Here is a 113,669-nt window from a genome sequence, read left to right on the forward strand (position 1 = left end):
TCTGGCCGGTCTTGATGGTCAGGCTGACGCCCTTCAGGATCTCCTTGGTGCCCTGCTCCGTGTCAATGCTGACGTGCAGGTCCTTGATCTCAAGAGTAGACATTCGTCTTGTTCTCCTCTGCACCGGCCCGTGGGCGGCGGTGCGGTCTTTGTCTGGAAGTTTGGTTCTGGTGCTGTAGCCGGCCGGCTGGTTTCGCCGGTGGCTGGTTTGGACGGCTGGCGCCGGGGGTGATGCTGCTAGCTGAAGTTCGGGGCTTCGGCTCCGTTGAGGACGTTGGTGAAGTCCACGTAGACCTCATCCCCGTGGATCTCGACGGCGAACACCGGCACGGGATCGTAGGCGGGCAGCTGGAGCGGCTCGCCGCTGCGCAGGTCGAACTGGGAACCGTGGCCCCAGCACTCGATCATGCACCCCTCCACTTCACCTTCGGACAGGGAGATGTCCGCGTGCGAGCAGGTGTCCCCGATGGCGTGGATCTCGCCCATGGAATCTTTCACGATGGCTACCGGGTAGTCATCGATCAGGATCCGGAGTGCCTGCTTGAGCTGGATTTCATCCGTCTTGCAGACAAGCTCGCCCTTTGGCTGGTCAGTCATCTGTGTATTACCGCGCAGTCTTAGTTGTCCGTCAGCGCGAGTTCGCGCTCAACAGCCTCGGTCAGCCGCTCTTCGAGCGCCGGAACCTTGATCTGCTGGATGATCTCGTTCAGGAAGCCACGAACAACCAGGCGGCGGGCAACATCCTCCGGGATGCCGCGGGCCATCAGGTAGAACAGGTGCTCATCGTCGAGGCGGCCAGTGGCGCTGGCGTGGCCGGCACCCTTGATCAGGCCGGTCTCGATCTCCAGGTTGGGGACGGAGTCGGCGCGGGCGCCGTCGGTGAGGAGCAGGTTGCGGTTGGCCTCGTAGCTGTCGGTGCCTTCGGCTTCCTTGCGGATCAGGACATCGCCAACCCACACGGCGTGCGCGTTCCGCCCCTGCAGCGCGCCCTTGTACAGCACGTTGGAGGTGCAGTTGGCCACCGCGTGGTCAACGAACAGACGCTGCTCAAGGTGCTGGCCGGCGTCGGCAAAGTACAGGCCGAACATTTCCGCTTCGCCGCCGGGGGCGGTGAAACGGGCCGACGGCGTGACGCGGACCAGGTCGCCGCCGAGGCTGACAACCACGTGCTTGAGCTTGGCGTCGCGGCCGATCTTTGCCTGCTGCGAGGAGGCGTGCACGGCGTCGTCGTTCCATTCCTGGAGTGAGACAACTGTGAGGTCAGCGCCGTCTTCAACAACGATTTCGATGTTCTCGGACACCACGGCGGAACCCTGGTGGTCAAGGACAATGACGGACTTGGAGAACTTCTCCGCCACGATCACCAGGTGCTGGGCCGCTGCGTCCGTCGAGGTGCCTTCAATCACAACGGTGATTTCGGCGTCGGCTTCATACTCCGCCGGGACGGTGAGGACGGTGGCTTCGCTGAAGTTTTCCCAGGCATTGGCAGACACACGGTCTTCCGGGATGCCGGCGGATCCGATGCGCTTGTCGTCGCGGGCCACGGTTTCCACAGTGACCTGCCCGGGCGCGCTGACGGTGACGGAGGGGGCCGCACCCGCAAGGACCTCGCTGTGCAGGCCGCGGAGGCGCTTCAGCGGCGTGAACCGCCAGTCCTCTTCGAGCCCGGTCAGCGGCTTGAAGTCCGCCAGGTTGTAAGAAGTTAGGCGGCCCGCGCGTGAGCTGTCCGGGATGCCGACACCGCCGCCGTGCGAGTGGCTTTTGACCGCTTCGCCGGCGAGCGGGGCCTTGGAATTGGCCGCGTTGATCGGAGACAGGCTCTCGCCCTCTTCGGTGAAACCGTCGATAAACGGCTGGGCTGAGGGCGCGCCGATGCGGGCCTTTTCAGTAGTGATTTCAGTCATCGTTATCCGACGGACCCTTCCATCTGGAGTTCAATCAGGCGGTTCAGCTCAAGTGCGTACTCCATCGGGAGTTCGCGGGCGATGGGCTCGATAAAGCCGCGGACGATCATCGCCATGGCCTCGTCTTCGCGCATGCCGCGGGACATCAGGTAGAAGAGCTGCTCTTCGCTGACCCGGGAAACAGTGGCTTCGTGACCCATCACCACGTCATCCTCGCGGATGTCGATGTACGGGTAGGTGTCCGAACGGCTGATGGTGTCAACCAGGAGCGCGTCACAGCGGACGGTGTTGGCCGAGTGCTTGGCGCCTTCCCTGACCTGGACCAGGCCGCGGTAGGCTGCGCGTCCGCCGCCACGGGCTACGGACTTGGAGATGATGGAGCTCTTGGTGTTCGGAGCAATGTGCACCATCTTTGAGCCCGTGTCCTGGTGCTGGCCGGCGCCGGCGAAAGCGATGGACAGGGTCTCGCCCTTGGCGTGCTCGCCCACCAGGTAGACGGCAGGGTACTTCATAGTGACCTTCGAGCCGATGTTGCCGTCGACCCATTCCATGGTGGCGCCTTCTTCACAGATAGCGCGCTTGGTCACCAGGTTGTACACGTTGGTGGACCAGTTCTGGATGGTGGTGTAACGGACGCGGGCGCCCTTCTTCACGATGATTTCCACCACGGCGGAGTGCAGCGAATCCGAGGTGTAGATCGGCGCGGTGCAGCCTTCGATGTAGTGGACGTAGGAGTCCTCGTCGGCGATGATCAGGGTCCGCTCGAACTGGCCCATGTTCTCGGTGTTGATGCGGAAGTATGCCTGCAGCGGGATATCCACGTGGACGCCCTTGGGGACGTACACAAAGGAGCCGCCGGACCAGACGGCCGTGTTCAGCGAGGCGAACTTGTTGTCGCCCACCGGAATGACGGTGCCGAAGTATTCCTGGAAGATCTCCGGGTGCTCACGCAACGCGGTATCGGTGTCCAGGAAGATGACGCCCTGCTGTTCCAGGTCCTCGCGGATCTGGTGGTAGACCACCTCGGACTCGTACTGTGCTGCGACGCCGGAGACCAGGCGGCTGCGCTCAGCTTCCGGGATACCCAGCTTCTCGTAGGTGTTCCGGATGTCCTCGGGCAGGTCTTCCCACGTGGCGGCCTGCTTCTCCGTGGACCGGACAAAGTACTTGATGTTATCGAAGTCGATGCCGGAGAGGTCTGCACCCCAGGTAGGCATGGGCTTGCGGTCGAAGTACTTCAGGCCTTTGAGGCGAAGGTCGAGCATCCACTCGGGTTCGCTCTTTTTGTCCGAGATGTCACGGACTACTTCGTCATTGATGCCGCGGCGTGCGTTGGCTCCGACATCGTTCTTGTCGGACCAGCCGTACTCGTACGTGCCGATGCCGTGGAGCTCGGGATTCTTTTCCAGAATCTCCGAGATCACAGTGTCTTCGGCTACCGCTTTCTCTGATAGTTGGTCCGTCATCACGGCCTTTCTTGCTGATGGTTGGTTACTTCATTCAGGCTGGCGGGGGCTGTTTGCGGGACGTGGTGTCCCCCTGCAGCCAGCCGGCCTGTGGGTATGTGGGTGGTGCAGACGTGCCCGCCTCGCGCCAGTGTGGACAGCCGGCGCACGTCGACGCCGACCAGCCGGGAGAACACTTCGGTCTCCACGTCGCAGAAAACAGGAAAGTGGGCGGCGAGCTGCTGGATGGGGCAGTGCCCCTGGCACAGCTGGACACTGGACAGTGCCGCCGGCAACGGGGCCTTCGCCTCGATCGAGGCGGCTGACGCCACAAACCCGTCCCGGCTCAGGGCCTCAGAAAGAGCACGTGCCCGCGCGGTGATGTCCGCTCCGGCCTTTTCGATCTCGGGCGCATACCTGCGTTCCATATCGGCGAAGCGCTCGACGGCGAACGCGCGGACGGCGTCGTCCCCCGCCATCTGCTGGAGCTGCTTGAGCGCCAGGGTGGCGATGTCGAGATAGTCGTTACCGAGCGTGGACTGGCCCTGGGAACTCAGAACATACCGGCGTGCGGGACGGCCGGCGCCGGCTCCTGCCTTGGCTACGCGCTTGACTTCGATGACACCGCTGCGGTCCAGATGGTCCAGGTGCCGCCGGACTGCTGCGGGCGTGAAGCCCAGCATGTCGCCGAGCTCGGCGGCGCTGATGGGGCCGTGCTCCAGAACGGCACCCAGCACGCGGTCCCGGGTACGCTCGTCCGGGTCCGCCACCGGCGAAACGGCGACGTGGCGGCGCTCCGGGCTGGTGCGGGGCGCTCTGTGCCCGGCAAGAGGCACAGCGGTAGCGTTGGTCATGGAATACACAACACAATCATGTCGTAATTTACTCCCCCGTACCAGTAAGGTGAGGCTGACCTGCGTCGGTCCGGATCGCCGGTGGCGGCAAATTCACTCAGTACTACATCGCGTAGAATGCTGGGGTGCGATCCCCCGAATCCCCGGTTCTGTCCATCAGCGGGTTAATTAAGGATGTTGGTCCGCTGGCCAGTCTGGATGGAAAGATGCTCCGGGTGGTGAGCGGGGTCTCCCTCATCGCCGAACGCGGCCAGGTGACCGCCCTCCTCGGAGCTAACGGCGCCGGGAAAACCACCACCATCGAATGCGCCCAGGGCCTGCAGACCCGAAGCGGAGGCAGCATTTCGCTGCTGGGACAGGATCCCAACCGTGCGGGGGCTGACCTTCGCTCCCGCGTCGGCGTGATGCTTCAGGACGGCGGGCTGCCGCCGTCGGGCAGGCCGATTCCGCTGCTCCGCCATATCGCAGGCATGTACGCGCGGCCTCAATCCGTTGACAGACTGGTGGAGCGGCTCGGCATTGATACTTTTGCCAGGACGTCCGTGCGCAGGCTCTCCGGCGGCCAGAAGCAGCGGCTGGCTCTTGCCGCAGCCCTCATCGGCAACCCGGAGGTCCTCTTCCTGGACGAGCCCAGCGCAGGACTGGACCCGCAATCCCGCCAGCTTGTTTTCGAGCTGATCGGAGAGCTGCGGGACGCCGGCATGGGGATTATCCTCACCACGCACCTCATGGATGACGCGCAGCGGCTGGCCGACTACGTCTACATCATCGACGCCGGGCGAAACGTTGCCGAGGGTACCGTGGCGCAGCTCCTCCAGCGCGATCCCGCCATGGAATCCGGCGAGCACATCCGGACCCTCCTCTTCGAGGCCCCCGCAGGACTTAACCTTGACGGCGTTCTGGACGAGTCCGTCTCCATCCGTGAAACACGCGCCGGCAGCTACATTGCCACCGGACCACTCACGCCCCGTGACCTTGCTTCGCTCGCCGTGTGGTGGGCCGATCAGGGCGTTATGCCCACCTCCCTGAGCCTCCAAGCACGCAGCCTCGAAGACGTCTTCCTGGATATTTCGGGAAAGGACATCCGATGACAGCCACTCCCGCCGCCGCTGAACGCCAGGCGCCCGCCGCCCTTCTCCGGCGCATCCTGCTCCAGGGCAAATACGAAGCCGTCACAATGCTCAGGAACGGCGAGCAGCTTATCCTCGCGGTGGTCCTGCCATTGCTTGCCCTGGTGGGGCTGACCGTCACACCCCTTCTTGACGGTTTCGGCGCCAGCCGGATCAATGTAGCCGTCCCGGGCATCCTGGCGCTTTGTGCACTGTCCACTGCGTTTACCGGTCAAGGGATCGCCACCGGCTTTGACCGCCGCTACGGCGTCCTTCGCTTCCTCTCCACCACGCCGCTGGGCCGCCCGGGGCTCATCGCCGGCAAGGTACTGGCCGTCCTCACCGTGCTGACCCTGCAGGTCCTGGTGGTCACTGCCGTTGCACTGCCGCTCGGCTGGACGCCGCCGGCGGCAGGTTGGCTGCCGGGCATCGCACTGCTGGGCCTGGGCGCCGCGGCGTTCACCGCGCTGGGGCTGCTGGTTGCCGGCACCGTCCGGCCGGAGGCTACCCTGGCCATCACAAACCTGCTGTGGATTCTGCTCGGTGCGCTGGGCGGCATCGTTATTCCTCCCGGCCGGCTGCCCGCCGCTGCCCAGGACATAGTGCATTACCTGCCCTCCGGCGCACTGGGTGAGGCCTTGCGCGAGGCCTTTCTCTTCGGCACCGTTAATTTTGGTGCCGCCCTAATCCTGCTGATCTGGACACTCCTTGCCGGCGCAGCAGCCATCCGTTGGTTCAAGTGGAATTGAGATATTCGTGAGCACGGCTTCACGCCTCCCCCAGTTTGCAGGCCGCCTGACGTCGCGGCTGCCCCGTACCGTCGATGCCCGCGTGCGGCGCCTCGCTGTGGCCTCCCTCATTGGCCAGACCATGCTGATCGTCACCGGCGGCGCCGTCCGTCTCACCGCGTCCGGCCTGGGCTGCCCCACCTGGCCGCGGTGTACCGACACGTCCCTGGTGAATACGCCGGAGATGGGCATCCACGGATTCATCGAATTCGGCAACCGGCTCCTGACCTTCGCCCTGGCAGCGGTGGCAGTTCTTATGCTGGTGTACTTGTGGAACCTTCGCCGGGAGCGCCGGGACCTGTTCCTCCTGGCTCTCGGACTGCTGGCCAGCATCCCGGCGCAGGCAGTGATCGGCGGCATCACCGTGCTGACCCAGCTCAATCCGTGGGTAGTGGGCATGCACTTCCTAGTGTCGATGGCACTGGTGGTCATAGCCACCCTGCTGGTCAACCGCGCCTATGGCCGGACCGGACGTTTTGCCTCCACGGCGCTGCCCGCACTGCCGGGCGTACTGCGTCCGGTATCCTCCGCCGTCGCGCTCTTCTCGGCACTGGCCGTCATCCTCGGCGTGGTGGTCACCGGCGCCGGCCCGCATGCCGGTGACGCCAACGCACCGCGCAACGGCCTCGACTGGGATCTGTTCTCCCACATCCACGCCGTCCCTGCGTACCTCATCACGGCAGGCACCCTGTTCGCACTGGCGCTGGTGTTCAGCCGCCGGATCACCGGCCCGTACCGGACCGCCGTGATCCTGCTCCTGGGTGTCACACTGCTGCAGGCAGTCATCGGCTTCACGCAGTATTACAACGGGATTCCGGCCCTGCTCGTGGGCGCCCACATGCTTGCTGCGGCACTGCTGATGAGCGCAGCAACCAACGCGGCCGACGTCGCGCGGTCCAGCCCGACGAAGTAGCCCCGCGCCAGGTAGCCCGAACGAGTGCCACGGTTCCAGCGGAACCGTGGCACTCGCCTTTAAGGACGCTCTCTCACTTAATGTGGCAATTTCCCAAACGCTCTCGCACTTAATGCGGAAGTTGCCCGCACCCTCTATCACTCCCTGCGGCACATGGGCCATCTGTTTCTCACGTGCCGCCGGCACATGCAGAAGACCCTCCCCCGCCGTTAGGCGTGGGAGGGTCAGCGACTTTCCTAAAGAAAGTGAGAGAGCGTCCGCCGAAAACCCGCATTAAGCGAGAGAGCGTCCGCCGAAAACCCGCATTAAGTGAGAGAGCGTCCCGGGGGGTGGGTGGGGGGTTGGTTAGCCGATGATGGCGGAGCCGATGAACGGATCCACTGCCAGGGCGATAAACAGCAGGGTCAGGTAGCTGATGGAGCCGTGAAAGACCTTCATGGCGCGTTTGTCGGAGATGTCTTCGCGCTGTGCCCGGCTGTACAGGGCATGTGATTCGTAGAGGAACCATGCTCCGGCCAGGACCGCCGTGACCGTGTACACCCAGCCCGCACCGCCGGCCGGAACCATCAGCAGCGAGCAGGCCACCATGGCCCAGGCATAGAGGACAACCTGGACGGAGACTACCTTGGCACCGGCAATGGCGCCCAGCATGGGCACATTGGCGTTGCGGTAATCTTCGCCGTAGCGCATCGACAGCGGCCAGTAGTGCGGCGGCGTCCACAGGAAAATCACCATAAACAGGATGATGGCCGGCCATTCTACGGTGTTGGTCACGGCGGCCCAGGCAATAACGACGGGGAAACAGCCGGCGGCCCCGCCCCACACAATGTTCTGTGCAGTGCGGCGTTTCAGGATCAACGTGTAAATCACCACATAGAAGAAGATGGCGGCTAACCCAAGCCAGGCAGCCAGCGGGTTGGCCCAGAACCAAAGAATGGCAATGGCAGCGGCTCCGAGCAGCCAGGCAAAGACCAGCGCCTCCCGGGGCGTCACCTCGCCGGTGACGAGGGGCCGGTTTTCCGTGCGGTGCATCAGTTTGTCGATGTCGCGGTCAAAGTAGCAGTTGAATGCCCCGGCGCTGCCGGCCGCGAAGGCGCCGCCAACCAACGTGGCGAGGATCAGTCCGATCGGCGGGAAACCCCGCTCGGCGTAAATCATGGTGGGCAGCGTACTGACGAGCAACAGCTCAATCACACGCGGTTTGGTGAGGGCGAAATACGCCTTGGCCTTGCGGGCCAGCCGGGCTCCCCCTGTGGAGGGGGAAGCATTCAGCGGCGTATCGGTTGTGCTCACGGTGGCAGTCACCCGTTCTGGTTGGCAGTTCTGTCTGTGCAGCTTGATCAGGCCGTCTGTCCGGGTAACCCGCAATGATCGAATGAAAGTCCCGGCATCGCCTGGAGTCCGCCGCTACCCCGGAGGGGCGCGGCTACCCGGCGTCGGCCTCCGAATATCATACCGTGCCTATTTGTAACAGATGCCCCGTCAATAGGCCCTGATGATTGCTCGCAGGCCGATTCGAGCAGATTAACTCAACCTCACGGAACACTCATTCACATATGGCGAAATTGCGTCCAAAACGTGAGATTTGCGCCAAACGGAGAGTGGAATAGAGCTAAGCTGTCACCAGATCAGCATGCAGCAAGAACGCGGTGGAAACCGTGTTCCAAGCGGCAGTGTCTGAGGGATAGATCCACGTTTCGATGGTGAACGGCTGGTACACACCGCAGCGGGCACCCCAGCGTGCTCCAGACCGGATCAGGGTGTACTGCCCACCGTCAGCATAGAGAGGGGCCCGGTTTTCGTGCCACATTTGGAAGAGCAAGAACTGTCATGGAGCGATTTGGACCAGCGCGCGGTGGACACCGCCCGTGTCCTGGCTGCGGATGCTGTGGAGAAGGTCGGCAACGGCCACCCCGGCACGGCCATGAGCCTTGCCCCGGCCGCGTACCTTCTCTTTCAGAAGCTGATGCGCCACGATCCCCGCAACCCGGACTGGCTGGGACGTGACCGGTTCATCCTGTCACCCGGCCACACCTCGCTGACCCTGTACATCCAGCTGTTCCTTTCCGGCTACGGCCTGGAACTGAAGGACCTGCAGGCGCTGCGCACCTGGGATTCGCTGACCCCGGGCCACCCTGAGTACAAGCACACCGCCGGTGTGGAGATCACCACCGGTCCGCTGGGCCAGGGCCTGGCCTCCTCGGTGGGCTTCGCCTACTCCCAGCGCCGGATGCGCGGCCTGTTCGACGCCGACGCTGCCGAGGGCACGTCCCCGTTTGACCACACCATCTGGGTCATCGCCTCCGACGGCGACATCCAGGAAGGCGTGACCTCCGAGGCCTCCTCGCTGGCCGGCCACCAGGAACTGGGCAACCTCGTTGTGGTCTACGACGAGAACCACATCTCCATCGAAGACGACACCGACATCTCCTTCACCGAGGATGTCCTCAAGCGCTACGAGGCCTACGGCTGGCACACCCAGCGCGTGGACTGGACCAAGACGGGCGAATACGTCGAAGACGTGCAGGAACTCTACTCGGCCCTGCTCGCGGCGAAGGCAGAGACCTCCAAGCCGTCCATCATCTCGCTGCGGACCATCATCGGCTACCCGGCACCGAAGAAGCAGAACACCGGCAAGATCCACGGTTCCGCCCTCGGCGCCGAGGAAGTGGCCGGCCTGAAGTCCGTCCTGGGCTTCGACCCGGCCAAGTCCTTCGACGTGGACCAGGACGTCCTGGCCCACGCCCGCTCCGTGGTTGACCGCGGTGCAGCCGCCCGCAAGGAATGGGAAGAGTCCTTCAACGCCTGGCAGGCCGCCAACACCGAAGGCGCAGCGCTCCTGCAGCGCATCGAGGCCCGCGAACTTCCGGCCGGAATCGACGCCGCCCTGCCGGTGTTCGAAGCAGGCAAGGACGTTTCCACCCGTGCAGCGTCCGGCAAGGTCCTGAACGCACTCGGCCCGGTCATGCCCGAACTCTGGGGCGGCTCGGCTGACCTCGCCGAATCCAACAACACCACCATCGAAGGCTCGCCGTCGTTCGTGCCCGCGTCCAAGCAGACCGATGCCTGGAAGGGTAACCCCTACGGCCGTGTCCTGCACTTCGGCATCCGCGAGCACGCCGCGGCCTCGATCGTGAACGGCATCTCGCTGCACGGCCGGACCCGCGCGTTCTCCGGCACGTTCCTGATCTTCAGCGACTACCAGCGCCCGGCCATCCGCCTCGGCGCGCTCATGGGTGTCCCGTCGCTGTACGTCTGGACGCACGACTCCATCGGCCTGGGCGAAGACGGACCCACCCACCAGCCGGTGGAACAGCTCGCCACCCTGCGTGCCATCGTGGGCCTGGACGTTGTCCGCCCCGGCGACGCCAACGAGGTTGCTGTTGCATGGAAGACCATGCTGGAGAACCACGAGAACCCGGCCGGCATCGTCCTGACCCGTCAGAACATTCCCACCTACGCCCGCGGTGAAGGTGCGGCCGACGGCGACACGTTCGGTTCCGTTGCCGGCGTCACCAAGGGCGGCTACGTCCTCGCCGAAGCGGCCAAGGACGGCGCCACCGTCCCGGCCGACGTGCTGCTGATCGCTACCGGTTCCGAGGTCCAGCTGGCCGTCCAGGCCCGCGAAGCCCTCCAGGCCGAAGGCATCGCCGCCCGCGTCATCTCCATGCCGTGCGTCGAGTGGTTCAACAAGCAGGACGCCGCCTACCGCGAGTCCGTGCTGCCCGCCGCCGTCAAGGCCCGCGTCTCGGTCGAAGCCGGCCTTGCCCTGGGCTGGCGGGAGTTCGTCGGCGACGCCGGCCGCTCCGTCAGCCTCGAACACTACGGCGCTTCCGCTGACTACAAGCGCCTCTTCAAGGAGTTCGGCATCACCGCGGAGGCAGTCGCCGCCGCAGCCAAGGACTCCCTCGCCGGCCTGCAGGCCTAACCCCGAATTCAGGAGATATCACCATGACTACCCCTACACAGCAGCTCTCCGACGCCGGAGTATCCATCTGGCTCGATGACCTTTCCCGCAGCCGCCTCGAAACCGGGACCCTGCGCAAGCTCATCGAAGAGAAGAACGTGGTTGGTGTGACCACCAACCCCTCGATCTTCCACGCCGCCATCACGTCCGGCACGGACTACGACGCCACCATTGCCGCCCAGGCAGCAGCCGGGGCCAGCATCGAAGAGACCATCTTCGAAATCACCACCACCGACGTCGCTGACGCCTGCGACCTGTTCGCCCCCGTGGCAGCAGCAACCAAGGGTGTGGACGGCCGTGTGTCCATCGAAGTTGACCCGCGCCTGGCCTGGGACACGGCCGGCACCATCGCCGAGGCCAAGCACCTGTACAAAAAGGTCAACAAGGACAACGTCCACATCAAGATCCCGGCAACCCTTGAAGGCCTGGAAGCGATTACCGCTACCCTCGCCGAGGGCATCAGCGTCAACGTGACCCTGATCTTCTCGCTCGAGCGCTACCGCGCCGTCATCAACGCCTTCCAGTCCGGCCTCGAACAGGCCAAGGAAAACGGGCACGACCTGTCCACGATCCACTCGGTGGCCTCCTTCTTCGTCTCCCGCGTGGACTCCGAGATCGACAAGCGACTCGACGCCCTCGGCACCGATGAAGCCAAGGCACTCAAGGGCAAAGCCGGCGTGGCCAACGCCCGCCTGGCCTACCAGGTCTACGAGGAGCTGTTCGCCACCGAACGCTGGGCCTTGCTGGCCGAAGCCGGCGCCCTTCCCCAGCGTCCCCTGTGGGCTTCCACCGGCGTCAAGGACCCCGCCTACCCGGACACCCTGTACGTCACGGAGCTCGTAGCCCCCGGCGTGGTCAACACCATGCCGGAGAAGACCCTCGACGCCACGTTCGATCACGGCGTCGTGACCGGAGACACCATCTCCGGCACCTACGCGGAGGCCAACGCCACGCTGGATGCCCTCGACGCACTGGGCATCTCCTACAACGAGGTTGTCGCGCTCCTTGAATCCGAAGGCCTCGACAAGTTCGTGGCCAGCTGGAAGGAACTGCTGGCCGACGTCGAAGGCGCCCTCGCCTCTGCACGGAAGGCTTCCTAACCCACTATGAGCACTCTCAGCTACGACGCCACCGGTGCCGCGCAGCAGGCACTTGAGCAGCATCTGCCCACTCTTGTGGCGGACCGGATTGCGACCCGGATCTTCGCGAAGGACCATACCCTGTGGGGTCCGGAGGCCGAGGCCGAGTCTGCTGTCCGCCTGGGCTGGGTCGAGGCGGCTACCGTCTCGCAGGCCCTGGTTCCGGGGATCCTTGAGCTCCGTGATGCCCTGAAGGCCGACGGCGTGTCCCGCATCGTGCTTTGTGGCATGGGCGGATCCTCGCTGGCTCCCGAGGTTATCGCCGGTACCGCTGGCGTCGAGCTGACCGTGCTGGACAGCACGGACCCCGATCAGGTCCGTGCCGCCCTCGCGGACCGGCTGGCCGAGACCGCGATTGTGGTCTCGTCCAAGTCCGGATCCACGCTGGAAACTGATTCCCAGCGCAGGATTTTCGAGCACGCCTTCACCGCGGCCGGGATCGATGCGAAGAGCCGGATCATCATCGTCACCGACCCCGGCTCCCCGCTGGATAAGGCCTCCCGGGAGGCCGGCTACCGGGCCGTGTTCAATGCGGATCCCAACGTCGGCGGCCGGTACTCGGCCCTGACCGCGTTCGGGCTGGTCCCCTCGGGCCTGGCCGGCGTGGATATCCAGGCGTTCCTGGACGAGGCCGAGGAAGCCGCCGAGATCCTCAACGAGGATGCTCCGGAGAACATCGGTCTGGCCCTGGGCGCGGCCCTGGGCGGAACCAGCCCGCTGCGGGACAAGATCGTCATTGCCGAGGACGGGTCCGGGATTGTGGGTTTCGCGGACTGGGCCGAACAGCTCATCGCCGAATCCACCGGAAAGTCCGGCACCGGGGTCCTGCCGGTCGTGGCCGGCCCGGCGGCGCCCGAGGTCAGCTCCGGTGCCGCTGATGTGCTGGTGGTGCGGCTGGTTGCTGCTGATGCCGACGTCGAACTCGGTGAGAACGAGGCGGCCATCGCCGGCGGGCTCGCCACCCAGATGATGGTGTGGGAATTCGCCACGGCCGTCGCCGGCCGGCTGCTGGGGATCAACCCGTTCGATCAGCCGGATGTGGAGGCGGCGAAGGTCGCCGCCCGCGGCCTGCTGGACGCCCAGCCCGAACCCACACCGGCCGCCTTTGTGGACGGCGCCATCGAGGTCCGCGGCGGTGACTGGCTCCGCGGTGCCCACACGGCCGAGGAAGCCGTCGGTGCCCTCCTGGGAACACTGGACGACGAGAGCTACCTCAGTGTCCAGGCCTACTTCGACCGCCTGGCTTTCGCCGAGCTGGAAGGCATCCGGGACCAACTCGCCGGCACCAGCGGCCGTCCGGTCACCTTTGGCTGGGGACCGCGGTTCCTGCACTCCACCGGACAGTTCCACAAGGGCGGCCCCGCGATCGGCGTGTTCCTCCAGGTCACCGCGGCACCCGCCGAGGATCTGGCCATCCCGGACCGTCCCTTCACCTTCGGGGAACTGATCTCCGCGCAGGCCGCCGGGGACGCCCAGGTCCTGGCCGGTCACGGCCGCCCGGTCCTGCGCCTGCACCTCACCGACCGCACCGCCGGCGTTGCACAGCTGCAGGAGATCATCGCCGCTGTCGCCGCCCAGTCCGCATCCGTCTCCGACAGCTAAGGCTCAACCGCACCATGCCAGAAACTGACAACGGCAGGAACTCCGCCATGCCTGCCGGAAAAGCGGGACGCAACCCGCTCCGCGATCCGCGGGACCGCCGTCTCAACCGGATTGCGGGTCCGTCCTCCTTGGTGCTCTTTGGAGTCACGGGAGACCTCGCCCGTAAGAAGCTGATGCCGGCTGTGTATGATCTGGCGAACCGGGGGTTGTTGCCGCCGAGTTTCGCGTTGGTGGGGTTTGGCCGGCGTGAGTGGTCGGATGAGGATTTCGCGGCGGAGGTGAAGGCTGCGGTGCTGGCGTCTGCGCGGACCCCGTTTGATGAGGCGGTGTGGAACCAGCTCGCGGAGGGGATCCGTTTTGTCCGGGGCGCGTTTGATGATGATGACGCGTTTGAGCGGCTTGGTGAGGTCATTGATGAGCTCGATGAGGTCCGCGGGACGCGGGGGAACCACGCGTTTTATCTCTCGATCCCGCCGAAGGCGTTTGAGCAGGTCTGCCGGCAGTTGTCCAAGCACGGCCTCGCGCAGGGTGATGGGGAGAAGTGGCGGCGGGTGGTGATCGAGAAGCCGTTCGGTCATGACCTGGACTCGGCCCGGGCACTCAATGACATTGTGGAGTCGGTGTTCCCGGCGGATGCGGTGTTCCGGATTGATCATTATCTGGGCAAGGAGACGGTTCAGAACATTCTGGCGTTGCGGTTCGCGAACCAGTTGTTCGAGCCGTTGTGGAACGCGAATTACGTGGACCATGTCCAGATCACGATGGCCGAGGATATTGGCACCGGCGGCCGGGCGGGGTATTACGACGGTGTCGGTGCGGCGCGGGATGTGATCCAGAACCACCTGTTGCAGTTGCTCGCGTTGACGGCGATGGAGGAACCGATCTCCTTTAACGCCGATGATTTGCGGGCGGAGAAGGAAAAGGTCCTCGCCGCGGTGAAGCTCCCGGAGGATTTGTCCACGCATTCGGCGCGGGGTCAGTTCGCCGGCGGCTGGCAGGGCGGGGAACAGGTCCAGGGCTACCTGGAGGAAGAGGGGATCCCCGCGGATTCGAAGACCGAAACGTTCGCGGCGATCCGGGTCGATATCCACACGAGGCGCTGGGCCGGGGTCCCGTTTTATTTGCGGGCCGGGAAGCGGCTGGGGCGTCGGGTGACCGAGATCGCGGTGGTGTTCAAACGCGCCCCGAACCTGCTCTTCCGTGACCATGGGGAGGATGATTTCGGGCAGAACGCTGTGGTCATCCGGGTCCAGCCCGATGAGGGCGCGACGATCCGGTTCGGGTCCAAGGTCCCGGGCACGCAGATGGAAGTCCGGGACGTGACGATGGACTTCGGCTACGGGCATTCGTTTACCGAGTCCTCCCCGGAGGCGTATGAGCGGCTGATCCTGGACGTGCTCCTGGGCGAGCCGCCGTTGTTCCCGCGGCATGAGGAAGTGGAACTGTCCTGGAAGATCCTGGACCCGTTCGAGGACTACTGGGCCTCCCTGGCGGAGCAGCCCGAACCCTACGCCCCCGGGTCCTGGGGCCCTGCCAGCGCCGATGAGCTGCTGGCCCGTGACGGACGAACCTGGAGAAGGCCATGATCGTAGACCTGCCGGACACCACCACCTCGAAGATCTCCAAGAAGATCATGTCCCTGCGCGAGCAGGGCGGCGTGATCGCCCTGGGCCGGGTCCTGACCCTGGTGGTCGTGACCCGCTCCGGGCTCGAGGAAGAAGCGATCGAGGCCGCGAACGAAGCCAGCCGGGAACACCCCTGCCGGATCATCGTGCTCGCCGACGCCGGCGCCGAGGCCCCGAACCGGCTCGACGCCCAGATCCGGGTCGGCGGGGACGCCGGCGCCTCGGAAGTGATCGTGCTGCGCGGCTACGGGGAACTCGCGCACGAGTCCGAGTCCCTGGTCGCGGCCCTGCTCCTCCCGGACGCCCCGATCGTGGCCTGGTGGCCGCACGGGGCACCGGAGAACGCCTGCGAAACCTCCGTGGGGAAGATCGCGCACCGCCGGATCACCGACTCCGCGAACGAACCCGATCCCCAAAAGGCGCTCGAGAACATCCGGGCCACCTACAAAGCCGGCGACACCGACCTCGCCTGGACCAGGCTCACGAACTGGCGGATCCAGCTCGCCGCCGTCCTGGACCAGACCGACGGGTCCCCCGTCACCGCGGTCGCCGTCGAAGGCGCCTCCGACTCCCCGTCCACGATCCTGCTCGCGGCCTGGCTGACCCTGGCCCTGGACGCACCCGTAACCATCGTCGCGGACCCCGCCGGGACCGGAATCCGCCGCGTCCGGCTCACCCGCCCCCACGGCGACGTCCAACTCTTCCGCCCCGGCACCTCCATCGCCGAACTCACCCAGCCCGGCCAACCCGCCCAACGCATCTCCCTGCCCCGCCGCAGCCTCAAAGACTGCCTCGCCGAAGAACTCCGCCGCCTCGACCCCGACGAAGTCTTCGGAGAAGTGATTACTATTGGACTTCCACGTACCAATCTAAGGAGCGTCCGGCCCAGTGAGCGTTGAGCCCAGAGTAAGCATCCACCCCGATTCGTCCGTCCTGATGGCTGCCATCGCAGCCCGCCTGATCACCAAGCTGGTGGACGTGCAGGACAAATACGGTGAGGCCACTGTGGTGCTGACCGGCGGAACGGTGGGTATCGGCACGCTGAAAGCCGTCGCTGACTCACCGGCAGCCCCCGCGGTCGACTGGTCGAAAGTGAACTTTTGGTGGGGAGACGAGCGGTTCGTAGGGTCGGAGGACCCGGACCGCAATACCAGGCAGGCATTCGATGCCCTCCTCGCCCACATCCCGGTTGATCCGGCAAGGATCAACCAGCCTGCTTCCACGGACGACTTCGATACTCCCGAAGAGGCCGCGGACGACTACGCCCGGCGCTTGCGGGAAGCGGCCGCAGCCGAGCACGCCGCGGATATGTCAGACGACCGGGCCGACGAGCCAGGGCAGGTCCCACGGCTGGACGTCGTGTTGCTGGGCGTTGGACCCGATGCCCACGTGGCTTCGCTGTTCCCGGAACAGGGCGGCATCCGTGAAAAGGAACTGACCGTGGTGGGGGTGCGGAACTCCCCCAAGCCCCCACCGCAGCGTATTTCCCTCACGCTGCCCACCATCAACACCGCTGCCGAGGTCTGGATGGTGGTGGCTGGCGAGGACAAGGCCGGTGCGGTGGGACTCGCCCTGGCAGGTGCGAACCCCGTGCAGGTGCCCGCCGCCGGGCCGCGCGGGACATCGCGCACACTATGGCTTATCGATGAGAATGCAGCGTCACGTGTCCCGCAGCAGCTCGTCCGGAAGGACGCGGCCGGCGCGTAGCTTTTCCAGCGCTCCGGCCAGGACAGCCTCGGCGTCCTGGTCGGAGCGCCGTTCTTTAACGTACTCCAGATGGCTTTTATAGCCCTCTTCGAGTGGTTCATCCCGGGCGGCCTGCTCCCCGTCGCGGGACGCCGGTGACCCGCATCGCCGGCAATCCCAGCTGACCGGAATCTGTTCGTCGGGCAGCCGCAGGAAAACAAGCTGGGTCTCATGGCCCTTGACGCACCAGTAGGACACCCTGATCCTGGGTACGCGCTCCCCTGTTGCCTCGGACTGGTTCTTGGGACCGGCACCTTCGGTCACACCCACCCGGGTGCCACGGAATGCAGACGCGCTATGTACCATCGGGACTCCTGGCTGATTAAACGACGCTGTTTAAACGACACTGTGGCTGTTGGAGAAGCCAACAGCCACAGTTTAGTTCGGAGATTCCCGTGGCGGCAGTGACGCGCCACTATCAGTTGGAAGTTCCTAGGAGTCGCCCGCCCCGCTGAACCGCATCAGCAGGCCCAGTGCGATGATCACTACGCCCCAGGTGACGCCCAGAACCACGGTGAACCTGTTCAGGTTGCGCTCTGCCACACCCGAGGAGCTCAGGCCTGAGCTCATACCGCCGCCGAACATGTCCGACAGCCCGCCGCCCCGGCCCTTGTGAAGCAGGATAAGCAGCGTCAGCAGAAGGCTGGTAATGCCCAGGAGAATCTGCAGAATGACATGAAGAACGTCCACGACGGCCTTTCAGAAGATTGGAATGGCGGGAGCCTGGTGTTGCTGACGTACTAATCTGTCAGCAGGTGACTCTCGAACCTGACAATATTAGCAAACTCAGCGGGATCAAGGCTGGCCCCGCCTACCAACACGCCGTCAACGTCCCGTTCATTCAGGATCGACGCTACGTTGTTTGCCTTCACGGAACCGCCGTACAACAGGCGGATCTTCGCTGCGACGTCGTCGCCGAAGATAGTGGCGAGCTCGGCACGGATGGCCGCGCACATTTCCTGGGCGTCCTCGGGGCCCGCCACTTCGCCGGTGCCGATGGCCCAGACGGGCTCGTAAGCCACTACAAGCTCGGAAGCCTGCTCCGCAGTCAGGCCCTCGACGTCGGCGCGGAGCTGGGTGAGAGTGTGCTCCACATGGGTCCCGGCCTGGCGGATCTCCAGGCCTTCGCCAACGCACAGCACCGGGGTAACCCCATGCTTGAACGCTGCCTTGACCTTGGCGTTCAGGACCTCGTCCGATTCGTTGTGGATGGTGCGGCGTTCGCTGTGGCCGACCAGGACGTACCGGCAGCCCAGCTTGTTCAGGAACTGGCCGGAGATGTCACCGGTGTAGGCGCCGGAGTCGAACTGGGACAGGTCCTGGCCACCGTAAGCGACGTCTAGTTCGTCTCCCTGGACGAGGGTCTGCACACCACGAAGGTCGGTGAAGGGGGGAAAGACTGCCACCTCAACACGGCTGTAGTCGTGCTTGGCATCGGACAGGGTCCAAGCCAGTTTCTGCAGGAGGGTGATGCCCTGTACATGGTCCATGTTCATCTTCCAGTTGCCCGCTATGAGAGGCGTGCGGTCAAATGCACCGTTCGTTGACGTTGTCACGTGTTCTCCAAAAGTCGTGAATAAGTATGCGGCCGGCAGGGTGCCCGCGGGCACCCTGCCGGCCGGAGGACTTGTCAGCCCTTGTTGCTAGCGGTCCAGGACGCTCAGTCCCGGGAGTTCCTTGCCTTCAAGGTATTCCAGGCTGGCGCCGCCGCCGGTGGAAATGTGTCCGAACTGGTCGTCCGCGAAGCCCAGGGTCCGTACTGCTGCCGCTGAGTCGCCGCCGCCCACAACAGTGAACGCGTCAGCTTCGGTCAGCGCCTTGGCCACTGCACGGGTTCCGCCGGAGAAGGCTTCGAATTCGAAGACACCCATCGGCCCGTTCCAGAAGACCGTCTTGGCGCCCTTGATCCGGTCGGCGAACGCGGCTGCCGAGTCCGGCCCGATGTCCAGGCCGATGCCCTGCGCACCGAAGCTGCTGCTTTCGATAGCGTCTGCGGGGACCGTTTCGTGCTCGGCGTCCGCGGCGAACTTGCTGGCCACCACAACGTCGGTGGGCACGATGAACTCCGTGCCGGCATCTGCCGCCCTCTTGAGGTAGTCCTTGACGACGGGGATCTGGTCTTCCTCGAGGAGGCTGCCGGCAACGCTGTGGCCTTCTGCTGCGAGGAAAGTGAAGAGCATGCCGCCGCCCACCAGGATGGTGTCCGCTTTACCGATCAGGTTGTCGATGACCGCGAGCTTGTCGGACACCTTGGAGCCGCCGAGCACCACAACGTAGGGACGCTGCGTGTCTGCAGTCAGCTTCCGCAGGACCTCCACCTCCGTGTGGACCAGGTCGCCCTGGTATGACGGCAGCCGGGTGGCGACGTCGTACACGCTGGCGTGCTTGCGGTGAACAGCACCGAAAGCGTCGTCAACGAAGGCGCCGTTCCCTGCGGTCAGGGCAACGAGCTCGTCCGCAAAGGCGCCGCGCTCGGCGTCGTCCTTGCTGGTTTCGCGGGCGTCGAAGCGCACGTTCTCCAGCACGAGTACTTGACCGTCCTGCAGCGAGGCAGCCAGTTCCTTGGCGGAAGTGCCCACCGTGTCACCGGCGAGGGTGACATTGAACGGAGCAAGCTCCGTGAGGCGCGCTACGGCTGGCTTAAGGGAGTATTTGTCTTCGGGAGCGCCCTTGGGGCGTCCGAGGTGGGCTGTTACCAGCACGCGGGCACCGGCGTCCGTGAGCTTCGTCAGCACTGGCAGTGAGGCCTTGATACGGCCGTCGTCAGTCACTGTAGAGCCGTCGAGCGGCACATTCAGGTCACTTCGAACCAGAATGTACCGCCCGCGGACACCTTCAGCGATCAGTTCGTTGAGGGTGTGGAATGTCATGTGTCTAACCCTAGCCCAGCTTGGCTGCGACAAGCTCCGTCAGGTCCACGAGGCGGTTGGAGTAGCCCCATTCGTTGTCATACCAGGAAACAACCTTGACCTGGTTGCCGATGACCTTGGTCAAACCCGAGTCGAAGATCGAGGACGCCGGGTCACCCACGATGTCCGAGGACACGATCGGGGCGTCGGTGTAGGTAAGGATGCCCTGGAATTCGTCGGACTCCGCAGCCTTCTTCAGCGCCGCGTTGACTTCTTCGACGGTGGTCTCACGGGAGACGGTGACGGTCAGGTCCGTGGCGGAACCGGTGGGGACCGGGACGCGGATGGCGTAGCCGTCCAGCTTGCCCTTCAGCTCCGGCAGGACCAGGCCGATAGCCTTGGCTGCGCCGGTGGAGGTGGGGACCATGTTGATGGCTGCGGCGCGGGCACGGCGAAGATCGTTGTGCGGGCCGTCCTGCAGGTTCTGGTCAGCGGTGTAGGCGTGGATGGTGGTCATCAGGCCACGCTCGATGCCGAAGGTGTCATTGATGACCTTGGCCAGCGGGCCGAGGCAGTTGGTGGTGCAGGATGCGTTGGAGATGATGTTGTGCGCTGCGTTATCGTACAGGCCGTCGTTAACGCCCATCACGATGGTGATGTCCTCGTCCGAGGCCGGAGCGGAGATCAGGACCTTCTTGGCGCCGGCATCAATGTGCTTCTGGGCGGCTGCAGCCTTGGTGAAGAAGCCGGTGGACTCGATAACGATGTCAACACCCAGTTCGCCCCAGGGCAGGTTGGCGGGATCGCGTTCGGCGAGAACCTTGATGATGTTGCCGTCGACGACAATGTTGCCGTCCTTGACCTCAACGGTTTCCTTCAGGCGGCCGCCGACAGAGTCGTACTTGAGCAGGTGGGCCAGGGCTTCAGGGCTGGTGAGGTCGTTGACGGCAACGATCTCGAGGTCCGCGCCCTGTGCGAGTGCTGCGCGGAAGTAGTTGCGGCCGATGCGGCCGAAGCCGTTGATACCAATACGGGTCGTCACTTTTTCAGTCTCCTTGGTGCTTGATAAAGCACAGCTAGTTAAGCGGGCGATGAAGCCAACTAACAGATCCCGCACGCCATTGGGCAGAGATGATTAACAGAACGGAGGGCGACCAGCCTCGTTGCTGAAGGCTAACCGCCTTCCGTGATCCATCTTACGTTTAAGTTGGTCCGCCCCCGCAAGTGCGGGGGCGGACCTGCCGCATTTCGGCCAAAATCACGCCGAAATGTGAACTTTGTTACAGGCGGATGTACCGCGTGTCACTACGGGAGGGTAATAAGCCCCGTGGCGTTGCTGCGGGCCGCGTCAAAGCGCTTGGCGACGTCGGCCCAGTTCACGATGTTCCAGAATGCCTTGACGTAGTCAGCCTTGACGTTGACGTAGTCCAGGTAGAACGCGTGCTCCCACATGTCGAGCATGAGCAGCGGGGTGGTGCCCAGTGCTACGTTGCCCTGCTGATCGTAGAGCTGCTCGATGACCAGGTTGCCGCCGATCGGCTCGTAGGCCAGGAAGCCCCAGCCCGATCCCTGCAGGCCGAGGGCGGCCGCGGAGAACTGGGCACGGAAGGCGTCAAAGGAGCCAAAAGCGTCATCGATGGCCGCGGCCAGCTCACCCTCGGGCTTGTCGCCGCCGTCCGGGGACAGGTTCTTCCAGAACACCGAGTGGTTGACGTGGCCGCCGGTGTGGAACGCGAGGTCCTTGGACAGCCGGTTGATGTTGGCGAAGTCACCCTTGTCGCGTGCTTCGGCCAGCTGCTTCAGCGCGTTGTTGGCGCCCGCAACGTAGGTTGCATGGTGCTTGCTGTGGTGCAGCTCCATGATGCGCGCCGAAATGTGCGGCTCAAGCGCGGCGTAGTCGTAGTCAAGTTCGGGCAGTACGTACTCGGTCACAAAATCCTCCAATATCGTGGACGGGTTCGTCCGGTTTTCTAACTCTCGGATTGTGCATCCGGATGACGGGCATCCGGAAGATCAGGGTGAACGCTCTGATTCTAGGGTGCTGTTACTCGTCCAGCATTTCAGGCGTCACATTGGCATCCGTGCCGGGGATGCCGAGGTCAATGGCCCTTTTGTCTGCCATGGCCAGCAGCCGGCGGATGCGGCCGGCAATGGCATCCTTGGTCATCACGGGATCGGCCAGGCGGCCCAACTCGTCCAAGCTGGCCTGTTTGTGGGCCACCCGGAGTTCGCCGGCGTATTTAAGGTGGTCGGGGACGTCGTCGCCCAGGATTTCCAGGGCGCGGTCCACCCTGGCGCCGGCAGCCACTGCGGCCTGCGCAGAGCGCCGCAGGTTGGCGTCATCGAAGTTGGCCAGCCGGTTGGCGGTGGCACGGACCTCCTTGCGCATCCGGCGCTCCTCCCAGACCATCAGGGCGTCATGGGCGCCCATCCGGGTCAGGAGCGCAGCGATGGTGTCGCCGTCGCGGATGACCACCCGGTCCACTCCCCTGACTTCGCGGGCCTTGGCCTGGATACCCAGCCGCCGTGCCGCGCCCACCAGGGCCAGCGCGGACTCCGGGCCGGGGCAGGTGACCTCCATGGAGGATGAGCGTCCCGGCTCGGTGAGGGAACCGTGGGCGAGGAAAGCACCGCGCCACACGGCCTCGGCATCGGCGGCGGACCCGTTGACAACCGCCGAGGGCAGGCCGCGCACGGGACGTCCGCGGCCGTCCAGGAGGCCTGTCTGCCGGGCCAGCGATTCGCCGTCGCGGACCACCCGCACAACATAGCGGCTGCCCCGGCGCAGTCCCCCGCCGGACACCACGATGATTTCGCTTTGGTGGCCGTACACTTCGGCGATGGCGGCACGCAGCCGGCGGGCCGTGGACGCGAGGTCCACTTCCGCTTCGATGACGATCCGGCCGGAGATGATATGAAGGCCGCCGGCGAACCGGAGCATCGTGGAAACTTCTGCTTTGCGGACGGATGATTTTTTGATGTCCAGACGGGACAGTTCTTCCTTGACCGATGATGTCAGTGCCATGGCACCTTCCTAACTGTTCCCAAAAATGTCGTGGTACGCCGCTGCCAGACGCAAAGGGTCATGGACGGGTCGGCGGCCCGACGCCCCCACTTTACCCAAGACAACCTCGGCGCCGATCATCTCCGCAGCTTTCTCGAATTCCTGCCGGTCCGGTACCGATGCAGGATCGGCCAGGACGACGTCGACACTGAAGTCGGGCGCGTAGCGGCGCAGGGCGTGCAGGTGGTCGGCGGCCGACATGCCCGTGGTTTCCTTTGTGTCAGTGACCAGGTTCATGGTGAGGCAGCGTTTGGCGGCCGTTGCGCTGAGGGCGGCACGCATTTCCGGGAGCAACAGGTGCGGGAGCACGGACGTGTACCACGATCCCGGCCCCAGGATAATCCAGTCGGCCAGTTCGATGGCCGTCAGCGCTTCGGTGCACGCGGGTGCCTGTTCGGGCAAGAGCCTGACCTGTTCGAGGTGGCCTGCCACCGCGCAGCGCGCCTGTCCGCGCACCGTCTGGAGAACGGATTCCCCGCCGGGTGCGGTGACGCGGATATCACCTTCGATGGTGAGCGGGATGGTGGACATGGGCAGCACCTGTCCCCGCGCCCCCAGCAGGGCACCGGCCCACTTGAGCCCGGCGACGGCGTCGCCGAGCAGTTCCCAGAGGGTGACGATGAGCAGGTTGCCCGTGGCGTGGTCATCCAGGGAACCGCCCCGGCCGTTGACCGGCCGGAAACGGTGCTGCATAACGTCACGCCAGGTCCGGCCCCAGTCCGTATCGTCGCACAGGGCGGAGAGCGCCATGCGGAGGTCTCCGGGCGGGAGGACGCCGTACTCTTCCCGCAGCCGCCCGGATGACCCGCCGTCGTCCGCCACTGTGACGATGGCGGTCAGCTCTGTGGTGAGCAGCCGCAGGGCCGACAGTGATGCCGACAGGCCGTGGCCGCCACCGAGTGCTACGACGTTGGGGCCCTTGTCCTGCTGGCCGCCTGCCGTTCCGCTGGTCAGCGGTACCAACGGCAGCGGCCCGGTAAGCATCCCCATTACTCGCGGCCCAGATCCCGGTGTGTTGTGGTGACAGTCACGCGGGGATACTGCGCCAGTTTCTTGGAGAGCTCGACGGCGACCGCTACCGAGCGGTGTTTGCCGCCGGTGCATCCCACGGCGATGGTGGCGTAGTGCTTGTTTTCCCGACGGTATCCGTCCAGGACAGGCTCCAGCGCCAGCACGTAGCGGTCCACGAAATTCTTCACGCCTTCAGCTTCGAGGACGTAATCGCTGACGTCCTTGTCCAGCCCCGTGTGCGGACGCAGCTGTGGGACCCAGTGCGGGTTGGGGATGAACCGGACGTCGGCGACGTAGTTGGAGTCAACGGGAAGTCCGTATTTAAAGCCGAAGCTCATGACGTTGAGCCGAAGCGCCACGGGTCCGGTCTCGGTGAAGAGTTCCGTGATTGCCGTCGCCAGGCCGTGGACGTTGTAGTCAGAGGTGTCCAGTACGACGTCGGAGCTCTCCCGGAGCTCCTTCAGCACCTCCCGCTCGGCTGCTATGCCATCGAGGATCCGCCCGCCTTCCTGAAGGGGGTGCGGCCTGCGGCCCTGCTCGAAGCGGCGGACCAGGACGTCGTCGTTGGCGTCCAGGAACAGCACACGGAAGGTGACGCCGCTGGCTGCCAGGGCGCCAAGGGTGGCCCGCATGTCCGCGAAGAGGCCTTTGCTGCGGACGTCCATCACGACGGCGAGCCTGGGAATGGACTGCGGGGCATGCGACACCAGCTCGGCGAGGGTTCCAAGCATCTGCGGCGGAAGGTTCTCCACGACGTACCAGCCATGGTCCTCCAGCGCGTCCGCGGCTGTGCTGCGCCCGGCGCCCGACATACCCGTGACCACCAGCAGCTCCGCTTCAAGGGGCTTGATCGGCGTCATGCCGTCCTGCCCCGTCCCGGACTCCGCCGTTGATTCTGCCATTCGTTCCGCCCCGTTCTGTCCTGTTCACAGCAGGCAACCGCGTCGGCGGAAACCTGCGCTCCTTACCCTACCTAGGTTTCAATGATTTCGCCGGTGGTCATATTGACAGCCGGCACCGTCTCCCCTGCCGATCCCTCGGCGCTGAAGTGCGTCACGATGGCGCTGGCCAGCGAAGGACCAATGCCCTTGGCGGCTGTGAGCTCCTCAACCGTGGCAGCTTTCACGCCCTTGATGGATCCGAAGTGGTCCACCAGGGCCTTGCGCTTGGACTCCCCCAGCCCCGGCACACCATCCAAGGCCGAGAGCGTCATCGCTTTGCCGCGCTTCTGCCGGTGGAAGGTGATCGCGAAGCGGTGCGCCTCGTCGCGGATCCGCTGCAGCAGGTAGAGGCCCTGGGATGTCCGCGGCAGGATCACCGGGAAATCGCTGTCCGGAAGCCAGACTTCCTCCAGCCGCTTGGCCAGGCCCACAACGTAGACATCGTCGATCCCGAGCTCAGCCAGCGCCCGGGCAGCGGCATTCACCTGGGGCTGGCCGCCGTCCACCACCACCAGGTTCGGCGGGTAGGCAAATTTCGCCCGCGGCGTAGCCGTGGTGGTGTCGAGGACCGCAGCGTCGCCCGCCGCGTTGAGTGCGGCCTGGTGCCCCGTCAGTGCGGCGGCTTCCACCTGTGCGGTCTTGTCCTGCAGGTAGTAGCGGAACCGACGGGTCAGGACATCGTGCATGGCGGCGGTGTCGTCCGCGGCCGCCGCTCCGGTGACGGAGAACTTGCGGTAATCGGATTTCTTGGGCAGGCCGTCCTCAACCACCACCATGGACGCCACGACGTTGGTGCCCTGGACATGCGAGACGTCGAAGCATTCAATCCGCAGGAGCGGCACCGGCAGGTCGAGGGCCTCCTGCAACTCCTGGAGTGCCTGTGAACGGACCGTCAGATCCCCGGCCCGGCGGGTCTTGTGCAGTTTCAAAGCGTGCTCGGCATTTTCCCGGACAGTTGACATCAGCGCGGCCTTATCGCCGCGCTGCGGCACCCTGATGTCCACCTTCGCTCCGCGGAGGCCGCCCAGCCATTCCGTCAGTTCGGCCGCGTTGCTGGGCTCGACCGGCACCAGGACTTCCCGGGGCAGCCTGCCGTGGCTTTCGCCGTCGTCGCCATAGACCTGCTGGAGCAGGTGCTCCACAAGGTCGGGCGTGGTGGAGTCTTCCACCTTTTCAACCACCCAGCCGCGCTGGCCGCGGACCCGCCCGCCCCGGACGTGGAACACCTGGACAGCCGCCTCAAGTTCGTCCTCGTGCAGGGCAAACACATCGGCGTCGGTATCTTCGGCGAGTACCACGGCGTTTCGTTCAAAGACTTTCCGCAGCGCCGAGATGTCGTCGCGGAGCCGGGCCGCACGCTCGTAGTCCAGGGTGGCGACAGCTTCGGCCATCTGCTTTTCGAGTTTGGCGATGAAGCGTTTGGCCTCGCCGCCCATAAAGGCACAGAAATCCTCTGCCAGGGCGCGGTGCTCTTCAGGAGTCACGCGGCCCACGCAGGGCGCGGAGCATTTGTCGATGTAACCCAGGAGGCAGGGGCGGCCGCTTGCCTGGGCGCGCTTCAGGACGCCGGCACTGCAGCTGCGCACAGGGAAAACCCGCAGGAGGGTGTCCATGGTTTCCCGGATGGCGCCGGCGGTATAGGGCCCGAAGTAGCGTGTGCCTTTGCGCCGGTCCCCCCGCATGACCTGGACCCTGGGGAGCTTCTCGCTCATGGTCAGCGCCAGGTACGGATAGGTTTTGTCGTCGCGGAACACCACATTGAAGCGGGGCTTGAATTCCTTGATCCACGTATATTCAAGCTGCAGTGATTCGAGTTCACTGCCCACCACAGTCCACTCCACACTGCTGGCCGCATAGACCATTGCATGGGTTTTCGGCAGCAGTCCCGCAGGGTTGGCAAAGTAGGAATTCAGCCGGGACCGGAGGCTCTTGGCTTTGCCGACGTAGATGACCCGGCCGTGGGGATCGCGGAACCGATACACCCCCGGGTTGGTGGGAATTTCACCCGTCTGGGGCCTGTAAGTTGTTGGATCTGCCACTACTTCAGTCTACTAACGCTTAGTCGGTGGCCTTGCTCTGGTTGTAACTGGTGGAACGTTCCTGGCCGCTGAGTTCGGCGATGGCGTCCATGATCCGGTCCGTGACCTCGCGGCGGGCGGGCAGCGAATGATCCGGGCCGGTCTTGTCGAAGTACAGCGGCTGGCCCACCTTCATGGTGAAGCGGTGCGGCCTGAAGCCCTTCTCGCCGGCGGGCTGCAGGTTCTCCGTCCCGATCAGTCCAACGGGGATCACGGGAGCTCCGGTTGCCAGGGCAAGCCAGCCAACTCCGGTGCGGCCGCGGTAGAGGATGCCGTCCCGGGATCGTGTGCCTTCGGGATAGATGCCAATGCCTTTGCCGTCCTCCAGGATGTCCAACAGAGTCTTCAGCGCCTGGACGCTTGCTGCCTGCTCTCCGCGTTCCACGGGGATGGATCCCACGGACTCGAAGAATGACTTCATGACCTTGCCCTTCACGCCGCCGGTGGTGAAGTACTCGGCCTTGGCGAAGAAGGCCACCGGCCGCGGCATCAGGGCTTGGACAATGACGCTGTCAAAGAAGGAGAGATGGTTCGGGGCAACGATGAAGGGACCCTCTTTGGGCACATTTTCGAGGCCGATGACGGTGGGCCGGCAGGTGCCCGCGACGAGCCCGCGAAAGGTCCAGCGGACAGCCTCAAAGAGCTCCATCGTTGCGCACCTCGCTCATGGCAGCGGTGTGGATGGCTTCGATCCGTTCGATGGCAGCGACCAGCCCCGCCGTGGTTTCCACGACGGTCACGGCGCCGGCCACCTCAAGTTCGCCGTCCGGGGCAAAGCCCCAGCGCACGCCGATGCAGTCCAGTCCGTTCGCAATGGCGCCGGCCACATCCTGGGCGCGGTCGCCCACCATCACCGCGTGGTGGGTGGACAGATCGGCCAGGGCATTCGCGATGATGTCCGCTTTGCCCACCGGCCCGTCGGTGGAGGATTCGTTGTCCGCGGATCCCCTGATGGACTGGAAGAGGCCGGCAATGCCGTGGTGCTGCAGCACGATGTGCGCCAGGCCTTCCGGCTTCTGGGTGGCGACGGCGATCGGCCTGCCCGCCCCCGCGAAGGCTTCGAGCGTCTCCTTGATCCCGGGATACAGCAGGCTCTGGGCGATTCCGCTGGCCAGGTAGTGCTGGCGGTACCGCCGGATGACGTCGTCCAGCTTGTCTGCGGGGACCATGGCGACGCTGAGGAGGGAATCGCTGAGTTTGGGACCGATCATCGCTTCCAGCAGTTCCGGCTCGGGGACGGGGAGGCCTGAGGCCTCGAGGGCCGCTGCGATTCCACCGGTTATTCCGCCTGCCGGATCGACAAGAGTGCCGTCCAGGTCAAAGATCACGGGCACTGTTGTTTGAGTCACCGGCTTAGTTTCTCACGACAGCAGGCATGGCTGAAACTCGCATGCCCGACACGGCATACTTTCGGCTGGTGCTGCACGTTTAAGCCAGAATCTCCGCGAGGAAGGCAGCCGTGTGGCTGGTGGTGGATTTCGCCACTTGTTCAGGCGTGCCCGATGCCACCACCTGGCCGCCGCCGGAGCCGCCGTCCGGACCAAGATCGACGATCCAGTCCGCGCTCTTGATGACGTCCAGGTTGTGCTCGATGGTGATCACCGTGTTGCCCTTGTCAACCAGGCCCTGCAGCACCATCAGGAGCTTGCGGATGTCCTCGAAGTGCAGGCCGGTGGTGGGCTCGTCGAGAACGTACACGCTGCGCCCGTTGGAGCGCTTCTGCAGTTCCGCAGCCAGCTTCACGCGCTGGGCCTCGCCACCGGACAGGGTGGTGGCAGGCTGACCCAGCCGGACATAGCCCAGGCCAACGTCCACGAGCGTGTTCAGGTGCCGCGCGATGGGCGAGAAGGCAGCGAAGAACTCTGCCCCCTCTTCGATGGGCATGTTCAGGACATCCGCGATGGTCTTGCCCTTGTAGTGCACTTCGAGGGTTTCGCGGTTGTACCGGGCACCGTGGCAGACCTCGCACGGCACGTACACGTCGGGAAGGAAGTTCATTTCGATCTTGAGCGTGCCATCACCCGAGCAGGCTTCGCAGCGGCCGCCCTTGACGTTGAACGAGAAGCGGCCGGGCAGGTAGCCGCGGACCTTTGCCTCTGTGGTTTCGGCGAAGAGTTTGCGGATGTTGTCAAAGACACCGGTGTAGGTGGCCGGGTTGGACCGCGGCGTCCGTCCGATAGGGCTCTGGTCTACGTGGACCACCTTGTCCAGGTGCTCCAGGCCCTGGATGCTCTTGTGGCGGCCGGCAACCTGCTTGGCGCCGTTGAGCTTGTTGGCCAGGACCTTGTACAAAATTTCGTTGACCAGAGTGGACTTACCGGAGCCACTGACTCCGGTTACCGCTGTGAACAGCCCCAACGGGAAGGCGGCGTCGACGTTCACCAGGTTGTTTTCCCGCGCGCCAACAACCTTCAGTTCGCGCTTCTTGTCGTATTTGCGCCGCTTCTTGGGGATTTCAATCTTCTTACGACCTGACAGGTAATCGCCGGTCAGTGAATTGGTGTTCTCGAGGAGCTCCTTGTAGGAACCGGAATGCACCACATGGCCGCCGTGCTCGCCCGCTCCGGGGCCGATATCCACGATCCAGTCCGCCACGTGGATGGTGTCTTCGTCGTGTTCGACCACAATCAGCGTGTTCCCCATGTCCCGAAGCCGGGTGAGTGTCTCAATGAGCCGGCGGTTGTCCCGCTGGTGCAGTCCGATGGACGGCTCGTCGAGGACGTAAAGGACGCCCACCAGGCCCGATCCGATTTGGGTGGCGAGCCGGATCCGCTGCGCTTCGCCGCCGGACAGGGTTGCGGAAGGTCGTTCCAGATTGAGGTATTCCAGCCCGACGTCGAGCAGGAACGTGAGCCTGGCCTGGATCTCCTTGAGCACCTGGTGCGCGATTTGGGCTTCCCGGCCCGTGAGGACCAGGTTGTTGAGGAAGTCCGCGCACGCCCTCATGGGCATGGCGGCGACGTCGGCAATCGACTTCCCGTTGATCAGGACAGACAGGGACGCCGGGTTCAACCGGGCGCCGTTGCACGCCGGGCAGGGGACCTGCCGCATGTACTCTTCGTAGCGGTCACGGGCCCATTCCGAGTCCGTTTCACCGTGCTTCCGGTGCACATACTGGATGGCACCTTCGAAGCCGGTGCTGTACTTACGTTCCCGGCCGAAGCGGTTCTTGTACTGCACCACTACTTTGTGGTCCTTGCCATGCAGGACGGTGTGGCGGATATCCTTGCCCAGCTTTTCCCACGGAGTTGCCATGGAGAAGCCGAGTTCCTGTGCCAGGCCTTCAAGGAGGCGGTTCCAGTACTCGGTTGTCGCTGTGCCCAGGGACCACGGCGCGATGGCACCCTCAGCCAGGGAGAGCTCCGGGTTGGGGATGATCAGTTCTTCATCGACCTCCAGCCGCGTGCCGATGCCGCTGCAGGCAGCGCAGGCGCCGAAGGGATTGTTGAACGAGAAGGACCGCGGCTCGATCTCGTCGATGGCCAATGGATGCTCGTTGGGGCAGGCAAGGTTCTCCGAAAATGCCCGGAGCCTGCCCGGGGCGTCTGCGTCCACATCGACAAATTCGGCCAGGACACGGCCTTCAGCCAGCCCAAGCGCCGTTTCGACTGAATCGGTGAGGCGCTGGCTGATGCCGTCTTTGACCACAAGCCGGTCCACCACCACTTCAATGGTGTGCTTGAACTGCTTCCCCAGCTTGGGGGGATCGCTGAGCTGGACGAGTTCGCCGTCCACCCGGGCACGGGAATAGCCTTTCGCGGTCAGTTCCTTGAAAAGATCAACGAACTCGCCCTTGCGTCCGCGGACAACCGGTGCCAGCACCTGGAAGCGCGTGCCGTCCTCCAGCTCCAGCAGCTGGTCGACAATCTGCTGGGGCGTCTGCCTTGCGACGACCTCACCGCAGACGGGGCAGTGGGGCCGCCCCACGCGTGCCCACAGCAGGCGCATGTAGTCGTAGATTTCGGTGATGGTGCCGACCGTCGAACGGGGGTTCTTGCTGGTTGACTTCTGGTCGATCGAAACTGCGGGCGAGAGTCCCTCGATGAAATCAACGTCCGGTTTGTCCACTTGGCCCAGGAACTGGCGGGCGTACGCTGACAGGGACTCAACGTAGCGCCGCTGGCCCTCGGCGAAGATGGTGTCAAATGCCAGTGACGACTTCCCTGATCCGGACAGCCCGGTGAAAACGATCATGGCGTCGCGGGGAAGGTCCAGGTCCACATTGCGCAGGTTATGCTCCCGCGCCCCCTTAACCACCAGGCGGGAAAGATCGGGACGGGCAGGCGTGGCGGCGGCCTGGGGAACGATGACAGGGACGACGGACTCGACTGCTGATTCTTCAGCTACGGCTTTAGGCACCCACTAATGCTAATCGAAAACTTCTTCGAATATCCATGCGGGCCCCGCTAGTGGGCGTCGTAGGCTGCCGCCAGCAGCTGGACGGCCTCCGCAAACGTGGCGCCCTGGGCCTTTGCCGCTGCCGCATATGTGGTGGCGGCAACAGTGAGCGCATCCGCCCGCTCATTACGGGCACAGACAACCGTGCCGTTCCGTCCCTTGGTGGCCACCACGCCGGCTGCCTCCAGCTCCTTATAGGCCCGCGCCACTGTATGCGGAGCGACCTCCAGGGTCTGCGCCAAAGCACGCACTGCGGGTAGCCTGGTGCCGGGCGGAAGGCCGCCGTTATCGGCGAGCCGGATCACCTGGAGCCGCAACTGTTCAAAGAGAGCCACTGTGCTGGCCTGGTTCGGCTTCCAGGTGCCGGGAAACGGTGCGGTTGCGGTCATCGTCCGGCCTCAAGCGTCGCGGCGCCGCCTGCGCGGCCGGCGAACTGCGCCTTGTAAAGCCTGGCGTAGCGGCCGTTTGCAGCCAGGAGGCTTTGGTGTGTTCCCTGCTCGGCAATGCGTCCGTCATCCATGAGCAAGATTAGATCAGCGTCCCGGACCGTAGACAAACGGTGGGCTATGACAAAGCTGGTTTTCCCCTGCCGCAACCTCTCCATGGCGTTGCGGATCAGGACCTCGGTCCGCGAATCGACCGAGCTGGTGGCCTCATCGAGGATCAGCACGCTGCGGTCGGCGAGCTGGGCCCGTGCGATGGCGATCAGCTGGCGCTGGCCCTGGCTGAGCGGGTCCCCGGCGTTGTCCAGGACGGTGTCATAGCCCGCCGGCAGCGACCGGACAAAGTGACCCAAATGGCTTGCTTCGGCGGCTGCGGTGATCTCTGCCTCCGTGGCGCCGGGACGGCCGTACTCGATGTTCTCCCGGATGGTCCCCGCGAAGAGCCAGGGGTCCTGGAGCACCACGCCGAAACGCCCGCGCAGGGAATCGCGGGGAATGCCGGCGATGTCGGTTCCGCCGATGGTGATCCGTCCCGTGTCCGGGGCGTAGAACCGCATCAGGAGATTCACGATCGTGGTCTTGCCCGCACCGGTGTGGCCGACAATCGCGACGGTGCGTCCCGGCTCCACCTCAAATGACAGTCCGCGGAGAACCGGGGCTTCCCGCGTGTAGCCGAACGACACATCGTGGAAGACAATCGGCCCGCCCGAGTCTTCCGGGCCATGGCCAAGCTCCGGCTCAGGCGGGATGTCCGCGGCATCCAGGAGTTCGAAGACACGGTGTGCTGAGGCGGCGCAGGACTGGATGACATTGAGCATGCCGCCGATCTGGCTCACGGGCTGGCTGAACAATCTGCTGAACTGGATGAACGCCTGGATGCCGCCGATTGTCATGGCTCCCAGGGTGACCTGGAAAGCGCCCACCACTGCCACCACGATGTAATTGAGGTTGGCAATCAGGATCATCAGGGGCTGGACGAGGCCGGAAGAATACTGGGCACGCGCGGAAGCCCTTGCCAGGCGGTCGTTGCTGGCACGGAAAACCTCCGCAGCCTGATCCTGGTGGCCGAAGGCCTTGATGACCTCATGCCCGGTGATGAATTCCTCCACGTGGGCGTTCAGTTCGCCGGTCTCAGTCCATTGGCGGGCGAAATGGGCCTGGGATTTCCTCGCCACGAGGACTGTCACCAAGGTGGACACCGGCACGGAGACCAGGGCCACGAGTGCCAGGAGCGGGGAGATCCAGAGCATCATGGCCAAGGCTCCAGACAACATCAGGACGGACAGGATCAGCTGGGTCAGGACCTGGCTTAGCGCCTGGGAGATGTTGTCAATGTCATTGGTGACCCGGCTCAGGACATCCCCCCTGGATTTCGCCTGGAAGTAGGTGGCCGGAAGCCGGTGCACCTTGTCCTCCACCGAAGCCCGGAGGCTGTACATCAGGCCGTGGACAGAGTCCGCGGTCAGCTTTCCCTGTACCCAGTTGAAAACGGAAGCACAGACATACATCAAGGCGACGGCGGCCAGGAGGCGTCCCAGCCTCTGCCCCTCGAAGACACCGCTGTGAAACCCGTTGACCACAACATCCGTGGCTTTTCCGAGGTAGAACGGCGCCGTGACGTTCAGTCCGGCAAAAGCGCACGTGGCTGCCACGGCCCCCAGCATCCGCCATCGGAAGGGACGAAGGAGGCCCAGCAGCCGGCGCACGGCAGGCCAGAATGATTCCGCCGCCCCTGACGGCGCCGCTGTCATGGCAGGTGTTCCAAGGCCAATTGCGATTCGGCGATTTCCCGGTACGTGGCAGAATGCTCCAGCAGTTCCTGGTGTGTCCCCTCCGCTACGAGCCGTCCCTCGTCAAGCACTAGTATCCGGTCCGCTCCGGCGACGGCGGAGATCCGTTCCGCCACCACGATCACCACTGCGGTGCCAAGTGCAGTGCCCAGGGAGTCCCTGAGCCGGCTCTCCGTGCCGAAGTCCAGCGCCGAGAAGCTATCGTCAAAGAGATAGATGGGAGCCTGCTTCACGAGGGCGCGTGCGATACAGATACGCTGGCGCTGCCCGCCGGAAAGGTTCGTGCCGCCTTGTCCGACTTCAGTGGCCATGCCGAGGGGCAGTTCCCGGACGAACGCTGCTGCCTGGGCGGTTTCCAGCGCTTTCCACAGGTGGCTCTCTGTCGCTTCCGGTGCGCCGACCCGCAGGTTTGCTGCAATGGTCCCGGTAAAAAGATGCGACCGCTGCGGGACCACCGCCATGGCGTTGCGGAGGACGTCCAAAGGGAGCGAACGGATGTTCCTGCCGGCGATAGTGATCTCGCCCGCTGTGGCATCCAGGAAGCGGGGCAACAGGCTGAGCAGAGTCGATTTGCCGCTCCCTGTCGATCCGACGACAGCAATGGTAGTGCCGGGAGCGGCCGTGAAGCTGATGTTTTCGAGGACGCGGGTTTCGGCGCCCGGATAGGCGAAGCTGACGTCACTGAAGGTGACACTGCCGTCGAGGGCCGGCGGTTCATCGGTCATGGGGGAAACGGGACTGTCGTGGACAGCAGGCCGGGTATTGAGCACCGCGTTAAGCCGCTCGGCGCACGCAGCAGCGCGGGGGGCTGTCATCAGAACGTACATGGCCATCATGATGGCCAGGAGAATTTGCATGATGTAGGCGATAAATGCGGTGAGGGCGCCAATCTTCATGTCCCCGGAATGCACCCGGTGGCCGCCGAACCACACTACGGCCACGGATGACAGGTTCACCACGATCATGATCAGCGGAAGCATCGCAGCCACGAGCAGTGATGACTGCAGGTTGTTTCCCGACAGACTCTTGTTTGCCCCGGCAAAGCGCCGCGTTTCGTGCCCTTGGCGGACGAAGACCCGGATGACGTTGGCCCCGATCATCTGTTCGCGCAGGATCTGCCCCGTGCGGTCCAGGAGGTTCTGGCCCTGCCGGTAGAGGGGAACGAGCCTGCGCACGATCTGGTACATGATGAGCAGAAGCAGGGGGATGATGACGATGACGATGCCCGAAAGCACGATGTCCTGCTGCCAGGCGAGAAAAATCCCGCCGGCCGCCATGACGGGTGCTGCCGCGAGCATGGTGAACACGAGGACTGCGAAGGACTGGATCTGCTGGGTGTCGTTGGTAGCTCTGGTGACCAGGCTTTGGGTGCCGAAGACGGCCACCTCCTGGGAGGAAAGCAGCTGGATTTTTGTAAACATCTCCGCCCGCAACTGATGACCGAGCGCCATAGCCACAACGGCACCGAGATAGCCTGCAGCAATGGCGGCCACCGCCTGGACTGCAGCCACCACGGCCATGTCGCTGCCCAGCCGGAAAATTGCCGGTGTGTTCCCGGCGACGATGCCGTCGTCGATGATGGCAGCGTTGATGGTGGGCAGCAGCAGGATGCCTGCCGTCTGCACAAGCTGGAGAACCACGATGGCCGCAACGGGAAGTTTGTGGCGGGCCAGCAGCCGGGTGAGCAAGGCGAAAAGCACCGCACCTCCAGGATCAGTTGGGAGGCCGATGAGGTTGCGGTTGGCCGCCACCCCCAGAAGCCGCTTTGTTGTTGTAGCCAAGCGAAATGTTCTTATCCAGTCATACAACTATACGGATCCTGTAGAGAACATCAATCGAATGGAGTTTAAGTGGTCAATGGCTTTTGCGCCACGGCAAAGATCCGCCTGAATGGAAAGACTGTGCCATGGGGCGTATCCGGGTACGCAGCGCGCAGGGAAGCGGCGTACTCCGATTCGAAGGCCTTCCCCTCCTCGTCGGAAAGAACCGCCAGCACTGGCCGCAATGCCGTGCCGCGCACCCACTCCAGCACGGGATCGGGTCCGCGCAGGACCTGTTGATAGGTGGTTTCCCAGGCGTCGGCAGTGCAGCCGGCGTCAAGCATGATGCGCAGGTAGTCGGCGGGTTCCCCCACGGATTCACCGCCGCGGAGTACACCGTCCAACCGGGGCGCCCATCGCGCCGAGCCGGCCAGTTCCCGCATCAGGGCGTGTGACGGCGCATTGAAGTTACCCGGCACCTGCATTCCGAACCAGGCCCCTGGCCTGAGAGCCGCCAGCCAGCGGGGCAGCATGTCCCGGTGCCCGCGAACCCACTGGAGCGCGGCATTGGTGACCACCACGTCGGTTTCCGGCGCGGGCGCCCAGCCGGCAATGTCGGCCAGGCTGAAACTCAGTCCCGGATGCGCTGATGCCTGCCCTGCGGCCTTCGCCAGCATCTCAGCGGAGGAATCGAGCCCGACAACTTTCGCCGTCGGCCACCGCTGGGCGAGAGTGGCTGTCAGATTCCCGGGACCACACCCCAGGTCCACCACCTCACCGGGCTGATCGGCATGGATCCGTCCCGTCAGGTCAAAAAACGGGCGGTCGCGGTAATCACCGAACTGGACGTATTTGAGGGGATCCCACTTCACAGTTTCACTCCGTGCTCTGGTCTGGCTGGCAGTACCGCGAGCCTAGCCCCTCACTGCCCGGATGTCCGCCACCTGAAGGGCACTAAGCTGGAAAACAATGAAACTCGTTGACCAGCTGTCTGTCCTGTCCGCCTCGACCCACTCCGGCGCCGGCATGGATCCGGACGCGCTCTACACCCTGTTCCTTGAATGGACCGAAAGCAGGGGCCTGGAGCTGTACGCCGCCCAGGACGAGGCCATCATGGAGCTGGCAACCGGCGCCAACGTGATCCTCGCCACCCCCACAGGGTCCGGGAAATCGCTGGTTGCCATTGCGGCGCATTTCCAGGCCATGGCGCGGGGCCGGCGCAGCTACTACACGGCCCCCATCAAGGCCCTCGTCTCCGAAAAGTTCTTCGCCCTGTGCGACATCTTTGGCGCGGAAAATGTCGGCATGATCACCGGCGATTCGGGCGTCAACCAGGACGCACCCATCATCTGCTGCACGGCGGAAATCCTTGCGAACATCGCCCTGCGCGAAGGCGACGGTGCGGACCTTGGCTCCGTGGTCATGGACGAGTTCCATTTCTACTCCGATCCGCAGCGGGGGTGGGCATGGCAGGTTCCCCTGCTGGAGCTGCCGCAGGCCCAGTTCCTCCTGATGTCCGCCACGCTGGGCGACGTCAGCCGCTTTGAGGACGGAATCACAGAACTCACCGGCCGCCCCACCACCACTGTCAGTTCTGCCGAACGCCCCATTCCGCTGCATTACTACTACCACGAGACCCCGGTCCACGAGACGCTGGAGGAACTGCTCTCCACGCGCCAGGTACCGGTCTATGTGGTCCATTTCAGCCAGATCGAGGCCATTGACCGCGCGCAGACCCTGATGAGCATCAACGTCTGCACGCGGGAAGAAAAAGACAAAATAGCAGAGCTGATCGCGAATTTCCGGTTTGCCGCCGGGTTCGGCAAAACCCTTAACAGGCTGGTCCGGCACGGCATTGGGGTCCACCACGCCGGGATGCTGCCCAAGTACCGGCGGCTGGTGGAACAGCTTGCCCAGGCCGGCCTGCTCAAGGTGATCTGCGGGACGGACACACTGGGCGTGGGCATCAATGTGCCCATCCGTACCGTCCTGCTCACCGCTCTGAGCAAGTACGACGGCGTACGCACCCGGCTGCTTAACTCCCGTGAGTTCCACCAGATCGCGGGGCGCGCCGGCCGGGCAGGGTACGACACCGCGGGCACGGTTGTGGTCCAGGCACCGGAGCACGTGATCGAGAACGTGAAAGCCATGGCCAAGGCAACAGCCAAGTTCGGCGATGACCAGAAGAAGCTCCGCCAGGTGGTGAGGAAGAAACCGCCCGAGGGCTTTGTGTCCTGGGGTGAACCCACCTACAAGCGGCTCGTCGAATCCGTGCCCGATCCTTTGAACTCGAGTTTCAGCGTGACGCACTCGATGCTCATGAACCTGATGGAGCGCCCCGGCGACCCGTTTGCGGCAGCACGCCGGCTGCTGACCGAGAACCATGAGCCGCGGGCATCGCAGCTGCGGCTCATGAAGCGGGCCTTGGGAATTTACCGCGAGCTCCTCGCAGCCGAGGTGGTGGAGCGTATTCCCGCGGCGGAACAGGGCGCCGACGGCAGGACCGTCCGGCTCACCGTCCACCTGCAGGCCAACTTTGCGCTGAACCAGCCGCTCTCGCCGTTTGCGCTGGCGGCGCTGGAACTGCTCGACCCGGATTCGCCGTCGTATGCACTGGACGTGGTGTCCGTGATCGAGGCGACCCTCGAAAAGCCGCGGCAGATCCTCTCCGCCCAGCAAAAGAAGGCCCGGGGAGAAGCTGTCGCCGCCATGAAGGCGGACGGCATCGAGTACGACCAGCGGATGGCGATGCTGGACGAAGTCACGTACCCGCAGCCGCTGGCGGAGCTCCTCGGCGAGGCGTTCGAGGTATACCGTAAGGCCGCACCCTGGGTGGGTGACTTTGAACTGGCGCCCAAGTCTGTGGTCCGGGACATGTACGAGCGTGCCATGAACTTCGGCGAGTTCGTGCAGTTCTACGGCCTTGCCCGGTCCGAGGGAATTGTGCTGCGGTACCTGGCGGACTGCTTCAAGGCATTGCGGCAGACGGTCCCGCAGGACATGCTGCGCGAGGACCTCGAGGACCTCATCGCCTGGCTCGGTGAACTGGTGCGGCAGGTCGACTCCAGCCTCCTGGACGAATGGGAAGAACTGACCTCCGGCGCGGCGCCCACGCCGCACGACGCTCCCCCTCCCCCGCCGCCGTCGCTGACGTCCAACATCCGCGCCTTCCGCGTGATGGTCCGCAACGAGATGTTCCGGCGTGTGGAGCTGTTCGCGGACGAGGATGCGGGGGCCCTGGCGGAGCTCGACGCCGGCGCGGGCTGGGATGCGGAGCGCTGGGAAGACGTCCTGGACGACTATTTCGACGAACATAACGACATCGGCACCGGACCGGATGCCCGCGGCCCGGGCCTGCTCATCATCAGCGAAGAGCCCGGGCTCTGGAAGGTCCGGCAGATCTTCGACGATCCGGCGCGCAACCATGACTGGGGCATCTCGGCGGAAGTGGATCTGGCAGCCTCGGACGAAACCGGCACGGCCGTGGTCCGGGTGACCGGCGTCAACCGGCTGTGAGGCCCCCTAGTAAACTCGAACCATGAGTGTAATCCGCCCCGCCGCCCCGCACGACGTCCCCGCCATCCTGCAGATGATCCACGAACTGGCCATCTACGAGAAGGAACCCGAGGCCGTGCGCAACACTCCGGAGATGCTCTCCGAGGTCCTCTTTGGCGAGAATCCCCGGGTGTTCGCCACCATGGCCGAGAACGCCGGGGGCGAGGTCCAGGGGTTTGCATTATGGTTCCTGAACTACTCCACGTGGGAGGGCGTTCACGGCATCTACCTGGAGGACCTCTATGTGAGCCCGGATGCCCGCGGTGAGGGCCACGGGAAGGCGCTGCTGAAGCACCTGGCCGCCCTCGCCGTGGACAAAGGCTACGCCCGGGTGGAATGGAGCGTGCTGGACTGGAACGAACCGTCCATCAACTTCTACCGGAGCCTTGGAGCCCGTCCCATGGACGGCTGGTCCACGTTCCGGCTGACCGGGGACGCACTGGAGAGCTTTGGCACCAGTGTCCCTGCTGACGCCCGTGCCTGAGCAGGCTCGTTCGTCCGTGGCAACCCGAACGCTGAAATCTGTCCCTCATACGGTGAAGGGCCGCCACGAGTTCCGGGGGATGCGCACCACCGAACATTATTTCACCGTTCCCCTGGACCACTTTGGCCCGGCCCCGGCCGGCAGCAGGCCCGAGACCGTCACCGTGTTCGCGCGTGAATATGTTTCCGCGGAGCACAGCGAGGCTGAAGCGGCGGGCCTTCCCTGGCTGTTGTTCCTTCAGGGCGGCCCGGGCGGGCGCGGCAACAGGCTCGCCTCGCTCGGCGGCTGGAGCAAGGCTGCCGCCCGCGATTTCCGGATCCTGATGCTGGACCAGCGCGGCACCGGCCTCTCCACCCCCGTCGACCGGAACACCCTCCCGGCACGCGGGACGGCTGAGGCGCAGGCTGCCTATCTGGAGCACTTCCGGGCGGATTCGATCGTGGCGGACGCCGAACTGATCCGGGCGGCCCTCGGCTCCGGCCCGTGGACCATCTACGGGCAAAGCTATGGCGGATTCTGCGCGCTGACCTATCTGTCCTTTGCGCCGGGAGGCGTGAAGGAAGCACTCATCACCGGCGGCTTGGCGCCGTTGTCCGGACCTGCCGACGACGTCTACCGGGCCACGTTCCCCCGGGTCGCAGCGCGCAATTCCGAGTACTTTGCATGGTATCCGGAAGACCGGCTGACCGTGGAGCGGATCGCAGCGCACCTTCGCCGGACCGGGGAATACCTGCCGGACGGCGGCCTGCTTACCGTGGAACGGTTCCAGATGGTGGGCGCGTTTTTGGGCGGAAACACCCGGGTGGACGGCCTTCACTACCTGCTGGAAGACGCCTTCACACAGACACCGGACGGGGACAGGCTCTCGGACGCCTTCCTGGACCAGGTGCAGGGAATTGTGTCCCGCAGCGCCAACCCGCTCTACGCATTGATGCACGAGTCGATCTACGGGCAGGGCCAGGCGAGCGGCTGGGCTGCCTGGCGTGTGCTGGCGGAACACCCGGAATTCCATCCGGAGGCCGAGCCGCTGCTGCTGACCGGAGAGATGGTGTATCCGTGGTATTTCGACCAGGACGCTGCCTTGAAGCCGCTCCGGCCGGTGGCCCACCTGCTCGCCGCCAAGACCGACTGGAAACCTCTGTACGACCGCGTGCAATTGGCCGCTAACAGCGTGCCGGTTGCCGCGGCCGTCTACCGGGACGACATCTATGTGGACCGCGACCTGTCCCTGGAAACGGCCGCTGCAGTCCGTGGACTGCAGGTTTGGGAGACGGCAGACTTCCACCACGACGGAATCGCCGATGACGGTGAGGCCATCTTCGGCCGGCTGCTGGGGATGGTGCGCTCCGGAAGTTCAGCTGCCGGCTGAGGTGCCCACGGAGCCGGCGGCCGGGTTGCGCCGCCGGGCCAGCAGCGACACACATGCGGCTGTCAGGACAGCGGCTCCCACGACGCCGCCTGCCAGGTTAAGCCCCAGGTAACCGGCCCAGCTGAGGATCAGGCCGGAGGTGGCCCCGCCCACCGCGCCGGCGGCACCCATCAGTGTGTCCGATACGCCCTGGACCACCACCCGGGACTCCTGGCCGACGCTTTCCGCCAGCAGGGTGGAGCCTGCAATGGTGGCCGCAGACCAGCCCAGGCCGAGCAGGACCAAGCCTGCGGCCACTGCCGCCGTTGACTGCTGGCCAAACCCGGCGACAACAACGGCGGCGAGCAGGGTGGCGAAGCCAATCATGATGGTCTCCGTCCTGCCCGCCTTGTCAGTCAGCCATCCCATGACCGGGGACAGGGCGAACATCCCCGCGATGTGCAGGGAGATGGTGAAACCGATGATGACAAGCACATCGCCGGAGGCGGCATGGCCGGCATGCGATGCGGCTGGACCGGCCACGAGGTCCTGCAGGTGCAGCGGGGTCATGGACATCACGCCCACCATCACCGCGTGGGCGCCGACGACGGCGGCCAGAGCCAGCAATGCCGGCCTCGACGCGCGGACGGCCCGCAGTCCGCGCGTCAGCGATCCGCCGGCGGCCTGCGGCGGCGGGCCTTGAGCGGTTGCTGCGGCAGCCGCGCTGGGGCGGGCAGCCGGCTTCGCGCCGCCGTCGTCCGGGTGCTCCGCACCCCGTTCCCGGGCAGCGAGTTCGCGGGCGAACAGCAGGGGGTCCGGCCTGAGGCCGGCGAAGAGCAGCGCAATGGCCAGCAAGAGCCCCGCTGCAGCGATCACGAACGGCCCGGCAACGGGCGGCAGTCCGAGGGCCTGCCCCACTGCCGTGCCGGGCTGGATCAGGTTGGGGCCGGCGACGGCGCCCACCGTCATAGCCCAGACAACGGCGGACAGTGCCCTGCCGCGGTGGTCATCGTCGGCAAGGTCGACGGCGGCAAAGCGTGCCTGCAGGCTGGCGGCGGTGCCCACGCCGATGCCCGCCGCCCCCAGCACCAGCAGGACAAAAACTCCTGAGACCACGGACAGCACGATGAGCACAGTGCCTGCCAGCGCTGCGGAAAGGCCCGTGACCTGGCCGATGCGGCGGCCGCGGCGGTCGGCCAGTGATGCGAGCGGCAACGCGGCCAGGGCGGCGCCAAGCGTCATCACGGTGGCCACAGCTCCTGCCCAGACGGTGGAACCGGAGAGTTCCACCGCAAGGATGGAACCGATGGACACGGTGGCGCCCGTCCCGATGCCGCCAAAGATTTGGGCTGCACCCAGCAGCACCACGGTGCGGCGCTGCACCTGGTGCACTCCGCTTTCCGTCATGAGGATGCGGGCCATGGTTCGAGCATAGTCCTCGGCGAACCGCTGCTACAGGGGTTTTTAAAGCAGGCAGTCCCGGCCAATGTGCGGCCGGGACTGCTTGGAGGGGCTTGGTAAAGAGCGCGCTTACTCGGAGTCGCTGAGGCTCTTCCTGGCATCTTCCTCGAGGCGCGGGTCCAGGTGCGCCGTCTTTGCCTTGGAGCTCAGGAGGCTGGCAATAACGGCCACGATGATGGTGCCCACGATGACGGCCAGGGACACGAACGTGGGGATCTCAGGAGCCCACTCGATGTGGTTGCCACCGTTGATGAACGGCAGTTCGTTCACGTGCATCGCGTGCAGCACCAGCTTTACGCCGATGAACGCCAGGATGAAGGACAGGGCGTGCTTCAGGTAGATAAGGCGGTTCATCAGGCCACCCAGCAGGAAGTACAGCTGGCGCAGGCCCATGAGGGCGAACAGGTTGGCGGTGAAGACAATGAACGGGCTCTGGGTCAGGCCGAAGATCGCGGGGATAGAGTCAACGGCGAAGAGGAGGTCGGTCATGCCGATGGTGATAAACACAACCAGCATGGGGGTGAAGACCTTTTTGCCGTCCACCGTGGTGCGGAGCTTGCCGCCGTCGAACTTCTCCGACATGGGGATGATCTTGCGGATCCCGGCGATGAGCGGGTTTTCCTTGTCCTCTTCGTCCTCACCTTCGTCCTGGGCCTGCTTCCAGGCAGTCCAGAGCAGGAAGGCGCCGAAGATGTAGAACACCCAGCTGAACTGCTCGATGACGATGGCGCCGAGGAGGATGAAGATGCCACGCAGGATGAGCGCGATGATGATGCCCACCATCAGCACTTCCTGCTGGTACTTCCGGGGAACGGAGAACCTGGCCATGATGATGATGAAGACAAACAGGTTGTCGATGCTCAGGCTGTATTCCGTCACCCAGCCGGCGACGAACTGCCCGCCGTATTCCGGGCCCGTGAAGGCAAACATGGCGCCCGCAAACACCAGGGCGAGCGTTACGTAGAACGCCACCCACAGGCCGGCTTCCTTCATGGAAGGTTCGTGGGGACGGCGGATGACCAGCAACAGGTCAATCAGGAGAATCAGGCCGAGGATGACAAAGGAGCCAACCTCGAACCACACGGGCAAATCGAGCACAGGGTAGCCTTTCGCAGGGTACAAAGAAATTGTGTAAGTCTCTCCGGCCGGCCTGTGCACTTGGTGCTGAATCGGCGACCCGCTACGCCCGGCCAGGCAACTATGCCTGGCGTGTTGACGATCGTAGCGCTTGGGATACTCCCCTACGTGACCTTAACTGTACAGCAGGCACCCCTACGCTCAGGAACACGTCCGCCGTTCGGCACGCCGCGCCGTCTCCTAAGCGTGGCCGGCTGCCTGCATCTGGCGCAGTTCCTTCTTGAGTTCGCTGACTTCGTCACGGATCCTGGCGGCCACTTCGAACTGCAGCTCCGCGGCCGCGCCGTGCATCTGTTCCGTGAGCTGCTCAATGAGGCCCACGAGGTCTTCGGCCGGCGCAGCGGCGAGGCCGTCCTTGCGGACCTGCGCAGCACCCTTGGCCGCAGACTTCCCGCGTTTGGCGCCTTTGGCCAGGCGGTTGTTGTTCAGCAGCTCCTGGGTGTCGGCGTCCTCCTTGGCCAGCTGATCGGTAATGTCGGCAATCTTCTTCCGCAGCGGCTGCGGATCGATGCCCTTTTCGGTGTTGTAGGCAACCTGGATGGCACGGCGCCGGTTGGTCTCATCGATGGCGTGGGCCATGGAGTCGGTAATCCGGTCCGCGTACATGTGCACCTGGCCCGAGACGTTACGGGCGGCACGGCCGATGGTCTGGATCAGCGATGTGGAGGACCGCAGGAAGCCTTCCTTGTCCGCGTCGAGGATGCTCACCAGCGAGACTTCGGGCAAGTCAAGGCCTTCGCGGAGCAGGTTGATGCCCACCAGAACATCAAAGACGCCCATCCGGAGTTCGCGGAGCAGTTCCACGCGGCGCAGGGTGTCGACGTCGGAGTGGAGGTACTCCACCTTGATGCCGTGGCCCACCAGGTAATCGGTAAGGTCCTCGGCCATGCGCTTGGTGAGAGTGGTGACCAGGACACGCTCGTTTTTCGCCGTCCGGGTCTTGATCTCACCGAGCAGGTCGTCGATCTGGCCCTTCGTGGGCTTGACCACCACCTCGGGATCGATGAGGCCGGTGGGCCGGATGATCTGCTGGACAAAGCCGTCCGCCTTGCCCAGTTCGTACTTGCCGGGAGTGGCCGAGAGATAGACGGTCTGGCCAACGCGTTCCAGGAACTCATCCCACTTGAGGGGGCGGTTGTCCATGGCCGACGGGAGCCTGAAGCCGAAGTCCACCAGGTTCCGCTTTCGGGACATGTCGCCCTCGTACATGGCCCCGATCTGCGGCACAGTGACGTGTGACTCATCAATCACCAGCAGGAAATCGTCCGGGAAGTAGTCCAGGAGGCAGTGCGGTGCGGTGCCACGGGCCCGCCCGTCGATGTGTGACGAGTAGTTCTCGATGCCGTTGCAGAACCCCATCTGCTGCATCATTTCCAGGTCATAGGTGGTGCGCATCCGGAGCCGCTGGGCTTCGACGAGTTTGTTCTGGCTTTCCAGGACCTGCAGCCGTTCCGCCAGTTCGTCCTCGATCCGCTTGATGGCGCGGGCCATCCGCTCGGGACCGGCAACGTAGTGCGAGGCCGGGAACACGTACATCTCCTCTTCGTCCCGGATCACTTCCCCGGTCAGCGGATGGAGGGTGTGGATGTTCTCAATTTCATCACCGAAGAATTCGATCCGGATGGCCAGTTCCTCGTACATGGGGATGATTTCCACGGTGTCGCCACGGACCCGGAACGTGCCCCGGTGGAAATCCATGTCGTTGCGCGCGTATTGCATGGCGACAAACTTCCGGAGCAGGTCATCGCGGTTCATCTCCGCCCCCTTGCGGAGCGTGACCATGCCGGCGATGTACTCTTCCGGCGTACCGAGGCCGTAGATGCAGGACACGGTGGCAACCACGATGACGTCACGGCGGGTCAGCAGGGCGTTGGTGGCGGAGTGGCGGAGCCGTTCAACCTCCTCGTTGATGGAGGAGTCCTTCTCGATGAAGGTGTCCGTCTGCGCGACGTATGCCTCAGGCTGGTAATAGTCGTAGTAGGAGACGAAGTACTCCACAGCGTTGTTTGGCAGGAGCTCGCGGAATTCATTGGCCAGCTGGGCGGCGAGTGTCTTGTTCTGGACCATCACCAGGGTGGGGCGCTGGACCTGTTCGATCAACCAGGCCGTGGTGGCGCTTTTACCCGTACCCGTGGCACCAAGCAGGACAACGTCCTTTTCGCCGTTTTTGATCCGCTCCGTCAGTTCTGCGATGGCCGCGGGCTGGTCTCCCGCGGGCTGGAATTCGCTGATGACCTCGAAGGGCGCTACAACACGGTTGATCTCCTGCGCAAGGCTCATGCATCTAATCTACAACCGGGGACCGACAGCCAGGCCGTGATCCGTTACCGGCGAACAATTCCGCTCAGGTGCGGGGAGTTCGGGAAACGTACGACGGCGGCTGCCAGCCTGTGCGCGCGGCCCACCCGTCCATGCGCGGCCAGGCGATCTCCGTGAACCACGGCTCCTTCGCCTCCGCATAGGCGTGGGTGCCCCTGGTGCCGGCAAACTGTTCAGTCAGGGCCCGCTTGTGATCGCCATACAGGGCGGCGGCTTGGGGGTCGCTCCGGAGCCAATCGCGGAAGAGCAGTGCATAACGCCAGCCGGGTGATCCCGCAGGGCGGACGTGAACGTTGACGGCCCGGCAAGGATCCGCGTTGGCGTGAAAGCGCTTCTGCCACCGTGACGGGTCCGGGTCCGCCGGCTTGGGAGTATCGAAGCCGGCCCCCGGCACTGCCGGAAAGCCGGCCGCCGCCAGCTGCGGGGCGATCGTGTCCGCAGCTGCAAGGTCTGCCACTGTGACCTGGAGGTCAATCACATCTTTCGCAGCCAGCCCCGGCACTGCCGTGGAGCCGATATGGTCAACAGCCAGGATGTGGTCCGGCGCGGCGGCCATGATCCGGGACGCCAGCCGCCCGGCCTGCGCTGCCCACTCCGCCTGCGGCGCGGAAAGGACTGCCGCGCCGGCCCTGGCCGCCCTGACACCGCGGCGAAGATTATCCGCAAACGGAACCAGCCGTTCGCTCCAGAGCCGGTCAACCTGCGCCAGCAGCATGTCGACGGAACCGGAGTTGTCCAGGACCGCGTCGGCCGCAGCGAGCCGGTCAGCACGCGTGGCCTGAGCTGCCATGCGTGCGGCTGCTTCCTCGCGGGTCATGCCCCGGTGTTCGAGCATGCGGGCGATCCGGACTTCGTCAGGCGCGTCCACAACCAGCACCAGATGGAAATGGGCGGCCTGCCCTGACTCGACCAGCAGGGGGATGTCCTGGACCACGACGGCGCCGACCGGAGCCTGCGAGATGAGGCGTGCCGCGGCCTCGCGGACCAGCGGGTGAACTATGCCGTTGAGCACGGCCAGCTGGGCGGGATTGCCAAACACCAGGGCGCCCAGCCTGGCGCGGTCAAGCCGGCCGCCGGCGTCGAGCATGCCGGGCCCGAACGCCTCGATTACACGGTCGAGTCCCGGAGTACCAGGTTCCACCACCTCCCGGGCCAACGCGTCAGCGTCCACCAGGACAGCACCGAGCCCGGCCAGCCGCGAGGCGACCACTGACTTCCCTGAGGCGATACCGCCCGTCAACCCGATTTTGAGCACTCCCCCAGCCTATCCCCCAACACCTCGACGACCTCGTTAGACTTGGGCGGTGCAAGAGCAAGAGAGCCGGGCAACGTCCTACACCACGCTCGCCCCCGGCCCTGGCTTCCGGCATGAGATCGAGATCAAGCGGTCACGGTTCATCACTGTGCTGCGTCGCGCTGAGAATGAGGAAACTGCGCGTGACCTGGTGGCCGGGCTGCGCCGCGAGTTCCACGACGCGCGGCACCACTGCTCGGCCTTCGTCGTAGGACCGGACCGGGACATCCAGCGGTCCAATGACGACGGCGAACCCTCCGGCACCGCCGGGCTCCCCATGGTGGAGGCGATCCTCAAGCGGGAGACCGCCCCCGGGGTGACGGACCTTAGCGACGTAAGCGCCGTCGTCGTGCGCTATTTCGGTGGCATCCTGCTGGGCGCGGGTGGCCTGGTACGCGCCTATTCGGAATCTGTGTCCGCTGCCCTTGAACAGGCACCGCTGGTCCGGCGCCGCCGGCTGCGGATCTGCGCCGCACACGTGCCCCACGCTGCTGCCGGCCGGCTGGAGAATGACCTGCGGGCGGCGGGATTCGTGATGGCAGAAACCAGTTATGGTGCCCGGGAGACGGTCCTGCGCGTGGCGATCCCTGACGACCCGGCGGAGCTCGAGGCTGCCGTGGAGCGCATGCTGCAGTTCACGGCCGGAACAGTGGACCTTATGCCCGGCGGGACAGAGTGGCTCGATGTCCCGCTCCCTTGAGGTCCGCCTGGCTGACGTTGATGAAGCCATGCTGGAAACGCTCCTGCACCTGGCCCAGGATGATGCCTTGCCGGACGAGGTGACACCGCCCTTGGGCAGCGGGTCCGGCTGGAATCTCGAACGGAGTCAGTGGTTCCGCGCATACCACCGGGCAGCCGCGGGCGGGCTCAACGGACCGTCGCAGGAGAAGAGCTGGGCGGTCCTGTGCGACGGGACACCGGCCGGTTCGATCCGGTTGAAGAGGACCGCGGACCTGAACACAGCGGAGACGGGTATCTGGCTGGGCCGGAGTTTCCGTGGCCGCGGCGTCGGTACAGCCGCCCTGAAGCTGGTTCTGGCGGAGGCCCGCAGTGCCGGGCTGCTGCAGGTCGTCGCCCGGACCACCGCCGGCAACATCGGCGCCCAGCGGATCCTGGGCGGCGCGGGAGCCCTTTTAACGCACGACGACGACGGCGCCGTGAGTGCCGCCGTCGTACTCCCACACTGACTCGCACTAAACGCACCCAAACGCGCGTTTGAGTGCGTTTGCTGCCAGTCAGATGGCGGGTTAAGCACAGCAGGCCCCCGCCTAAGGCGGGGGCCTGCTGTGCCAGTCCGGGAAACCCCGGACAAGTGGCAATTAGTTGCCGGTCAGCTTCTCACGCAGAGCAGCAAGAGCCTCGTCGGATGCAAGGGTGCCTGCACCGGCGTTGGACTCGGCAGCAGGCTCCGAAGAGTAGCTGGTGGTGCCGGAATCGCTGTCACCGGACGTTGCAGCAGCAGCGTCGTCGGCAGCGTGCTGGGCAACCTGCTTCTTGTGTGCTTCCCACTTGGTCTGGGCGTCAGCGTACTGCTGCTCCCAGGCGGCGCGCTGGTTCTCGTAGCCTTCAAGCCACTCGTTGGACTCCGGATCGAAGCCCTCCGGGTACTTGTAGTTGCCTTCTTCGTCGTACTCGGCGGCCATGCCGTAGAGAGCCGGATCGAATTCGGTGGACTCGGCGTCAACGCCCTCGTTAGCCTGCTTGAGGGAGAGGGAGATGCGGCGGCGCTCGAGGTCGATGTCGATGACCTTGACGAACAGCTCGTCACCAACGGAGACAACCTGCTCAGCCAGCTCCACGTGGCGGACTGCCAGCTCGGAGATGTGAACCAGGCCTTCGATGCCGTCTTCGACGCGAACGAACGCACCGAACGGAACCAGCTTGGTGACCTTACCCGGAACAACCTGGCCGAGGGCGTGGGTGCGGGCGAAGGTCTGCCACGGATCTTCCTGCGTAGCCTTGAGCGACAGCGAAACGCGCTCGCGGTCCAGGTCGACCTCGAGGACCTCGACGGTGACTTCCTGGCCAACTTCGACAACCTCGGACGGGTGGTCGATGTGCTTCCAGGACAGCTCGGAAACGTGAACGAGGCCGTCTACGCCGCCCAGGTCCACGAATGCACCGAAGTTGACGATGGAGGAAACGACGCCGGGACGGACCTGGCCCTTTTCCAGCTTGTTGAGGAACGTGGAGCGGACCTCGGACTGGGTCTGCTCGAGCCATGCACGGCGGGACAGCACAACGTTGTTGCGGTTCTTGTCCAGCTCGATGATCTTGGCTTCGATCTGCTGACCGATGTACGGAGCAAGGTCGCGCACACGGCGCATCTCGACGAGGGATGCGGGCAGGAAGCCGCGCAGACCGATGTCGAGGATAAGACCACCCTTGACAACCTCGATGACGGTACCGGTGACAACACCGTCTTCTTCCTTAACCTTCTCGATGTCGCCCCAGGCACGCTCGTACTGAGCGCGCTTCTTGGAGAGGATCAGGCGGCCTTCTTTGTCTTCCTTGGTGAGCACCAGGGCTTCGACCTGATCGCCAACGGAGACGACGTCTCCGGGATCAACATCGTGCTTGATGGACAGCTCGCGGGAGGGGATGACACCTTCGGTCTTGTAACCGATGTCGAGCAGAACTTCATCGCGGTCGACCTTGACGACGGTACCTTCGACGAGGTCTCCGTCGTTGAAGTACTTGATGGTGGCGTCGACTGCTGCGAGGAAGTCCTCAGCGGTACCGATGTCGTTAATCGCGACTACGGGGGTACCGGGCTTCTCGGTGGAGGTGATGGTCATGTAGTAGGGGCTCCGTTGTGGATAGTTAGTCGGTCAGGCAAACCGCCGCACCCGCGTTATGGAACGCAGGCACAGGTTGCGGCAGACCGCATGGATCTGCCGGGTCATCCTGATTCTGTGGATTTTAGAGAACATGCACGTAGTACACGCGCGTTTCAGTCTAGTCGCAGCGGCCAACACGGGTCAAAGCGTGGCGCCCGCGGCGCGTGCCGTTCCAGGTCCGGCTACGCGGCCCGGCCGCGGAACGTCGTCAGAAGTGGGTCAGGCAGTGCGTGGCACGTTCCACCGCGAACATTTGCCGCGCCCTTTGGGCGGCGCCCTGATTGTGCTCGCAGAGCCTTCCCGCCGCCGCCAGCGTCACGGGGCAAACAGCGCCCAGATAGATCGAAGACAGCGCCGAGACATCCAGAGTCAGGTCCGGCTCCTCCGTTTCAACGCGTTCGACGGCGGCCTCACCGCCGAGCCTAACCAATGAATCCGGCGCCTGGCCAGCAACAACACGCCAAACGCTCCCCCGCCGCCGGGGCCCCGCCGGCTAGTGGCCGGCGTCGTACCAGCTGGGACCGACGCCGATCTGGACATCCAGCGGAACGCTGAGGTCCGCCGCGGACCCCATCTGTTCGGTGACGAGCTTCTCCACCGCTTTCCGCTCGCCCTTGGCCACTTCCAGCACCAGTTCGTCGTGGACCTGCAGGAGCATCCGCGATTTCAGCCCCTGGGCCGCCAGTTCAGCGTGCACGCCCAGCATGGCGCGCTTGATGATGTCCGCGGCTGATCCCTGGATGGGCGAGTTGAGCGCGATGCGTTCGGCGTTCTCTCGCAGCTGCCGGTCCGTGCTGGTGAGGTCCGGGAGGTACCGGCGGCGGCCTTCGATGGTGGCCGTATAGCCATCGATCCGGGCCTGGTCCACCACGCCGCGGAGGTAGTCGCGGACGGCTCCGAAGCGGTCGAAGTAGTCCTTCATGAGGGTCCGGGCCTCGTCCACGGAGATTTCCAGCTGCTTGGACAGGCCAAACGAGGTCAGGCCGTAGGCGAGGCCGTAGGACATGGCCTTGACCTTGGAGCGCATGGCGCTGGTGACTTCCTCGGTGGGGACGTGGAAGATGTTCGAGCCTACAAAACGGTGGAGGTCTTCGCCGTCCTTGTAGGCCTGGATGAGGCCGGCGTCCCCGGACAGGTGGGCCATGATGCGCATTTCGATCTGCGAGTAGTCCGCAGACAGCAGGCAGTCATAGCCTTCGCTGACTACGAAGATGCCGCGGACGCGCCGGCCTTCCTCACTGCGGATGGGGATGTTCTGCAGGTTGGGGTTGTTCGAGGAGATCCGGCCCGTGGCCGCCACGTTCTGGGCGTACGTGGTGTGGATCCGGCCGTCTTCGGTGACGGATTTCTTGAGTGATTCCAGCATCTGGCGCAGCTTGGAGGATTCGCGGTGCGCCATGAGCTGGACCAGGAATTCGTGCCCGGTCTTTTCCAGCAGGTTCTTCAGCGACGCGGCATCGGTGGTGTAGCCGGACTTGATCTTCTTGGTCTTCGGCAGCTGGAGTTCCTCGAAGAGAACAGTCTGCAGCTGTTTGGGCGAGCCAAGGTTGACCTCGTGGCCGATGGCGGCGAAGGCCAGCTCCTGGGCGTTGTCGATGACCTTGGACAGATCCGCGAGCTGTTCGTCCATCCGCGCCATGTCGATGGCGATTCCGGCGGTTTCCATGTCGGCCAGCACGCGGCTGACGGGCAGCTCCAACGTGGTGAGCAGGTCGCTTGCCTTGCGTTCGGTCAGTTCGGATTCGAAGTGCCGGCTAAGGGCCTGGACCACTGCCGCCACCTGCACCAGGGCGCCCGCGGCTGCAGCGTCGTCGCCGTCGAACGCGAGCTCCAGCTGGCCGGCCTTGGACGTTTCGGCCGAAATGCTGATGTTGAGGTGGTGCTGTGCCAGTTCGGCCAGCTCATAGGTGCGGCGGTCGGGCTGGATCAGGTATCCGGAAATCGACGTGTCATCCACCACGCCTTCCAGACCCAGGCCACGGCTGGAGAGGGCTTTCAGGGCTGCCTTGTAGCCGTGCATGACCTTCGGAGCTGCCTCGTTCCGCAACCACTCCGAGAGGACGTTCTCAGCGGCTGCGTCCTGCGCGGCGAGGTCGATGTATACGGCAGCGCCATCACGGACGATGGCCAGCGCGGCGGCGTCCTCACCGATGCGCCCGGGCACAAGGTCGACGGCGACCGCTGAGCGTTCCCCGCTGCCGGCAGCAAGGAAAGTACTTAGTTCCGCTGCATTGGCGGGAGTCACGAACCCGGGTGTGTCGATGCTTTCGCGCTCAGCCGGTTCCAGCTCCTCGCTGCCGTAGAGGGCGAAGAGCCGGGCGCGGATGGTCTTGAATTCAAGCTCGTCGAACAGCTGCTCCAGGGCGGCCTCATCCGGCCGCGGTTCGGCCAGGTCATCCAGGGTGACCGGCAGTTCCAGGTCAGTGTGGAGCCGGTTCAGGCGGCGGTTGCGCTTCACGTCCTCGACATTCTCGCGGAGCGCATCGCCCACCTTCCCGCCGATGGCATCGATGTGCTCAAGGACGCCCTCCAGCCCGCCGTAAAGGTTGATCCACTTCGCCGCGGTCTTAGGGCCGACCCCGGGAATGCCTGGAAGGTTGTCAGCGGACTCGCCCACCAGGGCGGCAAGATCCGAGTATTGCGGGGGCGTGACAAAGTACTTCTCCTTGATGGCCTCCGCATCCAGCCGGGGAATGTCGCTGACGCCCTTCCGCGGGTACAGCACAAACACGTTGTCCGTGATGAGCTGGAACGCATCACGGTCGCCGGTGACCAGGAGGACCTCGTAGCCCGCCTTCTCCCCCAGCACGGAGAGCGTTGCCAGGATGTCGTCAGCTTCATAGCCCGGCAGTTTGATGGTCTTGATGCCCCAGGCCTGCATGACCTTGTCGATGAGATCGATCTGGCCGCTCATCTCACGGGGAGTTTCGTTGCGGCCCCCCTTGTAGTCGCTGTACTCGGCCTTGCGGTGGGTGGTCTCATCCGAAACATCGAAGGCCACCGCGATATGGGTGGGCTTCTGTTCCTTGATCAGGTTGATCAGCATCGACGTAAAGCCATGGATGGCGTTGGTGTGCTGGCCGTTGGCCGTTGAGAACTTGTCCGCAGGGAGGGCGAAGAAGGCCCGGAACGCCATCGAATGCCCGTCCAGCACCAGCAGGCGCGGCTGGTCGGTAATGGGGATGACGGGTGCTTCAGTAGCGGAAACCCGGCCCCCGGCCGACGGCGGGACGGTGATGTCCTGCAGGGCGGCATCTGCGTCGGTTGCAGCAGTAACAGAGGGGAAGGGGGCCGGTTTGGTAGTTTCACTCACAGGTGCCAGCCTAGTTCCCATGATGGACAATTTCACGCCCGGACCGTTCACTGAGGAATTACTCACAGCGGGTGTCCCGGAGCACCTCCATGACTGGCTCGGCGCGCTGGGCATTGGCGCCCTGGTGGTGAAGATGGGGATCCACTTCCTGGAGATGAGCCCCGAACGGACGGTGGCCACCATGCCGGTGGAAGGCAATACGCAGGTGGCAGGCATCCTGCACGGCGGCGCCCATGTGGTTCTTGCCGAAACGCTGGGCTCTTTCGCCGCCGGAATGCACGCCGGGCCCGGCAGGCATGCGCTGGGCATCGAAGTCAGTGCCACGCATCACCGCGCCATCGCAGCAGGAACCGTGACGGGGACCTGCACGGCAATCCACCTGGGCAGGACGCTGACCACGCATGAAATCGTGATGACCGACGACGCGGGCCGCCGCCTCTCCACGGCCCGCATCACCAACATGCTGCGGGATAACGCGGCGTCAGCGGACTGAGGTGTCCGCCGCGCCGAAGTTGTAGCGGAGCTCCACGATGCCCCGGCCCATGGTGCGGGACGCCGTCAACTCAAGCGGCGGCGTCGGGCCTTCGAGCGGCAGCAGCCGTTTGCCGTCACCCAGGACCACCGGGATCACCGAAAGAATGAGTTCGTCCAGGTGGCCGGCCGCGGCAAACTGCGCGGCCAGGTTGCCGCCTCCCACCACCCATACGTTCCTGGTGCCGGCGTCGGCCTCGAAGTCAGGGATGAATTCGTGCACCGGTCCGCGGACAAATGTCACGTCCGAACCGGGCGGCGCCGCATACTCGTGGTGCGTGAAGATGTAGCAGGGCGTGGTGGGGTACGGCCAGTTGCCTGGTTCGTGCTCCATCAGCCAGGCGAACGTTTCGCCGCCCATCACAATGCAGCCCACGCCGTCCATAAAGGACTCGTAGCTTTCCTTGCCGCCCTCGAAACCGTCAAACTCAAGAAGCCAGGCGAGATCATCCTTGGCTGTGGCGATGAAGCCGTCGAGGGAGGCCGCGACAAAATACTGGATCCTGGACATGGACCCAGCGTAGCCGTGCCGATGGTGACTTGCTAAGGGTACTTAGGCGCTGAAGTACGGGATGATCAGGTACAGGCCGAACAGCACTGCAACGCCGCAGAGGCCAAAGCAGATGTAGGCAAAGGTACGCTTCGCGCGCGGTGAGGTCTGCCGGGCGTCACCGGCGATGGCAGTGAGCCGGACGCCGAGCGAGTACAGGACAACCACTGTCACGGCCGCCACCAGCGTGGCGCCTCCTACGGTCAGGAGTTCCAACCACTTCATCGCTGCGTATCCTTCTGTTCATCGGCCATTGCAGGGGCTGCGGCCTCGGCCTCGGCCTTTGCCCTGGCGCGTGCGCGGGCGAGGGCTTTTTTCTTGGCGAAGCGGACTGTCTGTCCGGCTTCCTCGACCTCGACGGCGTTGTGGTGGCCCACGTGGGACTTGCGGGAATAGAAGAACATAAACAGGACCGCAGCCGTGCCGGCAACGGCGGCAATCGCCACGCCCACTACGCCCGTCTTCACAAGGAGCGCCGTCAGGGCGCCCACAATCCCGGCGGCGGGAAGGGTGAACAGCCAGCCCAAAGCGATTTTCCCCACCATGTTCCAGCGCACCGTGGTGCCCCTGCGGCCCATGCCTGACCCGATGACGGAGCCGGAGGCCACCTGTGTGGTGGAGAGGGCGAAGCCCAGGTGCGAGGAGGCGAGGATGGCCGACGCCGTGCTCGTCTCAGCGGCGAAGCCCTGAGCAGGCTTGACCTCGGTAAGGCCCGATCCCATGGTCCTGATGATGCGCCAGCCGCCGGCGTACGTGCCCACGGCGATGGCCACGGCACACGCTGCAATGACCCAGAACTGCGGGCCGGAGCCGGGGGTCTGGGTGCCCGCGGAGATCAGTACCAGGGTGATGATGCCCATGGTCTTCTGGGCGTCATTCGTGCCGTGCGCCAATGCCACCAGGCTGGAGGTGAAGATCTGGCCGGTGCGGAAACCGCCGCGCTTCTGGGTGAGTTTACTGCCGGTCTCGGGGTCGTGCCGGGCTGTCAGCGCATAGGCGAGCCTGGTGCAGATGTAGGCCACGATCCCGGCGATGAGCGGGGCAAAGATGGCCGGCAGGATGACCTTCTGAAGCAGGGTCTCCAGGTTCACGGAGTGGAAGCCGATGCCGGCAATGGCCGCACCGATCAACCCGCCGAACAATGCATGGGACGAACTTGACGGCAGGCCTTTCAGCCACGTGATCATGTTCCACAGGATGGCGCCCATCAGGCCGGCGAAGATGATGTCCGGAGTGATCAGGACGCCGTCGGACCCTTCCTTGATAATGCCGCCGGAAACCGTTTTGGCCACTTCCGTTGACAGGAAGGCACCTACCAGGTTCAGGATTGCGGCGAGCGTCACAGCCGTCTTCGGTTTAATGGCACCGGTTGCGATGGGCGTGGCCATCGCGTTGGCGGTGTCATGGAAGCCGTTTGTGAAGTCGAAAAAAAGTGCCAGTGCGATGACCAGCGCCACCATAAAGGTGATATCCACCTGTTGCCCAATCTGCAGAGTCGACGTTCAGCAGTTCCGTTACCCCCGCCTGCCCTGCACAGCATAATTCACCCGAAGTTCATGGGAAATGACCTGCGCCGTTAACTCAGACCGGCTTGAAACCTTATCGATCGTACGCGGCCCGGGCATGAGGTCAAAACGTTGGGTTCGCGGCAAAAGCGCTGACGGCGTCCAGCTCGGCCGCCGAGATTCCGCGACGCGGATCGGGCGAGATCACCAGGATACGTGCCCCCAAGAAGGCTGCCCATGCCTGTGCCTCCGGTTCATAGCGCAGTTGGTCATCTATCCAGATGATCCCGTCCGGAGTGCTGGTGGCCACGTCCTCCTGGAGGGCAGTGAGCTTCCACCAGGCCTCTCCCGTGCCGTTTCCCTCAGCCATCAGGCAAGGCCAGCCGCGGCCGTCCAGGCCGATGGCGGGGCAAAGGTAGCGGGGGGCCATGTCTTCCCAGCTGGTCAGCCACACGCAGCGTAGCCCGGGCAGCCGGGTAAGGCTGTTCAGCCCGTCAACGAGTTCCGTCGCGTAGGCCACTTCGAGCATGCCGGCATTCGCGAGGCTCCAGCCGGAACCCCACGGCGTCCGGCCGGTCGCCCCGAAAGGGCAGACGACGCCGTCGACGTCCAGGTAGAGGGTGATGTTCCGCGCCGGCCTGACCGGAGCCGGCGCGCTGTCGCCTGTCATACCCGCGGACCGGGACGGATTCTTAAACCACGAAGGGGCTGCACGCATCAATGGTTTCATTGCGTGCAGCCCCTTCTCAAGGGACATCCTGTGGCTGGCCGGGCTGCCCGGCCGGGGCGGCCGGGCCTTCCGTCAGCTCAGGACGACTCAGACGGAGAGCGACTCTGCCCGGACAGCTTCCCGGCGTTCCGGAGTGCCCGGCTGATCCTGGCCGTAGATCCAGTCGTTGTACTGGAAGTCGCCGTCCTTGCGGCTCTTGAACAGCAGGTTCCGCAGCGTGCGGGCAAGTCCCGAGACGTGCCAGGATTCGCCCCAGACCCGGGCCGTGCGCTGGACGCGGGCGGTGCGGCCTGCGCGGATGGAGTTGAACTCCCTGATGGCGCCATCCCAGGCGTCGGGCTTGATGCCCTCGGCTGTGAAGACGGTGCCGTTGCTGACATCCTGCAGCACGGCGGCATCTTCAAGAGCCTGGCAGGCGCCCTGGGCCAGGTACTGCAGCATGGGGTGTGCGGCGTCACCCATGAGCACCATGCGGCCGGCAACCCAGTTTTCGATCGGGTCGCGGTCATACATGGGCCAGCGGATGCCCGTGGCCAGGTTCTTTAGTGCTTCCTGGACAGCCGGGACGCAGTCCTTGTAGGCGGCCTCGAGCTCGTCGACGCCGCCGTACTGCTCTTCGCCGCGTTCGAAGGAGGGCGACTTGAATACGGCAACGGTGTTCAGCAGCTCACCCTTACGCAGCGGGTACTGCACGAGGTGGCAGTCCGGTCCGAGGTAGACAATGACGTCTTCGAGGTCGGCCTTGGGCGTGTTCTCCGTGATGGGCACGGTTCCGCGGTAGGCGACGTAGGCCGAGGAAACCGGCTCATCACTGGCCACGAGGGGCCGCAGGGTGGACTTGAGTCCGTCGGCGCCGATGACGACGTCGGCCTCATAGTCAACGCCGGCGGCGGTGTGGGCCACGCCCCGGCCGTTGACGGTCTCGACGCTTTCGACCATGACATCGTTGACGAGCCTGACGCCTGCCGCTTCACAGCCTTCGAGCAGGACGCGGTGGAGGTCGCTGCGGTGGATCACAACGTAGGGTGCGCCGTAGCGCTCCGCGAATTCCCCGCCGAGCGTCTGGCGGGTGAGCTCCTCGCCGGTGACGGCGTCGCGGAAGACCAGGTGCTTGGGCTGGACACCGATTTCCAGGGCTTTTTCCAGCAGGCCCCAGCGTGCCAGGACGCGGGAGGCGTTGGGCGCCATCTGTAGGCCCGCACCTACTTCGCCGAATTCCGGAGCGCGTTCCACCAGCGTGACGTTCGCGCCGTTCTCGCGCAGTGCGAGGGCGCCGGCCAGCCCGGCCATCCCCCCTCCGATGACGAGGACATCGGTGGATGTGGCGTGCTCAGACATTGTTTGCTCCTTCAGAGATAGCGGGTTTGGACTTGAGTTTGAGGCCGACGGCTGCCAGCAGGACCGCAGCGATGGCGGCTGCACCGGCGAAGGCGAGGAAGTTGGAGTTGACGCCGAGCCCGGCGGCCAGCAGCAGGCCGCCAATCTGCGGTGCGGCGACGGCACCGATACGGCCCGTCCCGAGTGCCCAGCCGAGCGCCGTTCCCCGGAGGTGTCCCGGATAGTGGCTCGCGACGGCGGCAATGATGAGGCACTGCGTGCCGTGGGTACCCACCCCGGCGAGGACCAGCATGAAGTAGACGACGCCGACCGGCGGCCCGGTGACCAGCACGACCAGTGCACCGGCGGCGACTGCGGCGGCGGCGATGGCTGTGGGCACCGGCCCGAAGCGGGTCCCGGCCCAGGCCGTGATGACCGATCCGGCCACCGCACCCAGGTTCAGGGCCAGGGCGAAGGTCAGGGCAGAGCCCAGGTTGTAACCGGCGAGCTGCATGAGGTTCGGCAGCCAGGTGCCCAGGCCGTACCAGGCGAACAGCGTGGCAATGGTGGCCACGGCGAACAGCAGGCTCACACCCAGGTAGGGGGCCCGGAGCAGCGAGGAGAAGCCGGCCGGCTCGTCGCCAACGTTGCCCTTCCCGGCCGCCTTGCGGGCCGCTTTCCCTGTTGCCCTGCCTGCGGCGTTCACCGGGGCGAGCGTCTCAGGCAGGTACTTGAGCCCGAGGGGCACCACGATGAGCAGTGCCAGCACGGCAACAAGGAACATGGATTCCCAGCCGAAGGCCGGGATGAGCTGGATTCCCACAAGGGCGGCGATGGATCCGCCGATCGGCACACCGGACATCATCAGGGTAGCGATGATCGACCGCCACTTGGCCGGGACCAGTTCGGCCACCAGGGCGTTCGCGGAGGGCACTAGACCGCCAAGCCCGATGCCCGCAAGGAGCCGCAGGGCCCCGAACATGGCCGCATTGGGGGCGAAGGCACAGAGCACGGTGAAGACCGAGAAGACAATTGCGCAGCCCAGGATGGTGCGGCGGCGACCCCAGGAGTCGGCCATCCGGCCGGCGAAGATCGCACCGATCATCATACCAACGAAAGCCATCGACCCGATGGTTCCGGCGGTTGCCTTGGTGAGGCCCCAGCCGGTTTCGGAGATCAGCGAGGACTGGACGGTGCCGTACACGATGAGGTCGTAGCCATCAAAGACAACCAGGAGCCAGCAGACGAGGACGGCAGCAGCCGAACCTTTGGAGAACTTCGTGACGGGACCGTCCAGGGTGCTCGGACCGGCAGTCCCCGGCGAGAACCGTTGCGGCACTGCAGCGGGAGGTGTGTGATTCATCCCACTACTGTCATGGCAGCCGAAGATGAACCACAATACAATTCTGATGTGCAGAACAATCCCAGGCCACGGACCGCCGCCGGCGCCCCTTCGAAGTCAGCCCGGAAGCCGGTACAGAAACGGCCCACCTACTCCATCGAAGCGGTAGACAATGCGTTGGTGCTCCTCCAGCTCCTCCGCGATGGCGGCACCCTCCGGCTCAAGGACGCAGCCCAGGAACTGGGCGTGGCGCCGTCCACCGCCCACCGCCTGCTGGCCATGCTGGTGTACAGGGGTTTTGCCATCCAGGATGAGACCCGCCGTTACGTTCCCGGCCCTGCCATGGGCGTTGGTCCCGCCGGGCTGACCTGGACCAGGTTGCTCCGCTCCCTCGCCCAGCCGCACATGGAACTGCTTTCCGCCCGCCTCAACGAGACCGTGAACCTGATGGTGCGGGTGGGGACGAAAGTACGCTTTTTGGCCACCGTGGAGGGCAATAACGTGCTGCGGATCGGCGACCGGCAGGGGACGGTGATGCCCGCCGACAAGACATCCGGCGGAAAGGTCATGCTCGCCGAACTCGAACCCTCCATGATCGAACAGCTCTTCCGCAGCCATAACGCCGAAATCGGAGGGGACACGATCCCTGCGGCTGACTATCCGGCATTTCTGCGCGAGCTGGAATCGATCCGCACCAACGGGTTCGCGGCAAATTTCGAAGGCACCGAGGAGGGCGTGAGTGCGCTGGGGATGGCGCTGCACAACCGGCACGGGCACGTTGTTGGCGCGCTGAGTGTTGCCACCCCCGCAACACGTTTCCGCAAGGTGTTTGATGCCGGGCTGGTCCCCGCGCTGCGCGAAACCTGCCGGCAGCTGGAGATCGACATCGCGGCCAACCCGGCTGACGCGGACTAGGCACAACCAGCCTCCAGTGACTTATTCTGGCTGGCAGAATATGTTGGGGGTCACAACGCGGCATCCGTAGAGTCTGACTACGCCGAAATACCGTTTTGAACTTGAAGGAGGCCGACGTGTCCATCAGCGCCGAGAACACGACCCACGAATCAGTGGCCGCCAGCCACGCACTCCCGGAGCCAACGCCTGAAGAGGCGGCGCAGCTGGAGCAGCTGTATGCGGACTTCGAGACCGAAAACCTGATTCCGTTGTGGACGGAGATCGGCGACCTGATGCCGATGGTTCCCACGCCGAAGGCTGTTCCGCATGTGTGGCGCTGGAGCGACCTGTACCCCCTCGCCGCCCGAGCCGGTGACCTGGTTCCAGTGGGACGTGGCGGGGAACGCCGCGCCATCGCGTTGGCCAACCCGGGCCTTGCCGGGACCCCCTACGCCACCCCGACGCTGTGGGCCGCGATCCAGTACCTGGGCGGCCGCGAGACAGCTCCGGAGCACCGCCACTCCCAGAACGCGTTCCGCTTTGTGGTCGAAGGCGAAGGCGTCTGGACCGTGGTGAACGGGGACCCGGTGCGGATGTCCCGCGGGGATTTCCTGCTGACCCCGGGCTGGAACTTCCACGGCCACCACAATGACACCGACGAGCCGATGGCCTGGATCGATGGCTTGGACATCCCGTTTGTGCACTACGCCGACGCCGGCTTCTTCGAGTTCGGCACCGAACGCGTCACCGACGAAGCCACCCCGGACATCTCCCGCTCCGAGCGGCTCTGGGCCCACCCCGGCCTGCGACCCCTCTCCGGCCTGGATGACACCACCAACTCCCCCATCGCCGCCTACCGGTGGAAGTACACAGACGCTGCCCTGCGCGAACAGCTCCTGCTCGAGGACGAGGGCCACCCGGCCACCGTCTCCCAGGGCCACGCCGCGGTGCGCTACACGAACCCGACCACGGGCGGGGACGTGATGCCCACCATCCGGGCTGAGTTCCACCGCCTCCGCGCCGGCGCGTCCACCGAACCGCTGCGTGAGGTTGGCTCCAGCGTCTGGCAGGTCTTCGAAGGCACCGGTACCGTGGTCCTGAACGGCGAGGCCAGGACCCTGGCCAAGGGCGACCTGTTCGTGGTCCCGTCCTGGCAGGAATGGTCCCTGCAGGCCGGCACCGAATTCGATTTGTTCCGCTTCAGCGACGCCCCCATCTTTGAACGGCTGAACTTTAACCGCACCTACACCGAAGGACGCAAGAACGCATGAAACTCCTGACACTCCGCACTGAAAACGGCAGCAAGGCTGTCCGCCAGGACGGCGACACCCTGACCGAGATCGACGGGTTCACCGACGTCGGAGCGCTCCTGAAGGACGCCGCGTGGGAGTCCATCGCGGCCGCAGCCAACGGCGCGACCCACCCGCTCGAGGGCGCCGACCTGGACGCCGTCGTCCCCGCGCCGGGCAAGATCATCTGCGTGGGCCACAACTACCGCAACCACATCAAGGAAATGGGCCGGGAAGTCCCCGAGTACCCCACCCTGTTCGCCAAGTACGCTGAGTCCCTCATCGGCCCCAACGATGACCTGGCCCTCCCCCAGGAATCCGACACCGTGGACTGGGAGTCCGAACTCGCCGTCGTCATCGGCAAGAAGGGCCGCCGGATTTCCGAAGCCGACGCCAAGGACCACATCGCCGGCTACGCCGTGCTCAATGACGTGTCGATGCGCGACTACCAGTTCCGCACCATTCAGTGGCTGCAGGGCAAGACCTGGGAAAAGTCCACCCCGTTCGGACCGGCCCTGGTCACGAAGGACGAGTTCAGCGGCGGCCTCATGACCACCGCCGTGGACGGTGAAGTCCAGCAGTCCACCCCCACCAACGATGTGGTCTTCACGCCGGAATTCCTGGTCTCCTACATCTCCACCATCATCACCCTGAACCCGGGTGACGTCATTGCCACCGGCACTCCCGGCGGTGTGGGCCACGCCCAGGACCCCAAGCGCTACCTGCAGGAAGGCCAGCTCCTGGTCACCACCATCGAGGGCCTGGGCCAGCTGAACAACCGCGTGGTCAAGGAAGCCTGATGGTAGCCCGCCAGGACCGGACGACGGACCCGGAGCTGCTCGAAGCGCTGCTCCAGGCCCGCCGCGGGACCGCGTTCTTCGCCCGCAAGCTCAACGAGCTCACCGATGACGAACTCGACGGCCCCTCGCTGCTGGCCGGCTGGAACCGCCGGCATGTAACGGCGCACATCGGTTACAACGCCCGCGCCATCGCGCGGCTCATCGAATGGGCAGGTACAGGGGTGGAAACACCCATGTATGCGTCCACCGATGTGCGGGACAAAGAGATCAGCTTCGGAGCAACCCTGTCCCCGATCGCGCTGCGGAACCTCTTCGACCACTCCGCCGTGCACCTGAACGTCGAATGGCGGGACCTGCCCGAACAGGCCTGGTACAACAAGGTCCGCACCATCCAGGGCCGCGAAGTCCCCGCTACCGAAACAGTGTGGATGCGCAGCCGCGAGGTCTGGACCCACGCCGTGGATCTGGACAACGGAGCCACGTTCGCCGACATCCCGGAGCCGGTCCTCAACGGTCTCCTGCGGGACATCACCGGCGCCTGGAAAACCCGCGGCACCGACACCGGACTGGCCATTAGGGTCCAGGGCTCGGACCAGACACTCGGGGACTCCGGCGCACAGAACCCGACGGTCATCACCGGGTCCCTGCCCGGCGTCGTCCGGTGGGCCACCGGCCGCGGCACCCACGGCGTCACAGCCACCCACAACGGAGCACCGCTGGCCGAAGCCCCGGCAGCCCCCAAGTGGATCTGAGCAGATAACGCCGGGTCACCGCACCAGCAGCGGGGCCACCCATAGAAACCGAAAAACGGAACAGCGGCGGGTCATCCCGCCGCTGTTCCGTTTTTGCTGCCCCTAGGACGCGGGAGCAGTTTCGCCGGCACCATTAACGTTGACCAGCCAGGATGTCCCGAACCGGTCCGTGCACATACCGAAGACATCGCCCCACGGCGCCGGCTCAAGCGGGACCGTCACAGTGCCGCCGTCGCCGGAGAGCTTGTCCCAATAACCGCGCAATTCGGCTTCGTCATCGCCGCTGAGCGAGATCGAAATGGTGCTCCCGGGCGAATAGTCCATGGAGTTCGGGGTGTCGGCGCCCATCAGGACCAGGCCGCCAGGCGCGGTGACCATGCCGTGCATGATCTTGTCCGCTTCGGCAGGATCCTCGCTGGCATGGAATTCCCCGAAAGTGCTCAGTGTCAGGTCACCGCCGAAGACGGAGTGGTAAAAAGTCATGGCCTCCCGGGCGTTGTCACGGAAGCCAAGGTACGGATTGAGGGTCGTTGGCATGGCCGGATACTCCTAGTTTGCTGACGGACTCGGACAGGAACAGTCACCATCCTGCCGCACTTCAGGCCCGGTTCATAGGGTGGGTATGCCCCGGTTTCCCCGCAGCGTCAGGGCATAAACCGGTACCCCACGCCAGGTTCTGTGAGCAGGTGGCGGGGGTTGCCGGGATGGTCCTCCAGTTTCCGCCGGAGCTGGGCCATGTACACCCGAAGGTAGTTGGCTTCGGTCTGGTAGGCGGGCCCCCAAACGTCCAGAAGCAGCTGCTGCTGAGTCACCAGCCGGGCAGGGTTCCGCACCAGCAGTTCCAGGATGTTCCACTCCGTCGGCGTCAGGCGGACAACTTCCCCTCCCCTGGTGACACGCCGCCGGGCGAGGTCCACGGTGAAGGACGACGCGGCCACGGTGGGGGCGGACTCGGGCTCCGGCACACGGCGGAGGAGGGCCCGCAGCCGGGCCAGGAGTTCGTCCAGTCCGAACGGCTTGGTGATGTAGTCATCCGCGCCGGCGTCAAGGGCGTCCACCTTGTCCGACGAGCCATGGCGTGCGGACAGCACCAGCACCGGGAGGCTGCTCCATCGGCGGAGTTCACGCAGGACGTCCGCCCCGTCGCGGTCCGGCAGTCCGAGGTCCAGGATCATCACGTCCGGCGGACGGCGGGATGCGGCACTCAGGCACGTGCCGCCGTCGGACGCTGTGTCCACGTCGTAGCCGTGGGCCTGGAGCGTGATCCGGAGGGCCTTCAGGAGGTGGGAGTCATCATCCACCACCAGGACCCGTGTCCGGCCGCTGCCCGGAGTGTCAGCCGCACTCACATGACCTCCTGCCGCGGGCCTGCGGCGTGGCGCGCGCCCCGGGAACCGGTGGACAGTGCCAGCCTCACCACCATGGTCAGCCCGCCGCCGGGAGTTTCCTCGGCGGTCAGGGTGCCGCCCATGGCTTTGACGAAACCGTCGGCCACTGCCAGGCCCAGCCCCACGCCGGTGGCCTGGGGCCTGTCGTGCAGCCGCTGGAACGGCTGGAACATCGCCAGCACTTTCCGGGCGGGCACACCGGAGCCGTGGTCGATGATCCGCAGCTCACCGGAAGGGTAGCCGTCCAGGGTGGCCGCGCCCACGCCGTCGGACGCTCCGGTGATGGTGATCCCGGTGCCGGGGGCATACTTGACGGCGTTTTCGACAATGTTGGCGATGACCCGCTCCAGCAGGACGGGATCTGCTTCCACGGCGGGCATGTTGGCCGGCAGATCCAGCCTGACGGAACCGACCGGGAGCCCGCGGAGGGCCGGGTCCACAACATCGCCCCACCGCACGGGCCCAAGCAGGGGACGCACCGAATCGGCGGTGATCCGGGACATGTCCAGCAGGTTCCCCACCAGCTGGTCCAGGCGGTCCGTGCACTCGTCGATGGTTTCCAGCAGCTCCCGCTCCTCCTCAGCGGTATAGGTCACTGTCCGCTGGAGCAGGCCGCCGGCCGCGAGCTTGATCCCGGCCAGGGGCGTCCTCAGGTCGTGGGAGACGGCCCGCAGGATGGCCGTGCGCATGGTGTTCCCTTCGGCCAGCCGCAGGATCTCCCGGCGGCTCACGGCCAGCTGGCGGCGCTCCAGCTGGGCCTTGACGTGGACCGCGAACGCACCGAGCAGCCTGCTTTCCGTGGCCGGAGCCTCCCGCCCGAACAGCACGAGGCGGGTGTCATGGTCCACCACCTCTGCCGTGCCGGCCGCGCCGGGCGACCACGCGGTGGTTTGCCCGGCGCCCGCCATCATCCGCCAGAACCGGCCGTCACCGTCCGCAGCGGGGGCAGCTGAAGGGCCCGACGCCGGGGCGTCACCGTCCGCCTGGCCGTCCCGGGTGCTGAAAACACCGGCACCCGTGGCACCAAAGACGTCCAGCGCCGCCGCGAGGATGCCTTCCAGCGTGTCCTCGGAACGGGAGGCACCCAGGGCAAGCTCCCCCAGGGTGGTGGCCTCGGCCTGGGCTCGGGCGGCTTCCTTGGACCGGCGGGCCGATCTGTCCACCACTCCGGCAACCGCCACGGATACGCCAACAAAAATGAGCAGCGACAGGAGGTCCTGCGGGTCGTGGATGGCTAAGTCACCCAGCGGCGGCGTGGAGAAATAGTTCACCAGCACGCTGCTCCACAATGCGCCCACCACGGCAGGCCAGAGTCCGCCCAGCAGGGCCACCCCTACGGCGCCCGCAAGCTGGATCAGGACAGCGGTGGCAACGCTGTGGTCGAAGGCGGCAAGAAGCACTTGAAGCAGGACAGGAAGGGCGGCGGCGAGCCCGAAGCCAACGCCCACCCTGGCCCGGCCAAGGTCCGGCCGCCTGCGTTGCGGATGCCGCCCGGATTCGGGCCGCGGAACCACGTGAACGTCAATGTCCCCGGCGCCGCGGACCACGCGCGCCTCCACGGTTCCGCCGGTGAACAGCCCGGAGACGAGTCCGGCCAGGGGCCGGCGGCGGGGCTGCCCCACCACGATGTGCGTGGCACCGGACTTGCGGGCGTAGTCGAGGAGGGCCAGGGCGGGGTCCTGCGCTGACACCGTGTGGTAGGTCCCGCCCAGTTCGAGGATCAGCCGCCGCCGGGCTTCGAGGTCCTGCGGTGACTCGTCCGAAGTGCCTTCAGGGGTGCGGATGTGGACGGCCGCCAGCTCACCGCCGTCGAACCCTTCCAGGATGCGGGCGGCGCGGCGGATGAGCAGCTCTGCATCGTCGCTGCCATTGAGGCCAATGACTATCCGTTCCCGTGCCATGCGGCCATTCTCCCACCAGGATCAGGCACTCCCGGCCGGCGCGAAGTGTTCCCGGTCATACCGGCGTTAAGGATGCGTCAAGATTCGCCGGACTCCGGCTGATTGACACGTGGCCGGTACTAGATTCGGCTGTGCCCGCGGTGCTGTGCGGCGGGCTGAAAGGCTTCCATGACCACCATGAGCAGACCCCCGGCCGATCCCTCGGCCCTCCGCCCGACGCGGAAGGCCGCCCTCACCGGCTGGCTGTTGTTCGGACTGGAGGACGCGAAAGGCACCCATCAGGGTCCCGGCGGCGCCGCTCCCGCCGGAGAGAGGAAGCACCGCTGGTGGCAGGTGATGTGCCTGACGGGCGTGGATTACTTCTCCACGCTTGGTTACCAGCCCGCCATCGCGGCACTCGCCGCAGGCGCCATCTCACCCCTGGCCACGCTGGTCCTGGTGGCGGTGACCCTGCTGGGCGCCCTTCCCGTCTATCGCCGGGTGGCCGGCGAGAGCCCCCGCGGGGAAGGATCCATCGCCATGCTGGAACGGCTGCTCCCCCGGTGGCGGGGCAAAATCCTGGTCCTGGTGCTGCTGGGTTTCGCCGCCACGGACTTCATGATCACCATGACGCTGTCCGCCGCCGATGCCACAGCCCACCTGATCGAGAACCCGTTCGCGCCGGACTCCCTGCACGGCCAGGAGGTAGCCGTGACACTTGTGCTGCTGGCGTTGCTGGCCGCGGTTTTCCTGCGCGGGTTCAAGGAGGCAATCGGCGTGGCCGTGGTGCTGGTCATCGTGTTCCTGGGACTGAACGTGGTGGTCATCGGCGTCTCGCTCGCGGAAGCGGCCTCCCATCCCGTCGCGGTCGGTGACTGGTGGCAGACCCTGAACACCTCCCACGGGAATCCGGTAATGGCGGTGGCCATTGCGCTTCTTGTCTTTCCCAAGCTGGCACTGGGACTTTCCGGTTTTGAAACCGGCGTGGCCGTGATGCCGCAGGTCCGCGGCGGCGAGGTCGATACGGAGGACAATCCGGGGGGCCGGATCCAGGGCACCCGGCGGATGCTGACCACCGCTGCGGTGATCATGAGTTCGTTCCTTGTCACGAGCAGTTTTGCCACGGTGGTCCTGATTCCCGCGGATGAGTTCCTGCCGGGCGGCGAGGCGAACGGCCGTGCCCTGGCGTTCCTCGCCCATGACTATCTGGGAGCCGGCTTCGGCACACTGTATGACCTGAGCACCATCGCCATCCTGTGGTTCGCGGGGGCCTCCGCGATGGCGGGACTGCTGAACCTCGTCCCGCGGTACCTGCCGCGCTACGGCATGGCACCGGAGTGGGCCAAGGCAGTCCGGCCCCTTGTGCTGGTGTTCACGCTCATCGGATTCCTGGTCACCTGGCTGTTTGAGGCCGACGTCGATGCGCAGGGCGGCGCGTACGCCACCGGCGTCCTGGTGCTGATGACCTCGGCGGCAGTGGCCGTGACGCTCTCGGCCCGCCGTCTGCAACAGAAAAAGCGGACCTTCGGCTTCGGCGTGATCGCCGTGCTGTTTGTCTACACCACGGTCACCAACATCATCGAGCGTCCCGAGGGGATCCGGATCGCGGGCTACTTCATCCTGGGCATCATCTGCATCTCCCTGCTCTCGAGGGTGCTCCGGTCCTTCGAGCTGCATGCGACCCACGTGCGGCTTGATACGCAGGCCCTGGAGTTCCTGGCGGACAACCTGACCGGGCCTATTGGCATCATCGCCCATGAACCGCTGCGCCAGTCCGCGGAGGCGTACCGGCAGAAGCTGGCATCCGCCACCGAGGCGAGCCACTTCCCGGCAGACTGCCGGACGATGTTCCTGGAGGTCGTTGTGGATGATTCCTCGGACTTCGAGACCGCGCTGGAAGTCCGGGGCGTGATGCGGCACGGGTTTGCCGTGCTGGAAGTGCACGGCCCGGTGGTGCCCAACACCATCGCCTCGGTCCTCCTGCATATCCGGGACGTCACCGGGCTGATGCCGCATGTGTACTTCCGGTGGACCGAAGGCAACCCGGCGGTCAACCTCTTGAAGTTCCTGGTCCTCGGTGAGGGCGAGATCGCTCCCGTGACGCGCGAGATCCTGCGCGAAGCTGAACCGGACGTCACGAAGCGGCCGTGGGTGCATGTGGGCTGAATACAGCGGCCCCGGGCGCGTGGGGCCGGCATAGGGCTCTTAAGGCACGCGATTCCAGGGCTCGCCCTGGCCGGCCCGATGCCAGGCCTGCCGCGGGCCCTCCCGCTCGCGGACACCATCGGTGAGCCAGATAGTGCAGTCAGGGTCCCAGCCTGCGATGACCGTTGCCGTGCCGGTATCCACCTGCAGGGCACGCCCCGCTCCCCTGAGGTAGCCGAGGACCGTCAGGTGCACGGCGTCCCACTCGGCAGCTGCCTGTTCCCAGTCCGGGACGACCCACCGTCCGTCGCGGCCGGTGGTGTTGAACCAGTCATGCCGCCTGGACGCCGTGACCTCCAACGGGAAGCGGCGGCACAGCTCCGTCCAGTCCTCCGGGGTACGGATCTCCAGCGTCCGGCCCGTGCCGCGGACGGAAATCGCCGTGGCCTCCAGCCAGCCGAGCGAATCCTCCACCAGGCCCAACCCGGCCGGGAGCTGTCCCACGGTGCGAAGGAGGCCCCGCGGGAACGACCACCACCACCCCGACACTGGGGCGTGCGGATCACTCGGCCGGTCCCGTGCGGCCCGGGCCTCTTCAGCGCGTTCGTTGCGGCCCCAGCTGAACAGTGCCTGACGCAGGTTCCCGGGCAGCGGCGCCGGATCATCCGCCGGGCGCCAGTCGATGGCCCACTGCCCCACGGCGCGGCCCTCGTCCCACCACTGCACGCCAGGTGCGCTGAGCACCCGATCAGCAAGGGGCAGGAGGGCTGCCCGGACAGCAGGCAGTGCTGCCAGGACATCTTCGCCGTCGGGCGGCTGCCAGTACCTCGCCGTATCCACAGACCGCTCCAGTGCCAGCTGGATCGTTGTGCCGCTCAGGCTCGTGGAGTCCAGCGCAGTGAGCGCTGCGGCCAGCTGGTCTTCTGACGTCCCGGAGTTGGAGGCTGCGGCTTGATCAGCGACGGAATCCTCCCCGGAAACCATGGTCAGCAGCACCCGCGACGTCCCCCGCCCGCTATCGAGCTCATAGCCCAGCCGGAACACCGCCGTCCTGATCTCCTGGTCCAGCTCCATGGCCAGCTCAAGGCACAGCCGTCGGCCCCGCGGTCCTTCCAGAAGCACTTCCCCCTGCAGCGTCATGGGCCCATCCTCGCACTTCCAGGTGCACCATTCGGTGCCACAACGACGTAGGCTCGGGAGCATGGCCCGATATTTTGATGTTCATCCCCAGGATCCCCAGCCCCGTGCGATCACGCAGGCCGTGAAGATGGTGCTCGACGGCGGGCTGATCGCCTACCCTACCGATTCCTGTTACGCGCTGGGTGCCCAGCTGGGCAACAAGGACGCACTGGACCGGATCCGTTCCATCCGGAAGCTCGATGACAAACACCACTTCACGCTGGTCTGCAAGGACTTCGCCCAGTTGGGCCAGTTCGTGCTCATCGGCAACGATGTGTTCCGCAGCATCAAGGCTGTCACGCCCGGGGCGTATACGTTCATCCTGCCGGCCACCAAGGAAGTTCCGCGCCGGCTGTTGCATCCCAAAAAGAAGACCGTGGGCGTTCGCATCCCGGACAACCGGGTGGTGCAGGCCTTGCTGGCAGAGCTCGGCGAGCCGATCCTCTCCAGCACGCTGCTGCTCCCCGACGAGGAGGATCCCCTGACTCAGGGCTGGGAGATCAAGGAGCGGCTGGACCATGAAGTGGACGCTGTGATTGACGCCGGCGACTGCGGCTCCGAGCCCACCACGGTGGTGGATTTCTCCAGCGGTGTGGCCGAAGTGGTTCGGCGCGGCGCCGGGGACCCGTCCCGCTTCGAATAGGCCCTGGTCCGGCTTGGCCCTGGCCGGCTGATCCTTAGTCCGGCTTGCGGGCCCGGCTGGGCTGCACGCGGGGAGGCTCGCCCGGCATTTTCGGGTAGTCGGGTGGGAAGGGCATCTCACCCAGCCCGGATTTCGCGTCCCGGTCCCACCATTCCAGCAGGGTGTTGATGGTGCCGGGATTGGCGTTCATGCCGGCCCAGGGATCCCCCACGGTTTTCAGCCGGTCCGGGACGGTGAGGATGGTGAAGTCCTTCGGGTTGATACTTTTCAGCTCCTCCCACGTGACGGGGCAGGAGACGGGTGCGTGGGCGAGGGCGCGCGGGCTGTAGGCGCCGGCGATGGTCCGGTCGCGGTTGGCCTGGTTGAAATCGAGGAACACCTTTTCGCCGCGTTCCTCTTTCCACCATGAGGTAGTGACCTTGTCCGGCATCCGCCGTTCCAGCTCCCGGCACGCGGCGATCACCGCATGCCGGACGTCCAGGAATTCGTGCGTCGGCCGGATCGGAGCGTACACGTGGAGCCCGCGGTTTCCCGAGGTCTTGATGAAGCTTTCCAGCCCCGCCTCCGCCAGCACCTCCTTCAGCGCCAGCGCCGCCGGCACCGCGTCATCGAAGTCCGTCCCCGGCTGCGGATCCAGGTCAATGCGCAACTGGTCCGGATTGTCGGTGTTCCCGGTACGCGAGGGCCACGGATGGAACACCACAGTGTTCATCTGCACGGCCCACACGGCGGCGGCCGGCTCGTCCAGGACCAGCATGGGGTGCGAGCGTGCACTCGGGAACACCACCTTCACGGACCGGACGAACTCCGGGGCTCCCCGGGGCGGGTTTTTCGAAAAGAACTGTTCGCCGTCGATGTTGTCCGAGTACCGCTGCAGGGCCACGGGCCTGTCCCCGTTGGCGGCAAGGAAGGCCTCTCCCACGTCCACCGTGTAGCGGACCAAGTCCAGCTTGGTCAGCCCCAGCTCCGGCCACAGCACCCTGCCGGGGCTCGATATGCGCATCTCGCGATCGCCCTTTGGTCCCGGGACAGTGATGGTGGTCTGTTCGCTCGCCATGGGGACAACGTACACCGTCAACGGATCCGCCGCAGGGCGTCCCGGCCGCGCGGAAGGGGTCAGGCGTCCACTTTGCTCCGGCGCTCCCGGACCTTACGCACCACAAACGCCACCACCAGGATTACCACGGCGGCGATGACGACCTTCTGGAAAATCCCGGCGTACTGCTCAACAACGTGCCAGTTCTCGCCGAGGAAGAAGCCAGCCATGATCAGCACCGAGTTCCAGATGAAGCTCCCCGCGAACGTCAGTCCGAGGAACCGCCACACGGGCATTTTCTCAATCCCTGCGGGAATCGAGACGAGGCTTCGGAACAGCGGGACCAGGCGGCCGAAAAAGACTGCCTTGCTGCCGTGGCGGGCGAACCACGCTTCCACCTTGTCGACGTCGTCAACGTTCACCAGCGGGATCCTGCGGACCAGGGCCCGGGTCCGTTCCCGCCCCAGCCAGCCGCCCAGGGCATAGAGGATGTAGGCGCCCAGGACCGAGCCGGCCGTGGTCCACATGATGGCGTCCAGCAGGCTGAAGCTGCCGCGGCTGGCCGTGAAGCCGGCCAGCGGAAGGATCACTTCGCTGGGAAGCGGCGGGAACAGGTTCTCCAGGGCGACAATCAGGCCCGCACCGGGGGCGCCCACTACTTCCATAACGCCCACCACCCACTCCGAGATGCCGTTCAGCTCGTCGGCTGTTGACGGGGCGGGGGCTGTGGACAAGGGGGCGGCCAGGGCTGTGACTGCAGTCATGGGGGTTCCTCCAGGAGTGGGCGAACCCCCATTCTTGGCGACGCACCTGACTGTCTGCTGGGAACCTGCTGTGCCGCAGACATCGGTGTCCGGCATGATGGACCGATGACTGCTTCAGAGTCCGCCCTGACCATCAACGTCGGCGATTCCCGTGTGTCGGCCCTGTACACCCGCCCGGAGCGCCCCTTCGCCACGGTGGTGCTGGCGCACGGGGCGGGTGCGGGCATGGAGCACCCGTTTATGGGCGGCTTCACCCGCGGACTGAACGACGACGGCGTTGCCACCTTGCGCTTCAACTTCCCCTACCGCGAGGCGGGCAGGAAGTTCCCGGACCGGCCGCCAGCGGCCATCGCCACCTGGCGGGCTGTGATGGACGAGGCAGTCCGCCAAGCGGAGGAACATGCTGACACCGGACCGGTGTGGGCTGCAGGAAAATCCTTCGGGGGCAGGATGGCGTCCATGGCCGTTGCCGAGGGAATGGATGCAGCCGGGCTGGTGTACCTCGGGTACCCGCTGCATCCGCCGGGCAAGCCCGAAAAGCTCCGCGACGGACACCTTTACGGCCTCACGCTGCCCATGCTCTTCCTGCAGGGTTCCCGCGACACCTTCGCAACACGGGAGCTGCTTGAAGGTGTGGTGTCCCGGATCGGCCCGTCGGCAGTGCTGCAGTGGATCGAGGGCGGAGATCACTCCTTCGCGGTGGCGGGCAGGAAGCGCGACGCCGCGGAGATCGGCGCAGACCTGGCGCCGTTGGTCGCGGAGTTCATCCGGACCCGCAGCTGAGCCTGGAACCCCCAATTACTCCAGGCAATTACTCCAGGCACTCCCCGCGCCGGCTAAGCGGCGTCTTCGTGCCACCAGCCTTCCCAGGCGGTGGAGCTCAGCCGGCCCGTGGGGAATTCGGTCTCGCTGTTTCCGCGGCTGTCGTCACGCCGGCCGCCATCAAACAAGAGGTTCAGGCTACTCAAAAGCAACATTGGTACGTCCCTTCGTATTGTGTCTTGACCACGTTGTCCAAGTAGGAACGAGCCTAACGGCGGGATGTTTCAGGGGGTCGACGCTACGTTTCGGCCACGTATCGGACATCTCACGCGGGTACTCCACGGCCAGGCGGCAGAAACCAGGCGGCTGCCGCCGGCGTTACATCCTGGCTTTGGTCCGGGCCGTTGCCTGCGCCGTCCAGGGGTCCTCCGGCCAGGGGTGCCGGGGATAGCGGCCCCGCATCTCGGCCCTGACCTGTGCGTAGGGCCCGGACCAGAACGACGCCAGGTCATCGGTCACCGCCAGCGGCCGCCGGGCCGGGGAGAGGAGATGGAACAGGACCGGTACCCTGCCGTCCACCAGCCGCGGCGTCTCGGCCCAGCCAAAGCATTCCTGCAGCTTGACCGCCACAACCGGGCGGCCGCCGTCGTCCGCCCTATGCTCCGTCCCCGTATTCTCGGCGACGTCGGGGTAGTCGATCCGGACCGTCGATCCGCTCGGAACCTTCAGCGCCTCCGGGACCAGCTCGGCCAGGCGGACCGCCGCCGGCCAGGGCAGCAACCGCCGCAGGGGGTCGGTGAGGTCAATGGAGTTCGTGGACGCGCCGCCGGCCAGCTTTTCAAGCTCCGGCCCGAGCCAGGCATCGAGGTCTGCCAGCAGGGCGTGCTCGGAAACGTCCGGCCACGGCGCGCCGAGTTCGCGGTGCAGCAGGGCGAGCCGGCGGCGCAGGGCATCCGCCGCCGTCGACCAGCCAATGATTCCCAAGCCCTCCGCCGAGAGCGCGCGGGCCACCGCCGCGCGTCCATCGGCGGGTGACGGCCGGACAGGGGTTGAGGACAGGCTGATGGCGCCCAGCCGTCGTTCCCGGCGCGCCATGACCCGGCCCTGGCTGAACGTCGCGTCGACAGCGTCGGTGAGCAACTGCCCGGCGGCCGCCTGCGCCAGATCAGCAGTCAGTGGAGCCGCGGAGCGGATCACGGCGCCGGTACCGGCAGCATCCCTGCCCGCTGCCCGCGACACCTCCGCAACCGCCAGCCATTCGTATCCCGATAAAGAGCTGCCCGCCGGGAGGCCCGCACGGGTTCCGGAAGACAGCAGGTACCGCGCCTGGCCCTCCCCCGGCACGCGCCAGGCAATCCGGTCCGGGAATGCCATCGCGACGACGACACCCAGCGCCTCCGCGGCACTCACGGGCGCCGTGACTGTAGAAGGCCCGACGGCGGCGCTTTCCTTCCGCGCGATGCTTTCCAGCCGCCGGACGTCCTCCGCCCAGCGCCGGGAGGCGGGTTCCTTACCGGCTCGCAGGGTTGCGAGGAGGGCTGTGAGGTCGGCGCCCGGGGCACGCTGGTCGCCGGCGACGAGTGCAACGGCTTCGGCCGCCTTGTGGTGGCCCACCGCCGCGGCACCGTCCAGGAGTGCGCGGGCCAGCCGGGGATCGGCCGGGACCCGGGCCAGGGTCCTGCCCAGACCCGTGGCCTGCCCGCCTTCGTCCACCGCACCGAGCTCCCTCAGCACCTCGATGGCCTCTGCCATAGCGGCGGCCGGTGGCGTATCCGGCAGCGCCAGCCCCCGTCCGCCGGGTGAGCCCCAGCAGGCCAGGGTCAGGGCGGCGCCGGTCAGATCGGCGACGGCAATCTCCGGGGTGACGTGCGCGGGAGCCGCGCCGTAGCTTCGCTGGTCGTAGCATCGCACCACGCGTCCCGGCCCCTGTCTCGCGGCGCGGCCGGCGCGCTGTTCTGCCGAGGCCCGGGAGCAGGAGACTGTTACCAGCCCGGACATGCCGCGGTTCGCGTCGCGGCGCGGTTCACGGGTCAGCCCGGAATCGATGACCAGCCGGACGCCCGGCACCGTCAGGGATGACTCCGCCAAGTCCGTGGAGACGATAATGCGTGCCGGGCCACCCGGGCGGCGCCCGGATACGGCACGGTCCTGCTCGGCCGGGCCCACCTGTCCGTGGAGCTCCAGCACCTCGGTTCCGCCGGCCACCCGCCCGCGGAGCCGGCCCGCCACATAGGACACCTCCCAGGCCCCGGGCACAAACACCAGGGCATCGGTGCCCGCGTCGATGGCCACCGCAGCCGCGTGGGCCTCCGCCGCCGTATCCGCCACATGGTCCAGGAACCCGCGCGCCACGCCCCGGCCATCAAGGCGGGGCGCCGCCGCCGGTGTCCAGTGAACCTCAAGCGGGTACAGCGCTGCGGGACAGTCGACGACGGGGGCCGGGCCGCCGTCGTCGTCCGCTGTTCCCTCCGCTGCCGTTCCCCCGGCTCCGGCTCTCCCGATCAGGGCGGCGAAGCGGGGTGCGTCCAGCGTGGCGGACATGGCCACCAGGGTCAGGTCGCCGCGGAGCTGGCGGACTTCATTCAGCATGCCCAGCAACAGGTCGGTCTCGAGGCCGCGCTCGTGCACCTCGTCCAGGATGACGGCGCCGGTGCTCTCCAGCCCTGGATCGTCCAGGAGCCGGCGCAGCAGGATGCCGGGCGTGACGAACTCCACGAGGGTGCCGGGCCCGGCCTGGCGCTCGCCGCGGACCGTATAGCCGACGCGGTCCCCCACCGGGCTGCCGTCGAGGGCGGCCAGGCGCCGGGCAGCGGCACGTGCCGCAACCCGCCGTGGCTGGGTGACCACCACGCGGAACGCCCCGGGTGTGGGGGCGAGATTGGCGAGCAGCGGCGGGACAAGGGTGGTTTTGCCTGTCCCGGGCGGGGCCTGCACCACTGCAGTCCCCGCCGCGCCGCCGGCCCGCAGCGCCGCAGCCAGTTCAGGCAGCGATGCACCGAACGCGAGGCCGGTGCTGATGGCCGCCAGGTCGAAGGCACCCGGTACGGCGATGTCCGCCCGGCCGGCGCGGGGGTTGCTCGGTGAAGTCACACGACCATTGTCGCCGCAATCCGGCCCGGGCCGTCAGCTGGCTCAGTCAGCGCAGGTACGCGCAGGTGTGCGCCAATGCGTCAGACTGGAGGTCAATCCATCACGAAAGCGGGACCCCCTTGATACAGCTCCAGCAGGACTCCGAAGGCTTCGTCCGCATGAACAGGCACTTTCCGGCCAGCACACCCGTGACCGTCATCTTCAACGATGGATCCCAGGAAGTCTTCGCCGGCCGCAGGCTCAACGAGATCTACGACCAGGCCCTGGCGGAGTACCGGGCGCAGAACCGGTTGGATGCCAAAGGCTTCTCGCGTGGCCCGAAGAAAAAGGTGCAGACCGCCATTGACTTCGTTGCTGTCCGTCCTGGGATGGGGCAATAACGCCGTCCCGGGACGGTAGCTGCATCAGCGATCCGGCCAGACTACAAGCGCAGAACCTCCACCCCGCCTGACCGGTTCGGCGGCGGCGGTCATGCGCCCGTGCCGGCCGAACTCGATGGCCGTGGCCGCGCCGATCTCCGCCGCGGAGCTGAACGCGTCACCGGCAGGCACCAGCTTGTGCCCGTACGGTGCCAGCTGGCTGCCGTAAGCCGTAATGAACTCCGGCTCGGCCGTGACATTGGCCGTATTCCGTTGCGCTGCCCGGGGAGCCGCCAGCGCCTCGGAAACGCTCATGCCCAGGTCCACGCGGTTGAGGATTGTCTGCAGGACCGTCGTGATAATGGTGGATCCGCCCGGGGATCCCAGCGCCAGGAACGGCTTGTCGTCCTTGAGGATGATGGTGGGTGACATCGAGGAGCGCGGACGTTTGCCGGCCTCCACCCTGTTCGGGTCCTCCGGATTGGCGGAGTCGTAGGAGAAGTCCGTGAGCTCGTTGTTGAGCAGGAACCCGCGGCCCGGAACCACAATGCCGGACCCGCCGGTCTGCTCGATGGTCAGCGTGTACTCCACCACGTTGCCCCACTGGTCGGCGACTGTCAGGTTGGTGGTGGAGATGTTTTCGGTGTCCGTCCCGTCGGCTGCCGCTGCCGGCGCAACCGGGCAGACGCCGTCGTAATCTGACACGTCTCCTGCCGCGACAGGTTTCACGGCCGCCGTAGCCGGATCAATCCCGCAGGACCGTTCCTTGCCGAAAAGCGGGTCCGTGAGGTCCCCGGTGGGGACGTCAACGAATGCGGGGTCGCCAACGTACTTGCCGCGGTCGGCAAAGGCGAGGGCACTCGCCTCAAGGTAGTGGTGCAGGGCGCCGGGATTCGTCCCGTCAGCCTGGCGCATTTCTTCGAGGTTGAATGTCTCCAGGATGTTCAGCGCTTCGCCCACCGTGGTGCCGCCGCTGCTGGAGGGCGCCATGCCGTAGACGTCGTAGCCGCGGTATTCAACGTGCGTAGGCTCCTGGTCAATCGTCCGGTAGTCGGCGAGGTCCTCCGTGGTGAGGTATCCGGGGAAGGCCGGGATGCTGGTGGGCGGATTCGTCTCAGGCGGCACCCAGGCGGGGTCCTTCGGCGGCGATTGAACCGTATCGGCCATGTCCTCGGCCAGCTGGCCGCCGTAGAAGGCTCCGGTGCCCTTCCTGGCGATGAGGCGGTAGGTTTCGGCGAGGTCCGGGTTACGGAACACGCTTCCGACCGCGGGAGCATCGCCGCCCGGTAGGAAGAGGTCCCTTGTGGAGGTGTAGGCCGAGAACCTGGCCTTGTTGTCGAGGGTCTGCTGGCGGAAGGTGTCGTCCACCACGAAGCCCTCCTCTGCCACCTCGATGGCCGGTTCGAGGACGTCCTCAAGGTCCCGGTGGCCCCACCGTTCCAGTGCCCGCTCCCAGGTGGCGAGCGTACCGGGGACACCTACGGACACTCCGCTGGAGACCAGCTCGGCAAAGGGGTAGGGCTTCCCGGTTGCCGCGTTGATGAACGCGTCAGGAGGCATGCCGGCCGGTGCAGTTTCGCGGCCGTCGATGGTCTCCACCTCACCGGTCCTGGCATCGTAGAACACGAAGTAGCCGCCACCGCCTATCCCGGCACTGTACGCCTCGGTCACGCCCAGGGTTGCTGCTGCGGCGACGGCGGCGTCTGCTGCGTTGCCCCCTTCGCGCAGGACCTCGAGAGCCGCTGCCGAGGCGTCCAGGTCCACGGTGCTCACAGCTCCGCCGTACCCGGTTGCCGTAGCCTCTTTTTCGTTCTCCCGCTGGTCCGCGAAAGCGGGACCCCCGACGGCGCCTGCCGTGACACTCAAAGCCAGAACTGCCGTAACAGCAGCCACCTGTCGCCGCAAAGTAGGCATGATGCTCCCTTGTCAGAGTTTTGCGAAGTGTGTGGTTTGCGTCACGTTACTCCCGCGCATTCCGACTCTCAACCCTTGATTACTTGCCCCCGCACCCCTTCACAACGGTGTTTCCGTGGCAGCAGTCCTGGTGTCGGCCGGCGAGCGCCTGCGGCGGCTTGCCAGCAGGAACGGTACCGCGAACAGCTCGATCACACCGCTGAACGCCAGTGACAGCGGGTAGCCGTAGACGTCCGCCGTCCGGCCCATCAGCGGCTGCACCACGATGCCGCCGCTGGATCCCATCAGGGAATCGAAGCTGAGCACCGTGGCCCGCTGTTTCGAGGAAATCATGTCGTTGAGGTAGGCCTGCCGCACCGGAGTGGCTGCCGCCGTCACGAGAGCCCAGAGGGTGAGCAGGAGCAGGGCCACCCAGAAGAGACGCGTGAAGCCCAGCGCCACCAGGATCAGCCCGCCGAGGCCGCTGGTCACCACCAGGACCGTTGTCCTCTTACGGACCAGGCGCCGGAGTGTGGGTGCCAGCCACCCGCCCACCACCTGGGCTCCGGCCACGATGGCCGCCGCGAGGCCGGCAACGGAATAGGCCCGCGGATCCCCGAAAAGTTCGAGCAGGAAGGGCTGGAGCGCGTAGAACACGTAGATCCCGACGCCTGCGCTGAAGGGCGCCGCCAGCATGATGTACCGGACGGGCGGGTTCTTGAGTCCGCTGTCGATGGACGCGGTCAGCACTGCCCTGGTCGCCTGCAGTGGATGTGAGGAGCGCTCCGGGGTAAAGCCAACATCATGCATCAGCAGAAAGGCCACACCGAACATCGCCAGCAGCACGCCAACGCGCAGCAGGAACGGCACGCCGAGGTCGGTGATCTGGGCGATCACGCCGCCGGCTGCCGAGCCCGCCAGCATGGCCACGCCGGAGACCATCTGGCCCTTTCCCAGGACCGTCTCCAGCTCACCCTCGTAGGCGGAGAAGTGCAGGGCGTCCACGAGCCAGGCCTCCACAGCCCCCGAGAAGAACGTAAAGCCCAGGCCCAGCAGGACGGACACCACCGCCCACGCCCAGAACGGCGCGGACAGCTGCCAGAGGAGGTAGTAGAGGTACGTCGATGCCGCCAGGGTCACCGTGCCCAGCAGGAACGACGCCCGACGGCCCCAGCCATCGGCGATGACCCCGGTAGGCACTTCGAACAGCACCATGCCGGCCGTGAAAAATGCGTTGGCCGCAAAGGCTTCGAGGTTGCTGAGCCCGGCGTCCAGCAGGAAGAGCGTATTGATGCCCCAGATGAACGAGGCCGCGAGCGTGTTGCCCAGCGTCAGGGTGAGGTAGATACGCTGGATCTTGCGCGCGGCGGCATTCATGGTCCGGCACTCAGGTGCTGGGCACCGGTTCGTGCCGCAGGTAGCGGCGGCGGAACCGCCCCGTGCCGGCCGTCAGGGCCCGCAGCTCGACGGCGTAGCGCAGCAGTTCCTGGTCCGGCACCTCGGCGCTGATTTCGGTCAGCTCGCCGTCGGCGGTGGCGGTTCCGGTCAGCCGGCCGCGGCGGCCGGACAGGTCACTCATTACGGCGCCCACGTGCTCGTCCGAGACGGTGATGCTGACCGTGGACACGGGCTCAAGCAGCTGGATCCGGCCCGCAGCGGCAGCCTCCCGGAGCGCCAGGGCACCGGCCGCCTGGAACGCGGCGTCGGACGAGTCCACGCTGTGGGCCTTTCCGCCCACCAGCGTCACGCGCAGGTCAACCACGGGGAAGCCTGCCGCCAGGCCTTTCTGCATCTGGGTCCTGACCCCCTTTTCCACGGAGGAGATAAATGTTCCCGGAATCACGCCGCCCACGGTCTTGTCTATGAATTCGAATCCGCCGCCGCGTGCGAGCGGTTCCACGTTGATATCGCACACCGCATACTGCCCGTGGCCGCCTGACTGCTTGACATGCCGGCCGTGGCCGGTGGCCGGGCCGGCAAAGGTTTCCCGCAGCGGCGTCACCACGTCCTGGGTGTGCAGTTTCACGCCCTGCTCCCGCAGCCTGTCCAGCACCACATCAGCATGGGCCTCGCCCATGCACCAGAGGATCAGCTGGTGCGTTTCGGCGTTCCGCTCCACCCGGAGGGTGGGATCACCCGCAGCAACCTTGGCCAGGCTTCGGGACAGGGCATCCTCGTCGCTGCGTGAATCCGCCTCGACAGCCACCGGCATCAGCGGCTCGGGCATCTCCCAGGTGGAGAGCAGCAGCGGCTGTTCCCTGGATGAGATGGTGTCCCCGGTCTCGGCGCTTCCCAGTTTGGCGAGCGCACAGATGTCGCCGGCGACGCACTGCGCCACCGGCCGGAGGTTGGCGCCCAGCGGGGAATACAGGTGCGTGACACGCTCGTCCGTGTCATGGTCCTGGTGGCCGCGGTCCGCCAGCCCGTGGCCGGCAACATGCACGGGAGTGTCCTCACGCAGCGTGCCCGAGAAGACCCGGACCAGGCAGACCCGGCCCAGGAACGGATCAACGGTCGTGCGGACCACCTCTGCCGCCAGCGGCCCCGCGGGGTCACAGGCAAGTTCTGCGGCCGGGGCGCCGGACAGGTCTGTTACTTCCGGCAGTCCGTGCTCCAGCGGGGAGGGGAACGCCCTGGTCAGGACTTCCATCAGCTCGGCAGCGCCCAGGCCGGTCACGGCAGAGGTGGGCAGGACCGGGAAAAATGAGCCGCGGGCGACGGCGGTTTCCAGGTCCGTGACCAGGACGTCCGTATCGATGTCCTCGCCGCCGAGGTAGCGGTCCATGAGGGTCTCATCCTCGCTTTCGGCGATGATCCCTTCAATCAGCTGGCCCCGTGCCGCTTCCGAACCGGACAGCTCGCCCGGGTCTGCGTCCCGCGGCGGCGCGCCGGCCTCCCCTTCTGAATAGTCGGAGACCGTCCCCTGCAGCAACCCGAGCAGTCCCGTGATCTCGCCGGCGCTGCGGACCGGGACGTAGAGCGGCACCACCGACTCGCCGAACGCCTGCTGGCAGGCTGCCAGTACGCCGTCGTAATCCGCCCTGGGGTGGTCAACGCGGGTGATGGCCACGGCACGCGGCATCCCCGCCCGCTCGCATTCTCCCCACAGCCCGGTGGTGGTGGCATCGATGCCGTCCACGGCCGAGACAACAAAGAGGGCCGCGTCCGCCGCCCGCAGCCCTGCCCGCAATTCGCCGATGAAGTCCGGATAGCCGGGCGTGTCCAGCACGTTCACCTTGATGCCGTTGATGAGCAGCGGCACCACGGCCAGCCCCACCGAGCGCTGCTGCCGGACGGCGGCCGGGTCCGAATCGCTGACGGTGGTTCCATCCGCAATGGAACCCTTGCGGGAAATCATGCCGTGGGCGGCGAGCAGTGCCTCGATCAGCAGGGTCTTCCCCGCCCCCGAATGCCCGATGAGCGCCACATTGCGCACCTGGTCCGGGCTGTCTGCCGCAAAACCGGCGGCGGCGTCTCCCCGCCGCGACTCGGGTCCGCTCCGTCCCGGTATCCGTGCTGCGTCCTTCGCGCCTTTCACTGACATGGGAACCTCCTGGCGTCGTGCCGTGCACCGGGCTGAATCGTGTCCTTCGATTCGACACCCTGGCGGACTGAACAGCAAGAGTGTTCCTGTGCCGGCGGTTCCGCACCGGAGGATAATGGCAGCGGAGACACCTGCCTGAGGAGGTCAGCATGCCCGTGCCGCCCCGTATTACGGTGGAGGTTCCTGTCCTCAGGGTCGGGCACGGTCCGGCTGACTTCGAGGCGCTGGGCAGCCTGGTGCAGTCATTGCGCCGGCCGCAGGGCCTGCACCTGACCCTGCTTCATGTGGGCATCCTGGCAGACTTCGCCCGGGACGTCGAGGACTGGACCAAGGGCTCAACCCCTGCCGGCAGCGCCGTCACAGGCACGGCACGGTGGCTGCGGTCGCTGCCGGCACTGGCGGGCTTCGCCGGAACCTCGGACCGGGTGATCGTGCTGGGCGGCGGCAGCATCGCCGGGCTGGAAGTGACCGTGCCGCAGCACGTTAGGGACTATCAGGTTTCCCTGGTGCAGGGACTGCACGACCTGTTGGACCGGCTCCTTGTGGACAACGTTGACGACTTCATCCTCAGCTCGCCGGCCCTTGGCTTCCGGTACCCCCACTGGGTGCCGCACGTGGCCGTGGGCCGGCCGCCGGCGCGGGAACGGGGGCCGTGGGACATCGCGCCGCTGGCCGTCGAGTGCGGTCCGTCACGGATCCGGAACGGGCAGTTCCTGCCGGCGGACGGCTGACCCCGCTGGACTGCCGGCCGCCTGCCAATTAGGTCACATGATTGGGTCTTTTTGATCCGGCAGGACGGCGCTACCGTGGGCGGAGGGAGCCGCCCGTCCGGGCAGCCTGAACACGGAGGATTCCCATGACAACTCACGTCGCAGACTGCAGTGTTTCCAACTGTTCCTTTAACGACCACTCCCACTGCAACGCCGCCGCCATCACGGTGGGCGGCGCCGAAGACCATGCGTCCTGCGCCACCTTCATCGATACCGGAATGCACGGCGGCCTGCCCAAGGTCCTCGCCGACGTCGGAGCGTGCCAGCGATCGGAGTGCGTCCACAACGACCACCTGATGTGCAACGCACCGGAGGTCCACGTGGGGCCCGGCCGCGACAACGCAGACTGCCTCACGTACGCCCACACATAAACACCACCACGCAAGGCAGGCGAACGACGACGGGAGGTTCCCGCCGTCGTTCGCCTGCCTTTATCGGCTGCTTGCCGTTTACCGGACTGGCGCCGTCCGCTACTGGCGAAGGTCAAGCGCGGCGAGAAGCCGGGCCACTGAGCCGCCGAGGTTCCATTCGCCGGCGAGCCGCTCGAGTTCGGCCCGTGATTCGCCCACCACCGGATGCAGCTGCGCGCCGGCTTCCTCGAGCGTCGGCAGCGCAAGGTCACGCACCACGTTCACCACCACGGGCGCAACCTTGAGGTAGTCGCCGGCCGCGGCGAGCTTGGCCCGCACTGACGCAGACAGCCCGCTGCCAGGATCCGATGCCGCCTCGAGGAGACCTTCAAGGGTGCCGTACTCGCCAAGCAGGGTGGCAGCGGTTTTCTCGCCGATACCGGCAACCCCCGGCAGCCCGTCCGAGGCGTCGCCGCGGAGGGTCGCATAGTCGGCGTACTGCCGGGGCAGCACCCTGTATTTCCCCACAACGACCGCTTCGGTGAGGACTTCGAGGTTCCGCATGCCGCGCGCGGTGTAGATCACCCTCGCCTGGCGGTCATCGTCGACAAGCTGGAAGAGGTCGCGGTCTCCGGTCACCACATCCACCGGCAGGTCAGCCTTGCTGGCGTAGGTGCCCACAACGTCGTCGGCCTCATGGTCGGCAGCCCCCACCACGGCAATCCCTGCGACCTCCAGGACGCGGAGGATCATGGGCAGTTGGGCCTCGAGCCCGTCCGGCACCACTTCCACGTCCGGGGCGTTGGCCACCACCTCCGCCACCCTGTGGGACTTGTAGGTGGGAATGAGGTCCACGCGCCACTGCGGACGCCAGTCGTCGTCCCAGCACGCCACCAGGTGTGTCGCCCCGTAATCGGTGGTCAGCCGCGCGATCATGTCCAGCAGGCCGCGGACCGCGTTCACCGGCGTGCCGTCCCCGCGGCGGAGCGTGTCCGGCAGTCCGTAGAAGGCACGGAAGTACAGGGACGCGGTGTCGAGCAGCATCAGGCGTTGGGACATACCTGATCCTGACATGGATGCGGCTCACAGAGACAGAGGCCCGCAGGATACGCTGGTGGTATGTCCCGAGTCAGCGTCAATGGCGTGGATCTCTACTACGAGGAGCGGGGCGAAGGGCTCCCAATCCTGGGCGTGCACGGCTCGCCCAGTTCGGCCGTGCTGTGGGAGGTTGCCGCCCAGGAACTCGCCCTGCATGGACGCTGCATCACCTACGACCGCAGGGGCTTCCACCGCAGCGCCCCGCCGGCGCCATACGCATCCATGGACCTGGTGGAGCATGTCGACGACGCTGCCGCCCTCCTCGCGGCCCTGCACGCCGGTCCGGCCGTGGTCATCGGACGAAGCACAGGCGGGCTCATCGCCCTCGAACTCGCCCGCCGTTTTCCTGACAAAATTAAGGCACTGGTTCTCCTGGAGCCAGCGCTGTTCACCATCGATCCGGACGCTGCGGCGTGGGCCCGGAACCTTCGACGGCGGGTGCTTGAGCTGTCGGCCGGTCAGCCTGGCCTACTGGCTGAATCCGTGATCCGGGAGGCTGCCGGCGACGCGGTCTGGGAATCACTTCCGGCGGAGCTCCAGGAGATGTTCGCGGGCACCAGCAGCGCCGTCCGTGCCGAAATCAACGGCCATGGCTTCGACCTCAGCGACGACGCGCTGGAACTAAGCGAAGGGGACCTGGCCGGAATCCGCCGGCCAACCCTTCTCGTCTCGGCCGAAGACTCTGTGGGAGCTTTCGGTGCCGTCAACGCACGGCTGTCAGGCGCATTGCCGTTCACCCGCACGGTCTTGGTCACGGGCGGGCACGTCATCAATCCAGCCCACCCGGCTGTCCTTGATTTTATCGACCGGATCACCCGCACGGACCCGGCTGCCGGCTGGCGCCGGACGGAGGGTCCGTGATCCGGCCCTGCCGCCACACCGCCGCGCCTGTTTGCGCCGTTGCCGATGTCGGGCAGAATGTGCTCCATGGGGCGATGGAGCGAAGAGCAAGTGATCGGCGCCGCGCCCGACCCCTCGTCCCTGGCTGCTGCCCGGAAGCTGGCGCTCCCGGGCCCCTGGTCTGAGACCGGCAGCAATGATGCCCTGGTCTGGGGCAAGTGCCAAGGCAGCGGCAAGGCCCCCTATCAGGTGAGTGTGGACGTGGCGGCCCCGGCGTACCGTTGCTCGTGCCCGAGCCGCAAGTTCCCGTGCAAGCACGCGCTGGCACTACTGCTGATGTGGGCGCGGGAGGAAATGGCCGACGCCGGCGCGGAGACCGCCTTCGCCGAGGAGTGGGCAACCCAGCGGGCAGAGCGCGCCGCCGGCAAGGAGCGGCGCCACGAGGGTCCGCCGACGGATCCGGCCGCCCAGGCCAGGCGGCTGGCCGACAGGCTGTCACTGATGGACGCCGGCATGGCCGACTTTGGCCGCTGGCTCACGGACCTGGTGCGGACCGGCCTGGCCGCCGCCCGCAACCAGCCGTATTCCTGGTGGGACGGGGTGGCGGGACGCCTGGTTGACGCCCAGCTGCCGGGTCTGGCCGAGCAAGTGCGGACCATGGGATCGGACGTCCATGCCCGCACCGACTGGGCAGATCATCTGCTGTTTCCCGAGCTGATGGCCGCGGCGATCGAACGCAGGGACGTCAGCGAATGGGCCGCCTCGCACGGCATCGCAACGGCCCACACGACCTGACTTCTCTCCGGAATCAGGCCTCCGCTGTGCCTTCGAAGGTCTGGATGGTGCGGCGTGCCAGGCGCGGGATGATCTGCTCTGCGCCGATGCTGCGGACATGGTCGTATTCACGGTGGGCCGCAAAGCCGGCGGCATCGGTGTAGCGCTCGAGGATCACGATGTGGGTGGGGTCTTCAACGCTTTGAAAGTACTCATACGAAAGATTTGCCTCTTCCGTCCGGGTGGCTGCGGCCATCTCGCCCAGCAGGCGGAGAACGGTTTCCGTTTCTTCAGGCTTCACCTGGTAGCGGACAACCACGTCGAAGTATGTCTGTGCCATAACAGCGTTCCTTGCTCTCGAGCCTTGCAGCCGGGTTCGAGGCCGGCAGCCACCTCATCGTAGCTGGCCGGTTACGCATCCAACCGGAACGCCACTCAGGTGGCGCCACATCAGGAATCAGCCTGGCCGTAGCGGAGCAGGGGGACGGCAGCCTATCCCCCCGCCCCTGTAGAATCCCGGAGCATGAGCTCCACACCAAGAACCTCCGCAGCAACCATCCGGGCCGTCTTCCTGGACGTCGACGGCACGTACGCGGACTACGGAATTGTCCCCGAGGGCCATGTGCACGCGGTCCGTGCGGCGCGGGCGGCGGGACACAAAGTCCTGCTGTGCACCGGACGTCCGGTGTCCATGCTGCCGGCGGCCATCCTCGGAGCCGGGTTCGACGGCCTGGTGGCAAGTGCCGGCGCATACGTGGAGGTTGATGGTGAAGTGCTGCTGGACCGCCGGTTCCCTGCCGGCCTCGCAGCCCGAACCGTAGCAGCGCTCGACGCCCACGATGCCGTCTACGTACTTGAAGCCCAGGACTCCCTCCACGTTGCCCCGGAGGCTGAGGCACGGCTTCGCGCCATCATCGAAGAACACTTCCGTCGTGCCCCGGCGGGCCAGCCGAAGGGCTCCTCGGCAATCCTGGGATCCGTGCGCGTCACGCCCGACCGCGCAGCGGCCGCGTTCGCCAAAGTCTCGGTCTTCGAGGCTCCCGTGCCCATGGAGCGCATCGCCCGGGAAATCGGTCCGGATATCGCGGTCGTCGCGAATTCAATCGCCAATGAGGGGCGCCATGCGGGCGAGCTGTACCAGCGCGGTATCAGCAAGGCCGACGGCGTTGCTGCCGTGATTGCACACTTCGGCATCGAACGCGAAAACACTGTTGCGGTCGGTGACGGCCAGAACGACCTCGAAATGATTGCGTTCGCGGGTGTGGGCATTGCCATCGAGGGCTCCTCCCCGGAACTCCTTGCCTTGGCCGACCGCACGGCCGCGCCCCCGCACCGCGAAGGACTGGTTGACGCGTTCACCGAACTGGGCCTCATCTAAGGGAAGGCGGCAGGGCTGCGGGCCGAAGACCGCACCCGGGTCGCCTGAGAGCCTCACCGCCTGGCCGGACCGCGTTACTTGGTGTCCCCGAAGGAGACGCCGCTGCCGAAGCGACAGCTGGCATTGAGGGCAGCTTCCGCGATGCCGGCCAGGTAGCCGTCCAGCGCATTGGTGCCGGAAACCAACGCCGACGGCGCATAGGCCACCGCCAGGGCAATCCGCCGGCGCCCGTCGGCGCTGGCCATGGCAACGGTCCCGTACCCCGGAATATCGCCGACGTAGCCGACGTAGAAGCCATTGGTGCAGCGGTCGTTCCACTTGGAGAGCCCAAGCCCGAACTTTGCGTGGACGGGGCCCTGCATTTCCGCCACCAGGTTCCGGTTAATCAGCTGGCCCGCCAGGAGTGCGCCGAAGAACGTGTTGAGGTCACCCACCGTTGAGATGAGGCCGGTGTCCGCGGCCCCGGCGTGCAGGGCGGCATAAGTTGTGTCGGCGGGGCCGGCGTCGAGGCGTGTATAGCCATGAACCATGTCCTCAGGGAGGGGGCCATCGTCCGTCAGCCGGGTGCTGCTGAGGTTCAAGGGCTGCGTGACATCTGCTTTCAGGACCTCGGCGAGAGGCTTCCCGCGGAGACGCTCAACAATCAGGCCCAGGGCGACGTAGTTGCTGTTCGAGTGCTCGTACCACTGGGAGGGTAAGGGCTGCCAAGGAAGCGTCGCGGCCAACGCGAGTCTGTCAGCAGCGCCCATCCGTTGAGTAAGTGCCTGCTCCCGTGCGGATGAATTCAGCAGGCCGCTGTAGTAGTCGGGGATGTCGGAGGTGTGGCGGAGCAGATCACGCACGGCAGGGAGCTCCCGCCCGGGGAACAGGCTGTGCAGCTCCGGCAGGTACGTGCCGGCCGGTTCGTCGAGGGACAGCCCGCCTTCGTCCGCGAGCCTGAGCACGGAGACGGCAACGAAGGATTCGGTCATGTCACCGGCGTGGATCGGGTCCGTTGCCAGGACAGCGTCCCCACCGGCTTTGCGGACCCCCGCGGCGTGGGTCCAAGGCTCCCCAGCCCCTACACGCAGTTCGAGCAGGACCGCGGAGGCGCCGGCATCGATCAGCTCCCGGCTGGCATGTTCAAGCCCGGCCTTCGGCTCAACGCCACGGTCCGGATAGATCCGGGGGCCAGTGGGCGCGGCTCCTGCCGGGGGCGCCGACGCGGGTGCGGCGGGATCCCGGAAGTCGTGCTCCGTTTCGTACGTGCAGCCGACCAGCACCATGCTGGCTGCAGCTGCGACGGTCATTACTGCCACGCGGGCCGGCGATCCGCGCGCACCGCACCCTGACATCGGACAAACCTTCTGCCTGCCGGTTCCCGGCCCGCCGTGGAGCGGGCTGTTCCGACACTTTTATGCTCCCACCGCTTCCGAACGAGTCAATACCGGCGCCCAGGCGGCCGGCGCCTGGGCGAGCCCGGCCCGGGCATTGTCAGGCGACGGTTTCCAGCAATGTGGCGGGAGACGGCCCACCTTCGAACTAACCGCCCTTGAAGAACAGAAGCGGCTCGGCGTCCTCCCGGGCGCCAAGGGAGCGGACCGCGCCCACCACGATGGTGTGGTCGCCGCCGTCGTACTCTTCATGAAGGTCGCAGTCCACCCAGGCAAGCGCCTGGTCCAGCACCGGGTTGCCCAGCGGCGAGGAGCAGTAATCGACGCCGGCAAACTTGTCGGTTCCGGAACGGGCAAACCGGGCGGCCAGATGCTGGTGCCCGGCGGGCAGGATGTTCACCGTGAAGCGTCCGGCCCGGCGGAGCTGCGGCCACGTGCTCGAGCTGCGGGCGGGGCTGAAGGTGACCAGGGCCGGATCAAGGGAGAGGGAGGAGAAGGACTGGCACGTGAAGCCCGCCGGACCGTTGTCCGTTGCTGCCGTGATCACAGTCAGGCCGGAGGCAAAGTGGCCCAGGACGTGGCGCAGGCGCTGCGGGGTGAGGTCAAAATGTTGTGTCATGTTCTTCCCGACGCGCAAGGCAACGCGGCTTCACGCTCCGAAGCATGGAGTAACGATGCGGCCGCGCATTTCAGGTATTGAGCGTGCCCCTGACGATGCTGACGCTTGAGTGCGCCGGATTGCCGTCCACGGGCTCGTCCGAGACGTCCACGATGGGGAAGTCGGCAAGTTCCAGCCCGGCGGGCACCGCGAAGGTGCCCGAATCCGAATTCATCACGCCCAGGCTGACCAGCCGTGAGAGGTCCGGGGCGATCAGCCAGACTTCCTGGTAACCCTGCGCTTCGTCCTTGCTCAGCTTCACTTCCAGCGTGCGGGAGCCGTCCGCTGCCTCGACCACCTTCGCGGAGCCGGTGGCAGAGTGCTGGGCCAGCGGTGTCAGTTCGGCCTGGGCCAGCGGTGTGGTGGCCTGGTTCAGGCTCCACACGGTTGCTCCAGCAACGAGCACCGTTGCCGCTGCGGCGGCGGCCAGCCAGGTGCCGGGACGCTGCCACCAGGCGGCCGTCCGGCGCCTGGCATCAAGGGAAACAGGCTGATCCGGCGCTCTTTCGTGCACCGGCGCAACGCCAGGCTCCTGCGCGGCTCCCGGTTGCTGCGCTGGCTGCGGTTGTGGCCCGGCTCCCGGTTGTGGCCTGGTCCCTGGAGCATCCCGCACGGTGGCCAGCGGGTCTTCCTGCACTGCCGTGGAGAGGCCAAGTTCCCGGTGGATGCCGGCCCACACGTGCGGGCCGGGTGCTTCAAGGGAGCTGGCGTCCGGCGTCGTCTTCACGGCGGACACCGCGCGGCGCAGTGCCGCGTAATCTTCCGAGCAGACACTGCAGCTGCCCAGGTGTTCCCTGCCGTCCTCATCGAGCCAGTCGTCGTACAGCGCGAGGAGGCTCAACCGGTCCGGATCAAGATGCGGCATGGTCTACCTCCAATCTGTTTCTCAAGTGCGACAAGCTGCGGCGGATATGGCTCTTGACGGTACCAAGCGGAAGTTCAAGTTTCCGGGAGATCTGCTCATGCGTCAGGTCTTCGAAGAAGGCGAGCTTCATAATGGAGCCCTGGGGTTCGCCGAGCCTGTCCAGTTCTCCGTCCAGGAGCAGCCTGTCCGCCAGAACCTCGGCTGTTTCCAGCCCCGGGTCTGCCTCGGCCGGTCCTTGGACCCCGGCCACCGCCAGGACCTTGCGGAACTCCCGCGTCGAGGCCGATTGAGCGTCCGAAATGGCGTTCCGGGTGATGCCCACGATCCAGGCGGGAAGCCGTGCCATCTGGGGGTTGAAGGTACTCCGGGACCGCCAGACCCTGATGAAAACTTCCTGGGTGACGTCGTCGGCCGTTGAACGGTCCCGCAGGGAGCGCAGGGCCAGCGTGTGCACCAGCGGAGCAAACTCGCGGTAGGCCGCTGCCAGGGCACGCTCGTCGCCAGCGACGAAGGAGGAGGTCAGCCCGTCATCCCACCCGGAAGGCGAAGGGTCAGGAAGTGCCAAGCTTGACTCCTTCCCGGCATCGGTGGCGAGAATCACGGCTGGTCGCCGTTCACTCAAGGACCGCGGTGACAATCACATTGTCGCTGTAGTCCATTCGTTCGTCCAGCCATCTTCCTCCGCAGGTCACCACTTTCAGCTCATGCGGACCGGCGCGTCGGAAGAGGGAATCACCGTCAAAACTGTCCTTGGACATCAGGTCCACGGAAACCACCCGATAGGTCAGGGACGATGCATCCTGCCGCCCCACCTCGATGGCAGTCCCTGCCGCCAACGTCTTCAACTGCGACAACGGTGCCCTGTCGGACGTGGTGTCGATGTGCCCGGCGATGACCGCTGTCCCGGCTGCCGCTCCCGGGGCCGCGCCGAACCGGTACCAGCCGGCCTGGTCGAAAGCCTCCGGTAGTTCCATCGCCGTGGCCGCTGCCACGCCCACCGGGATCACCGTCATGTTGATGGACGTTCCCGCCACGGTCAGGGACGTGGGAACGGGAACGGCCGCTGCGGGTGCCGGCGGCGTGGCCGGCCGTACCGGGATGGCGGCTTGAGGGGCCGGTGCCCGGGTTTCCGCCGGGGTGGCTGCGGCGTCGGCGGTAGCCGGGCCGGCGGCCGCGGCCGACGGTGCCACCTGCGCGGGCGGACCGGCAGGGCCGCACGCTGTCAGGAGCAGCGCCGCAGCGGCTGCGGCGAGGCCGGCCCGCCACGGAACGGGTGTGCGACGGCGGGACCCGCCTGCCGTCGTCGTGCGTGGTGTCATGACCCGCCCCTTCCGCGAATGTGACTGCACCTTGCAAATGAAAAGGTGCCCGGCCACCGGCTGCACCGGTGGCCGGGCTACCCGCGTTTCACGCCCGACGGCCGGGCTCCAGGGGTTCCCCTGCCCGAAGGGCGGCGATGGTGCGCATCATGCCGATGCTGCCAAAGAGCAGGACCAGGGCCAGGGCAGCAAATCCGACGGTCACCACCACCAATCCGGCGGAAACACCGCCGTCGATGCCAGTGGCTGCAAGTCCGCTATCCGCTGAGCCGTCACGGGCCCCCGGGACAGAACCTGGTGCCGAGTGCAGGCCTTCGATGGTCTGCACAGCCAGCTGGAGGTTGTTGTCCGCCAGGCTGCCCCAGGCGTAGACGACGGTGTGCGTGCCCTCGGCGACTGTCACATCAGCCGGGCCGATCACCGGGGTGGTGGTGCCGGTTGCAGCCACGGCAGCCGAGATGGTTCCCGGATCAAGGGTCAGGGTCTGTTCGCTGGGGTTGGCCAGGTTGGACACCACGGCCGCGCCTCCGGCGAGCACGTCCACGGCGGGAGCCGCGGCGGTGTGCCGGACAGTCAGCTTGCCCTTGCCCGCCTCGATCCGGGATACGTCATTGGTGAACAGGTTGGCAGTGGGTTTGCCTGCCGCATCGAGGTTGGCGACGGCGGTGTAGTTGCCGTTCGCGGCCAGGTTCACGGTCACGGGCCCGATGGCCGGGGCCGAAGCATCAGCGGCATCCGAAGCGGTGATGGCGAGTTCATAGGCACCAGGCGGCAGCGCCAGTGGGCCTGCCAGCGAACCCGGAGTGAAATCATCGAGCGTGCGGTCACCGTTGACCCAGACATCCACCGTTAACCCGGGCACGCCGTGCAGCACGGAAAGCTGGGCGTCCCCCTCGGCGGCCTGGGCCGGGCCGGCGAAAGCGATTGCTGCCGCAATTGCCGCTGCGCCTGCTCCTGCTGTGAAAATGCTTCTGCGCATGTCCTTCTCCTTCATCGGCCCGCCCCGCGGGCATTTTTTGCTTACACCCCTACTACCGGCGCAGTGCAGGATTTGGATGCATATGCACAGAAATTCTTCGAGGAGTTTTTCCGGCGGGAACTAGGCGTTTTCCGTCGGAGCGGCCCTGTGGTCAATCGCGGCAGTGAGCTGATCGACCTGGTCAAGTGCCGTGGTGAGGCGCTCCACCGTTGCCCACAGGGCCGGATGCTCCTCGCGGACCTGTCCGAGGTCAGCGCCGGCCTTGGTGAGCGCAGCGAGGTCGAAGCTTACGTTGGTTCGCGCCCCGGAGACCGCTGCCCTGAGGGCGCCGAGGGCCACAACAACGTCGGCAACCAGCGCCGGATTGCCATGCGTGGCCAGCCAGCCCAGGTCCGCTATGGCATCGATGGCCCGGTCGCCCAGCACGGCGGACGCCTTGGCCGCATCGACGGATGCCTGGTGGACGGCGGCATCGCGTTCTGCTCCCGGCTCCAGCCGAAATGCGGCACCGAAGGCCTGCGATGCGGAGGAGTCCTCGTCGGCCAGCCGCAGCGCGGCCTTTCGGAGCGCGCGCGCCCGTGAATGGATTCCGGCGAGCTCCGAACGAAGGTGATCGTCGGTTTCGGTGTAGCCGGCAACCATCGAGGCCAGGGATGCGGCGATGGCCAGCATCACCCCCGTTCCGGCCCCGCCGCCCGGCGAGCCGGTGGACTCCGCCAGTGCCCGCGTCCAGTCATCCACCGTTGAGTGTTGCGTTGTCACGTGGTCAGCATCATCCATCACACCAGTCTGCACGTCGGTGGCGTCAACCGCCCACATGGTGGATCGTAAATGCGGTCAGGAAGCCGACGGCGGCCGTAAACCCGGTCAGGTTGTGATGCTCTTCGAAGGCCTCCGGGATCATGGTGTCTGCCAGCATGGCGAGAATTCCGCCCGCGGCGACGGCCGTGATGAACGCAATCAGTTCAACGGGCGCATTCTCCAGGGCTGCGAAGCCGAGCAGGGATGCCAGCCCGCAGAAGACGGCGATGCCGGTCCACGTGCCGAAAACATATGCCGGACCCCTGCCGGCCTTCTTCATCCCGGCTGTGCTGGACAAACCCTCGGGAACGTTCGAAATAAAGACGGCGGCGAGCATGGCCGGACTGACCGTCCCTGACGCCACAAGTCCCAGTCCGAGAACCACCGATTCGGGGATCCCGTCGATCAGGGCACCGATCGCTATGGCCGTGCCGCTGCCGGGCGCATCCTGCTCCGAAGGCTGCTTCTCCCCCGACCGTTTCCGGTGCTTTGCTCCGGCGCGGGCAAGCAGGACATTGGAGCACACAAAGATCAGGGCGCCGGCCAGGAAGCCCACCACCGTGGGCAGCAGACCGCCGCCCTCCACAGCTTCATCAACCAGTTCAAAGGCCAACGCCGAGATCAGCACGCCAGCCCCGAACGCCATCACCGTTGACACGAGCTTTGGCGGGATTTTCCATAACCAGGCGATCCCGGACCCAAGAACCAGGGCCCCGCCGGCCACCGTCCCCCACATCAGAGCCTGCAACCACATCGGCATGATTTCCTTCCCTCCACGTCAGCCAGGCTCTTCGGTCCACCCGAGACGATGCTAGTCCGGGGCCGCGGCACTATACGGGAGGCTGGGACATCGCGGATTTAATGCAACGCTGGTTCCATGGATCTGGAGGTGTCGCCCGCGCTGACCATCCCGTCGTCGGAACTCGGCTGGCGGTTCTCGCGCTCGTCCGGTCCCGGCGGCCAGCACGTCAACACAACGGACAGCCGGGCCGAGCTCTCCTGGAACGTTGCGGAGTCCGCGGCGCTTTCCGACGTCCAGCGGATGCGGCTGCTGACGCGCCTCGAGAGGCGCCTCATCGCCGGCGTGATCACCGTGACTGCTTCCGAACAGCGCTCCCAGCTGCGGAACCGGGAGATCGCCCTGGCCAAGCTCGCCGGCCTTGTGGCTGCCGGCCTGGCTCCCGATGCCCCCAACCGGCGGGCAACTAAACCCACCCGCGGGTCAAAGCGCCGGCACCTCGCAGCAAAACAAAAGCGGTCAGCAACCAAGCAGCAGCGAAAGCGGCCATCTGCCGAGTAGCACGCGTGGTGTCCGCCGGGTATGCCGTCCGCCTGGAGCGACGCCACCACCGTTACTGAAATGACGACGTGGCGGGATCGAACTCCGGTGGATGCCAGACGCCGGGGCGGGTTGTGTGGAACCGGCGTCCGGTCACCGACCCGGGCGTCAGCCTGATGTAATTGTGCTTTTCACCCGATTGCCAGGGTTCCAGCCCAAGGGCGTCCACCGCAGCAATCTGTTCCGGCTCGACGATCACATGGGCCTGGCCGCTCACAACGACACTCCAGGCGGACTGGGAGTCGGCCTGGTACCCGTCAGCTTCAATAGCGATGTCCTGTCCGACGCTTCCCCAGAATGCCGTTCCTGCCGCGGTACGGAAAACCACACTTTTCCCGTCCAGAACGTAGTTGATGGGAAAGATCTTCGGCCGCTGCTCCACGATGACAGCCAGCCGTCCAACGACGCTTTCGGCCAGCAATTCCCAGCAGGCGTCAGGGGCGAGCCGCCGGGTGCCGGCGTCAAAGCCCTCAGGGGACGGGCTCGGAGTGGTGGTGTTCATCTCCTGAGGGTAGAGCGCGGGGCAGTCCCGGCATCAGGGCCGAAGGGCCTGCCTTCCGCCGGAAACGCCGGTGCCGGGTGTTGATGTGGAGGACCAAAGCCCCTGCCACTTGGCCGTCCTGCGCCTCATGATGAGGCTGTGTCGACGGCAGCTGGAGGTAGCGCGCGACGACGGGTGGCCGCCGTCGCGGCGGCGCTTGTCCTGGTCGTCGTTGCGGTGGTGCTCGCAGTGATGCTCGCTGTCCGGCCCGGCAGTGCGCCGCCCCCGGCGGTTCCGCCCGACGGTGCGTCCTCCGCACCAGGCACGAATTCCGCCAGCGCACCGGGCCCGAACTCCTCCACCGCGGCGGCGACATCCGCTGCACCGCCTCTGCCGCCGCCACCCCCGGCGGGCACTGACACTCCGGAAGCGGGCCAGACTCCGGTCCAGCCTCCCGTCATTGTCCCCCCGCTCCCCGGGCCGACAGTGCCTGAGGCAACTTCCCCGCTGCCGGGTGACCCGTTCCCGCCGGCTCTGCGGGACCGGGACCTAACGGTGGTCCCGGGCGCCGGGAATGTGGTGGCCCTGACGTTTGACGCCGGAGCAAACGCGGCGGGGCTGCCGAAAATACTGACGGCCCTGGCCGCCAGGGACGTGGCCGGGACCTTCTTCCTGACCGGAAACTGGGCTGTCTCGAATCCGGACCAGGTCAGACAGATCATGTCGGCCGGACACCGCGTGGCCAACCACTCCATGACACACCCCGGATTCACGGGCCTGTCCGATGCACTCATCGCCCAACAGGTTTTAGGAGCCGAACAGGCCCTTGCAGAGCTGGGCGCGGATCCACGCCCTTTCTTCCGCTTTCCCTACGGCGAACGGGATGCCCGGACCATAGCAGCCGTGAACGGCCTGGGCTACGTCCCGGTCCGATGGACGGTGGACACCCTGGGGTGGAAGGGAACCAGCGGGGGAACCACCACTCAAACGGTCGCGGATCGGGTCCTTGCCAATCTCCAGCCCGGTGAAATCGTCCTGATGCACATCGGCTCAAACCCCGACGACGGCAGCACCCTGGACGCCGATGCACTCCCGGGGATCATCGAACAAGTCAGCGCCGCCGGTTACGGCTTCACTACCCTCGACGCACTCCTGGGCGATTAGGAACCCCTGTCCGCCCGCGCGATGTTCGGCTCTGCCCCGCAGCAGTTCGAACGCGAAAAACTGACCGGCTCAGGGCCTAAGGACCGATACAAAAGATGGCTGGTAGGCCATACTGACGGCATGAGTGCTGCCAGGGGAAAACCCGACCGGATTCTGATCGCCATCCTGTCCGCGATTGCACTGTTGGTGGTCGTCGCCCTGGCAGTCGTTTTCACCCGCGGGGAGCCGGAGTCGCTTGATGAAACCACACCCCAGGGTGTGGTCCAGCGGTACAGCACAGCCGTCGTCGACGGCGATACGGCAACAGCCACGTCCTACCTCACGGCATCGGCCAAGTCCCTGTGCACCGGGTTCCATGACAGCGGGCCGCTGCCCACGCGCGTGGTTTTGATCTCTGCCACGGAACGGGACAACACGGCGCTGGTGAAGGTCTCCGTGGTCAACTCAGGGTCGGGTAGCCCGTTCGGGCCGTCCGAGTACGAGACGGAGGATCGTTTCTCCCTGGTGAAGACAGATGGCAGGTGGCTGGTTGACCGGGCACCGTACCAGCTTATGTCGTGCACCGGAACGCCCGTGAAGCCATGAGTTCCGGCATCCGGACAACAGTGCCGCCGGTTGGTTCCGCCCAGCTCACGCTCCGGCGACTGATCCTCTACGCCCTGCTGTTCGCCCTGGTGGTGATCGCAGCATCGGGTCTCAGCGGGCTCCTGGAACGCCTCTTCAGCACCGGCGCCGAGCTGGCGTCAACGGACGTGGCAGGCCTGGCCCGCTCCCTTGCCTTCACGCTGATCGGGGGGCCGCTCGCCGCCCTCCTGTGGTGGGTTGTCTGGAAGAGGCTCGACGACGGCGCGGAGCGCAGCTCCGTGGGGTGGGGCCTGTACCTGTCCGCCGTCTATGCAGTCTCCCTGATCACCTCTGCCACTGCCTTCCTCGGGCTGGCCGCGTCCTTCATCGGCCAGCCCGAACAGCGGTGGTATTCGCCCCTGTCGAACGGGCTTGTGTGGGCCGGCATCTTTATCTGGCACCGTTGGATGTGGCGGCACCCCCTCAAAGGCCCGGGCACTCTCCACGATCTCCCGGCAGTCATCGGTTCGGTCTTCGGGCTGGTGGTGGGCGCTGTTGCCGCCATCACGGCCCTGGGCGGTCTGCTCGACGTCGCGATCCGGGGCTACATCAGCCTGACGCCGGGAGGCGACACCTGGTGGCAGGCCGTGCTCCGGGCGCTGGTCTGGGCTGTTGGCGGAAGCCTCGTGTGGTGGTGGCACTGGCACCGGGGCGGCGGCCGGAAACTGGACACCGCCCTGGTGGATGTGGCGCTGATCGCCGTGGGCATCTTCGCAGCGGGCATCACCGCACTCGGCGGGGCCGGCGTCGTCATTTTTGTGCTCCTGAGAACAGCGTTCGACCGGGCTGAGCCGATGAACGAACTGCTGTCCCCGCTGGGTCCGGCCATCGCCGCAGCCGCGGTCGGTGCCCTGGTGTGGCGCTATCACCGCGTCAGCGGGGCTGAACGGTCAGTTGCCAGCCGGCGTGCAGGCCGGCTGGTGACATCCGGGGTTGCCCTGGCAGCGGCTGCGTCCGGCATCGGGGTGGTAATCAATGCTTCGCTTGCCATGGCGGTTTCACCCCTCGCGGGCGGCGGCACACGGACGCTCCTGCTGGGAGGCCTCAGCTCCCTGGCTGTGGGCGGCCCGGTCTGGTGGCGGGCATGGAGGCCAACGAGGCCGCCGCAGACCGCGGACACCATTGCGCCAGGCAGGCGTGTCTACCTCATAGCCTTCTTCGGCATCAGTGCCGTCGTGGCTCTGATCGCCCTCCTCGTCATTGGCTACAGGCTCTTCGAGTTCCTCCTGGGCGAGGTAACCGGGGGCAGCCTCCTGGACCGTACCCGCGCGCCGCTGGGTCTCCTGGTTGCGGCCGGCCTCGTGGCCGCCTACCACTTCGGCCTGTGGCGGCGGGAACGCGCGCTCCTGGCAGCGGCTTCCCCGGCCAGGGAACGCACCATTGATCACGTCACGCTGGTGACAGCCTCCGACCCGGCGCCGCTGTCCAGGGCCATCCACACGGCCACCGGTGCCCGCGTCGCCGTGTGGAAAAGGACGGACGCCGCCGGTACCGCACAACCGGCCGGTGCCGTCCCGGAACCTGAGCTCGCGGAGCGGGTGGTTGCAGCGCTCGGCAGCGTCACCGCACAGAATGTCCTGCTGGTGATCGGCCCGGCGGACGGCCAAAAGGCCCGCATTGATGTAATCCCCCTGGAAGGCCCGGCAAGGCGGTGATGGGCCGGAGCGGTGTGCCTTTCGGCCCTGTAAGGAATCCCTTCCGTGGTGGATTCTGGTCCGTATGAATGCACCGGCTCCGAAACCAACGCTTGTCCACTGCACCGAACAGCCAACTGCCGTCCTTCGCGAAAACGTCGCAATGAATGCCCTGACTGAATTCTTCGGCCGGGCATTCGGGACTGTGGTCCAGGAAGCGCAGAGGCAGAATGTCCAACTCACCGGACCGCCGTTCGCCCTGTACCGCGGAATGCCGACGGATACGGTGGACGTTGAAGCCGGCTTTCCGGTCTCCGGCGCTCTGTCCGACGCCGGAACCGTGGTCGCGGGCACGCTTCCCGATATTGATGCCTTCGAGGCTCTGCATACCGGCCCCTACGACCGGCTGGAAGAGACGTACACGGCCATCCAGGACAGCATCAGGGAGGCTGGAAAGAACCCGTCAGATACCATGTGGGAGTTCTATCTGAACGGCCCCGACACGGAGCCCGATCCGTTGAAATGGCAGACACGGGTTGTGTGGCCGGTGACCTGATGATCAGGACGGTCAGGCTGCTGCTGATGCTGGTGCTGGCCGTGTTGCTCGGCGGCGGCGCAGCAGCCCTGCCGCGTGCCGTCACCCCCACGGACGTCGTCATCGAGGACCGGGCGGGAGTTCTGGACCGCAACACGCTGGTGCCGGCCATCGCCGGGATCGAGTTCCATGAGCCCACGAAAGTGGCCGTCTACACCTACAACGGCAGCACCACGGACAACCTTAACGAAGAGGTCCTCAGGTTCGCCCGCACGGAACACCCGGACTGGATCAGCCCCGACGGGCAGAAATGGGCTGACGGGTTGTTCATCTTCGCGCTCGATCCTGTGGGCCGGCATGTGGGCACGTACATGGGTGAGGACCGGAAGGTTTCGCTGGAACAGCGGGATGACATCCAGAACGCCGCAAAGGACCTACTCCGGGACGCCCAATGGACGGATGGAACCATCGCCGGAATCCGGCGCGGCGCCGAACTGATCAACCAGCCCTGGTACCGGTCTGCCGCCTTCCTGATAACAGCGTGGGTGACCGGCGGGGCCGCTGTTCTCGGTGCCGGCGCCTTGATGCTGGTACGGGCTGTCACCAGATCAACGGCCCGGAAGGAGCTGGAGCGCGGCGACCGGAGCTATGCCAATGTGAGCACGGACCTGGACGTCACAGAACTGAACGCCGGCACCATTCCGGAGGCCTCCCGCTACGGCAGCAGTGTCCTGGAGAAGCACCGCACCTTCCTCAACCGTTACAACGCCGCCACCGGGCTCTCCAACCGTGTCCATGCCCTGACGCCGAAGGAACTGGGCCGCAGGCCGAATCTCAAGCTCGTGCGGGAGTACGCGGACGCGGCCGCGGAACTGGACGCCTTGGACGACGTTATTGCCGACAGCAACGCCCTCCTCAACAAGTTCACCACCTGGCCCACCGCCTGGGACCGGCAACTGGCGCCCTTCCGCAACGACCTGGCAGGCGTGGAGCAGCTGCTCAGCAAACGCCACGGGCAAAGCGGCTCCGCTACCGCCGCAGCGCTCAGGTCCTTCCGTGACGAGAGCCTGCGCAACATCGAACGCTGGACCGCAGAACTAGCAGACGGAACCATCACCCCGGAATCGGCCCTCGACCGGCTGCGCGATGCCCGGAGCCACCTGTCAGTACTCCTGAAGAACCATGCAGAAACCGTGATCGAGGGCTTTGCCAAGACGGACCGTGAAGCAAACCTCATGCGCAAGGAGATGGAGGATGCGCAGGAAGGCACAGACCGGCAGCATCGGAGGACGTATGAACCCAGCATCCTCGGCACGGTCTACCCGTCCTACTACTTCTTTTCGGTCCCTGCCTTCAACACCGGCCTCAACACCGGCGTCGGCAGCGTCAATTCTGCCCGGGGCGGCGGTGCAACCACGGGCTACGGCAGCAGCGGCGGAAGCTTCTCGGGCTCAGGCAGCTCCTCGAGTTTCTAGGTGACTTTCGGCCCTACAGACCCGTTGTCCGAGGACGCAGGCTGGAGTTAAAGCAGCCACGTACCGAAGGGAACAGCCATGGAGGACTCAGAGAGCGCCAGATTCGTGGTGGGGGTAGACGGCTCGGAGGCGTCCGTGGAGGCGCTGCGGCAGGCCCAGGCGCTGGCTGCTCCCATCGGGGCCAAGGTGCTGGCCACCGCCTACTGGGACGAGCCGCAGGTTTACGCCGGGTACGTAACCATGGGAATCGACCGCTTCGAGGAACGCGTCGGGATCGTCCTCAACGAAGCCCTGGAACAGGCCTTCGGCGACAACATTCCGCCGAACGTCGTCCCGCGTGTTGTCCGGGGCCATCCCCGGGACTCCCTCATCGACGCGAGCCGCCACGCAGACATGATCGTTGTAGGCAGGCGGGGTCACGGAGGATTCGGCGGCCTGCTGCTGGGCTCTGTCAGCTCAGCCTGTGTTGCGCATGCGCACTGCCCCGTTTTAGTTGTCCATAGCCCCGACAAAAAGAAGAAGGAAGACCAGCCGTGAGAACGTCCAAGCCGATCGCTGTCGCCACCAACGACTCCCCGCAAAGCCAGGCCGCCGTGGAGTGGGCTGCCAGACGGGCTGCCAAGGCCGGCCTGCCGCTGACCATCCTTTACGTCGTTGACGACCGCTGGGTGGCCGAACCCATCCCGTGGACCGGTGAGCTGGTGGAGGAGGGCGAACGCCTGGTGGAGAAAGCTGCCGCACGCGTGCGGGACGGCCTTCCGGTTGAGGTGACCACCAAAGTCCTGGAGGGCGGGATCTCGGGCTCGCTCCGGAAATACTCCACTCAGGTATCCATGCTGGTGGTTGGCTCCGGCGCTCCGCATCTTGGCGGTTCGTTGCGGGACCGGGCCTTGCAGGTGGCGGCGGCTGCCAAGTGTCCGGTGGCTGTCATCGGCGTCCATGACGCCGAAGGCCGGAAGGGTGTTGTGGTCGGCGTTGACGGGTCCGAAGAGGCTACCCAGGCCGTTGCGTTCGCTGCCGCAGAGGCGGACCGGGAAGGCGAGGAGCTGACGGTGGTTTATGCCGTCTGGCAACCCGACAAATGGGTCGACAGTGGCGCCCTGACCCAGACGCTGTCCCAGCGCATTGAGGACGAGGAGCAGATGGTGCTGGCCGAAACAGTCTCGGGCCTCCGCGAGGATTACCCGGATCTGGTGGTGCACAAGGTCCTGGATACCGTGATGGAGCCGGCTGCTGCGCTGGTGAAGGCCGCCGAGGGAGCCAGTCTGCTGGTGGTAGGGAGCCGAGGACGTGGCGGCTTCAGACGGCTGCTGCTCGGGTCCACAGCGCACGCGGTTCTGACGCATTTGCCGTGCCCCACGGTGATAACCCCAATCCACCGCGGCTAGCACCGGATGTAGTAGCCTGCGAGCATGCAAAGCCACACTTCGGGACCTGAGACAGAAGTCCTCTCCGTTCATGACTGCTGGAAATACCTCCGGGCCGCGTCGGTCTGCAGGGTTGCGGTGGTTACCGGCGGCGAGCCGGAAATCTTCCCGGTGAACTACGTTCCCGATAACGGCACGGTGGTGTTCCGTACCGCATCGGGAAGGAAGCTGGACGCGGTGCTCGCCGGCAGTGCCATCGCGTTGGAGGCAGACGGCTTCAATAAATACGGGACCATTGCCTGGAGTGTGGTGGTCAAAGGCACCGCTGCGGTCGTGGATTCGCAGGAGAGTTTCCAGGAGGCTGCCGATGCCGGGCTCTCACCGTGGGAGTCCGGAAGCAAGGATCATCTGGTGCGGGTGACCCCCTCCGAGGTCACCGGCCGGCGCTTCGTGATCAATCCGCCGTCGCGTTGGTGGCCGCCGCTGGACTCCGGGCAGCCCTGATAGCGGCCGACGACGGCGGTTCACCTCACGGCGCCGACCCTTGCCGGAGTGCCGCCCACCGCCGTCGTGGTTTCCCTCCTGCCGCTGCGGAGAGCGCGCAGCGCGTTGAGGATCGTGGCGAGGTCAACCACCTCCTGGAGGAGTGCGCCCGCCACGGCGGGGATGTAGCCGAAGACAGCTGCAATCATGAGTCCGATGCTGAGCAGGATGCCCGTCCAGATGCTCGCCAGGGCAATCCGAATGGTGCGCTGACCGATGTCCACGGCCAGCGCCGCTTTGGACAGATCGTCGAGCATGATGACCACGTCCGCCGACTCACTCGCAGCGGTTGATCCTCTGGCCCCCATCGCGATGCCGATCTCTGCGGCGGCCAGGACCGGAGCGTCGTTGACGCCGTCGCCCACCATCATGACGGGACGTTTCTGCAGTCCTGCCACGATGGAAACCTTGTCACCGGGCAGGCAGCCTGCCTGGACCTGGCTGATCCCGGCCTGCAGCGCGATTTGTTCTGCCGTGGGAAGGGCGTCGCCGGTGAGCAGGAGGGTTTCCCGCACGCCAAGGCGCCGAAGCCCGGCCAGCGTGTCCACCGCATTACCCCGCAGGGGGTCGCTCATGATCAGCGCTCCCCCAAAGTGACCGTCCACACCCACGTAAACCGCCAGTTGTCCGCCGGCAAGGCCGGCCTCCTCAAAACCTGTGGTGACCGATCGGACGAAGCCGGGTTTTCCCACCACCACCCTGTGGTTCCCGCAGGTAGCGGTGACTCCCTGTGTGGCGTGTTCATTCGCGTCGCTGCCGGGCAGGAGTTCGAGGCCGCGCTGCCGGGCGGCGGCAATGACCGATGATGCGAGCACGTGGGACGAATACTGCTCTGCCGACGCAGCGAGCTGCAGCAGCCGGTCCTCACTGACTGGCGGGCCGGCCGCCTTGGGCAACCTGATGCCGTGCAATGTTGGCCGGCCGTGCGTGAGCGTGCCGGTTTTGTCGAAGACGGCCGTCCGCACCCGGGCGAGCTGTTCAAGGGTGCCGCCGTTTTTGATGATGATGCCCGAACGTGCCGCACGGCTGGTGCCGGCAAGGAACGCCACCGGGGCTGCAATGAGCAGCGGGCAGGGTGTTGCCACCACCAGGACCTGGGCGAACCGGGCCGGGTCCTGGCTGAAATACCAGCCCGCTCCGGCCAGTGCGAAGGCCAGGAAGGTGAAAGGGACGGCGTACCTGTCGGCGAGCCGGACCACTGGCGGGCGGCTTGCTGCTGCCTCCTGCACCAGGGCGACGATCTGGCTGTACTGCGAGTCCTTCGCCGTGGCTGTCGCTGTCATCTTCACGGCGTTATCACCGTTGACCGATCCGCTGAGCAGCATGTCGCCTGCCGCGTGCTCCACCGGCAGGCTCTCCCCTGTCAGCATGGATTCATCGAAGCTGCCGGTCCCGGTGAGCAGCACCCCGTCCACGGGCACCACTTCCGAAGGTTTGATCAGGAGCACGTCACCGGGACGGACCGCTTCAGCGGGGATGTCTTCGGGCGGACCGCCGTTCACTTCCCGGTGGGCGGTCTGGGGAGTGCGCTCAAGCAAGGACCGTAGCTCACGGGTTGCCCGGCCCTGGGCGATGTCTTCGAGGGCTTCACCCCCTGCGAGCATAAGCACGATGATCAGGGCCGCAACATATTCGCCGACGGCCACCGTGGCGCCGATGGCCGTCACGGCCAACAGGTCGATGCCCCACCGGCCCCCGAGCAATGCCTTGAACATGGACCCGGACCGGATAACCGCAATGAGGACCGCATAGGCGCTTGCAGTCCACCGGGCCGCCGGATCCTCCCCCACTGCCAGCAGCACCGAGACGACTGCCCCCACCCCCACGGTGGCCGCCACCACGGGGAATCGCACAATCGCCGTCCTGAGGAGAGTCGGGTTCATAGTTATGACCCTAAGGCTGTGCGTAATCCGCAGCTAGGGGCCTTCAGACCTACAGGCGCCCTGCTGCTGCGGCGAAGCCTTAAGCGCGCGTTGTAGGATCCGACGGCGGCGGACCCTGCGGAGGCACGGGGCCCGCGGGCGGCGGGGAGGACTCAGCCGGCACCGCCGGCGTGCCCGGCACGCCTGCACCGACGCTGGCGTCGTGGTGCGGCTCTCCCACGTCCCGGGCCCCTTGATCGAGGCGGAACGGCGGATATTCGTCGCGCATGAGCGCCACGTAGGTGGTGACCCGGTAGATCCAGCGGTTGAAGCCCATGATCAGGTCGAACAGCGGGCGCTGGTACCGGCCGCTGAACAGCAGGATCACGCCCGCTACCAGCACGAGGAAGCCGAACAGGGAGAACCCGGTGGCCGTCTCGTACCTGATCCCGGGGTTCTGGGGGTCGGTCCAGCGGATCGTGCTGGCCCCGGTCAGTGCCCCGATGATGATCAGGTGCGGCAGCGCCAGCAGCCACCCCTTGACCAGCACGAGCCCGCGGGACAGCCGCTCGGGGTACTCCACTTCAAAATCTGCGGGGTAGTCCGTCCTGGCCAGCGTGAAGGGCGGGTATCTGTCCGTTCCCAGCGCGGCATAGGCGTAGAAGGACACGCGCCAGCCCCACCGGAGGACTCCCACGTTGAAGTCGAAGAGCGCGCGGGGATAGCGGGCCGTAAAGAGGATGGCGAACCAGGCAATGATGGTGACCACAACGAACGCGAACCAGAGGAAGACCAGCACCACGAAGTGCGGGATGGCCAGGAACCACTTCACCAGCCACATCCCCCTGGACAGCACCGGGTCCAGGTCGCCGCGAAGCCGTGAAGGGTAGGGCCGCAGATCGGCAGCGGCCTGGACATCCCGGGCCGCGGCGGGCTGGCCGGGGACCGCCAACGGCGCTGTGCCGGACGGTGCGGAGGGTGTTGCGGAACCTGGCCGGGCCACAGGAACGGAAGGCGACGGTGTGGCGGTGTGGCGCCCCAGCCCTTGCGCGCCGAAGATCAGGAGCGGCACACCGAGAAGCAGCAGGATGGCTCCCGCTGCCAGCAGGCCTGCAGCGATGGGACCGAACAGCTCGGACCGGAACCCGGCCTGAAGATCTGCCGAAATTCCCGGACTGGCGTCGGCATTCATGACCACCACGGACCAGTCTCCTGCTTCGATTTTCCAGTCAAGGTTCTGTTCGCCGCTGCCCGCCGCCGATGCCGCCCAGAACGTCTGGCCTGCGGGAGCTGACAGCTGGGCTGTCCCCTGCACCTCCCGGTATTCAGTACGGAAAGGCCGGAATTCCACTTCCCGCAATTCGGAGTAGTTCGATCCGGACAGGTAGCGGTCAACGTCCTGCCTTGGTCCGATGCCGATAAATACGTCCTTGTCCGGGTTGGCGGATTCCGCCCCGATCCGGATGCTGCCCACGTCGAAAGGCAGGGGTCCGGGGTAGGTGTCGCCGCGTATTCCGTCCGCCCGGGCGGAGACAATGGCGGATGAATCGACGGCGAACCGCTCCCTCGGGGAGGTGAGGTAGCCGCCGTCGTTCTGGAGCGCGTTGACCCACGATGCACCTATACCGCCGGACAGAAGGCCCACCCCCAGCATGGAGAGCAGGATGCCGAGAACAAGCATGGTGATGGAACGAGCCTTCATGGGAGTCCTCCCCGTCGATGAAACAGCGTGGCCCCGCACCCCCTGCCGTGCACTGAGTCCCTTCCAGCCTTAGCCCGCAGTGGCCATGTCAAGTAGGGCCAAAGGTCACATGGACGCGCTGTCACCCTCAGCCCTGCTGCGTTCCCGGGTCCTTGGGCCCTTGTGAGCGTACCCGCCGTCCTACAGAATGAATCAGACGCGGGACCGGCGCCTCGTTGCGGGTGGGGACCCGGCGGCAGAAAGGACCATGATGATCGCTGCAGCAGCATCGGAACACCATGTTGAACCACGCGGCGGCATCCGGGTCTTCATCCTCGACGACCACGAACTGGTACGGCGCGGCCTCCAGGACCTGCTGGAAAGCGAAGGCTTTGTGGTAGTAGGCATGTCCGGCTCTGCCGCCGAAGCGACCCGCCGGATTCCAGCGCTGCGCCCCGACGTGGCCGTTCTTGACGCGCGGCTGCCTGACGGGACCGGGATTGAAGTCTGCCGCGATGTCCATTCCGTCGACGAAACGATCAACTGCCTGATCCTCACCAGCTACGACGACGAACAGGCCCTGCGCGGCGCCGTGCTGGCCGGCGCCTCGGGGTACGTCCTCAAGGAAATAGGCGGTTCCGACCTGATCGGGGCAATTCGCCGCGCTGCCAACGGAGAGTCGCTGTTTGATGCCGACCTGAAAGCCAGGATTATCCAGGGACTGGCCGAGCCGGAACGGGTGGATCCATGGATCGAAGTGCTCACCCGGCAGGAGCGAAGGGTGCTGGAGCTGATTGGCGAGGGCCTGACAAACCGCCAGATCGGCGAGCACATGCTGCTTGCGGAAAAGACCGTCAAGAACTACGTCTCGTCACTTCTGGCGAAGCTGGGCTTTGAACGGCGGACCCAGGCGGCAGTCCATGCGGCCCAGCACCGCGGAAAGCCGCACCATGACCAGTAGGAACTGCACGTAAAGCACGGGAGCCAAGCCTAAAACACAGGAGCCCGCCAGGTCAGCTCTGTTCCTGTGTCCGGTGAACTCGAAACGTCGAAGGTGCCGCCCAGCTTTTCGGCCCTGTGCTGCAGGTTCGTCAGTCCGTTCCCGGGCGATGGAACGGTGAATCCTTCGCCGTTGTCCTTGACCAGGACGCTGACACATCCTTCGTCCACGGAAACTGCCACCCGAATGGCGTCGGCTCCGGAGTGGCGGACGGCATTGCTGAGACCTTCCGTGACCACGGCCAGGATGTTGGATGCTGTTTCCTCGTCCCTGATCGCGTCAATCGGCCCGGTCAGGGTCAGCCGGGGAACGAATCGAAGGGACCGCGCCGCGTTACGGACCGCCTGCAGCACGCGGCTGCTGAGGAGCTCCTTTTCTACGGCAGAATCATTCAGGGAGTAAATGGTGTTGCGCAGCTCCCGGATTGTCTCGTCAAGCTCCGCCGTCACGTTCTGGAGCGTCCGCGCTCCGGCGTCACTGGTAATGACCCGGCGGAGGCTCTGGATGCTGAGCCCCACTGCGAAGAGGCGTTGAATCACGAGGTCGTGCAGGTCACGGGCGATCCGGTCGCGGTCGGTGAACACCGCGAGCTGCTCACGCATGCGGTGGGCGCGCGCCAGTTCAAGGGCCAGGGCAACGTGCGAGCCGAAGACCGTGCCCATTTCCACATCCGTCTTACTGAACGTCCCCGCGACGTGTTCCCGTATCAGGACCAAGACCCCGTAGTGCGTGCCCCGGGCGCCGAGGGCGATCACCAGCATCAGGCCGTCCTTGGGCGTCGGCCCGTCGCTGAGGGCCCTCGAAGCATTCCCGATCACAGCGGCCCGGCCGGTAGCGAAAACTGTGTTGATGTCCTCTGTTTCAAACTCGGGGAGCCGCCCCAGCCACTCTGTGGCATGTTGTCCCGCTGCTCCCGCGACGCGGAACAGCTTCGACGTGTCTTCCGGAACAAGGATGAGGGCCAGTGCGGAGTTGGATTCCTGCAGCGCCCTGGCGGCGATCATGTCCAGGCCGTCATGCGGTCCTGCGCCCGCATCCTCGTCGCCCATCATCCTGCCGGTCACGTCCATGCACGCCTGAAGCCAGGCGGCCCTGCGCCGGGCGTCGTCGTACAGCCCGGCGTTTTCAATCGCAACACCGGCGGCTGCCGCAAGTGCCTCCGCGAGGTCCTCGTCCTCGTCCGTGAAGTCGCCGCCGCCCTTCTTTTGGGTCAGGTACAGGTTGCCGAACACCACATCCCGCACCCGGATCGGCACACCGAGGAAAGACTTCATGGGCGGATGGTGCTGCGGGAACCCATAGGCGTCCGGATGCTGGCTGAGGTCATGGAGCCGGAGCGGTTTGGGGTCACGGATCAGGAGGCCCAGAACGCCGTGGCCGGTGGGAAGCGGTCCGATCCTGCGGGCGAGATCCTCATCTATGCCCACGGTGATGAAGTGGCTCAGCGCCCGGTCACTGCCAATGACCCCCAGCGCTCCGTACTCGGCCTCAACAAGTTGGCAGGCCGAACTGACTACCCTGTGCAGAACCGCTTCCAGGCTAAGGTCTTCGGCGAGTGCTACCACGGCGTTCAGAAGACCCTGCATCCTCTGCTGAACGCCCACGGGTTCCCCCGCGAGACCGGCAAAGCCGGTCAGGAGTTCGTCCAGGCGGGTGCTGCCGGCCGGCGGTGTACCGTCCGCGGACTGCCGGATGGGTTCGCTCACCGAAACCACCTTTGGGAAATGTGGAAATCAGGGTCAACCGGCTGCAGCAGTTGACATGAGCCTACCCCTGCCCAGGCCAATCTTCATGGCCTGGTGGTAAACGTGCGGGTCTTTGTGCCCTACTTCGCCGGGGCGGCCCGCCCTAGGCTTCGGGCATGACTACTGATCCCTCCACGCCTGAGACCGCCACGCTGCCAACGGACGAATGCTGGAAGCTGCTCCGCGGCGGTTCCGTTGGCCGGCTTGCTGTGTGGGTGCATGACCACCCCGAGATTTTCCCGATCAACTACAAGGTTGACCATGAAACGCTGGTGTTCAGAACCGGCGCCGGCACGAAACTTTCGTCCGCAGTGGGCCGGATGGTGGCCTTTGAAACCGATTCTGCCGACACGGACGGCGGCGTCGCCTGGAGTGTCGTTGTGAAGGGGCAAGCCACCGCGCTGAGCCGGAGTCCTGAAGTCCTGGCCTCTGTGGGGCAGTTGCTGTTTCCGTGGGAGACGGGCCGCAAGGATCATTTCCTCCGCATTGTGCCGGAAGAAGTGAGTGGACGGCGCTTCAGGCTTGCCGCTCCGCTGACCTGGGGCAGTTCCGTGGATGAGGCCACCCGCGCCGGACTGGAATGACCCTTTGTGAAGGCGTGGTGGGTGGAGGAACCGGGGCCCATAGCAACCGGGCCCCTGCGCCTGGGCGAGCGGCCTGACCCGTCGCCCGGGCCGGGTGAGGTCCTGCTCTCCGTCCGTGCGTGTGGCGTCTGCCGCACGGATCTGCACCTCGCCGAGGGCGATCTCCGTCCCCGCGGCGCCCGGAGGATCCCCGGGCACGAAGTGGTTGCCGACGTCGTGGGCCTGGGACCGGGCAGCTCCCGGTTCCGTCTCGGCGAGCGGGTAGGAGCAGCGTGGCTCGCCCGCACGTGCGGGACGTGCCGGTTCTGCCTGCGCGGTTCAGAGAATCTCTGTCTCAGCCCCACGTTCAACGGCTGGGATACCGACGGCGGCTATGCGGAACTGATGACCGCGCACCAGGACTACGCCTACCCGCTGCCTGACGTGTTCACCGATGAAAAGGCCGCCCCTTTGCTGTGTGCAGGGATCATCGGGTACCGGGCACTCCGGTGCTCCGGGCTCCCGCCGGGTGGCCGGCTGGGGATCTACGGTTTTGGCGGTTCGGCCCACCTGACTGCGCAGATGGCACTCTACGAAGGCGCAAGGGTCTACGTCATGACACGGTCGGCCGCTGCGCAGCAACTGGCCCTTGACCTGGGCGCCACGTTCGCCGGGCCCGCTGAAGCCGAGCCGCCTGATCCGCTGGACGCGGCGATCCTCTTCGCACCCGTGGGCGATCTGGTGCCGGTGGCGCTGAGGGCACTGGACCGCGGCGGCACCCTCGCCGTTGCCGGAATCCACCTGAGTGACATCCCGGCGCTCGATTACCAAAAGGACCTCTTCCAGGAGCGCCACCTCCGCAGTGTTACCGCCAACACCAGGTCCGACGGCCAGGACTTCCTGGCGCTGGCCGGAAAGATCCCCCTCCGCCCCACCACCGTCCCCTACCCGTGGACCAAGGCGGACCAGGCATTGCTGGACCTTTCCCGGGACCGTTTCACCGGCGCCGCCGTGCTGCTGCGGTAAGCCGGAAACGCCGGGCAGAACGGGCGGGCTGAACTGCCGGCAGTGCGTGACCTTCGGCCCTAGGCACACGGCCGGCTGGTGGAGGAAGGTACTCCCATGAGCGACAGCAGACGCATCCTTGTTGGAATTGACGGTTCGGAATACTCCCCCGCGGCTCTGCGCCTGGCCGGGCAGCTGTCCTCGGCACTGGCCGCCCCTTTGCATGTAGTCACGTGCCTGGGCTTGTCCGACTTCTACCTTCCGGAGCATCTGCCCCCGGGAGGCGACCTCGATACCCCGGCAGAGCTTGAGGCGATTGCGCGCCGCAATATGGAGCAGGCTATCGAGAGGGCATTCGGCCAGGAACGCCCTGAACACCTCACCGCCGACGTCAAGGTGGGAGCACCGGCCAAGGTCCTGGTGGAGGAAAGCCGGAACGCGCAAATGCTCGTGGTCGGCCGGCGGGGCCGCGGCGGCCTGCTGGGCCAGCTCATGGGTTCGGTCAGCGCCGTCTGTGCAGCCCAGGCGCATTGTCCGGTGCTGGTGGTCGGCCAGGACACAGAGGGAGACCATGGAACGAAGCAGTGAGCTGCCCGCCATAGTGGTGGGCGTGGACGGAACCCCTCCGTCCATCACCGCCCTGCGCTTGGCCGGCACGTTGGCGCCGCTGCTCAGGGCCCGCATCCGGGCCGTCACCTGCTGGCAGTTCCGGATCGCCGTCGGAACCTTCACTCCCGTCCTGTGGAACCCCGAAGAGGAGGCCCTGAAGGTTTGCGCCGCCGCGGTAGCCACGGCGTTCGACGGCGCCCCTCCCGCCGATCTCGAAATGGTCACCTCCGAGGGCACTGCGGCCAGGAAACTGGTCGAAGAAAGCAGGACCGCACAGATGGTCGTGGTGGGCAGCCGCGGCCGCGGAGGATTTGAAGGTTTGCTCCCGGGCGGGGTCAGCGCGACGGTGGCCGAGCATGCGGCATGCCCTGTCCTGGTGTCGCACGGGACTGACCTGCCCGCCGCGCTGTCCGGTACTTCCGGGCAGCGCTCTGCGGACGGGGGCGGTCAGGCCGGGTCCAGCCATGCCGGCGCCTGACCGCATAGTGGTTGGCTACGACGGCTCGCAGCAGGCGGCCCTTGCTGTCCGCTGGGCCGCCCGGCATGCAGCCCTCCTGGACAGTGAACTGCAGGTGGTCCACTGCTCACTGTGGCCGCTCCTGACCCACGATCTCGGCCCGGTCAAGGGCGTGGCGGGCAGCGGCCTGCAGCATCAGGCGGAAGCCATCCTGGAAGAGGGCAGGGCTGAGGCCCAGTCCGCGGCACCCGGGACCACGGTCCTGGACACCCTCGTCTACGGGCTGCCCGCAGGGCATCTCCGGCGGATGGCTGAGGATGCCCGCATGCTGGTGCTTGGCAGCCGTGGAATCGGTGGGTTCCTGGGGCTGCTCGTGGGATCAGTCAGCCTGGAACTGGCCGCCACGGCATCATGCCCTGTTGCAGTGATTCGGTTTGATAAGCACCCGGAAGGGCGCGTTGTCGTAGGGATAGATCCTGCCGGTTCCGCCGGCGCGCTTCGCCTTGCCTGCGATGTGGCCATGGCCACGGGAGCGGAACTGATGATCGTCCACGTAACCCGCCCGCAGGATGGCACGGTGTACTCACCCGCAGGAGGCCTGGAAGCGGCCCGTCGGCTCCTGGAAAAGTCGACGGCGACAGCCCGGGCACTGGCTCCGACAGTGGCCGTGAGCCAGGACCTGGTCCGGGATTCGTCGGTTCCGCGGGCGCTTCTGAATGCTGCCCGCGGCGCCGCCCTCATCGTCGTCGGAAACAAAGGACACGGCCTCCTGAAGGGAACCGTCGGATCAGACGCCCATGCCGTCCTCCACCACGCAACAGGCCCCGTGCTCATCTCCCGCAACTGAACCCGCCCAGGACCTGACCGGTGCCCCGTCGCCGCCTCCCGGCGTCGGGCTTCCGGGACCTTTGTCCCTTACCGCCGCGGCAGCCGGGCGCCATCGTTGAGGTGGAGCAAGCATTCCGCCCGCCCCGTGGAACCCATGAACACCAACACCGAGGAACGGCTATGAAAGCTATCGTTTACGGCGGCCCGGGAAAGAAGTCCTGGACAGATGTGCCCGATCCGGCGATCCGGAACCCCGCCGATGCCATCGTTAAGGTGGACACCACCACCATTTGCGGGACAGATCTGCACATCCTCAAGGGCGACGTGCCGGCCGTGACGGAAGGAAGAATACTGGGCCACGAAGGCGTGGGCACCATCACGGAGGTCGGTTCGTCGGTGACCAGCCTCAAACCGGGAGACCGCGTCATCATCTCGTGCATCAAGTCCTGCGGTCACTGCGCCAACTGCAAGGTTGGCCTCTATTCACACTGCATGGGTGAGGAGGGGGCTGCGGGCATCGGCTGGGTGTTCGGCCATCTGATTGACGGTACCCAGGCTGAATACGTGAGGGTTCCCTACGCAGAAAATTCGCTGCATCTCCTGCCGCCCGGGGTGAGCGACGAGCAGGCCGTTATGCTGTCCGACATCCTTCCCACGGGCTTTGAAATCGGTGTCCAGTACGGCCGCGTGAAGCCAGGCGACACAGTGGCGGTGGTGGGTGCGGGCCCGGTGGGACTCGCCGCCATCGCCACGGCGGGGCTCTACGGGGCAGCGAGCATCATCGCACTGGACCTCGACCGCAACCGGCTGGAGAAGTCCCGGGAATTCGGAGCCACGGACGTTGTGCTTTCAGCCGACGCCGACTGGAAGGAACAGGTGCTGGGACTCACCGACGGCCAAGGCGTGGACGTGGCCATCGAGGCAGTGGGCATTCCGGAGACGTTCAGCATGTGTACGGAGATCGTCCGGCCGGGCGGCAATGTGGCCAACGTCGGGGTCCACGGAAAGTCCGTGGAACTCCATGTGGAGAACCTCTGGATCCGGAACATCAACATCAGCATGGGGCTCGTGAACGCAAACACCACACCCATGCTGCTCAAGCTCGTGGCCCAGAAGAAGCTGCCGGCCGAAAAGTTCGCAACGCACCGCTTCCGTTTCGACGAATTCATGGATGCCTATGACACCTTCGCCAGGGCAGCAGAGACCAGCGCCTTGAAGGTGGTCATCTCGGCATGACCCTGTCCGCACCGTCCGGCCTCACCGCGGGGGACGTGCGGGAGCGGACGCTGGCCGGCCTGGCCAACGGTGCACCGGAGGAATCAAGCCGAAGCCTGTGGCGGATCCTTCGGTCCAACGTCCTGACATTGTTCAACGGCATTGTTGGCGGTTGTTTCCTGCTGCTGCTCCTCCTGGGCCAGTGGAAGGACGCGCTGTTCGGCTTTGCCGCGCTCAGCAACGCCGTTATTGGCGTCGTCCAGGAATACCGGGCCAAGAGGCTCCTGGACCAGCTCGCCGTCCTGGATGCCCCGCAGGCCAGGGTGCTGCGCGACGGCAGGGTCCAGGAAATTGCTGTTGCTGACGTGGTCATGGATGACATCTGTGTACTGCAGGCCGGTGACCAGGTTGTAGCGGACGCCGTCATCATCGATGACGACGGCCTGGAGATCGACGAGTCGGTCCTCACCGGGGAATCCGAACCCGTCGGCAAGGACAAGGGCTCACCCGTCCTGTCCGGATCCTCCGTTTCGGCAGGCCAGGGACGGGCACGGGTAGTCGCCGTGGGCGCCGGCTCGTACGCCAGCCGGCTCACCGCCGAAGCCAAGCGGTTCTCCCTGGTCAATTCGGAAATCCGCAACGCGATCAACCGCGTCCTCCGCTGGATCAGCTGGGCCCTCCTACCCGTCGTGGCCATCATCACCAACGGCCAGATGCAGGCCAAAGGCGGCTGGGAGGCTGCGTTCAGGACCGGCGCCTGGGAAGAG

Annotated in this window: 105 protein-coding genes and 1 pseudogene (2 of these 106 only partly in view); 45 read left to right on the forward strand and 61 right to left on the reverse strand. The window is 65.9% G+C overall.

The genetic code is table 11. The annotated features are described in order from the left end of the window. From sufC to GUV69_RS03765, 5 genes are all read right to left on the reverse strand, one after another. On the reverse strand, positions 1-103 hold the 5' portion of the coding sequence (sufC, locus tag GUV69_RS03745; protein WP_164199854.1) for a Fe-S cluster assembly ATPase SufC. The gene continues 683 nt to the left of window position 1, outside the view; only the first 103 of its 786 coding nucleotides appear in the window; the start codon lies at positions 101-103; the stop codon falls past the left edge of the window. Between the two features lie 134 nt (positions 104-237). After that, positions 238-597 (reverse strand): non-heme iron oxygenase ferredoxin subunit, encoded by a 360-nt coding sequence (locus GUV69_RS03750; protein ID WP_164199856.1) that lies wholly within the window; start codon positions 595-597, stop codon positions 238-240. A gap of 20 nt (positions 598-617) precedes the next feature. After that, positions 618-1,904: a Fe-S cluster assembly protein SufD gene (gene sufD, locus GUV69_RS03755; RefSeq protein ID WP_164199858.1), complete on the reverse strand. Its 1,287-nt coding sequence runs from the start codon at positions 1,902-1,904 to the stop codon at positions 618-620. A gap of 2 nt (positions 1,905-1,906) precedes the next feature. Then, entirely contained in the window at positions 1,907-3,370 is a 1,464-nt protein-coding gene (gene sufB, locus GUV69_RS03760) for a Fe-S cluster assembly protein SufB (RefSeq protein ID WP_108599660.1), read from the reverse strand. Continuing rightward, entirely contained in the window at positions 3,370-4,212 is an 843-nt protein-coding gene (locus GUV69_RS03765; protein WP_244292602.1) for a helix-turn-helix transcriptional regulator, read from the reverse strand. Before GUV69_RS03765 ends, sufB begins: the two co-directional genes overlap by 1 nt. Positions 4,213-4,328: 116 nt before the next feature. On the opposite strand from GUV69_RS03765, the gene GUV69_RS03770 reads away from it, so the two are divergent. From GUV69_RS03770 to GUV69_RS03780, 3 genes are read left to right on the forward strand one after another with little or no spacing between them, the layout of a single operon-like run. Beyond that, positions 4,329-5,294 (forward strand): ABC transporter ATP-binding protein, encoded by a 966-nt coding sequence (locus tag GUV69_RS03770; protein ID WP_164199862.1) that lies wholly within the window; start codon positions 4,329-4,331, stop codon positions 5,292-5,294. Beyond that, complete coding sequence (locus GUV69_RS03775) at positions 5,291-6,061, forward strand: ABC transporter permease (protein WP_164199864.1); 771 nt, start codon at positions 5,291-5,293, stop codon at positions 6,059-6,061. Before GUV69_RS03770 ends, GUV69_RS03775 begins: the two co-directional genes overlap by 4 nt. Before the next feature lie 7 nt (positions 6,062-6,068). After that, a complete protein-coding gene (locus GUV69_RS03780; protein ID WP_164199866.1) occupies positions 6,069-7,013 on the forward strand; it encodes a COX15/CtaA family protein in 945 nt (314 codons plus the stop codon). 345 nt (positions 7,014-7,358) lie between these two features. On the opposite strand, the gene GUV69_RS03785 is transcribed toward GUV69_RS03780, so the two are convergent. After that, entirely contained in the window at positions 7,359-8,318 is a 960-nt protein-coding gene (locus GUV69_RS03785) for a heme o synthase (protein ID WP_164199868.1), read from the reverse strand. A 505-nt stretch (positions 8,319-8,823) separates the two neighbouring features. On the opposite strand from GUV69_RS03785, the gene tkt reads away from it, so the two are divergent. From tkt to pgl, 6 genes are read left to right on the forward strand one after another with little or no spacing between them, the layout of a single operon-like run. Then, entirely contained in the window at positions 8,824-10,941 is a 2,118-nt protein-coding gene (tkt, locus tag GUV69_RS03790; RefSeq protein ID WP_164206199.1) for a transketolase, read from the forward strand. A gap of 23 nt (positions 10,942-10,964) precedes the next feature. Next, complete coding sequence (gene tal / locus GUV69_RS03795) at positions 10,965-12,080, forward strand: transaldolase (RefSeq protein ID WP_164199870.1); 1,116 nt, start codon at positions 10,965-10,967, stop codon at positions 12,078-12,080. Positions 12,081-12,086: 6 nt separating this feature from the next. Next, a complete protein-coding gene (locus GUV69_RS03800; protein WP_164199872.1) occupies positions 12,087-13,721 on the forward strand; it encodes a glucose-6-phosphate isomerase in 1,635 nt (544 codons plus the stop codon). 14 nt (positions 13,722-13,735) lie between these two features. Next, positions 13,736-15,307, forward strand: a complete 1,572-nt coding sequence (gene zwf, locus GUV69_RS03805; RefSeq protein ID WP_164199874.1) for a glucose-6-phosphate dehydrogenase — start codon at positions 13,736-13,738, stop codon at positions 15,305-15,307. Next, on the forward strand, positions 15,304-16,245 hold the full coding sequence (locus tag GUV69_RS03810; RefSeq protein ID WP_164199876.1) for a glucose-6-phosphate dehydrogenase assembly protein OpcA: 942 nt from the start codon (positions 15,304-15,306) through the stop codon (positions 16,243-16,245). The genes zwf and GUV69_RS03810 overlap by 4 nt, the downstream gene beginning before the upstream one ends. Next, a complete protein-coding gene (pgl, locus tag GUV69_RS03815) occupies positions 16,235-17,053 on the forward strand; it encodes a 6-phosphogluconolactonase (RefSeq protein WP_164199877.1) in 819 nt (272 codons plus the stop codon). The genes GUV69_RS03810 and pgl overlap by 11 nt, the downstream gene beginning before the upstream one ends. On the opposite strand, the gene GUV69_RS03820 is transcribed toward pgl, so the two are convergent. From GUV69_RS03820 to GUV69_RS03900, 17 genes are all read right to left on the reverse strand, one after another. After that, a complete protein-coding gene (locus GUV69_RS03820) occupies positions 17,006-17,398 on the reverse strand; it encodes an RNA polymerase-binding protein RbpA (RefSeq protein WP_164199879.1) in 393 nt (130 codons plus the stop codon). The two genes, pgl and GUV69_RS03820, sit on opposite strands and share 48 nt — an antisense overlap. Positions 17,399-17,524: 126 nt before the next feature. After that, complete coding sequence (gene secG / locus GUV69_RS03825; RefSeq protein WP_164199881.1) at positions 17,525-17,782, reverse strand: preprotein translocase subunit SecG; 258 nt, start codon at positions 17,780-17,782, stop codon at positions 17,525-17,527. 50 nt (positions 17,783-17,832) lie between these two features. Beyond that, positions 17,833-18,648, reverse strand: a complete 816-nt coding sequence (gene tpiA, locus GUV69_RS03830; protein ID WP_164199883.1) for a triose-phosphate isomerase — start codon at positions 18,646-18,648, stop codon at positions 17,833-17,835. An 87-nt stretch (positions 18,649-18,735) separates the two neighbouring features. Continuing rightward, positions 18,736-19,962, reverse strand: a complete 1,227-nt coding sequence (locus tag GUV69_RS03835; RefSeq protein WP_164199885.1) for a phosphoglycerate kinase — start codon at positions 19,960-19,962, stop codon at positions 18,736-18,738. A 10-nt stretch (positions 19,963-19,972) separates the two neighbouring features. Beyond that, positions 19,973-20,983 (reverse strand): type I glyceraldehyde-3-phosphate dehydrogenase, encoded by a 1,011-nt coding sequence (gene gap / locus GUV69_RS03840; protein WP_164199887.1) that lies wholly within the window; start codon positions 20,981-20,983, stop codon positions 19,973-19,975. 263 nt (positions 20,984-21,246) lie between these two features. Continuing rightward, on the reverse strand, positions 21,247-21,873 hold the full coding sequence (locus GUV69_RS03845) for a superoxide dismutase (protein ID WP_164199890.1): 627 nt from the start codon (positions 21,871-21,873) through the stop codon (positions 21,247-21,249). A gap of 112 nt (positions 21,874-21,985) precedes the next feature. Beyond that, the gene (gene whiA, locus GUV69_RS03850) at positions 21,986-22,966 is read right to left on the reverse strand and encodes a DNA-binding protein WhiA (protein ID WP_164199892.1); all 981 of its coding nucleotides are present in this window, start codon (positions 22,964-22,966) and stop codon (positions 21,986-21,988) included. Between the two features lie 9 nt (positions 22,967-22,975). Further along, positions 22,976-23,995 carry a gluconeogenesis factor YvcK family protein gene (locus GUV69_RS03855; RefSeq protein WP_164199894.1) on the reverse strand — a complete coding sequence of 340 codons (1,020 nt, stop codon included), beginning with the start codon at positions 23,993-23,995 and terminating at the stop codon, positions 22,976-22,978. Further along, positions 23,995-24,918, reverse strand: coding sequence for an RNase adapter RapZ (gene rapZ, locus GUV69_RS03860; protein WP_164199896.1), 924 nt, complete (start codon positions 24,916-24,918; stop codon positions 23,995-23,997). The genes GUV69_RS03855 and rapZ overlap by 1 nt, the downstream gene beginning before the upstream one ends. Before the next feature lie 71 nt (positions 24,919-24,989). Next, positions 24,990-26,996 (reverse strand): excinuclease ABC subunit UvrC, encoded by a 2,007-nt coding sequence (uvrC, locus tag GUV69_RS03865; RefSeq protein ID WP_164199898.1) that lies wholly within the window; start codon positions 26,994-26,996, stop codon positions 24,990-24,992. Positions 26,997-27,015: 19 nt separating this feature from the next. Further along, positions 27,016-27,684: a lysophospholipid acyltransferase family protein gene (locus GUV69_RS03870; RefSeq protein WP_164199900.1), complete on the reverse strand. Its 669-nt coding sequence runs from the start codon at positions 27,682-27,684 to the stop codon at positions 27,016-27,018. Further along, positions 27,671-28,384 carry an HAD hydrolase-like protein gene (locus tag GUV69_RS03875; protein ID WP_164199902.1) on the reverse strand — a complete coding sequence of 238 codons (714 nt, stop codon included), beginning with the start codon at positions 28,382-28,384 and terminating at the stop codon, positions 27,671-27,673. The genes GUV69_RS03870 and GUV69_RS03875 overlap by 14 nt, the downstream gene beginning before the upstream one ends. 79 nt (positions 28,385-28,463) lie before the next feature. After that, positions 28,464-31,394: an excinuclease ABC subunit UvrA gene (uvrA, locus tag GUV69_RS03880; RefSeq protein ID WP_164199904.1), complete on the reverse strand. Its 2,931-nt coding sequence runs from the start codon at positions 31,392-31,394 to the stop codon at positions 28,464-28,466. A gap of 47 nt (positions 31,395-31,441) precedes the next feature. Further along, positions 31,442-31,822 (reverse strand): GntR family transcriptional regulator, encoded by a 381-nt coding sequence (locus tag GUV69_RS03885; protein WP_164199906.1) that lies wholly within the window; start codon positions 31,820-31,822, stop codon positions 31,442-31,444. After that, the gene (locus GUV69_RS03890) at positions 31,819-33,627 is read right to left on the reverse strand and encodes an ABC transporter ATP-binding protein (protein ID WP_167525079.1); all 1,809 of its coding nucleotides are present in this window, start codon (positions 33,625-33,627) and stop codon (positions 31,819-31,821) included. The genes GUV69_RS03885 and GUV69_RS03890 overlap by 4 nt, the downstream gene beginning before the upstream one ends. Then, complete coding sequence (locus tag GUV69_RS03895; protein ID WP_164206204.1) at positions 33,624-35,366, reverse strand: ABC transporter ATP-binding protein; 1,743 nt, start codon at positions 35,364-35,366, stop codon at positions 33,624-33,626. Before GUV69_RS03895 ends, GUV69_RS03890 begins: the two co-directional genes overlap by 4 nt. 146 nt (positions 35,367-35,512) lie before the next feature. Beyond that, positions 35,513-36,298 carry a trans-aconitate 2-methyltransferase gene (locus GUV69_RS03900; protein WP_164199908.1) on the reverse strand — a complete coding sequence of 262 codons (786 nt, stop codon included), beginning with the start codon at positions 36,296-36,298 and terminating at the stop codon, positions 35,513-35,515. Positions 36,299-36,395: 97 nt separating this feature from the next. Between GUV69_RS03900 and GUV69_RS03905 the strand changes: the two genes are divergently transcribed. The 3 genes from GUV69_RS03905 to GUV69_RS03915 all read left to right on the forward strand — a co-directional run bounded on the left by GUV69_RS03905 (position 36,396) and on the right by GUV69_RS03915 (position 40,834). Then, entirely contained in the window at positions 36,396-38,942 is a 2,547-nt protein-coding gene (locus GUV69_RS03905; RefSeq protein WP_164199910.1) for a DEAD/DEAH box helicase, read from the forward strand. 22 nt (positions 38,943-38,964) lie between these two features. Next, positions 38,965-39,465 (forward strand): GNAT family N-acetyltransferase, encoded by a 501-nt coding sequence (locus GUV69_RS03910; protein WP_164199912.1) that lies wholly within the window; start codon positions 38,965-38,967, stop codon positions 39,463-39,465. A 79-nt stretch (positions 39,466-39,544) separates the two neighbouring features. Then, positions 39,545-40,834: an alpha/beta fold hydrolase gene (locus GUV69_RS03915; RefSeq protein ID WP_164206206.1), complete on the forward strand. Its 1,290-nt coding sequence runs from the start codon at positions 39,545-39,547 to the stop codon at positions 40,832-40,834. On the opposite strand, the gene GUV69_RS03920 is transcribed toward GUV69_RS03915, so the two are convergent. The 4 genes from GUV69_RS03920 to coaE all read right to left on the reverse strand — a co-directional run bounded on the left by GUV69_RS03920 (position 40,820) and on the right by coaE (position 46,985). Then, positions 40,820-42,235 carry an MFS transporter gene (locus GUV69_RS03920; protein ID WP_164199914.1) on the reverse strand — a complete coding sequence of 472 codons (1,416 nt, stop codon included), beginning with the start codon at positions 42,233-42,235 and terminating at the stop codon, positions 40,820-40,822. The two genes, GUV69_RS03915 and GUV69_RS03920, sit on opposite strands and share 15 nt — an antisense overlap. 108 nt (positions 42,236-42,343) lie before the next feature. After that, a complete protein-coding gene (locus GUV69_RS03925) occupies positions 42,344-43,372 on the reverse strand; it encodes a TerC family protein (protein WP_164199916.1) in 1,029 nt (342 codons plus the stop codon). 219 nt (positions 43,373-43,591) lie between these two features. After that, positions 43,592-45,691, reverse strand: coding sequence for an excinuclease ABC subunit UvrB (gene uvrB / locus GUV69_RS03930; protein ID WP_164199918.1), 2,100 nt, complete (start codon positions 45,689-45,691; stop codon positions 43,592-43,594). Between the two features lie 64 nt (positions 45,692-45,755). Next, positions 45,756-46,985, reverse strand: coding sequence for a dephospho-CoA kinase (gene coaE / locus GUV69_RS03935; protein WP_164199920.1), 1,230 nt, complete (start codon positions 46,983-46,985; stop codon positions 45,756-45,758). A 49-nt stretch (positions 46,986-47,034) separates the two neighbouring features. Here coaE and GUV69_RS03940 point away from each other — a divergent pair, with 49 nt between their 5' ends. Continuing rightward, positions 47,035-47,724 (forward strand): IMPACT family protein, encoded by a 690-nt coding sequence (locus GUV69_RS03940; protein ID WP_164199922.1) that lies wholly within the window; start codon positions 47,035-47,037, stop codon positions 47,722-47,724. After that, positions 47,708-48,211: a GNAT family N-acetyltransferase gene (locus GUV69_RS03945; protein WP_164199923.1), complete on the forward strand. Its 504-nt coding sequence runs from the start codon at positions 47,708-47,710 to the stop codon at positions 48,209-48,211. The genes GUV69_RS03940 and GUV69_RS03945 overlap by 17 nt, the downstream gene beginning before the upstream one ends. Before the next feature lie 132 nt (positions 48,212-48,343). Here GUV69_RS03945 and rpsA read toward each other — a convergent pair whose 3' ends face one another. From rpsA to polA, 3 genes and pseudogenes are all read right to left on the reverse strand, one after another. Further along, the gene (gene rpsA, locus GUV69_RS03950; RefSeq protein ID WP_164199925.1) at positions 48,344-49,822 is read right to left on the reverse strand and encodes a 30S ribosomal protein S1; all 1,479 of its coding nucleotides are present in this window, start codon (positions 49,820-49,822) and stop codon (positions 48,344-48,346) included. Positions 49,823-50,072: 250 nt separating this feature from the next. Further along, positions 50,073-50,282: pseudogene (locus GUV69_RS03955) on the reverse strand (sterol carrier protein domain-containing protein); the annotation flags it as partial. 75 nt (positions 50,283-50,357) lie between these two features. Further along, the gene (gene polA / locus GUV69_RS03960; RefSeq protein WP_244292836.1) at positions 50,358-53,000 is read right to left on the reverse strand and encodes a DNA polymerase I; all 2,643 of its coding nucleotides are present in this window, start codon (positions 52,998-53,000) and stop codon (positions 50,358-50,360) included. 196 nt (positions 53,001-53,196) lie between these two features. Here polA and GUV69_RS03965 point away from each other — a divergent pair, with 196 nt between their 5' ends. Beyond that, positions 53,197-53,670, forward strand: coding sequence for a hotdog fold thioesterase (locus GUV69_RS03965; RefSeq protein WP_191081652.1), 474 nt, complete (start codon positions 53,197-53,199; stop codon positions 53,668-53,670). Here the strand turns inward: GUV69_RS03965 and GUV69_RS03970 are convergent. The 6 genes from GUV69_RS03970 to GUV69_RS03995 all read right to left on the reverse strand — a co-directional run bounded on the left by GUV69_RS03970 (position 53,659) and on the right by GUV69_RS03995 (position 59,173). Then, complete coding sequence (locus GUV69_RS03970; RefSeq protein ID WP_164199933.1) at positions 53,659-54,219, reverse strand: dihydrofolate reductase family protein; 561 nt, start codon at positions 54,217-54,219, stop codon at positions 53,659-53,661. The genes GUV69_RS03965 and GUV69_RS03970 overlap by 12 nt on opposite strands. A gap of 42 nt (positions 54,220-54,261) precedes the next feature. Continuing rightward, positions 54,262-54,483 (reverse strand): hypothetical protein, encoded by a 222-nt coding sequence (locus tag GUV69_RS03975; RefSeq protein ID WP_164199935.1) that lies wholly within the window; start codon positions 54,481-54,483, stop codon positions 54,262-54,264. Then, entirely contained in the window at positions 54,480-55,733 is a 1,254-nt protein-coding gene (locus tag GUV69_RS03980; protein ID WP_164199937.1) for an inorganic phosphate transporter, read from the reverse strand. Before GUV69_RS03980 ends, GUV69_RS03975 begins: the two co-directional genes overlap by 4 nt. A gap of 154 nt (positions 55,734-55,887) precedes the next feature. Continuing rightward, the gene (locus GUV69_RS03985) at positions 55,888-56,433 is read right to left on the reverse strand and encodes an HAD domain-containing protein (protein ID WP_164199939.1); all 546 of its coding nucleotides are present in this window, start codon (positions 56,431-56,433) and stop codon (positions 55,888-55,890) included. Positions 56,434-56,580: 147 nt separating this feature from the next. Further along, positions 56,581-57,831: an FAD-dependent oxidoreductase gene (locus tag GUV69_RS03990; RefSeq protein ID WP_164199941.1), complete on the reverse strand. Its 1,251-nt coding sequence runs from the start codon at positions 57,829-57,831 to the stop codon at positions 56,581-56,583. Further along, positions 57,824-59,173 (reverse strand): MFS transporter, encoded by a 1,350-nt coding sequence (locus GUV69_RS03995; RefSeq protein WP_164199943.1) that lies wholly within the window; start codon positions 59,171-59,173, stop codon positions 57,824-57,826. Before GUV69_RS03995 ends, GUV69_RS03990 begins: the two co-directional genes overlap by 8 nt. 48 nt (positions 59,174-59,221) lie before the next feature. Between GUV69_RS03995 and GUV69_RS04000 the strand changes: the two genes are divergently transcribed. From GUV69_RS04000 to GUV69_RS04015, 4 genes are all read left to right on the forward strand, one after another. Beyond that, the gene (locus GUV69_RS04000) at positions 59,222-60,067 is read left to right on the forward strand and encodes an IclR family transcriptional regulator (protein ID WP_208786575.1); all 846 of its coding nucleotides are present in this window, start codon (positions 59,222-59,224) and stop codon (positions 60,065-60,067) included. A 116-nt stretch (positions 60,068-60,183) separates the two neighbouring features. Then, entirely contained in the window at positions 60,184-61,317 is a 1,134-nt protein-coding gene (locus tag GUV69_RS04005) for a cupin domain-containing protein (RefSeq protein WP_164199945.1), read from the forward strand. Next, positions 61,314-62,135: a fumarylacetoacetate hydrolase family protein gene (locus GUV69_RS04010; RefSeq protein WP_164199947.1), complete on the forward strand. Its 822-nt coding sequence runs from the start codon at positions 61,314-61,316 to the stop codon at positions 62,133-62,135. The genes GUV69_RS04005 and GUV69_RS04010 overlap by 4 nt, the downstream gene beginning before the upstream one ends. Next, on the forward strand, positions 62,135-62,887 hold the full coding sequence (locus tag GUV69_RS04015; RefSeq protein ID WP_164199949.1) for a maleylpyruvate isomerase family mycothiol-dependent enzyme: 753 nt from the start codon (positions 62,135-62,137) through the stop codon (positions 62,885-62,887). Before GUV69_RS04010 ends, GUV69_RS04015 begins: the two co-directional genes overlap by 1 nt. 102 nt (positions 62,888-62,989) lie before the next feature. On the opposite strand, the gene GUV69_RS04020 is transcribed toward GUV69_RS04015, so the two are convergent. The 3 genes from GUV69_RS04020 to GUV69_RS04030 all read right to left on the reverse strand — a co-directional run bounded on the left by GUV69_RS04020 (position 62,990) and on the right by GUV69_RS04030 (position 66,176). Beyond that, a complete protein-coding gene (locus GUV69_RS04020; RefSeq protein WP_164199951.1) occupies positions 62,990-63,424 on the reverse strand; it encodes a VOC family protein in 435 nt (144 codons plus the stop codon). A 107-nt stretch (positions 63,425-63,531) separates the two neighbouring features. Further along, positions 63,532-64,236: a response regulator gene (locus tag GUV69_RS04025; RefSeq protein ID WP_164199953.1), complete on the reverse strand. Its 705-nt coding sequence runs from the start codon at positions 64,234-64,236 to the stop codon at positions 63,532-63,534. Further along, on the reverse strand, positions 64,233-66,176 hold the full coding sequence (locus tag GUV69_RS04030) for a DUF4118 domain-containing protein (RefSeq protein WP_164199955.1): 1,944 nt from the start codon (positions 66,174-66,176) through the stop codon (positions 64,233-64,235). The genes GUV69_RS04025 and GUV69_RS04030 overlap by 4 nt, the downstream gene beginning before the upstream one ends. A 168-nt stretch (positions 66,177-66,344) precedes the next feature. Between GUV69_RS04030 and GUV69_RS04035 the strand changes: the two genes are divergently transcribed. Beyond that, complete coding sequence (locus tag GUV69_RS04035; RefSeq protein ID WP_164199957.1) at positions 66,345-68,321, forward strand: APC family permease; 1,977 nt, start codon at positions 66,345-66,347, stop codon at positions 68,319-68,321. A 39-nt stretch (positions 68,322-68,360) separates the two neighbouring features. Here the strand turns inward: GUV69_RS04035 and GUV69_RS04040 are convergent, their stop codons facing one another. Then, positions 68,361-69,440, reverse strand: coding sequence for a hypothetical protein (locus GUV69_RS04040; protein ID WP_164199959.1), 1,080 nt, complete (start codon positions 69,438-69,440; stop codon positions 68,361-68,363). Between the two features lie 61 nt (positions 69,441-69,501). On the opposite strand from GUV69_RS04040, the gene GUV69_RS04045 reads away from it, so the two are divergent. Next, on the forward strand, positions 69,502-70,122 hold the full coding sequence (locus GUV69_RS04045) for an L-threonylcarbamoyladenylate synthase (RefSeq protein ID WP_164199961.1): 621 nt from the start codon (positions 69,502-69,504) through the stop codon (positions 70,120-70,122). A gap of 34 nt (positions 70,123-70,156) precedes the next feature. On the opposite strand, the gene ligD is transcribed toward GUV69_RS04045, so the two are convergent. Beyond that, complete coding sequence (ligD, locus tag GUV69_RS04050) at positions 70,157-71,179, reverse strand: non-homologous end-joining DNA ligase (protein ID WP_164199963.1); 1,023 nt, start codon at positions 71,177-71,179, stop codon at positions 70,157-70,159. 59 nt (positions 71,180-71,238) lie between these two features. Continuing rightward, the gene (locus GUV69_RS04055) at positions 71,239-71,922 is read right to left on the reverse strand and encodes a DedA family protein (protein WP_164199965.1); all 684 of its coding nucleotides are present in this window, start codon (positions 71,920-71,922) and stop codon (positions 71,239-71,241) included. Positions 71,923-72,027: 105 nt separating this feature from the next. Here GUV69_RS04055 and GUV69_RS04060 point away from each other — a divergent pair, with 105 nt between their 5' ends. Continuing rightward, complete coding sequence (locus GUV69_RS04060) at positions 72,028-72,705, forward strand: alpha/beta hydrolase family protein (RefSeq protein ID WP_164199967.1); 678 nt, start codon at positions 72,028-72,030, stop codon at positions 72,703-72,705. A 53-nt stretch (positions 72,706-72,758) separates the two neighbouring features. On the opposite strand, the gene GUV69_RS22830 is transcribed toward GUV69_RS04060, so the two are convergent. Both GUV69_RS22830 and hrpB read right to left on the reverse strand, forming a co-directional pair. Then, positions 72,759-72,899, reverse strand: a complete 141-nt coding sequence (locus tag GUV69_RS22830) for a hypothetical protein (protein ID WP_167525080.1) — start codon at positions 72,897-72,899, stop codon at positions 72,759-72,761. 163 nt (positions 72,900-73,062) lie between these two features. Continuing rightward, the gene (gene hrpB, locus GUV69_RS04065; RefSeq protein ID WP_164199969.1) at positions 73,063-75,774 is read right to left on the reverse strand and encodes an ATP-dependent helicase HrpB; all 2,712 of its coding nucleotides are present in this window, start codon (positions 75,772-75,774) and stop codon (positions 73,063-73,065) included. 119 nt (positions 75,775-75,893) lie between these two features. On the opposite strand from hrpB, the gene GUV69_RS04070 reads away from it, so the two are divergent. Beyond that, positions 75,894-76,154, forward strand: coding sequence for a hypothetical protein (locus GUV69_RS04070; protein WP_164199971.1), 261 nt, complete (start codon positions 75,894-75,896; stop codon positions 76,152-76,154). Between the two features lie 24 nt (positions 76,155-76,178). On the opposite strand, the gene GUV69_RS04075 is transcribed toward GUV69_RS04070, so the two are convergent. From GUV69_RS04075 to GUV69_RS04085, 3 genes are all read right to left on the reverse strand, one after another. Then, on the reverse strand, positions 76,179-78,047 hold the full coding sequence (locus GUV69_RS04075; RefSeq protein ID WP_164199973.1) for a gamma-glutamyltransferase family protein: 1,869 nt from the start codon (positions 78,045-78,047) through the stop codon (positions 76,179-76,181). A 99-nt stretch (positions 78,048-78,146) separates the two neighbouring features. Further along, on the reverse strand, positions 78,147-79,403 hold the full coding sequence (locus tag GUV69_RS04080) for an MFS transporter (protein ID WP_164199975.1): 1,257 nt from the start codon (positions 79,401-79,403) through the stop codon (positions 78,147-78,149). Positions 79,404-79,413: 10 nt separating this feature from the next. After that, a complete protein-coding gene (locus GUV69_RS04085) occupies positions 79,414-81,570 on the reverse strand; it encodes an elongation factor G-like protein EF-G2 (RefSeq protein ID WP_164199977.1) in 2,157 nt (718 codons plus the stop codon). A 149-nt stretch (positions 81,571-81,719) separates the two neighbouring features. On the opposite strand from GUV69_RS04085, the gene GUV69_RS04090 reads away from it, so the two are divergent. Beyond that, positions 81,720-82,301 carry a hypothetical protein gene (locus GUV69_RS04090; protein ID WP_164199979.1) on the forward strand — a complete coding sequence of 194 codons (582 nt, stop codon included), beginning with the start codon at positions 81,720-81,722 and terminating at the stop codon, positions 82,299-82,301. A gap of 125 nt (positions 82,302-82,426) precedes the next feature. Then, positions 82,427-82,711, forward strand: coding sequence for a DUF1540 domain-containing protein (locus tag GUV69_RS04095; RefSeq protein ID WP_164199981.1), 285 nt, complete (start codon positions 82,427-82,429; stop codon positions 82,709-82,711). A 99-nt stretch (positions 82,712-82,810) separates the two neighbouring features. Here the strand turns inward: GUV69_RS04095 and GUV69_RS04100 are convergent, their stop codons facing one another. Beyond that, positions 82,811-83,749 (reverse strand): 5'-3' exonuclease, encoded by a 939-nt coding sequence (locus GUV69_RS04100; protein WP_208786576.1) that lies wholly within the window; start codon positions 83,747-83,749, stop codon positions 82,811-82,813. Between the two features lie 60 nt (positions 83,750-83,809). Between GUV69_RS04100 and GUV69_RS04105 the strand changes: the two genes are divergently transcribed. Further along, positions 83,810-84,649, forward strand: a complete 840-nt coding sequence (locus tag GUV69_RS04105; protein ID WP_164199985.1) for an alpha/beta fold hydrolase — start codon at positions 83,810-83,812, stop codon at positions 84,647-84,649. 66 nt (positions 84,650-84,715) lie between these two features. Continuing rightward, complete coding sequence (locus tag GUV69_RS04110) at positions 84,716-85,423, forward strand: SWIM zinc finger family protein (RefSeq protein WP_164199987.1); 708 nt, start codon at positions 84,716-84,718, stop codon at positions 85,421-85,423. Between the two features lie 13 nt (positions 85,424-85,436). Here the strand turns inward: GUV69_RS04110 and GUV69_RS04115 are convergent, their stop codons facing one another. Then, a complete protein-coding gene (locus GUV69_RS04115) occupies positions 85,437-85,742 on the reverse strand; it encodes a putative quinol monooxygenase (protein ID WP_164199989.1) in 306 nt (101 codons plus the stop codon). A gap of 183 nt (positions 85,743-85,925) precedes the next feature. Between GUV69_RS04115 and GUV69_RS04120 the strand changes: the two genes are divergently transcribed. Next, positions 85,926-86,780 (forward strand): HAD-IIB family hydrolase, encoded by an 855-nt coding sequence (locus tag GUV69_RS04120; protein WP_164199991.1) that lies wholly within the window; start codon positions 85,926-85,928, stop codon positions 86,778-86,780. A 74-nt stretch (positions 86,781-86,854) separates the two neighbouring features. Here GUV69_RS04120 and GUV69_RS04125 read toward each other — a convergent pair whose 3' ends face one another. From GUV69_RS04125 to GUV69_RS04160, 8 genes are all read right to left on the reverse strand, one after another. Next, positions 86,855-88,069: a serine hydrolase domain-containing protein gene (locus GUV69_RS04125; protein WP_164199993.1), complete on the reverse strand. Its 1,215-nt coding sequence runs from the start codon at positions 88,067-88,069 to the stop codon at positions 86,855-86,857. A gap of 232 nt (positions 88,070-88,301) precedes the next feature. Beyond that, positions 88,302-88,772 carry a flavin reductase family protein gene (locus tag GUV69_RS04130; RefSeq protein ID WP_164199995.1) on the reverse strand — a complete coding sequence of 157 codons (471 nt, stop codon included), beginning with the start codon at positions 88,770-88,772 and terminating at the stop codon, positions 88,302-88,304. Between the two features lie 70 nt (positions 88,773-88,842). Next, a complete protein-coding gene (locus GUV69_RS04135) occupies positions 88,843-89,676 on the reverse strand; it encodes an anti-sigma factor (protein ID WP_164199997.1) in 834 nt (277 codons plus the stop codon). Next, positions 89,663-90,241 carry an RNA polymerase sigma factor gene (locus GUV69_RS04140; protein WP_223883931.1) on the reverse strand — a complete coding sequence of 193 codons (579 nt, stop codon included), beginning with the start codon at positions 90,239-90,241 and terminating at the stop codon, positions 89,663-89,665. Before GUV69_RS04140 ends, GUV69_RS04135 begins: the two co-directional genes overlap by 14 nt. A 49-nt stretch (positions 90,242-90,290) precedes the next feature. Beyond that, a complete protein-coding gene (locus GUV69_RS04145; RefSeq protein WP_164200001.1) occupies positions 90,291-90,995 on the reverse strand; it encodes a class F sortase in 705 nt (234 codons plus the stop codon). Positions 90,996-91,083: 88 nt separating this feature from the next. Beyond that, entirely contained in the window at positions 91,084-91,974 is an 891-nt protein-coding gene (locus GUV69_RS04150) for a DUF4397 domain-containing protein (RefSeq protein ID WP_164200003.1), read from the reverse strand. A 120-nt stretch (positions 91,975-92,094) separates the two neighbouring features. Continuing rightward, positions 92,095-92,754, reverse strand: a complete 660-nt coding sequence (locus tag GUV69_RS04155) for a cyclodeaminase/cyclohydrolase family protein (protein ID WP_164200005.1) — start codon at positions 92,752-92,754, stop codon at positions 92,095-92,097. A 25-nt stretch (positions 92,755-92,779) separates the two neighbouring features. Continuing rightward, positions 92,780-93,535 (reverse strand): ZIP family metal transporter, encoded by a 756-nt coding sequence (locus GUV69_RS04160; protein WP_164200007.1) that lies wholly within the window; start codon positions 93,533-93,535, stop codon positions 92,780-92,782. A gap of 117 nt (positions 93,536-93,652) precedes the next feature. Between GUV69_RS04160 and arfB the strand changes: the two genes are divergently transcribed. Beyond that, the gene (gene arfB / locus GUV69_RS04165; RefSeq protein ID WP_164200009.1) at positions 93,653-94,075 is read left to right on the forward strand and encodes an alternative ribosome rescue aminoacyl-tRNA hydrolase ArfB; all 423 of its coding nucleotides are present in this window, start codon (positions 93,653-93,655) and stop codon (positions 94,073-94,075) included. A gap of 52 nt (positions 94,076-94,127) precedes the next feature. Here the strand turns inward: arfB and GUV69_RS04170 are convergent, their stop codons facing one another. Then, positions 94,128-94,616 (reverse strand): pyridoxamine 5'-phosphate oxidase family protein, encoded by a 489-nt coding sequence (locus tag GUV69_RS04170; RefSeq protein WP_164200011.1) that lies wholly within the window; start codon positions 94,614-94,616, stop codon positions 94,128-94,130. Between the two features lie 138 nt (positions 94,617-94,754). Here GUV69_RS04170 and GUV69_RS23405 point away from each other — a divergent pair, with 138 nt between their 5' ends. The 8 genes from GUV69_RS23405 to GUV69_RS04210 all read left to right on the forward strand — a co-directional run bounded on the left by GUV69_RS23405 (position 94,755) and on the right by GUV69_RS04210 (position 101,898). Beyond that, on the forward strand, positions 94,755-95,759 hold the full coding sequence (locus tag GUV69_RS23405; RefSeq protein WP_280113734.1) for a polysaccharide deacetylase family protein: 1,005 nt from the start codon (positions 94,755-94,757) through the stop codon (positions 95,757-95,759). 120 nt (positions 95,760-95,879) lie between these two features. After that, entirely contained in the window at positions 95,880-96,344 is a 465-nt protein-coding gene (locus GUV69_RS04180; RefSeq protein WP_164200013.1) for an LpqB family beta-propeller domain-containing protein, read from the forward strand. Next, a complete protein-coding gene (locus GUV69_RS04185; protein ID WP_164200015.1) occupies positions 96,341-98,038 on the forward strand; it encodes a DUF5671 domain-containing protein in 1,698 nt (565 codons plus the stop codon). The genes GUV69_RS04180 and GUV69_RS04185 overlap by 4 nt, the downstream gene beginning before the upstream one ends. A 64-nt stretch (positions 98,039-98,102) precedes the next feature. After that, the gene (locus GUV69_RS04190; RefSeq protein ID WP_164200017.1) at positions 98,103-98,573 is read left to right on the forward strand and encodes a GyrI-like domain-containing protein; all 471 of its coding nucleotides are present in this window, start codon (positions 98,103-98,105) and stop codon (positions 98,571-98,573) included. Beyond that, a complete protein-coding gene (locus tag GUV69_RS04195) occupies positions 98,573-100,027 on the forward strand; it encodes a DUF5129 domain-containing protein (protein ID WP_164206213.1) in 1,455 nt (484 codons plus the stop codon). The genes GUV69_RS04190 and GUV69_RS04195 overlap by 1 nt, the downstream gene beginning before the upstream one ends. Positions 100,028-100,105: 78 nt before the next feature. Further along, positions 100,106-100,564, forward strand: a complete 459-nt coding sequence (locus GUV69_RS04200) for a universal stress protein (RefSeq protein WP_164200019.1) — start codon at positions 100,106-100,108, stop codon at positions 100,562-100,564. Further along, a complete protein-coding gene (locus GUV69_RS04205) occupies positions 100,561-101,415 on the forward strand; it encodes a universal stress protein (RefSeq protein ID WP_164200021.1) in 855 nt (284 codons plus the stop codon). Before GUV69_RS04200 ends, GUV69_RS04205 begins: the two co-directional genes overlap by 4 nt. Before the next feature lie 24 nt (positions 101,416-101,439). Beyond that, positions 101,440-101,898: a pyridoxamine 5'-phosphate oxidase family protein gene (locus tag GUV69_RS04210; RefSeq protein ID WP_164200023.1), complete on the forward strand. Its 459-nt coding sequence runs from the start codon at positions 101,440-101,442 to the stop codon at positions 101,896-101,898. A gap of 20 nt (positions 101,899-101,918) precedes the next feature. On the opposite strand, the gene GUV69_RS04215 is transcribed toward GUV69_RS04210, so the two are convergent. Together GUV69_RS04215 and GUV69_RS04220 are read right to left on the reverse strand one after the other, a co-directional pair. Continuing rightward, positions 101,919-103,820, reverse strand: a complete 1,902-nt coding sequence (locus tag GUV69_RS04215; RefSeq protein ID WP_164200025.1) for a heavy metal translocating P-type ATPase — start codon at positions 103,818-103,820, stop codon at positions 101,919-101,921. A 79-nt stretch (positions 103,821-103,899) separates the two neighbouring features. Further along, positions 103,900-105,501, reverse strand: coding sequence for a DUF4389 domain-containing protein (locus GUV69_RS04220; RefSeq protein WP_244292605.1), 1,602 nt, complete (start codon positions 105,499-105,501; stop codon positions 103,900-103,902). Positions 105,502-105,748: 247 nt separating this feature from the next. Between GUV69_RS04220 and GUV69_RS04225 the strand changes: the two genes are divergently transcribed. After that, positions 105,749-106,441 (forward strand): response regulator, encoded by a 693-nt coding sequence (locus GUV69_RS04225; RefSeq protein WP_280113735.1) that lies wholly within the window; start codon positions 105,749-105,751, stop codon positions 106,439-106,441. 29 nt (positions 106,442-106,470) lie between these two features. On the opposite strand, the gene GUV69_RS04230 is transcribed toward GUV69_RS04225, so the two are convergent. After that, positions 106,471-108,186: a sensor histidine kinase gene (locus GUV69_RS04230; protein WP_348272241.1), complete on the reverse strand. Its 1,716-nt coding sequence runs from the start codon at positions 108,184-108,186 to the stop codon at positions 106,471-106,473. Between the two features lie 155 nt (positions 108,187-108,341). Between GUV69_RS04230 and GUV69_RS04235 the strand changes: the two genes are divergently transcribed. The 7 genes from GUV69_RS04235 to GUV69_RS04265 all read left to right on the forward strand — a co-directional run. Then, on the forward strand, positions 108,342-108,809 hold the full coding sequence (locus tag GUV69_RS04235) for a pyridoxamine 5'-phosphate oxidase family protein (RefSeq protein WP_164200027.1): 468 nt from the start codon (positions 108,342-108,344) through the stop codon (positions 108,807-108,809). A 6-nt stretch (positions 108,810-108,815) separates the two neighbouring features. Beyond that, positions 108,816-109,814: a zinc-dependent alcohol dehydrogenase family protein gene (locus GUV69_RS04240; RefSeq protein ID WP_164200029.1), complete on the forward strand. Its 999-nt coding sequence runs from the start codon at positions 108,816-108,818 to the stop codon at positions 109,812-109,814. Positions 109,815-109,910: 96 nt separating this feature from the next. Continuing rightward, positions 109,911-110,381: a universal stress protein gene (locus GUV69_RS04245; RefSeq protein ID WP_164200031.1), complete on the forward strand. Its 471-nt coding sequence runs from the start codon at positions 109,911-109,913 to the stop codon at positions 110,379-110,381. After that, positions 110,365-110,880 (forward strand): universal stress protein, encoded by a 516-nt coding sequence (locus GUV69_RS04250; RefSeq protein ID WP_164200033.1) that lies wholly within the window; start codon positions 110,365-110,367, stop codon positions 110,878-110,880. The genes GUV69_RS04245 and GUV69_RS04250 overlap by 17 nt, the downstream gene beginning before the upstream one ends. After that, positions 110,867-111,706 (forward strand): universal stress protein, encoded by an 840-nt coding sequence (locus tag GUV69_RS04255; protein ID WP_164200035.1) that lies wholly within the window; start codon positions 110,867-110,869, stop codon positions 111,704-111,706. Before GUV69_RS04250 ends, GUV69_RS04255 begins: the two co-directional genes overlap by 14 nt. Before the next feature lie 161 nt (positions 111,707-111,867). After that, on the forward strand, positions 111,868-112,923 hold the full coding sequence (locus tag GUV69_RS04260) for a zinc-dependent alcohol dehydrogenase family protein (protein WP_164200037.1): 1,056 nt from the start codon (positions 111,868-111,870) through the stop codon (positions 112,921-112,923). Further along, on the forward strand, positions 112,920-113,669 hold the 5' portion of the coding sequence (locus tag GUV69_RS04265) for an HAD-IC family P-type ATPase (protein ID WP_164200039.1). Its footprint extends 1,689 nt past the window's final position; the window shows 750 of its 2,439 coding nt (coding positions 1-750); its start codon is at positions 112,920-112,922; its stop codon lies beyond the right edge, outside the window. Before GUV69_RS04260 ends, GUV69_RS04265 begins: the two co-directional genes overlap by 4 nt.

Source organism: [Micrococcus luteus] ATCC 49442, from assembly GCF_010367585.1.
Taxonomy (GTDB): domain Bacteria; phylum Actinomycetota; class Actinomycetes; order Actinomycetales; family Micrococcaceae; genus Arthrobacter; species Arthrobacter luteus_A.

Excerpts from the sequence above, each read along its gene's own strand:
- GUV69_RS03970 (WP_164199933.1), bottom strand. The coding sequence starts at position 54,219 with ATGTCCAGGATCCAGTATTTTGTCGCGGCCTCCCTCGACGGCTTCATC.
- GUV69_RS04145 (WP_164200001.1), bottom strand. The coding sequence starts at position 90,995 with ATGACACCACGCACGACGACGGCAGGCGGGTCCCGCCGTCGCACACCC.
- GUV69_RS03870 (WP_164199900.1), bottom strand. The coding sequence starts at position 27,684 with ATGGAGCTCTTTGAGGCTGTCCGCTGGACCTTTCGCGGGCTCGTCGCG.
- GUV69_RS03855 (WP_164199894.1), bottom strand. The coding sequence starts at position 23,995 with ATGGGGATGCTTACCGGGCCGCTGCCGTTGGTACCGCTGACCAGCGGA.
- tal (WP_164199870.1), top strand. The coding sequence starts at position 10,965 with ATGACTACCCCTACACAGCAGCTCTCCGACGCCGGAGTATCCATCTGG.
- GUV69_RS04190 (WP_164200017.1), top strand. The coding sequence starts at position 98,103 with ATGAATGCACCGGCTCCGAAACCAACGCTTGTCCACTGCACCGAACAG.
- GUV69_RS04215 (WP_164200025.1), bottom strand. The coding sequence starts at position 103,820 with ATGAACCCGACTCTCCTCAGGACGGCGATTGTGCGATTCCCCGTGGTG.
- GUV69_RS04155 (WP_164200005.1), bottom strand. The coding sequence starts at position 92,754 with ATGGATGATGCTGACCACGTGACAACGCAACACTCAACGGTGGATGAC.
- GUV69_RS04260 (WP_164200037.1), top strand. The coding sequence starts at position 111,868 with ATGAAAGCTATCGTTTACGGCGGCCCGGGAAAGAAGTCCTGGACAGAT.
- ligD (WP_164199963.1), bottom strand. The coding sequence starts at position 71,179 with ATGGCGAGCGAACAGACCACCATCACTGTCCCGGGACCAAAGGGCGAT.
- GUV69_RS04235 (WP_164200027.1), top strand. The coding sequence starts at position 108,342 with ATGACTACTGATCCCTCCACGCCTGAGACCGCCACGCTGCCAACGGAC.
- GUV69_RS04195 (WP_164206213.1), top strand. The coding sequence starts at position 98,573 with ATGATCAGGACGGTCAGGCTGCTGCTGATGCTGGTGCTGGCCGTGTTG.
- GUV69_RS04010 (WP_164199947.1), top strand. The coding sequence starts at position 61,314 with ATGAAACTCCTGACACTCCGCACTGAAAACGGCAGCAAGGCTGTCCGC.
- GUV69_RS04105 (WP_164199985.1), top strand. The coding sequence starts at position 83,810 with ATGTCCCGAGTCAGCGTCAATGGCGTGGATCTCTACTACGAGGAGCGG.
- GUV69_RS03920 (WP_164199914.1), bottom strand. The coding sequence starts at position 42,235 with ATGGCCCGCATCCTCATGACGGAAAGCGGAGTGCACCAGGTGCAGCGC.
- GUV69_RS04245 (WP_164200031.1), top strand. The coding sequence starts at position 109,911 with ATGAGCGACAGCAGACGCATCCTTGTTGGAATTGACGGTTCGGAATAC.
- GUV69_RS04130 (WP_164199995.1), bottom strand. The coding sequence starts at position 88,772 with ATGACACAACATTTTGACCTCACCCCGCAGCGCCTGCGCCACGTCCTG.
- GUV69_RS03775 (WP_164199864.1), top strand. The coding sequence starts at position 5,291 with ATGACAGCCACTCCCGCCGCCGCTGAACGCCAGGCGCCCGCCGCCCTT.
- GUV69_RS03915 (WP_164206206.1), top strand. The coding sequence starts at position 39,545 with ATGCGCACCACCGAACATTATTTCACCGTTCCCCTGGACCACTTTGGC.
- GUV69_RS03800 (WP_164199872.1), top strand. The coding sequence starts at position 12,087 with ATGAGCACTCTCAGCTACGACGCCACCGGTGCCGCGCAGCAGGCACTT.
- GUV69_RS04020 (WP_164199951.1), bottom strand. The coding sequence starts at position 63,424 with ATGCCAACGACCCTCAATCCGTACCTTGGCTTCCGTGACAACGCCCGG.
- GUV69_RS03985 (WP_164199939.1), bottom strand. The coding sequence starts at position 56,433 with ATGACAGGCGACAGCGCGCCGGCTCCGGTCAGGCCGGCGCGGAACATC.
- GUV69_RS03885 (WP_164199906.1), bottom strand. The coding sequence starts at position 31,822 with ATGACCGCAACCGCACCGTTTCCCGGCACCTGGAAGCCGAACCAGGCC.
- GUV69_RS04040 (WP_164199959.1), bottom strand. The coding sequence starts at position 69,440 with ATGACGCTGCAGGGGGAAGTGCTTCTGGAAGGACCGCGGGGCCGACGG.
- GUV69_RS03965 (WP_191081652.1), top strand. The coding sequence starts at position 53,197 with ATGATGGACAATTTCACGCCCGGACCGTTCACTGAGGAATTACTCACA.
- GUV69_RS03750 (WP_164199856.1), bottom strand. The coding sequence starts at position 597 with ATGACTGACCAGCCAAAGGGCGAGCTTGTCTGCAAGACGGATGAAATC.
- whiA (WP_164199892.1), bottom strand. The coding sequence starts at position 22,966 with ATGGCACTGACATCATCGGTCAAGGAAGAACTGTCCCGTCTGGACATC.
- GUV69_RS04170 (WP_164200011.1), bottom strand. The coding sequence starts at position 94,616 with ATGAACACCACCACTCCGAGCCCGTCCCCTGAGGGCTTTGACGCCGGC.
- GUV69_RS04045 (WP_164199961.1), top strand. The coding sequence starts at position 69,502 with ATGGCCCGATATTTTGATGTTCATCCCCAGGATCCCCAGCCCCGTGCG.
- GUV69_RS04100 (WP_208786576.1), bottom strand. The coding sequence starts at position 83,749 with ATGTCCCAACGCCTGATGCTGCTCGACACCGCGTCCCTGTACTTCCGT.
- sufD (WP_164199858.1), bottom strand. The coding sequence starts at position 1,904 with ATGACTGAAATCACTACTGAAAAGGCCCGCATCGGCGCGCCCTCAGCC.
- GUV69_RS03995 (WP_164199943.1), bottom strand. The coding sequence starts at position 59,173 with ATGAATCACACACCTCCCGCTGCAGTGCCGCAACGGTTCTCGCCGGGG.
- GUV69_RS04150 (WP_164200003.1), bottom strand. The coding sequence starts at position 91,974 with ATGCGCAGAAGCATTTTCACAGCAGGAGCAGGCGCAGCGGCAATTGCG.
- GUV69_RS03990 (WP_164199941.1), bottom strand. The coding sequence starts at position 57,831 with ATGTCTGAGCACGCCACATCCACCGATGTCCTCGTCATCGGAGGGGGG.
- GUV69_RS04250 (WP_164200033.1), top strand. The coding sequence starts at position 110,365 with ATGGAACGAAGCAGTGAGCTGCCCGCCATAGTGGTGGGCGTGGACGGA.
- GUV69_RS04200 (WP_164200019.1), top strand. The coding sequence starts at position 100,106 with ATGGAGGACTCAGAGAGCGCCAGATTCGTGGTGGGGGTAGACGGCTCG.
- GUV69_RS03890 (WP_167525079.1), bottom strand. The coding sequence starts at position 33,627 with ATGACAGCGGCGCCGTCAGGGGCGGCGGAATCATTCTGGCCTGCCGTG.
- GUV69_RS04120 (WP_164199991.1), top strand. The coding sequence starts at position 85,926 with ATGAGCTCCACACCAAGAACCTCCGCAGCAACCATCCGGGCCGTCTTC.
- GUV69_RS04030 (WP_164199955.1), bottom strand. The coding sequence starts at position 66,176 with ATGGCACGGGAACGGATAGTCATTGGCCTCAATGGCAGCGACGATGCA.
- GUV69_RS04015 (WP_164199949.1), top strand. The coding sequence starts at position 62,135 with ATGGTAGCCCGCCAGGACCGGACGACGGACCCGGAGCTGCTCGAAGCG.
- zwf (WP_164199874.1), top strand. The coding sequence starts at position 13,736 with ATGCCAGAAACTGACAACGGCAGGAACTCCGCCATGCCTGCCGGAAAA.
- GUV69_RS04210 (WP_164200023.1), top strand. The coding sequence starts at position 101,440 with ATGCAAAGCCACACTTCGGGACCTGAGACAGAAGTCCTCTCCGTTCAT.
- GUV69_RS04095 (WP_164199981.1), top strand. The coding sequence starts at position 82,427 with ATGACAACTCACGTCGCAGACTGCAGTGTTTCCAACTGTTCCTTTAAC.
- GUV69_RS04090 (WP_164199979.1), top strand. The coding sequence starts at position 81,720 with ATGCCCGTGCCGCCCCGTATTACGGTGGAGGTTCCTGTCCTCAGGGTC.
- GUV69_RS04220 (WP_244292605.1), bottom strand. The coding sequence starts at position 105,501 with ATGAAGGCTCGTTCCATCACCATGCTTGTTCTCGGCATCCTGCTCTCC.
- GUV69_RS04075 (WP_164199973.1), bottom strand. The coding sequence starts at position 78,047 with ATGCCTACTTTGCGGCGACAGGTGGCTGCTGTTACGGCAGTTCTGGCT.
- GUV69_RS22830 (WP_167525080.1), bottom strand. The coding sequence starts at position 72,899 with ATGTTGCTTTTGAGTAGCCTGAACCTCTTGTTTGATGGCGGCCGGCGT.
- GUV69_RS04185 (WP_164200015.1), top strand. The coding sequence starts at position 96,341 with ATGAGTTCCGGCATCCGGACAACAGTGCCGCCGGTTGGTTCCGCCCAG.
- GUV69_RS04125 (WP_164199993.1), bottom strand. The coding sequence starts at position 88,069 with ATGACCGTCGCAGCTGCAGCCAGCATGGTGCTGGTCGGCTGCACGTAC.
- GUV69_RS04255 (WP_164200035.1), top strand. The coding sequence starts at position 110,867 with ATGCCGGCGCCTGACCGCATAGTGGTTGGCTACGACGGCTCGCAGCAG.
- GUV69_RS04115 (WP_164199989.1), bottom strand. The coding sequence starts at position 85,742 with ATGGCACAGACATACTTCGACGTGGTTGTCCGCTACCAGGTGAAGCCT.
- uvrB (WP_164199918.1), bottom strand. The coding sequence starts at position 45,691 with ATGAGCCTTGCGCAGGAGATCAACCGTGTTGTAGCGCCCTTCGAGGTC.
- GUV69_RS04085 (WP_164199977.1), bottom strand. The coding sequence starts at position 81,570 with ATGTCAGTGAAAGGCGCGAAGGACGCAGCACGGATACCGGGACGGAGC.
- GUV69_RS04225 (WP_280113735.1), top strand. The coding sequence starts at position 105,749 with ATGATGATCGCTGCAGCAGCATCGGAACACCATGTTGAACCACGCGGC.
- GUV69_RS04035 (WP_164199957.1), top strand. The coding sequence starts at position 66,345 with ATGACCACCATGAGCAGACCCCCGGCCGATCCCTCGGCCCTCCGCCCG.
- GUV69_RS03835 (WP_164199885.1), bottom strand. The coding sequence starts at position 19,962 with ATGACATTCCACACCCTCAACGAACTGATCGCTGAAGGTGTCCGCGGG.
- GUV69_RS04180 (WP_164200013.1), top strand. The coding sequence starts at position 95,880 with ATGAGTGCTGCCAGGGGAAAACCCGACCGGATTCTGATCGCCATCCTG.
- GUV69_RS04135 (WP_164199997.1), bottom strand. The coding sequence starts at position 89,676 with ATGCCGCATCTTGATCCGGACCGGTTGAGCCTCCTCGCGCTGTACGAC.
- polA (WP_244292836.1), bottom strand. The coding sequence starts at position 53,000 with ATGGCGTTCCGGGCCTTCTTCGCCCTCCCTGCGGACAAGTTCTCAACG.
- GUV69_RS04080 (WP_164199975.1), bottom strand. The coding sequence starts at position 79,403 with ATGAATGCCGCCGCGCGCAAGATCCAGCGTATCTACCTCACCCTGACG.
- GUV69_RS03820 (WP_164199879.1), bottom strand. The coding sequence starts at position 17,398 with ATGGTACATAGCGCGTCTGCATTCCGTGGCACCCGGGTGGGTGTGACC.
- GUV69_RS03905 (WP_164199910.1), top strand. The coding sequence starts at position 36,396 with ATGAAACTCGTTGACCAGCTGTCTGTCCTGTCCGCCTCGACCCACTCC.
- GUV69_RS04110 (WP_164199987.1), top strand. The coding sequence starts at position 84,716 with ATGGGGCGATGGAGCGAAGAGCAAGTGATCGGCGCCGCGCCCGACCCC.
- GUV69_RS03910 (WP_164199912.1), top strand. The coding sequence starts at position 38,965 with ATGAGTGTAATCCGCCCCGCCGCCCCGCACGACGTCCCCGCCATCCTG.
- GUV69_RS03810 (WP_164199876.1), top strand. The coding sequence starts at position 15,304 with ATGATCGTAGACCTGCCGGACACCACCACCTCGAAGATCTCCAAGAAG.
- rpsA (WP_164199925.1), bottom strand. The coding sequence starts at position 49,822 with ATGACCATCACCTCCACCGAGAAGCCCGGTACCCCCGTAGTCGCGATT.
- GUV69_RS03945 (WP_164199923.1), top strand. The coding sequence starts at position 47,708 with ATGTCCCGCTCCCTTGAGGTCCGCCTGGCTGACGTTGATGAAGCCATG.
- GUV69_RS04160 (WP_164200007.1), bottom strand. The coding sequence starts at position 93,535 with ATGCCGATGTGGTTGCAGGCTCTGATGTGGGGGACGGTGGCCGGCGGG.
- GUV69_RS04060 (WP_164199967.1), top strand. The coding sequence starts at position 72,028 with ATGACTGCTTCAGAGTCCGCCCTGACCATCAACGTCGGCGATTCCCGT.
- rapZ (WP_164199896.1), bottom strand. The coding sequence starts at position 24,918 with ATGGCAGAATCAACGGCGGAGTCCGGGACGGGGCAGGACGGCATGACG.
- GUV69_RS03975 (WP_164199935.1), bottom strand. The coding sequence starts at position 54,483 with ATGAAGTGGTTGGAACTCCTGACCGTAGGAGGCGCCACGCTGGTGGCG.
- GUV69_RS04055 (WP_164199965.1), bottom strand. The coding sequence starts at position 71,922 with ATGACTGCAGTCACAGCCCTGGCCGCCCCCTTGTCCACAGCCCCCGCC.
- arfB (WP_164200009.1), top strand. The coding sequence starts at position 93,653 with ATGGATCTGGAGGTGTCGCCCGCGCTGACCATCCCGTCGTCGGAACTC.
- sufB (WP_108599660.1), bottom strand. The coding sequence starts at position 3,370 with ATGACGGACCAACTATCAGAGAAAGCGGTAGCCGAAGACACTGTGATC.